The following is a 115,343-nucleotide window of genomic DNA, read 5'->3' on the forward strand; positions in this document are numbered from 1 at the left end:
GACATCATGAACGAAGCTGTATTTATCCATGACCATGTAGTCCATTTCTATCATTTGCATGCATTGGATTGGGTTGATGTTGTAAGTGCAACAAAAGCCAATCCGGCAGAAACATCCAAGATTGCACAATCGATTTCGAAATGGCCAAACTCATCACCTGGCTATTTTGCCGATGTGCAAAACAAAGTGAAAAAGCTTGTTGCTAGCGGTCAGTTGGGTATTTTTGCCAACGGATACTGGGGACATAAGGCCTATAAACTTCCACCGGAGGTAAATTTACTGGCTGTTGCCCACTATTTAGAAGCTTTAGATTGGCAAAAAGAGATTGTAAAAATCCACACCATTTTTGGAGGGAAAAATCCACATCCACATTATGTAGTGGGTGGTATGGCCACGCCGATTGATATCAATAGCGATAACGGGGTGCACGCGGAAAGATTGATGCACGTTTCGCAACTTATTGACCAAGCTAGAGACTTTGTCACACAAGTATATATCCCTGATTTGCTGGCAATTGGGTCATTCTACAAAGATTGGACATATGGCGGCGGTTTGAATAACTATCTTTGCTACGGTGATTTCTCCACTGGAAGCCTTTATGATCACAAACTTTACCGGATGCCGCGTGGTGTTGTCTTAAATGGCAATCTTAATGAGGTCCTTGAGGTTGATCTCGAAGATCCAAAGCAAGTACAAGAATTTATTGATCACTCTTGGTATACATACGATGGTAAAGATGCCGGTGATGGCAAACATCCGTATGATGGGGAGACAGAATTAAATTATACAGGGCCAAAAGCACCATATAAAACATTGGACACAGACAAAAAATACAGCTGGCTGAAGGCACCTAGATGGAAAGAAAATCCAATGGAAACAGGTCCGTTAGCGCGGATGATGGTCGGCTATGCTGCTGGCAAAAAGGACATTGTTAATATTGTTGATGATACATTGAAAAAACTGGGACTGCCAATTAGCGCATTACAATCAGCTCTCGGTCGTACAGTGGCCCGGGGGATTGAATCGGTATTAATTTCCGAATGGATGCGAAATGATATGGATGCTCTATTGAAAAATATTAAGAACGGTGATCAAGTCACGTTTGATCGCTCGAAATGGGAACCAAACACATGGCCTGAACGTGCAAAAGGCGTCGGCTGGATCGAGGCACCGCGTGGAGCTCTTGGTCACTGGATTGATATTGAAAATGGAAAAACAAAAAATTATCAAGCTGTTGTACCAACTACATGGAATGCTTCACCGCGCGACCATCAAAATAATATCGGCGCCTATGAAGCTTCACTTAAAGGGACACCACTGTTAAATAAAGAGCAGCCGCTTGAAATTATGCGGATTATTCATTCCTTTGACCCTTGTCTTGCATGCGCTGTCCATCTGACAGATTTGGAATCTAAAAATACAACCGAAATTAGATTAGGTTAGGAGTGAGATAAATGGATGCGCCAAAATTACCAACGCAAATGCCAGGGGGACCTACATCACATCCTAATCATGCAGTGGGAATCAATAGCGAGAATTCATTTCACCCGGAGAAACCAATTGTCTATCAAAAGGTAAAAAATGAAGTTAGGGTCTATGTATGGAACTTGCCGGTCAGAATTTTTCACTGGCTCAATGCCTTGGCTATTGTGGTCTTGATGGTGACAGGAATATATATTGGCAAGCCGTTTTCGTCGGCAGGAATTCCCGGGGATGCCTATTATTCCAACCTTATGGGCTGGATGAGGTATATTCATTTTTTTGCTGCTTTCTTGTTTACCGCCAACCTTATGTATCGGTTATTTTGGTCAGCGATCGGTAATAAATTTTCCAGATCCAATCCATTTCGCCTGATATTTTGGAAAGAAGTCTGGGAAACGATTAAATTTTATTTATTTTTGAAAAATAAAAAGCCGCATTATATTGGTCATAACCCATTAGCTCAGCTCAGTTATTGGATTTTCATCTTCTTTGGGTCGTGGATTATGATGCTGACAGGTTTTTCATTATATTTTGAACCACAGCCTGAGTCGTTCTGGGCCAAACTGTTTACTTGGGTTCCGACGGTGTTCGGAGGTAGCAGCTATATGGTTCGTTCCTGGCACCATCTGATTGCATGGGCGTTTATGCTCTTTATGATTATTCACATTTATATGGCTGTTCGCGATGACTATCTTGAACGAAATGGAACAGTATCTTCAATTTTTACTGGCTATAAGACAGCAACGAATCATTCAGTAGGTGAAAAAGATGGCGAATAAGGAGAGAATCAAAAAAATTACGATTCTTGGGATTGGCAACACCCTCTTTTCTGATGAGGGTGTTGGCATTCACCTTTTGCCTCTTTTAGAGGAGAAATATAAGGATGATGACCTAATTGACATCATCGAAGGCCAGACAGACGGAATGAAGTTATTAGGTCCAGTCGAGGATGCGGAAAACTTAATTATTATTGATGCCATCAATGCCGGAAAGGAAGGCGGCAGCATCATTAGGCTCGAAGGTGAAGAGATACCTGCCTATTTTGGAATCAAAATGTCTATTCATCAAATGGGATTTCAAGAGGTTTTATTTGCTGCCAAATTACGCGAACGCTATCCTAAGCAGGTTGTCATGCTTGGCATGCAGCCTAGCTCGCTTGAGTTGGGGGTTGGATTAACAAAAACCAATCAAGAAAAATTATCTGAATTGGCAAATTCAGTCATCGAGCAGGTGGAAAGATGGAGAAATGCATCATGAACCGGGCTGAATTTTTTAAAGAAATGTCAAATAGTCTTTTGCAAACTGTTAAATCTGTCTATGAACCGTTTATTAGTGATGATTTGGAAAAGGTCGAAAACGCCGCAGACCGGGTTCTTGGAATTACCTGGTACCCCTTATTGGAGGATAGAGGACAAGATCCGTTGCTTGAAATGCACTATACAGCTGGAAAGCCAATAATAGTTTCACGTTATGGAACGAACATGCAGGTATTTGACGGTGTATGTCCTGTATGTTCGAATATTATTATGCTATCAACACTATATTCAAAGGGTAAATGTTTAAATTGTCAAAAAGAATTCAATTTTAACACGGGAATCGGAGAGTTAAAGTTGTATTCTTTACCTGTAAAGTATAAGCAGAAAATGGTTTATGTCGGTTTGCAAACAAGTCCGAAACAAGGTGACAAGCATGCATGAAATGGCGTTGATGGGAGATATCGTTCAGTTGATTGAGGAGGATGCAACCGCCCAAGGGATTACGAAAATTGAAAAGGTTGAGCTTATTGTTGGAGAAATTTCCAATGCAATGCCGGATGCCTTAAGGATGGCGTTTGAAATTTTCCGTGATCAGAATTTACATTTCTTTTCCCAAGATGCACAATTAGTGATCCATACAGAAGAAGCAAAGGCGCAGTGTGTTCTGTGCGGAACGCAATATAGACCGAGGCAAAAAATCGCCCTCTGCCCGGAATGTAAAATTCCCTCAGGAAAATTGCTATCAGGGGAAACATTTCAGATTTTATCATATGAAGGGAGTTCTGACTGATGAAGGTTACGTTGAGGACAGATGTATTGACTAATAACAATAAGGCTGCTGAATTTAACCGTGAACTGTTTGAAAGCACCAAAACGTTAGTTATTAATCTAATGAGTTCACCGGGAGCGGGCAAAACAACATTATTGGAGGAAACGGTTCGAGCGTTATCAGAAAAATATCGGATTGCTGTCATTGAGGGAGATTTAGCAACGGAGCGGGACGCAAACCGTATCAGGTCAATGGGGGCGAAAGCAGTGCAAATTAATACCCATGGAGGCTGCCATTTAGATGCAAGAATGGTTGCAGCAGCACTTGGGGAATTTGACCTTGATGAAATCGATATTTTATTTATTGAGAATGTCGGGAATCTTGTCTGCCCATCAGGTTATGACCTTGGGCAAAACCATAAGGTTGCCGTTTTAAGTGTTCCGGAGGGTAATGATAAAATTACCAAGTATCCGCAAATGTTTATGCGGACGGAACTGGTGTTGTTAAATAAAATTGATCTGCTGCCATATCTTGACTTTAATGTGGAGGAAGCGAAACAGGATTTAAGTGAAATTAATCCACAATCAGTGTTAATCCCATTGTCAGCAAGGACAAATGAAGGGCTCCATGAATGGTTTTCTTGGATTGAAGGAGCATATAACCGATGCGTTCAGCAGTAAACATAGCGGTCCATGGCAGGGTTCAAGGCGTAGGGTTTAGGCCTTTCGTCTTCCAACTTGCCCAAAAATTATCACTGCAGGGCACAGTGCAAAACAACATGGACGGCGTGAAAATTTATCTTGAAGGTGAGAAGTCTGCGATAGAGGAGTTTCTAACAGATCTGAAAACAAAAGCTCCAAGACTTTCAAAGATTCATAATATTATTGTGGAAGATAGCGAGCTAAAAAGTGCCGAGGCCTTTTCTATTATTGAAAGTGATCGGCATGGTACATCAATGCTTGTCATTCCGATTGATTCGGCCGTTTGTGACGATTGCTTGAGAGAAATGAATGACCCGGAGGATTTTCGTTACCAATACCCCTTCATCAACTGTACCCAGTGCGGACCGCGATATACGATTATCGATGAATTACCTTATGACAGACCGTATACTTCAATGGGTGGCTTCCCCATGTGTGATGATTGCCGGAAGGAATATGAGGATCCAACAAACCGCCGTCATCATGCACAGCCGATTGCCTGTCCAAAATGCGGCCCAAAAGTAACTTTACTCGATTCAAATGGGCAGGTATATGAAGCAGAGAATTCGATAGAGGTTACCATCAGGTTATTAAAAGCAGGAAAAATTATCGCCATCAAAGGGATTGGCGGCTATCATCTGAGCTGTGATGCCCGGAATGAGCAAGCAGTTGCTACCCTACGCAAAAGAAAAAATCGGCCCAATCGGCCTTTGGCAGTCATGGCTGCATCAATTGCTGCCGCGAAGGAATTTGCGGAAATAAGTCAATCAGAAACAGACCTGCTGAGGAGTCCGGAGGCACCAATAGTGATTTTGAAAAAAAATCGCCGGTATCCATTGGCCGAAAGTGTTGCCAAGGGAATGCGCACGATTGGTGTAATGTTACCCTATTCACCTTTACATTACTTATTATTTGCTGACCCTGAATTATCCTGCCTAGTGATGACCAGTGCCAATCCATCTGGCCTGCCAATCCTTTATCGTGATGATGAAGTATTTCAGTATCTCTCCGGGATTGCCGATTTCTATCTCGTTCATAATCGGGAAATTCTGCATCCTGTCGATGATTCAGTTGTTCAACTCAATAATGGAAAGCTTGATTTCTTCAGGCGTTCTCGGGGCTATGTACCAGATCCATTTACAACGGAACAAGATGTTACCGGTATCGTTGGATTTGGAGGTCAGCAAAAAACAACCTTTACAATCGGCAGAAATGAACAAATTTTTATTGGACCACATATTGGCGACCTGGAAAATATCGAAACAATTAACCATTATCGCCACGAATTGGACCACCTGTTGAAGTGGATTGATATTCCTAAGACCACCGCTGTTATTGATGCCCATCCGGGTTATCAAGTACGGAATGTAGTAAAGGAATATGATTTTTCAGAAGTCGTGGAAGTTCAGCATCATCATGCGCATATGGCGGCATGTATCGAAGAACACCATATTCCCGGGAGAGCATTTGGAATTATCCTGGATGGTACAGGATACGGTCCTGACGGTAATATTTGGGGGTTTGAAATTCTTTATGGCGATGCGGCTCAATATGAACGCATGGCTCATTTATGCTATACACCACTCCCCGGAGGAGAGAAGTGTATTCTGGAACCATGGCGAAATGCTGCGGCGATGTTGATTCAGTTACTCGGTGAAGATGGTGTCAGACTCGCCCAAACCATTTTTTCTGATAAAGAGAGAGAAATAAATGTGTTAAAAAAGCTGATCGAGCACAATTTGAATACCGTCTATGCCGGTACCTGCGGCAGGTTGTTCGATGCGGTTAGCGCGATTTGTGGTGTGACAAAGGTATCTAGCTATGATGGCGAGGCAGCCATTCAGTTAGCGGAACTTGTCGATGAAAATAACAACTTTGAACCATATTCATTTGATTTGCAAAAAGAAAAAATGATGATGATTAATTTTTCATCAATGTTAAAAGAACTTGCCGACGATGTTATTAAGAAAAAGCAAATATCATTGATTAGCGGAAGGTTCCACGAAACTGTGGTACAGGCGATTGTATTAACGATGGATGAATTACTGATGAAAAACCCATCTGCGGAAAAGAACGTTGTATTATCCGGTGGCAGCTTTCATAACCGTTATTTGAGAAAACGGATCACTAATGAACTACAGGCAAGAGGCTTTCAAGTTTTTGTTCCTGAAAGTATACCATGTAATGATGGTGGCTTATCATACGGTCAATTAGCTGTTGCCGCGGCGAAACGGAGGTCATAAACATGTGTGTTGGCGTACCCGCAAAGGTTATAAAAAAAGAAGAGTACAGTGCATTGGTCGATGTATTAGGATCACAGACAACTGTTGGAATTATTTTTGTTCCGGAAGTTGAAATTGGCGATTATGTGATTGTCCATGCTGGTCAGGCCATGAGTATTGTCGAAGAAGAATATGCACGCCAAAGTGTCGAGGAGTGGAAGAAACTTGTCAATGCTCGAAATCCTGAAACAGTCTAGTAATCCTGAAATTTGCAAACCGCTGGTTGATGCCGTCATTCAAAAAGCTGTGGAGTTTCGGCAAAAGTTTGGCCGCAAGCCTGCTTTCATGGAGGTATGCGGTTCCCATACGATGGCGTTGGCACGTACAGGTGTAAAGCAATCGTTGAAGGATTATGTTCAGTTAATTTCCGGACCGGGCTGCCCTGTCTGTGTCACCGACCAGCGCTCAATCGACGCGATGATTGCCCTTGCTGAAGGGGACAATCGCATCATTTGCACGTTTGGTGATATGATGCGGGTGCCGGGCTCTAACAGAACATTGCTGGATTCCAAGATTGCCGGTAAGGACATCCGGGTTTTGTATTCGCCTGTCGATGCCGTAAAGGTTGCCAAAGATAATCCAGATAAAGAGGTCATTTTCCTTGGGGTCGGATTTGAGACCACCATCCCAATATTAACACTAATGGTTGGGGAAGCGGAAAAACTTAGGCTGGATAATTTTTCAATTTGGATGACGACAAAGCTTGTTGAACCAGTATTGCGGTATTTATTAGAGGCAGGTGAGGTTCAGCTGGACGGTTTTCTCCTTCCTGGGCACGTTTCGATTGTCTTGGGTGAGGATGCCTATCAATATTTGGTTACCGAATACAATATTTCCGGTGTCATAACTGGATTTGAGCCGGCAGAGCTGCTCTCGGGAATCTATAAATTGATCGATTTGGCGATCAATGGTCAGGCTTCCATCCTCAATAATCATCCTGCCGTTGTACGAAAAGCAGGAAATCAAGTAATCCACCAGTGGCTGGAAAAATACTTGACCGAATGTGATGAAGCTTGGCGCGGAATGGGCGTAATTCCCAGAAGCGGTTTAGACCTTAAACCCGAGTACGACAAGTATAATGCCAAGAAAAGGTTTACGGTAGAAGTCGGGGAGCCGAAGAAGACGAAATGTCGTTGTGGTGAGGTTATAAGAGGTTTAATTTCCCCAAATGAATGTCCTTTGTTTGGAAAAGCCTGCCATCCCATGAACCCAATTGGACCATGTATGGTCTCGGCAGAAGGAAGCTGTGCCGCTTATTATCAATACATGAGGGAGAGCTTTTGATGGAAACATATATTAGTTTAGCGCATGGTGACGGCGGTGAGTTGAGCCATCGGTTAATTCGTGATATTTTTGTTTCGGCTTTTGGTGATAAAAATGCTGTTATGTTTGATGCTGCAGCAATTACGATGGCCACTCATAAAATTGCCGTGACTACTGACTCGTTTGTAATAAAACCAATCTTTTTCCCAGGCGGTTCTATTGGTAAATTGGCAGTGGCGGGAACAGTCAATGATCTTGCCGTAAGCGGAGCCAAGCCGGCATACTTGACATGTGGGTTTGTGATTGAAGAAGGATTTCCCATTTCTAATCTAAAAAAAATTGTCACTGATATGGCGAATGAAGCAAAAAAATCAGGTGTAACCATTGTAGCTGGTGACACAAAGGTGGTAGAACGCGGTAGCGCCGATGGCGTTTACATTAATACAACTGGTATCGGTGTCTATCAACCTGAGATTGGCTGTAGTTTGGAGTTTGCCGAGGGGGATGCTGTTATCGTCTCAGGCACAATCGGTGATCACGGAATAGCTGTGCTCACTGCCAGAGGGGAATTGGGGATTACAGCCCCGGTAAATAGTGATTGTGCATCGTTAAATAATATGCTTGAAGCGATTCTTAAGGATACCAGCGGTATAAAGATTATGCGCGATCCCACAAGAGGAGGGCTTGCCACGACGCTGGTTGAAATCGCCGAAGATTTCCAATTAACGATTAACATACAGGAGACGGCTATTCCTGTAAAAGCTGAAGTTCACGGGGTTTGTGATTTATTAGGTTATGACCCGCTATACTTAGCTAATGAGGGGAAAGCAATTATCATTGTTTCCGCTAAAGAAAAAGATAAAGTCGTTGAGATCCTGCGAAAATTTCCTGAGGGAAAAGATGCAGCAATCATCGGCTCCATTAGCAGTAAGGAAAAAGGCCGGTTGCTATTGGAAACACCGCTTGGCGCCAAACGATTATTGACGAGACTTTCAGGTACAATGTTTCCGAGAATTTGCTAACATATCATGCTGTCCAAATGGTGTCGGGCATCACTAACTTCCTATCTTGCAGGAATTTGTCACGATTTTGACTGCTAGATAGGATGTTGTGGCGGCTTGACACCTTGCTTTTTGACAACTCCTGATCAATGAGGGGACCGGCAAAGAATTCAATGTTTTTTTATCTTTAAATAGTTGTTTCCTTCATTAGCTGAAACCTGTATAATCAAGGGAGTAATAGTTGGGAAGTGAATGTATGAGCAAAATAAAAATTGTAACCGATTCAACAATGGATATGCCGGAAGAACTTGTTAAAAAGCTGGGAGTCGAAGTTGTCCCCTTGGCAATTACGATAAATGGTGAAACATATTTAGACCGTGTAGAATTAAATCCAGTTGATTTTATTAAAAATATGAGCCTCTCCAGGGAGCTGCCGAAAAGCTCACAGCCATCAGCAGGTGCTTTTCTCGAAACCTATGACCGTCTTGGAAGAGAAGGGTATGAAGTCCTTTCTATCCATATGACCGGAAAAATGAGCGGTACCGTCCGATCAGCGGAAAGTGCGGCCAAGATGACAGAAACGAAAGTAACCGTGGTGGATTCTAAATTTATCTCAAAAGCTCTATCCTTCCAGGTAAAAGAAGCTGCAGAAATGGCGAATCAAGGAAAAAGCATGGCGGAAATTCTTGAAAGACTTGAAATGGTACGTGAACATACTAAATTGTACATCATGGTGGATACACTAGAGAACCTGGTAAAAGGCGGCCGGATTGGTAAGGGGAAAGCTTTTATTGGATCGCTTCTCAATATTAAACCAATTGCTTCACTCGAAGGGGCGGAATATACACCGGTCACTAAGGTACGCAGTTATTCACAAGTCGTTAAATTTATGGCCAAACAGTTTGCCGAGGATGTAAAAGGCAAAACCATCCGCGGTGTCGGTATTGCCCATGCTGAAGCACATGATCTTGCTGTAAAGATTAAGGAAAGTATAATTGAAATGACCGGATTCGGAAATATCGAAATAGATTATACAAATCCAACGATCAGTACCCACACTGGACGCGGAGCGCTAGCATTAATGTATTATTTTGAATAACGGAACAAAAAGCGCAAGCGTTGGAGCTGGGTTCAAATAACCATGTCCAAGTTATCCACAGCTAATAAATTTTATAATTTCCTTAACGAAAAAAATAGGATGGTCCTTGTGCTCCATCCTATTTAGATTTTACCAGATCTAGAGTGGTTTCAGGTAACGTAAGCCCAAGCCGTAACAGGTGCTTGCGAATTCCAATTCGCTCCCAAGTCCTGTAGATAGCATTATTCAGATTCTTCTTTGGATAAAATATGCCAATATTGCTCAACTCTTCAAAAGTTAACCCTTGGCGGACATAGCGTTCGATCATTTCATCACGGCGGTCAATAATGGCAAGATATCTTTCCATTGATTTCTGAAACTCTTGTTTAGAAAATATCCCTTTTTGATGTCCGGTAATATAAGTGTCGGCATCGAGTGAAAGCAGACGTTTTCCCGAGGCAACAAAAGCGTCAATATCGCCATCAGTTCCGTTATACCACGGCCCAAATGAAGTCATATCATAATCACTGCAGAATACAACACCCCATTCAGGAAAGTACGGACAAGCTAGACCACTTGTATGGCCGGGGGTATGCAGAAAAGAAACTTTTACACCTTCAAAAACGTATTCCGTTTCGTATTCATAGGTTCCGGTAATTCCAGTAAGATTTTGGATCATTTCCTGTGGCAGTGATTTTTTCCATCGTTCAATACCTAGAGTCCCCCACTCTTGATAAATTCCGTTGACACGGGCAACCCCTTCCACCGTTCGTGTTATGTCAAATTCGATTGGATTTATCCACTTTTCAGTATCAGGAAACAAATGGTTATGGGTTGTGTGATCGGGGTGGTAGTGTGTATTAATAATTAATCCAATCCCCTTTTCCTGATTAAGATTTAATAGCGTTTTAGCTTCCGCTCCGCTGTCGATTAAGACCTTTTCCCCACTGTCAATAAATAGACTTCTTGAATAAGGTACTTTGCTGTGGTTTGGACCTTCCAAAATGATGATTGGGCCGATGCGTTCCATTAATGATCACCTCCGGATGATTGGTAATATGAATGAGTACTCATTCATATTACCATACATAATAGTATTCTAACAAACTTTTTTTCTTCGACAGTTTCGGAGCTGAATCTATGTTTTTCCTTTCTTCTTTTGTCAATCTTTGTTACACTATTCACGGGAACATATGAAGAGGTTAGTAGGTGATGAGGTGAAAATTAGATCTATTGCGATATTTTTGGTCATTTTGACACTTCTATTATCTGCTTGTGGGAAAAAGGAGATTAAAAATGCGGTTGACTGGCCTGTCAAGGATTTTAAGGCAACCACCCAGGCGGATAAATCTTTTGGTCTAAATGATTTAAAAGGAAAAGTATGGGTTGCTGATTTTATTTTTACAAGCTGTATCGATGTCTGTCCGCCGATGACTGCGAATATGGCAAAGTTGCAAAAGATGGTCAAGGATGAAGGTTTGAAAAATGTGGAATTTGTCTCTTTCAGTGTGGATCCAACTGTTGATTCACCTGACAAGTTAACTAAGTATGCCAACCAATTTAAAGTTGATTTAAACAATTGGACATTTTTAACAGGCTACTCTCAAGATTTTATTGAAAAATATGCGTCAAAAACCTTCAAAACTTATGTCAAGAAGCCTGAAAAAGCTGACCAGGTAATCCATCAAACGTATATATATTTGGTTGATAAAGAAGGTCATATTAGAAAATCCTATAACGGGTTTAAAGATGTTCCGTTTGATGAAATGATTAATGATATTAAAATATTACAATAGACCATTTTACGGGTCTATTTTTTTTCAAAGGAATAGGATATAGTACAGAAGATTCTGAATGAATAAAGCCGTGATATAATGAATGAAGATAGTTTAGAAGGAAGGTGAAAAAGCATGAAAAAAATCTTCACCCCTTTAATTCTCTCTGCGAGTGTATTGGTCTCCTGCAGCGATTCGAACGACCTGATGATGCAGCCGGAAAAGAAGACAGCGATCCAAGTATTTGAACCTATTCCTGCCGATTTTAAGCCGCGAAATTTAACGGTGTTATCCGCAGGCGATTCCTTAACCCAAGGTGTTGGTGATAGTACAGGAAAGGGCGGTTATTTACCGTACTTAGAAACGATGCTGGAAAAAGAGAAGGGAATACATGAAGTAGATTTCTATAATTATGGTGTAAAAGGCAATCGGACGACACAACTGTTAAAGAGATTAAAATCACCGGCAATGAAAGAAGTAATACAGAAAGCTGATTTGGTGATTTTGACGATTGGTGGAAATGATATTATGAAGGTGGTACGAGATCATTTTACCAACTTGCAGGTTTCCGATTTTATGGCAGCAAAAGAAACATATCGGGACCATTTAAACCAAATTATGCAGACCATCGTTGAAGAAAATCCGAATACTTCAATTATTTTAGTGGGGATGTATAATCCATTTTCAAAATGGTTTTCCTATATAAAGGAAATGGATGAAATTGTTTCAGAGTGGAATCAAACCGGGCAGTCTGTCATCGTTCAATATCCAAATGCTTACTTCGTCGGAATTGACGATCTATTTGTCAATACCAATGAGGATCTATTGTACACAGATCATTTTCACCCGAACGATAAAGGATATGAATTAATTGCCCAGAGATTGAATATTGCTTTAGGAGACAAAGTAATTCCAGACCTGGAGAAGAAGACATTAACGGTAAGTACAGAGGAGCATTAGAATTCTTATGAAAAACAAATGGAAAATGGGATTCCTTATTTTGTTAGGAATCGACCTTTTGTTCGCAATTATTATATTATCGCTTGTCATGGCACCTTCTAAGGATATTGAGCGAGAAATAGCCAAACACCCTGTAGGAGAGCATGTCTCCTTTCATGTGAAATCCAATAAGTATGATTTAAATAAGCTGATTAATCATTATTTGGATGAAGAAGCCGCTGATTCGCCGATCCATTATCGTGTTGTATTGGCAGATGAAGTAGAATTGTACGGTAAAATCTCCATTTTTAGTGAAGAGATCAATATGAAATTAACCTTTAAACCGAAAGCCTTGAAGAATGGCGACTTGGTTCTGAGACAGGAATCCATGTCACTTGGCGATTTACCGCTGCCAAACTCTTATGTGTTAAAGTTTATCAGCGAAAACTATAAGCTGCCAAAAGGAGTTCAGATTCGTCCAAAAGATGAATTGGTCTATGTTAATATGCAGCAATTAAAGCTGAAGAGTGACTTGAAAATAAAAGCAGAGCAATTTGATCTAAAAAACGATAACATTGCTTTCACGATTTTAGTTCCGGTAAAATAGTGCTCTTTCTATACTCAATGTAAGTAAAAAAACCGCTTTGAGCGGTTTTTTTTAATCTATATTTTTCATGATTGTCCCAAATATAATATAGGCAGATGCACATGCAGGTCAAGCACCTACTTCATAAAGTAACAGGGAAAAGACACAATTTTTAGAGGAGTGAATGCGAATGTATGGATTCGGCGGATACGGCGGTTATGGATTTGATGGCTGCTGTGGCTATGGATATCCGGCAGTGGGTGGCGGATTTGGCTTTGGTTTTGGCGGCTTTGCGCTAATCGTGGTGTTATTTATCCTGTTAATCATCATTGGCGCAAGCTGGGCCTATTAATGGATAAAAAGAGGCTGACTCCGGAATGAGTCAGCCATTTTTGTTTTGGTGGGTGTTTTTATTGGATGAGAAACATGGAAATGCCAGTCGTACCGTCTTTTAACCAATAATAATTTTTTCTTTTGGATAATGGAAAGTTTCCGTGCTGCCTTTACCTCTTAGCAATGATAAGCAGGTAACAATACCGACCCTGCCAATAAACATTAAGATAATGATCAATACCTTTCCGAAAGAAGAAAGTTTCGGCGTTAGTCCCAGTGATAATCCGTTCGTACCAAAGGCAGAGGACACTTCAAAGATGACCTCGATGATCGTTCCTTGTTCAGTCATCGATAGAATGAAAATGGATACTAAACATAAAAAGGCACCAGTTGTCATGACAATAAAAGATTTCAATACATCTTCAGCTTTAAGTTCACGTTTAAAAATTTTAATCGAACCTTTTCCCTGGGCATAAAAAACAATCGCTAAAATTACAATCGCAAATGTTGTTGTTCTAATGCCGCCGCTGGCGCTGCTTGGTGATCCGCCAATGAACATCAGGAAGGACATGAATACCTGGTTACTCGGGGTAAATTCATTGACATCAGTCGTCGCCAGTCCGGCACTCTTAGAGGTAACCGAATGAAATAATGAATAAAAAATGGAATCAAACCAGCCTCTATCAACAAAAAAATGCTGCAAATCCAATAGATAAATGAAAATCGCACCAATAATAGTAATCACAACAAAGGTTAAAGTAGTTAACTTCGTAAATAAAGTAAAATGAAATTTCTTTTTATCCTTGTAGGTGATAAAAAATTCATATACCTCCATGATGACCGGAAAGCCGATTGCCCCGAAAATAATTAATAACATGACGATGGTTTGAACAAAGTAGTCATTATGAAATGGAATTAATGATTCTCCTGTTATATCAAAACCGGCATTTGTCGCCGCACTAATGGCCGCAAAAAAGCCATGTTTAAAGGCAGTAGAGACATTTCCGTAGTATTTGAGAAAGCAAATTCCTAAAATAATTCCGCCAATTATTTCAAATGAAATAAAAATGATAAAAATTCTTTTTGCCAGCTGTACTAAACCAGATAAATTGGATTGATTCTGATCAATCATAAGGAGCTGTCTTTCTTTTAAGCCTACCTTTTTTCCAATCATGACCCAAAGGAAGGTGCTTAAGGACATCACACCCAGTCCGCCTAATTGCAAAATTAAGCAAAGCAGCAAAATTCCGAAATTGTTAAAGGTATCTTTGATGGAAACGACACTCAGGCCGGTCACACTAACAGCGCTCGCGGCAGTAAACATCGCATCAATAAATGATAACTTCGCATTGGGCCGCAACGCGAATGGTATTTTTAGGATCAGGGTAGAAAAAATTAATGCTGATAAATAGAAAATGACAATTAATTGAAAAGCCGATAATTCTTTTGTTTTCATTTGAAATTTTTTAAATGCACTCATACTCCATTCATTCCTCATAATTTCTATGTATTAATCTATAATACCATAGCGATTGTGAAAGGTTGGAATTAAAAATTAAATTTTTCTAACAAAAGGAACAGAAGCAGGTTTGTTCCTTTTTTCTTTATAAAGACGAAAGAAATAAATAGTTAACTCATACAATTTTAACAGGGTTTTACTTATGTAAAAAGGAAGTGGAGACAGATGCAGCGCTCTTTTTTAATAAAACCAATCTTGGACGAGGTTTATCCGGTCATTGATTATGGGAAAGGCGTTTATTTAGTTGATCTTGCTGGACAAAAATATTTGGATGCCGCCTCTGGAGCGGTTACAGCCAACATTGGTCATGGTGTCAGCGACATTATCGAGGCGATGAATGAACAAGCAAAAAAGGTTTCCTTTGTTTATCGTTCTCAATTTACCAGTGAGCCAGCTGAAAATTTAGCAAAAAAAATCGCCAATCTGACTCCGGGCGACCTTAACTGGAGCTTTTTCGTGAACAGCGGCTCAGAAGCAACAGAAACGGCAATGAAAATCGCGATTCAATATTGGCAGGAAAAGGGGATTCACACAAAAGTGAAAGTACTGTCTCGCTGGGTCAGCTACCATGGAATTACACTGGGGGCACTTTCTATGTCAGGCCATACTGGCAGAAGGGCACGCTTTGTTCCACTCCTTGAGGATTTTCCAGTCATTAACCCTCCCTATTGCTACCGCTGCCCCTACCAGCTTGAAGCACCAGCCTGTCAATACGCCTGTGCACACGAGCTGGAAGCGGCGATTCGTAGGATTGGAGCGGATCAGATCGCAGCATTTATTGCTGAGCCGGTAATTGGTGCTGCGGGTGGGGCAATTTCTCCGCCCAAGGATTATTTAAAAGTGATTCAAAAAATTTGTGAGGATCATGACATCCTCTTTATTGCCGATGAAGTAATGACCGGCTTTGGGCGGACAGGAACGATGCTGGCCTGTGAGCATTGGGAAGTGATACCTGATATTGTTACCCTGGGTAAGGGGATGGGGGCAGGGTATGCACCGATTGCCGCAGCAGTTGCCAGTGAAAGGGTGATGGAACCCATTTTGGCTGGATCAAAATTAGTGATGAGCGGGCATACTTTAAGCGCTAACCCGCAGTCATGTGCAATTGCCTTAGCTGTTCTCGAATATCTCGAAAAATACAAGATTATAAGTCAAGTAGAGGCTAAAGGTGATTTCTTAAGACAAAGGCTTGAAAAGTTACAGAACCAATTTTCGTTTATTGGCGATATCCGTGGTAAAGGATTGCTGCTTGGGATCGAATTTGTCGTGGATCGGACGTCTAAAACACCATTCCCACGTAAAGCGGTAGTTACCCAAAAGTTGGTAGATCTTGCGAAGGAAAAGGGCTTAATTGTATATCCCGCCGGTTCGGGTATTGACGGTGTGAATGGAGACGCGATTATCATTGCTCCCCCATTAACGATTACAGAAAAGGAGCTAGACGAACTTGTTGGTTTATTGCATGAAACATTTACTGCTTTTCAAAACGCTCTTGGTGAGACGGCTGGTGTTTTTTAATGAATAATAAGTTCGGAAAAATAACGACGTTAGAGCATGTTCTTAGATTTTTTCAAGATGGGATGACTTTAATGTTCGGCGGCTTTGGCGGGGTTGGCTCACCGCCGACCATTATCGCTGGTATTTTGGAAAAGGGAGTCCGAAACCTCACCTTAATTGGTAATGATACAGGCTTTCCGGATATCGGTATTGGTAAGCTGGTCAGCCGGGGCCGGGCAGTAAAAGTAATTGCTTCTCACATTGGTTCCAACCCTTTTGCCGGGAAAATGATGCATGAGGGAAGTCTGGAGGTTGAATTTTCACCGCAGGGAATTTTAGCTGAAAGAATCCGTGCTGGCGGTGTTGGTCTCCCGGGCATTCTCTCGGATATTGGCTTTGATAATGAAGTCGTAACCAAAGGCAAACCAATGATTTCTCTTAATGGTAAGGAATATGTCGTGGAAACGGCTTTAACTGCCGAAGTATCAATCGTGTTTGCAAAAAAAGCGGATGAATTTGGCAACTTAATTTATGACAAAAGTGCTCGCAATACTAATCCACTAGTAGCAATGGCGGGCAAGATCACGATAGTCGAAGCAGAGGAAATTGTACCGCTTGGCAGCCTTGATCCTGAAGAAATTATTACCCCCGGCGTCTTTGTCGACTATGTAATTCCATCTAAGGGGGTGAATTGGAAATGGGCATGGGAATAGATACCCGCAATAAATTAGCGAGGCGTGCAGCAGAGGAAATTCGGCATGGAATGGTTGTCAACTTAGGAATCGGCATCCCATCGCTTGTTCCCAACCATTTACCAAAAGATATAACCGTCATGTTTCATGCTGAAAACGGAATTACGGGAATGGGTCCAAGCCCAAACAAAGGAGAAGAGGATGAGAATCTTTGTAATGCTGGCGGGTTTCCGGTCACCTTAACTCCAGGAGGTTCTTATTGTGACAGTGCCACTGCTTTTGCGATGATTCGTAAGGGGATAGTTGATATTACCATTTTGGGCTCGCTTGAAGTCAGCGAAAAAGGGGATTTAGCAAATTGGATTGTACCCGGGAAAAAGGTGCCGGGGATGGGCGGGGCCATGGAACTGGCCCAAAAAGCAAAAAAGGTGATTGTTCTGATGAATCATTGTGACAAAAAGGGATACCCGAAAATTGTCGAGCAGTGTACCCTGCCGTTAACATCCAGTCGTTGTGTTGATCTGATTATTACCGATCTGGCAGTTTTTCATGTATCGGACCAGGGCCTGTTGTTGGCAGAGATGTTTGCACCATATGATGTTACTCAAGTACTTAGCAAAACGGGTTGTCGAGTTCAAATGGCAAAGGAGATCCGTAAAATAAGCTATTAAACGAGGAGGTTGGAAATGCCAAACCCAGCAAATAAAATCAGAAATTGGCTGAAGGAAAACCGTGTTGCCGGGGTCCATTTGGTGCAGAAAATGGTTCAAGAAAACAGTACAAGAGGAAATGAAAGTGGTACCCAGGCAGTGGTGATCGAAAAGTGCCGTCAACTCGGCTTATTACTCGATATTTGGGAAATTGGCGATAATGAGCTGAAAAATCATCCCGCCTATTTTTGTGACCGTGAGAGCTTTGAAGGAAACCCTAATCTGGTGGCAGTTTTAAAAGGCACAGGCGGTGGAAAATCAATGATCTTAAATGGACATATTGATATTGTTCCGGTTGGTGATGAAGCAAGCTGGACATATGACCCGTTTAGCGGCCATATTGAAGAGGGCAAGCTGTATGGCAGAGGAGCAACGGATATGAAAGGCGGGAATGCTGCTCTTTTATTAGCGATCGAAGCAATTATCGCATCTGGCATCAAGCTAAAGGGAGATATCATTTTTCAAAGTGTAATAGAAGAAGAGAGCGGTGGAGCCGGGACATTGGCTGCTGTTTTAAGAGGTTATCAAGCGGATGGGGCAATTATTCCTGAACCAACCAATATGAAAATTTTTCCAAGACAACAGGGATCGATGTGGTTTAGAATCACAGTACCTGGTAAGGCTGCACATGGTGGGACCCGATATGAGGGGATCAGTGCGATTGAAAAATCTGTCCAGGTGATCCAAGGGCTACAACAATTAGAAAAACGTCGCAATGAAAGAATCGAGGATCCCCTGTATAAAGGCATCCCCATTCCCATCCCGATTAATATTGGGAAAATCTCAAGCGGTGAATGGCCCTCGTCAGTTCCCGACACGGCCATTATCGAAGGAAGGATGGGGATAGCCCCAGGAGAAACAATGGAATCAGCGCAGTTTGAAATGGAAACTTGTCTCAAAGAATTAAACGAACAAGATGCTTGGCTACGGGAAAATCCGTTGAAGTTAGAATGGTTTGGCGCCAGATGGCTGCCGGGCAGCTTGGAGAGTGACCATCCTTTGATGATTAACCTTATCGATAGTTTTAAAGAAATTACCGGAGAAGCACCTGTGATTGAAGCAAGCCCATGGGGAACGGACGGCGGTATTTTATCAAATGTTGGCGATACACCGGTTGTCGTTTTTGGACCGGGTGTCACCAAGGTGGCCCATGATGCAAATGAATATATTGTCCTCGAAGAAATGTTTACAGCCAGTGAAGTGATTGCCTTGACACTTTTAAAATGGTGTGGGATACAGGGAAATGATTAAACCTATTTTTCACTCATTAGGAAGGAATTACCGATACCAATGCAGAAACTAAACAAGATTAGTAAGAAAGGACAAATAGGAAATGTCTGGCGTGATTCATCGCCAGGCATTTTTCTCTGGCAACTGAGTTTGATAGAAAAGTTGGAAGGAGCGAACCAAATGAATCAATTGGCCAGAACAGATCGTTTACAGGAAATCAATTTTTACCTTGAGGTGTGCAGTGATCCATTTAATCGGCGTGTTCGTGTTGATGACTATCGTGGAAATATACAGGATCTAGTAAATAAAGCTGAGGAACTGGTTCATCAACAACAGGTGGAAAAGTTGATAATCAAAGGGCGTTCCGAAGATGCACATGCCTTTTTCGAGCGAGGGTTTCAGCCTGAGGCGATCGTGGACCGCTATTTTCATGGTTCGGATGCCTGGTTTTTTTCGAAATTTTATACAGCAGAACGAAAAAAGAATGATCATTGGGTGGCCGAGGATGGAATCATTCACAGTGTTTATCAATTGGCCGCTTCTGGACGAAGAGCACTTCCGCCAAAAGAATATGAACTGAAAAAGGCGGGAAAAAATAGTGCCGAAAAGCTGGCAGAATTATACCAGAACGTATTTCAAATTTATCCAACTCCTTTACATGATCCGGAATATGTAAAAAAAACCATGGACGCCGGGACAGTCTACTATGCCTTTTTTTATCAGGGGAAAATTGTTAGCGCCGCTTCTGCTGAAATCAATCTGTTTTATAAAAATGCTGAATTAACGGATTGTGCCACACTAACGGAGCACAGAAAATACGGCTTGATGAAGCTGCTATTGCAGGAACTGGAACAAGAACTGAAGCAGAGGGGGATATTTTGTGCTTATTCAATTGCCAGGGCACAGTCTTTCGGAATGAACGCCGTCCTTTATCAGCTCGGCTTTAAGTATCGCGGGCGGCTTAAGAATAATGTCTTTATTTATGACAAACTTGAAAATATGAATATGTGGGTAAAGAATCTGGCAAATTGCTGAGATTTTGGCTGTACCCGCCTATTTTTCGGCACCTAACAAATCTGAAGAAGGTAGGTGAATAGGGATGGGGGAACTTACCGTCCTCACCCAAGAGGTACTTGCGGCCATTCTAAAGAGTATTGATGAAGGTATCCATGTCGTCAATACGGAGGGGAGGACGATTTTCTATAATGAAGTAGCTGCCAGGCATGATGGGATGGATATAAAAGAAGTTCAGGGCAAACACTTATTAAAGGTATTTCCCTCACTTACGGAGGAATCAAGCACATTATTAAAGGTGATTAGAACGGGGAAACCAATCTACAATCAAACTCAGGTATATGTCAATGTACATGGAACCAGAATCGATACCATTAATACTACCTTACCGATCTTTCTCGGCGAAGAAATTATTGGTGCGGTGGAAATTGCTAAGGACTATTCGAGAATGAAGCTGCTGGCGGAGCGATTGCTGGATTTACAAAAGGGACTGAAAAAAAGCAGCAAGAAAAAGGTATGGAAACAAGTAAAATATTCGTTCCAAGATTTAAAAACAGTTAATCCTCAGTTCATCAATATGAAAGTGGAAGCCAGCAAACTGGCAAAATCTGATTCTCCAATACTGGTCTATGGAGAGTCCGGCACGGGGAAGGAGTTATTTGTTCAAGGGATTCATCAGGAATCGCTTCGTGCCGGCGGTCCTTTTATCGCCCAGAATTGTGCAGCGATACCGGAAACCTTGCTGGAAAGCATTCTTTTTGGGACGGCAAAAGGGAGTTATACAGGTGCAGTTGACCGTAAGGGATTATTTGAACTGGCAGATGGGGGAACCCTGTTTCTCGATGAACTGCATGCGATGCCAATTGAACTGCAGGCTAAATTACTTCGCGTATTGGAAGACGGGATTGTTAGAAGAGTTGGGGGAGCGGAAAATATCATGGTCAATGTCCGGGTGATCGCTGCGGTAAATCTCCATCCTAACAAGGCCTTAAAAGAACAAAAGCTCCGTTCAGACCTATATTATCGTCTTAATGTATTTTCCTTTGCATTACTTCCCTTAAGGGAGCGAAAAGAGGATATCCCCTATCTAACCGATTATTTTATTCAGCTATTTAATAAGAAGTTAGGCAAAGAAGTCAAAGGAATAGAGAAAAAATTGGAAGTGTTTTTCAACAAGTATCATTGGCCAGGGAATGTTCGCGAATTAAAACATACGATTGAATATATGATGAACATTTGCGAGGAAGAAATATTAACCTATGCGCGCCTTCCATTAATCTTGAAGCAGCCGCTGACTCCGGCACAAAGGAACAGTGAACAAACGGAGGATCTTTCATTAAGGAAAAATATTGACAATCTGGAGAGAAACTTGATCTTGAAAGCGTTGGAGAAAACGGATGGTAACATTAATCAAGCGGCCAAACTTTTGGAGATTCCAAGACAAACTTTACAATATAAACTGAAAAAAATACCGCTTTAAGGTGCCGGATCCCCGGCATCTTTTTTTGATTCACCAGCTAATAAATCGGTATTTCCTTTTTATTACTATCTTCAGAAAAGTGGCATGATTCTTGCATATTTAATACATAGAGCAGGAAAAGGGAGGAATTATTGACGATGAAACCATTTTTATATAAGCCAACAAGGCATTGGAAAGAAATTGAGTTGTGGAAAGACGTCACTGATGAGCAATGGAATGATTGGATCTGGCAGTTAACAAATACGATCCGAACACTGGATGATTTAAAGAAAGTGATCAATCTTACACCTGATGAAGAGGAAGGTGTCAGAATCTCGACTAAAACGATCCCCCTTAATATTACACCATATTACGCATCCCTAATGAATCCTGATGATCCGCGCTGTCCCATTCGGATGCAGTCAGTCCCGATATCAAAAGAAATATATAAGACCAAATACGACCTTGAGGATCCGTTATATGAAGATGAGGATTCGCCAACACCAGGCTTGACCCACCGCTATCCGGATCGGGTACTGTTTTTAGTGACCAATCAATGTTCGATGTATTGCCGCTATTGTACGAGAAGGCGTTTCTCCGGCCAGATTGGCATGGGCGTACCTAAAAAACAGTTGGATGCAGCGATCCATTATATTCGCCAAACCCCCCAGGTAAGAGATGTCTTGATTTCCGGCGGAGACGGGCTTTTAATCAATGATAATATTTTGGAATATATTTTAAAGAATTTACGAGAAATTGATCATGTTGAAATTATTCGCATCGGTACCCGTGCACCGGTCGTATTCCCGCAAAGAATTACTGAAAACCTCTGCAACATATTGAAAAAGTATCATCCCATTTGGCTGAATACCCATTTCAACACCTCGATCGAAATTACTGAAGACTCAAAACGAGCCTGCGAAATGCTTGCCAATGCCGGTGTACCGGTTGGCAATCAGTCAGTCATCCTTGCCGGGATAAATGACAGTTTGCCAATTATGAAAAAGTTAATGCATGACCTCGTGAAAATCCGTGTCCGCCCATATTATATCTACCAATGTGACTTGTCAGAAGGAATCGGTCATTTCCGGGCACCTGTGTCAAAAGGTCTTGAAATTATTGAAGGTCTTCGCGGGCACACCAGCGGCTATGCGGTACCAACCTTTGTTGTGGACGCTCCTGGGGGTGGAGGAAAGATTGCTCTGCAGCCGAATTACCTTATCTCACAAAGCCCGGAAAAGGTGGTTCTGCGCAATTTTGAAGGGGTGATCACTTCCTATCCGGAGCCTGAAAATTATATTCCTGGAAGAGCAGACGACTATTTTAAAGAAATTTATCCGGACATCGATGAGAAAAAATCGCTTACCGGGATCGCTGGGATTATGAACGACGAACATTTCAATCTCGTTCCCGAGGATTTATCAAGGATTAACCGTCGTCAAGCCTACAACCAGAATCCCGAGCACACGACGCTTAAAGATAGACGCGGCAAACGAGACGAATTAAAAGAAAAGAAATATCAAGCATTATTGCAAAAAGAAAAGCAAACTGAGGCCGAAGCCGAGCAAGTAAAGGAATAGGAGGCAGCAAAAATGACAACCGTTTGTCAGTGGTGCAATAGCACAAAAATTGAACAAATCAGCGATTCTGTTTTCTGGGAGCTGCCTGACGGTACAAGAGCGATTGAAATAACCAATACCCCGACAATTTCTTGTTTAGATTGCTCAATGGTTTATCAGAGTGAGACAATTGTAAAAGAAATCGAAAATCAATTATTTTTGATAGATTGTAAACAAATTGGTAATGTAATTAGCTTTGATAAGTTGATGCAAATTCCAAGGTTATTGAAGCGGAACTACTTTGATTTTACCTCGTAAAGTAGCAGTCTGGGGCTCCAGGCTGCTTTATATATTTTACTGGACGGAGCAGGCTGAGGTGATTTATAGTATAAAAATATAGAGTGAAAGCGAATTTGCAAAGAAGGGGCCTATATGAGAAAATCTTTCTACCATTTTTTAATGAAATATCGACACCCATCACCCGCTGACGACATAGGTAAATTTGCCAATGATGCTTATTTGGACCATAGCTTTCCGAAACAATCCGATGATTATCAAGAACTTTCGGCTTACCTCGAATTGAATGGTCATTATTTACCGTCCATGTCTGTATTTGATAAAGCATGGGAATTATTTGTTATATCAACAGAAAATCAAAGCTGATCTTGTTCTTTCGCTTCTGCAACTAGAGGCGATTTTTTCATTTTAAAATGGAAAATGCGCGTTTAATTTATCTTCCGCATATACTATGGTAATTAAAATTACGGTTCTTCATTTGAGGGGATGGGAGGAAATGACACAGCGAAAAAAACCGAAGTATAAGATTGGCGACACGGTGGTCATTACAATATACGGTACAGTTGGGAAAATCACTGATATCAAATGGCTGGATGGTCATTATGTGTATGAAGTGAATAAAAGTCATGGACTATTTATGGAATCAACTTTAGAGTTGCTTTCAGAATTTGAGGGAACGGTTAGGGAACAAGAACAAATTGATATTGAGTATAAGTTTTTTATCGGTGATTTGGTTCAGGTTAGCGGATATGGTGCTGATTTGTTTAAAGTTGTCGGCTTCCGTACGGAAATTTGGCGATACAAGGAGGACGCTTGGGAGGATGTCATTTATGAGCTTTCAAGAATAAGTGACGGAGAGTGGCTTGAAGCTGGAGAAGAGGAATTAACTCTTGTTGCCGATGCCGAAAGTGCTGAAACATTCATTCAAAAGCTTGGACTTCTCTATTTAGTCAATAAGGAAGAGAAATCATTGAAAAACCAGCAGTTGCAAAATATCCTTAGAAAAGCGGAACTTGAAGAGATCGCTAAAAAGAAAGAGAAAAAGGAGTTTATTGATCATCTTCTTGATTTATATAATGATTATCGAATTTTATATGAATTATTTCATGATCAAGAATACTACCAGGTTATGCGGGTAATTTTAAGAAAATTGGAAAATTTGGCCGGTAATGGCATGAAGAAGCCTTGACACTCATACATTCTGAAAAAGGGGGTCGATATTTTTGAGAGAAATCGAAGTATTTATCGATACAGAAGAGATTGCCGAATTCTTTTTTCATGAGCTGATGAAAAGGGGATACGTCCCTAGTGAGGAAGAATTAGAGGAAATTGCAGACATTACCTTCGAATATTTAATTGAAAAAAGTATTATTGATGAAGAAGTGAATGAGGAATAAGCTGCTTTTTCATAACATATAGATTTTACCAAGTGAAATATATGCAAAACCTAAGGAAATAGCTCCTTAGGTTTTTGTCGTTTAGAAAATTATAAAATTTATTACTATCTTTTTCTTCCTCCTGTAGCCTGATGTTCTTTCGCGTGTGCTTCATGTTCAGCAACAATCGCTTCAGCAGGAATATGATTATTTTTCTTAGGTGCATTAATTCGTGCCCGGTGTTTTTTTCCCATGTTTCGTTTACCTCCTGTTGAATGCTTATTATCAATTATTTTGACATCATGGATCAGCAACAAGCATATTTAGTTTCCCACAGTTATGAAATTTCATTCTACTACCCATTATCGATTTTCATTGGAAAATGATTTATGTTATATTGACTATGAACATAAGTTATTCGTAGATAGATGAGGAGGAGCATTTATGAGCATACATATTGGTGCAAAGGAAAATGAAATCGCCGATGCAGTCTTATTGCCTGGAGACCCGCTTCGGGCAAAATATATTGCCGAAACATTTTTAGAAGGGGCAACCTGCTATAATGAAGTTCGAAACATGTTTGGCTTCACTGGAACTTATAAGGGAAAACGGGTCTCTGTTCAAGGGACGGGAATGGGAGTCCCATCAATTTCGATTTATGTAAACGAATTAATGCAGAGCTACAATGTACAAACGCTAATTCGTGTCGGCACTTGCGGGGCGATTCAGAAGGATGTGAAGGTACGCGACGTGATATTAGCCATGACGAGCTCAACTGATTCAAATATGAATCGACTGACGTTCGGAAATATTGACTACGCCCCTGCCGCAAATTTTGAGCTTCTGAAAAAGGCGTACGATGCAGGAATCGAAAAAGGGCTTAATTTAAAAGTCGGAAGTGTATTCACTGCAGATTCTTTCTATAATGATAATGCTGATTTAGAAAAGTGGGCCAAATACCAAATTCTTGCGATAGAAATGGAAACGGCGGCATTATACACATTGGCTGCCAAATTCAACCGGAAAGCTTTATCCGTCCTTACCGTCAGTGACCATATTCTAACCGGAGAAGAAACAACTGCGGAAGAAAGACAGACCACTTTTGATGATATGATTGAAGTCGCCTTGGAAGCGGCAACTAAAGAATAAGCCTTGCCCATACCTCTTCGTAAAGAAGAGGTGTTTTTTAATTAAATTCTTTGTTAATTTTATTAAAAAGATGTTATTCTAAACATTAAGAGTTCATTTTTTAGCATATTTAAATGCTTTATCTTAGTATGTTTAATTTTTATGGTTGATGAAAGTGGTGAAGGCTTTGGAAGAAGAGAAAAAGGAAAATGAAAAAGTTGATCAAGAGCGTGTTGCTGATAATAAATCGGGATATATTCGCTTGAAAAAATTCCATTTTGTGATGCTGCTGTTTTTAGTTGTATTTTTATCTGTAGGAATTACTGCTGTGGCCCTCTCATTTGGCGGGGAAAAAGTGGTCACGGTTGGAAACGAACGTACTGAATTTAACAAACTGTATAGTACTTTTGATACCATAAAGAATAAGTATTATACCAAGGTCAATGATCAGAAACTGATTAACGGTGCAATTAATGGGATGGTCCAAGCACTTGATGATCCATATTCTGATTATATGAACAAGGATGAAGCTAAGAGCTTTCAAAGTACAATATCCTCTTCATTTGAAGGGATCGGAGCTGAAATTCAAGAAAAGGATGGCCATATCGTCATTGTTTCTCCGATTAAAGGTTCTCCAGCGGAAAAGGCAGGTTTAAAGCCAAATGATATTGTTTTATCAGTGGATGGCAAAACCCTTCAAGGAATGAATTCAACTCAAGCAGTCATGTTGATCCGCGGCAAAAAAGGGACAAAGGTGGAACTGTCGATTAAACGTCCGGGTATCGAAAATCCAATTTCTGTCCCGATCGTTCGCGACGAGATTCCGATTGAAACGGTATATGGAGAAATGGTGGATGACAAAATAGCTAAGGTTCAAATTACCAGCTTTTCAAGTAATACTGCGAAAGAACTTGTGACTACCTTAAATGATTTACAGAAAAAAGGGATGAAAGGCCTGGTGTTGGATCTAAGGCAAAACCCTGGTGGATTATTAGACCAAGCAGTTAATATCGCTAGCATGTTTGTTCCTAAAGGGAAAGTGATTGTGAAGGAAGAAGACCGAAATGGAAAAATTACCGAGATTCCATCACAAAATGCCGGAAATCCTAATCTTCCTTTAGTCGTCCTAATTGATAAAGGAAGTGCCAGCGCATCAGAAATACTGGCTGCCGCTGTTAAAGAATCTGCTGGCATTCCGCTTGTAGGAGAAAAGTCATTTGGGAAGGGTACCGTTCAAACGACAACAGCCTTCAAAGATGGCTCAAATATTAAATATACGATTGCCAAATGGCTCACTCCAAATGGTAATTGGATTCATAAAAAAGGGATTGAACCGGATGTTACCGTAACGTTGCCAAACTACGCGACATTGCCGATTATTGACCCGGATAAAGTATTATCTAAGTCCAAGGCAGGAACAAATGTGCAAACCGCGCAAAAGATGTTAAAGGCGGTTGGCTATAATCCAGGTCGTGTCGACGGGTTCTTTGATGAAAAAACAAAAGAAGCTGTTATCTCCTTCCAAAAGGCTAATAAATTGAAAGCGGACGGGGTGTTAAAAGGCGACACGACATTGAAGCTCATGGAGCAATTAAGAGAAAAAATTGTTAAAAATGATACCCAGCTGAAAAAAGCTGTCGAGGTTTTGAAGCAAAGAATGAAATAAAAAATGAATATAGCAAAAAGCGGATGGGACTTCATCCGCTTTTTCCAATTCACAGCGAAAATAATGAATGATTAATTCCCCTTCAGGTAATTCTTTAAATGTTAAGATAAAAAGAAGGAGGAAATTAATGAAGAAAACAGTAATGATCATGATCTTTCTGCATTTCCTTCTAAGCGGTGCTGGGGATGCGGCAGGACATATCAGTTTTCAGATTGAAATGCCCGATTGGAAAGATGTTAACCAGATCCTCCCGAAATATTCAAAGTTTACTGTCCTGGACATCGAAACTGGGAAAAAATTTAAAGTCCAAAGACGTGCTGGAAGCCACCATGCTGACGTTCAACCATTAACCGTAAGAGACACAAGTATTATGAAAGATATTTATGGCGGCCGGTGGAGTTGGAAAAGAAGGGCGATCATTGTCATTCATAAAGATCGCTGGATTGCCGCTTCGATGCATGGAATGCCGCATGGGGCCGGCGCGTTGAAAAATAATTTCCCCGGTCATTTTTGTATTCATTTCTATGGAAGCACCACGCATCGAACAAATTCCATGGATTTATCACACATGCTTATGACATTGAAAGCAGCCGGAAAATTAAATGATTACCTGGCGAAGGCTAATCCTTATGATGTTATTTACGCATATTTTACGGCGATTAAACAGCAGGATGAAAAAATTGTCTCGAAAATCTCCCTCCAAAAAGTGAATTGGCAGCCAATCTTACCATTGATCGAAAATGTAGCAATATCGCGCATGGAGTATCTGCCTGCTGAGGATTTAGCCGAAGAAATCAGTTTGGACATTCCGGTCGAAGTAGAGTGGTTTAATAAAACTGGCAAACATGTTTTTAATGGTGAATTACATGTAATTCGTTTTTCACCTCAGGATGGTTGGAAAGTGGATTCACTTCATTTCTTGAAGGAAAATAATTTAAAATAAATGAAACACCTTTATTAATAGCGTATATTAACAAAGGTGTTTTCTCTTTCAATTTTGCTGTTCACCAAATTTTATAAAGGTTAGTTCATCTTCAATCAATCCGCATGAACCGCATTGAATTCGATACTCGGGACCGTTGTAAGGGTGGTGAAAGGGTTCTAGTTCATTTTCACTGTATTCTTTGATGATCACCCCTGTTTGCGGATCAAGCTTCACTGCTTGTGAAACTTGTTGAATAATATTAAAGCGGCTGCGGTTTGTTTTACAATTTGGACATCGATATGGGGTAGGCATATGTCTCTCCTTCCATCCAATTTTAAGACTATTTTCTACAATTAAAGAAGGAAATATGTAACAAAATTTATCCGACAGAAGAGGAAGTTTTATTTAAAAACATGAAAAGACAGCAATCATGCTGTCCCTCTAGCCTCGGGGATCTTTTTTCCCAGTTTTTCTTTTATCTTTTGCTGAATTTGCTTGCTAAAATCCCCTTCATATGTGGTTCCGATATTTAATGTTCCTGATAATTCATGAATCCCTATTTTGCCAAAATTATTAGTAAAACAAACGTTTTTAAAGACCTTTTTTTTCACCTTTGATCAACCTCCTGATCTGGACGATTGGGCTCGAAGTTAATTGGGATTGTTTCCATTTCTTCCTGGTTTATTGGCATAGCGATATATAATATCCCGTTGCGAAATTCTGTTCTGACTTTTTCTAGTAGGATTGGAAACGGAAGTGGTATTTCCTTTTTAAAAGACCGATTGGCGCGTTCTTTTAAGAAATACTTTCGTCCATGTGTAAACGAGTTAAATTCACCGCTAATAGTAAGCATTTGTTCTTGAATGGACAACTTCATATTTTCCTTCGTCATTCCTGGGAGTTCGACTTCGGCCATTAAGTACTGGTCCGTTTCAAACAGATCGCATTTTGGAAAAAAATCAGTAACGGATGTAAAGGGGTTACCATTCAAGGGAGAAGCGGATTTTTGTGAGGAATCAAAAATCGAATTCCAAAAGGTTTCTGATTGGAAATGTTGTGCCGCTTCCATCCACTTTCTTAATTTATCAATCTCCATCAAATCACTCCCGGTAATAAATAGACCGATATTTAATCTTATTAAGGGAAAGGCAAAACATTCGAATAAAAATGATTACATAATTTCTGTAACATCAATTTGCGAGAATTGCATATCAATATTTTTAGGGATTTTTACTTCCAAAATACCATCCTTGTAGTTTGCGGCTGCTCCTTTCTTTTTTACGATGGCCGGAAGGGTAATCGTATGTTTATCATCATGTTCCGGAATATGTTCTAAAATCAATTGGTTTGATGTATGATAAAGGCGAAGCTTCTTTAACCAATCTTCATCCTTAATCGAGATTCTGACAAAGACGTAATCATGTGTTTCAAAAGCGGAGGAATTCAAATTTCCGCTAGAGGCGGGTTGCTGAGACGGAGAGGTTTGAAAGCCGTTTAATATATCCATTGGGTTCATCATTCCCCTCATATTTGCGGGAAACACTTTCCCAATTATATCTTGGACATATTTATCTATTTCCTCGGGTTTCATTTTTTGCACTGAATCCTTTAGGTCTTTGTTAAAAGGGAATATATTCCACGGGAACATTTGTTTCATCCTTTCGCATGTAAGTCATTAAATTTGATTTAAATTTGGTAAAGAAGGGTTGGCAATTTGATCCAGTTCACTGACATCAAAGTCAATATAATTATTGATATGACCGGAAGTCGCCGGGGAAAGGTCGCCAAAAGCCATATTGGTACCAATTAACTTTGTGTTTGAAGTATGAGAGTTTTGCACAATCGGTCCGAAATCAATATTTCCGTTATTATTAATGGCATTGGTTTTAATATTAAAAATATTTATTTGAAAGGGCATGTTATGTTTCAGTCCTTTTATTTGTTATATGGGATTTGAGTAAACATTCGATGGATTAGCAACATCTCCCATATCATTTACGTCCGGATCAATAAAGACGTTTTCCATGGCCGCATTAGGCGGAGCAAAATCACCGTATGAGGTATTTTCACCCTGTGATTTTGTAAGGGCTGAATGAGCATTATGAAGTGCTTCTCCGATGTTGACAGACCCATTGTTGGCTACACTATTAATTTTAAAACTGAAAATGTTAATGATCGTCTGCATTCTGCCACATCCTTTTCTTTTATATCACATCCTATGCAAGCAAAGGCCCATTCGTTATTAATTCTTTATTTTAGCGATATGCGGCAAAAGGCTTACAAAAGAATTTGCATTATGAATGGAATGTTTTTAACATAAAAATAACGAGTGAAATTAAAGATTGGAGAGGTATTATTTGAACAAGAAGACTGCTTTGATAACAGGGGGAGCTTCTGGAATTGGAAAAAAAACAGCGATCCATCTTGCTGAAAAAGGGTATCAAATTGTTATCAATTACCGAAATAGTAAATTAGAAGCCATTTCTTTGGCGAACCATGTAAATCAATGTTATGGTACAAGCGCTATTGCTGTTCAAGGGGATGTCGCTTATCAGGAAGATTGTGAGCGAATGGTAAAAGAGACACTTTCTGTTTATGATTCCATCGATATATTAATCCATAATGCTGGTCCTTACATTCATGAGCGAAAGAAAATGACCGAATATTCCTTTGAAGAATGGAATTACTTGTTAAATGGAAATCTAACTGCTGTATTTAATTTATCAAAATTGATTATTCCGTTGATGCGTCAACAAAAATGGGGCCGAATCATTACCATGGGTTTTGATCGTGTTGAATCTTCTCCAGGATGGATGCACCGCTCTGCTTTTGCTTCTGCAAAGGCGGGACTTGCGTCACTTACAAGAACGATTGCTCTGGAGGAAGCTGGGTATGGGATTACGGCCAATATGGTTTCTCCCGGAGATATTACAGACGATTGGAAGGAAAAATCGATTCAAGAATCAAAGAATGAAACAGCTGGAAGGAACTCTCTTCGGAGGGAGGGAACAGGGGAGGATATAGCCCGAGTTATTGGATTTTTAATTGATGAGCAATCTGATTTTATTACCGGCAGTATCATTCCGGTTACCGGCGGTTTGGATATATTGGGTAAAGCCTTAAAATAATAGATGCTGTCTTTTTTGAACACTTGAACGAAACACGAAAAAAGCAATCGGATTACCGATTGCTTTTATGCTTCCAATAAATGAGAATTGGATTGCTGTAAGCCATTCCGCAGTAAATAGAATGTATACAAATCCTTGGGAATTTCATATAAATCGTATACGGTCTCATTCGCATTTAATTGATTATATAGCGTCTTACGGCTTTCATTCACCTGAATCACAAAGGGAAGTTTCTCAGCTGCTTTTTTCGACCGAATATTAACCTTGCGGATTCGCATATAAACTGTTTCAATTCCTAATTCATAAAATAATTCTTGAAAGAAGCTGTCTTTGGCCAGACGATTATAACCCTTGCCATGGAACGGTTTTCCCAGCCAAGTTCCCAAAAATCCTGACTGATTTTCAATATCATACAAGCTGATGGTACCAATGGGTGCTCCCCATTCATCTAAAATGGTTCGGGAGATTAATTCCCCACGTTCCTCTGCTTCAATTGTTTGTTTGGTTATAAATAAAAATTCATCATATGAAGCTGCCTTTTGGCGAACATAAGGGAAGACATCAGGATGCGTCATTAGTTCATACAATACATTGCAATCTTGCAGCTCACGTTTCTTAAGCATGCGAATCCCTCCAGTTAGGGCATTCCGCTCCCCCGATAGACAGCGGCCACCCTCGAAATTTTTTATAAAAGTAACGTAAAAAATTTCGGGGTGGGAATCGAACCCACTAGAACCAGTAAACTGGTGGCGCACCATTTGCCTTCCCTATTTCATTTTTTGTTATACCAATATAAGTTTGTAAAACCCCCAAATGGTGTTAGAAAAGTTTTATCTAGAGTATAATACATGAAAAAAAGCAAAAAGAAAATAGATTTTTTTGGCGAATTACCGAAAAAAATTATTCCATATTTCTACAGATTTCTACACCTCGGTATAAATGAATTTCTGTAAATACCTTTCTAAATCATAAAATAGTATTTTTTCCATTTTATCAGCATCTGTGCCTTAATAAAAGCAGAAATTTAGATGAAACATTCAGCAAGCTAATACGTAAATAATAGGGTAAGGAATTATTAAAATCCCAATGGGGGGAATTCAGATGGCGAACAGTGATGAAAGAATGCTTGCGGCACTCATGTATGTTCTAAGTTTTTTTGCACCAATTCTTGGTCCGCTAATCATTTGGTTAATTAAGCGGGAGGAGTCGTCGTTTATTGATTACCACGGAAAAGAATATTTTAACTTTTTTATTTCCTACACTGTTTATTGTTTTATTAGCGGTATATTGGTCATTATCTTGATTGGTTTTGTAGCACTGGCGGTGCTGGGAATAATGGCCTTTGTCTTTACGATCATTGCAGCAATCAAAGCATATGAGGGATATGAATATCGTTTCCCGTTGATTTTCAGGTTAATAAAATAATTCGTTCTTAAAGAAGAGGTCTCTAAATGACTCTTCTTTTTCTACGGAAATTCTTCTATCATTTTTTATTGCTGTTTTAAATAAACTAGTAATAGAGGATTTGACAAGGAGTTTTTTCCGTATGAAAATAAACGACTATTACCAAGATGTTGCCCAGTTGAACTTAAATGGCAGTATTGCCGCATTATTACCGAATGTGTTTTTGATCGCTTTCAATTTGGCATTATTTCATAATCATAAAATTTTTATCTTAGCGGTTCCTTTTTTTCTTTACAGCTTTTTTTGCTTTCAACTCTATCTTTTTCGCAAACAACAGGCACTACGTATTAATAGAAACATGACTGAATTAAGACTTGAAAGAAAAAACAATTCGTTGCTGTCAGCTAGATATTTGTTGGTACTATATTCTAATTCCCAAAATTCCAGGGTCTTATTCTACTATCCGGATGGACATTTGGCAGGAAGTATCAAGCGATACCGTTCGACAGGTCTGCGCCCGATTCGCTTTTCAAAAATATATGTCCTCTATGATGAAGATCATGGGGCAATTGCCTGCTACCGGGTCAAAGGGAAAAAAACGATGAAAATTGAAGTATACGATAAAGATAAAAGCTATTTAGGCTGCTTGCTGAAAACTAAGCAAAATTGGTGGAATAATAGAGAGGAATTATTTAATGGGGAAGGAAAATATTTTGGCGAGGTAGCGGGTTCCAAGCTATTTATGGACGAAAAAATAATTGATTCGAACGACAGGCAAGTTAGTCGGTTGCGCAGAGGCTGGATGCCCGTTGAATGGAGCCCGATATTTCCGGAACCGAATACACCTGTTCTTTCATTCAGCGGGAATCAATCTGCCCAAGAGAAACTTCTTGGAATGACGATATTAATTAATGAGTATTTCCTTGAGCGCTAGAAGTTCCCCTGAACAATATTGTTTGATATGATAATGGTATTATTTTGTTGCGGGGGTTTTATAAGTGGAAATAAATGTGATTAAAGGCCATGGTTCTGGCAATGATTTTTTATTAATTGATGAAATGACGAATGATTACACCTTTACGGAAGCGGAAAGGGCAGAACTTGCCAGGCTATTATGCAATAGAGAAACGGAATTAGGTGCAGATGGAATTCTATTTGTGTTAAAGAGTGACCGGGCTGATGGAAGAATGCGCATTTTTAATGCTGATGGCTCGGAGGCTTCGATGTGCGGGAATGGACTGCGGCTGGTGGCACGTTACCTTTGTGAATTGCTGGGAAAAAATGAAGCGGTTGTGGAGACAATGAAGGCCGACTTAAAAGTAAGAAAGCAGGCGGAGATTTTTCCCGAGGTCCATACTTACCAAGTGGAAATTTCACCAGTGTTATTTAGCCTAAATGCACTGCCGCTGCAGTTAAATAAACCAACCTTATTCAATGAGAAAATTCCTCAGTTGTCAGAAAAATTAAGATTTACTGCTTTAGCAGTCCCCAATCCCCATTTAATCGCGATCGTTGATGTAGAGACACTGCAAACGGATATTCAACAACAGCTTAGCGAAAAGGTTAATGGCCCCAATGAACTATTTCCGGATGGTGTTAATGTCAGCTTTGTCAAGCCGCTTGGAGCGGGGGCCATTTATGTAAGAACGTTTGAACGAGGAGTCGGTTTCACGAATGCTTGCGGAACAGCAATGTCTGCTTCATCTTTAGTTACCTGCATGCAGGGATTAAATGAATATGAATCTTTAATCGACGTTTATAATAATGGCGGTAAGGTCCAATGTGTTGTCCATCAAATCGGTCAAGAGTATCAAATTGATTTAATTGGCAATGCCACCTATCTTTACAAAGCGTCGGTAACCACCGATTTATCCGCAGGCTCCTTTGTTGTTACAGATAAAAATTATTTCGCGGAGCAGTCTGTCTATGAAAGGCTTCAGGCAGAAGTACAGCAATTTTTAACGATAAAGTGAAACTTCCATCAGTGGCGGTCTTACTGCTTGTTAAGGCGAAATAAAAATGAAAGGATAAGGGGATGCTTATCCTTTTTTTGTGGCCCTTTGTTTTAACACTTCCAGGATCGGGGCAAAGGGCTGAATTTCTTTGGCTTTGAAATAATTTTTGAAAGGGTCTCCCAGTTTTTTTAGGCGGATTAAGGCATTCTCCATTGTAAAAACGTTTGGATCAAGCTGCTCATTCACTTCCTCCCAAAACAATGGGGTGGCAGCCCCGCCATGTTCATTGCCTCGTAAAGAATAGGGTGCAATGATCGTTTTTCCTTCTCCGTGTTGCACATAGTCGACATAAAGCCTGCCGCCGCGCTGTTTTTTCATTCTTTCAATCGTAAAAGAATCTGAATCTTTCGAAACTAAATATTCAGCGATAAAGCGGGTAAACAGCCTTGTGTCAGCAAACGTAAATTTACCTTCCGGCAGCGGCAGATATATCTGCAGCCCCTTGTTTCCGGAAGTTTTAATAAAGCTGATTAAATGAAACTGATCCAGGACTTCTTTAATTAATACCGCTGCTTTGACCGCCATAGGGAAATCTTCCTTTGAAGGAGGATCCAAATCGAAAACAATTTCACTCGGTCCCCGGCTGTAGATGGTGTGAAACGAGACATGAAATTCGATTGCCAGTTGGTTTCCCAGCCAAATGAGCGTTTTCAGGTTATTGCACAAGATATACTTAATTTCATCTACCTTATGGGTTTCAACAAAATCGGGTGCATAATCGGGACAGTTTTTTTGATAAAAGGCTTCACCGAACATGCCGTGGGGAAAGCGAATCACTGTCAATAAGCGATTTGTTAGAAACGGCAGCATATAAGGGGAGACTGCCCGCAAATAAAGGATATAATCTGCTTTTTGAATGGTAAGCTTGTCCCAGAGTGGCTTGTCTGGATGAGTAATTTCTAAATCCTCAGGTAAATTTTTTTGCCTAAAAATAAATTTTTCGTATGTGCAATTCTTAGGTTCGAGATCAAATCGAAAACGGTCAAAATGCGGCTCACGCAGTTGAAAATCATAAAGCTCTAAATATTTTATTTCAAGGCAGATGGCGGGCTCAACATAAATAAATTGTTGATCTTCGCTGGTCGTATTTTGTTTGATAATCTGTTCCAGTGCCTGTTTCTCCTCCGGCTTAAAACCGAACAGCACCTGACCAATCTCGTGAATTTGCTTGCCTTTGTATACCGATACGAAAAAATAACCATTTGTTTTATCATAGGAAGTAACAAAGCAGCTGACGTATTTCCAATTTTTATACTTTAACCATTGTAATGAACGTTTACCCTCCTCCCATGGGCTCTGGTCATTTTTGGCAACGATCCCCTCGCTGTCGAATAAAACAACTTTCTCCCATAATTCCTGAAAATGATCATAAGCGGTTACCAGCTGAAGCAGCTGGTCATTGGCAGGATCAGGATTTAAATCAAACTCCAGCAATTTAAATAAATGCAACAGTTCTTGTTTTCTTTCCTTAAAAGAGAGAGAGTATAGTGGTTTCCCTGACAATTTCAGAAGATCAAAAACCATCAGGCGGCAAGGGGCATTTTTGGCTTGCTCCACCATTTTTTTAACAGATTTAAGCCGTCCACGCAGTTGAATCGCCGAAAAATTGGCTTTAAAAGGATTCTCTAGTGAAACCAGTTCCCCATCGAGCTGCAGGGGTAAAAATGGTTTAAATGCTGCTTCCTTTTTTAATAAAAACTGCTTGATTTCTGGAAACTGCGGCAATAATGTTTTTCCATTTCGACTGGTTAATTCAATCCCGTTTGCATCCCAGTCTAATATAGCCCGAAAACCATCATATTTTACTTCATATACCCAGCCGGGACGGACTGGCTGCTCGAAAGTAAGGGTAGGAAGCATAGGTTTCATAAAAGCATTTCCCCTTTTTCCTTACTTTGTGTTAAACGGCCAAACTTCATTCTTTACCAGAAGTTTTTATGTATTCGCGGCCTTTAGAATCACACACTAAAATTAAAAAGAATGGAGAAAGATGAGATGCACACAATGTGGAAAGGCAGCATCAGCTTTGGACTCGTCAATATTCCCATTAAGCTGCATGCAGCAACAGAGGACAAGGATATAAAATTGAGAACCCTGCATAATAAATGCCATGCCCCAATTAAATATGAAAAAGTTTGTTCAGTTTGCGAAGAGGAAGTAAAACCGGAGAATATTGTCAAGGCTTACGAATATACAAAAGGAAAATTCGTCCTTCTTGATCAGGAAGAACTGGAAAAGTTAGCAAAGGAAAATGAAGATAAAGCGGTTGAAATTATAGATTTTGTCAAAATGGAAGAAATCGACCCGATCTACTTCAATCACAGTTATTATATGTCACCCAATGATGGCGGCAGCAAGGCTTATTCCTTACTGCGCAAAGCTTTGGAGGAAACACAAAAAGTTGGTCTCGCTAAAATCATGATCCGCTCCAAGGAACAGTTAGCAGTAATACGGGTATATGATAATACCTTGATAATGGAAACGATCCATTATCCGGATGAGGTCCGAAAAACAGGTGATGTTCCCAATGTTCCAACGGATGATAAGGTAACGAAGAAAGAACTGGAAACAGCTATTTTGTTGATCGACCAGTTAACAACAGAATTTCAGCCGGAGAAATATACCGATGAATACCGGACAGCACTATTGGAATTAATCGAATCAAAACGCCAAGGTAAAGAAACGGTTACGGCGGAAGCGAAGGAACCGGCTGCTTCCAATGTGACGGATTTAATGGCAGCATTGCAAGCATCGATTGACCGGACGAAACCAAAGAAGGCTGCAGCAACAAAGAAAAAAACTACTGTTAAAGTCAAGAAAGAAGCATAGGTTCTAAAGAATTTACAAATCTTAGAAACTAATCTATAGCAGGGAAGTTCCCTGCTATTTTTTAGCTAAAAGAAAAGGATAAATTCAACTACGCTTCATGAACCATCCTTATGGGCTCACCAGTCGGGGAGTTTTTATTTATTAATATTCTCCTTGCAGTATTGAAGAACTTCCTCTTCTTCGTCATCTTCTAGGGCAAAGTCGAATACCTTTTCACTTTCCTTTTCATAAAAATGATAATTGGATATTTTTGCTTCATGGTTGTCAACGGCCAATAGGACGCGTAAACCAACCCCTTTTTCCGAATAAAGTTCATCGTCTTCATCTATGTCAAGATCCAAAAAAAATTCATAACGGTCACCTGAAAGCAGACCGAAAGGATCTTCTAATTTTTCTACTGTATGTCCAATGATCTCCATATGGATCCTCCTTTTGCATTATTTTAATGTTGTTCTTTGATATTATACATTTTTACCGGCTAAAGCAAAATAAACGTAAAAACGCCAGAATTCTCTGGCGTAGATTGTTTATGTATCGATGGCGGAGAAGGTGAGATTCGAACTCACGCGACGGTTACCCGCCCTAACGCATTTCGAGTGCGCCCCCTTATAACCACTTGGGTACTTCTCCAAAGGATAAAATGGAGCGGGTGAGGGGAATCGAACCCCCGCCGTCAGCTTGGGAAGCTGAAATTCTACCATTAAACCACACCCGCATAGGAACAATTAAGACAATTGATATTATAGCATAATAATTTCAAATATGGTAGAGGAAATTTATTTTTATTTCAATTTTTTAAGGAAAAGTTCATACCTGCAAGCTTACTGTATGCAGGATGCGATTTCCAGGCCTTAAAGGATTAAATTAGTATGGTAAAAGCTCGGCTATGGTGCAACATGAAAGAGCTGAGGGTCCACTCAGCTCTTGCTATAATTATTTTCTTTAGCTTGCGGTTTGATGGCCAGCAAAGTAACGACCGCTGCTAACATACTAAGACCGCTCATGATGATAAAGATCCAATGGTTGGCGTATTTCATTAACAAAGCAATAATTGGTGGACCAGCGGCCACTCCAATAAACCGCATGGAAGAATAAAAAGAGGTGATGGTTCCCCTTTCCTTTTTTTCTACTCCATCAGTAATTAAGGAATCGAGACAAGGAAGACCAATACCGATTCCCACACCGCTAATTAAAAACATGGTGATCATATACCATAGTTTTATGGAAAACCATAAGGCCGCAATTGAAAGGGCGGCAGCGATTATTCCACCGAAGGTTAACCATTTCATTAAAATCTTATTTTTTTTAATCACCTTTCCACTGATAAAGGAGGATAAACAAAGAGCACCAAGGGGAAGAGCCAGGAAAATCCCCTTTTTAACATCCTTTATCCCATACTTTGTTTCAAACACCTCAGAAAGGTAAAAAAGAATTCCAAACAGCACAAGCATTAGGATACCGCCAATAAAAAAAATTGCATAAAGCCAGCGACCATGTTGTTTAAAGGTTTTCTTCACACCACTGAAGAAAGCTTTAAACGGTATTGGCTTTTCCTTGCCTTTGGGAGATTTTACAAGCAACGCCACCATTAAAATCGAGACTGCGCAAAAGATTGGAAAAGATAAGAAAGGTAAAAACCAAATAAATCCTGCTAGAATAGCCCCAAAAATTGGGCTTAATACCTTACCAAAGGTGTTGGAAGTTTCAATTAGCCCCAAACAGGTACTGACATCATCCTCATTCTTAAACATGTCGCCGACCAACGGAAGGACGATCGGAAAAGCCCCGGCAGCTCCTACACCCTGCAGCGCCCTGCCAGCTAAAATAATCCAATAGGCCGACTCAAGTTTCCATGCTGCCCAACCGGAAATAAGACCGCCAATCCCGGCAATAAACAAACTTGGGATAATCACCTTTTTTCTGCCGATATGATCAGATAAATAGCCGGCAATTGGGATTAATACAATCGCTACTATAGAATACACCGTAATAACCATACTCGACTGAAATGCTGAAATCGATAATTCTTTTTCCATCCTAGGCAGTACAGGTATTAACATGGAGTTTCCCAATGTCATCACTAAAGGGATAGAAGATAACGATAAAATTGCCCATTTTTGCTTGGAAATCTCACTAGAACCATTTTGCTTGGATTGGGACTTTTTGCTTTTGGCTGCCCGGGGGTTCGTCCATAATTGTTCAATATGTTCCATTGTCTCCCTATCCCGCCTTCAAAGTATTTGGTATTGTTTAATATTTGCTTATATCGAAAAAAAAACTGTGGTAGAAAAATCCTCTTGGGGAATATTAATTTTGTACTTTTTGAATTTTTCCGAAAAACATCTTGACAGTAGAAATGGAATTTATTATGATAATCATCAATTACACAGTTATTTTGGCGATGATGAAGAAGAGTAACCTTTACAATTTCTTTAGAGAGCTGATGGATGGTGCAAATCAGTGAAAAAGTATCGGTGAATGGACTTCTGAGCCTCCAAACCGAACGATCTCTTGATTCAGTAGGCTTTGGCGAAAATCTCGTCGTTACAAGAGAACGCATTAAGTATTTTTTGCTTGATGCTGGTAAAGTGAGCTAATTTTAGCTAATGAAGGTGGCACCACGGGTCTTCCGTCCTTTTTTGGATAGAAGACCCTTTTTGTTTTATCTTCGATTTAGCTCATTAAAAGAGGGAGCAGAATCATCTGCTTCAATTGAGGTGGCACCGCGGGTCTACGATTCGTCCTCTATATTCATAACACCTGTTGTGGATATAGAGGGCGATTTTTTATTTTAGCTTCAGCGGCCAGCGCCTCATGGATGATCAAGCTGCAATTGCTTTCCGAGTTGAGAAGAGAGGAGACGAGAAATGACAACCAAAACAGACTTTATGGTGAAAGAGATTAGTGGAGATTTGCTTACCCCAATCTCAATTTTACAAAAAATCAGCGGGGGGAAAAAATTTTTGCTGGAAAGCTCAAATAAATTTAATCAATCCGGTCGATATTCCTTTATTGGAGCAGATCCGGCAATTGAGCTGATTTCATTTGGAAAAATTAATACAATTATTCGAACCAATGGCCAAAAAAGGACGCTTCAAGGAAACCCATTAGATATTTTAAACGATGTTCTTCCTTCCAGGGATTTGGATGATCTCCCTTTTCCATTCATTGGCGGGGCTGTCGGCTATGTCGGCTACGACATTGTCAGGCAGTATGAAGAGATTGGCCATGAGTATTCAAACAGCCTTGAAATGCCTGATGTTCATTTAATGTTTTATGAGGAGGTCATTGTTTACGATCATCTTGAAGAAAAGGTATATATTTGTGGAATCCCTTTAGAGCATGGAGATCTTGATTTGGTTCGAGAGAAGATGGGCAAGAGAGAAGTCGAACTGAAAAAAACATATCATTTTGCCGAGGAAGAGCCTTTCTCGTTCTCAGGTTTTCAATCCGAGACAACGAAGGAAGCTTTTATCCACAATGTCGAGACTGCCAAAGAACATATCTTCGCAGGTGATATTTTTCAAGTAGTGCTGTCAAGGAGAATGAGGTCAGAATTCCAAGGCTCGCCGTTATCGCTTTATCGGAAGCATCGCACCCATAATCCAACACCCTATATGTTTTATATCGATTTTGACAACTATACGGTGATAGGCTCCTCGCCGGAGAGCTTGATAAAAACAAGGGGTAAAACAGTCATTGCCAACCCCATTGCCGGGACAAGAAAAAGAGGAAAAACAAACCTCGAAGATTTAGCGCTTGAGAAAGAATTGCTGGCTGATGAAAAAGAGCTGGCTGAGCATAAAATGCTTGTTGACCTTGGTAGGAATGATCTTGGAAAGGTTTGTGAATTTGGCTCAGTTAAGGTAGAAAAATACATGGCAGTTGAAAAATTCCGCCACGTCATGCATCTTGTTTCCGAGGTTAGCGGCCAGCTCCGTTCCGATCAAACTCCACTTGCGGCACTTGCTGCCTGCCTCCCTGCCGGAACGGTTTCCGGTGCCCCAAAGGTGCGGGCAATGGAAATTATTAATACATTAGAAAAATCAAAGCGTGGACTTTATTCCGGGGCCATTGGTTATGTATCCGCAAATGGAAATATCGATTTTGCCCTGGCAATTCGGACAATGATTTTGAAAGAAGGCTGTGCTTACATCCAAGCTGGTGCAGGAATTGTGCATGACTCCGATCCCGAGTCAGAATACGAAGAAACAGCCAACAAACTAAAATCGTTTCTCGAGGGGAGGGAGGTACAATGATTTTATTAATCGATAATTTTGACTCCTTTACCTTTAACCTTTATCAATATTTGGGGGAAATGGGCGAAGAGGTGGCAGTCTATCGCAATAATCAATTAACGATTAAAGATATCCTCCGGTTGAATCCGAAAGCAATCATTCTATCACCAGGACCTGGCCGGCCTGAGGATGCCGGGATTTGTATGGAAGTAATTCAAACCTTTTATCAAGAAATTCCGATTTTAGGTATTTGCCTGGGGCATCAAGCAATCGGAGCTGCATTCGGAGGGGAAATCAGAACAGCGCGCACGATTAAGCACGGAAAAACATCGTTTATCAGCCATAACAGCAATGATATTTTTGCATACCTTACCTCTCCTTTGGAAGTGATGCGGTATCATTCACTTTCCATTGATCATGACAGCCTGCCGCTAGAGCTTGAATGTGTGGCACATTCGCTGGACGATAACGAAATTATGGCAATTAAGCATAGCGATTATCCTGTCTATGGGTTACAATTCCACCCAGAATCAATTGGAACCCCAACAGGAATGCAAATATTAAAAAATTTTTTAGCAGAGATAGAAAGGAAGAGACGAGATGAAGAGTTATTTACTCCAGTTAGCTGAGCGTAGATCTTTTTCGGAAAAACAAATGCGGGAAGCAGTTGATTCTATTTTAGGTGAAGAAGTATCCGAATCCGAAATTGCTGCCTTTTTAATGGGGTTGAAATCAAAAGGAGAGACTGTTGATGAAATTGTTGGCATTACAAAGGCATTAAAAGGCAACACATTGCCATTTAGGAAGAAGTTTAACGGTGTGCTTGATAATTGCGGTACTGGCGGTGATGGTTCCTCCAGCTTTAATGTCAGTACTACTTCAGCATTTGTCCTTGCTGGTGCCGGCATTCCTGTTGCTAAGCATGGGAATAGAAGTGTTTCCAGCAAAACGGGTAGTGCTGATGTTTTGGAGGAATTAGGAGTGAATTTAAACCTCTCTCCTGAAGCGATTGAAGAAATGATTGAAGAAATTGGTATTGCCTTTTTATTTGCACCACATGTTCATCCAAGACTAAAAAAGGTGACGGTGGTCAGAAGGGCGCTTAAAATCCCTACTATTTTTAACTTTATCGGTCCGCTGACAAATCCAATTGACCTTGATTTTCAACTGCTAGGTGTATACCGTCGAGATTTGGTAACGATGTTTGCCGAGGTGCTAAAGCAGTTAGGTAGAAAAAGAGCGGTTGTTTTGAATGGGGCTGGTTTCATGGATGAAGCCTCCCTGCAGGGGGAAAACCATCTGACTATTCTAGATAACGGGGTTATGACAAGTCAGATCATTACCCCCGAAGGAGTTAATCTGCCGCAATATGCTAACAGTGCGATTAAAGGCGGCGACGCAAAAGAAAATGCACAGATCTTAATAAATGTCTTAAAAGGGGAAAAAGGGGCATATCGTGATACGGTCCTGCTAAATGCCGGTATTGGTATTTTTACAGCAGGAAAAGCTGATACCATTGAGGCAGGGATCAGAAAAGCCGCAGAAATTATTGACTCAGGAGCAGCATATGAAAAATTAGCTACTTTAGTGGAAAAATCCAAAGGCTTGCAAAGAGAGGCAATTTAAAATGGGAACGATTTTAGACCAAATTATTGAACAAAAGAAGCGAGAAGTAGTGCATCTTCGCGAACAAAAAAATAAATTTCCGGAATCTCATTATCAAAAAAGATCATTCGTTGCCAAATTGCAAAACGCCGAGGAACTGGCAATAATCGCTGAATTCAAACGGGCCTCTCCATCTAAGGGAATCATTAATAGTAACGCGGAACCGGCTGAACAGGCAAAAATTTATGAAAAAAATGGGGCCGGTGCGATCTCAGTGTTAACCGATCAAACTTTTTTTAAAGGATCTTTTGCTGACCTGAGTGCCGTTCGTGAATCAGTAAATTTGCCGATTCTATGCAAGGACTTCATCATTGACAGGCTGCAAATTGACCGGGCCAAGGGGTTTGGAGCGGATCTTGTATTGTTAATCGTTGCCGCTTTAAAGGAAAAAGAGTTACAGGAATTATACAAGTATGCGATAGACATGGGGCTGGAAGTTTTAATGGAGGTGCATGACCTGGCTGAGCTGGAAACAGCACTTGACACAGGGGCAAAACTGATTGGGATTAATAACCGTAATTTAAAAACCTTTAACGTATCCCTTGAAGTGACAGAAAAATTAGCACCAATTGTAAAAAGTTCGGGGGCTTTTTTAATCAGCGAAAGCGGCCTGCACCAGCCAGCGGATGTCAAACGGGTAAGAAATGCTGGTGCAAATGGGATTTTAGTTGGTGAAGCGCTTATGAAAAGTTCAAACCTCCAGCAACAGTTTAATGATTTTAGACTGCCGTTAGCAGAAGGTGCAAAGTGATGAAGGTAAAAATTTGCGGAATAACCGATGTAAATACAGCAGTTAAAGCAGTTGAATATGGTGCCGACGCAATTGGATTTGTCTTTGCTGAAAGCAAGCGAAGAATTACGGAAAAGCCGGCCCGAGAAATTGTAGAACATCTTCCACCAGAGGTTTATAAGGTTGGCGTATTTGTAAATGAAACAGCTGAAGAAATCGAAAGGATTGCCTCCTATGTCGGACTGACACATATTCAATTGCATGGGGATGAGGACGCTGAATTTTGTCAATCGCTTACTTTTCCAGTAATTAAAGCAATTAGCTTCCAGAGCAATGAGCATTTAGCCGAAGTAAGCCGTTTTCCAGCTGCCTATATTTTATTGGATGGACCTAAAGGAAAATACCGTGGAGGAAATGGTACAGCATTTGACTGGAATCAAGTAAATATTAGCCTGCTTAAGAGCAAAAAGGTAATTCTTGCCGGTGGGTTACAGGCAAATAATGTTGAAAATGCCGTGAGCATCATCAAGCCATTTATGGTCGATGTCAGTTCCGGAGTGGAAACAGATGGTGTAAAGGATCTCGAAAAAATCAAGGCATTTATTAAAAAGGCAAAAGGGATTTGCTAGGAGGAGAAAAAATGACTGCATATACACTGCCAAATGAAACAGGCCATTTCGGCATGTTTGGAGGGAAATTTGTCCCGGAAACGTTAATGAAGGCGATTATCGAATTAACTGATGCCTACGAAGCGGTAAAACAGGATCCAGAATTTTATGCGGAAATAAAACATCTATCAAAAGATTATGTGGGCCGGGAAACGCCGTTATATTTTGCTGAAAATCTGACGAACTATGCAGGCGGCGCCAATATTTTCTTGAAGCGGGAGGATTTAAATCATACAGGCGCCCATAAAATTAACAATGCGATTGGTCAGGCACTTCTTGCCGTCCGCATGGGCAAAAAGAAGATTGTTGCCGAAACAGGTGCCGGACAGCACGGTGTAGCGACTGCAACAGTCTGTGCATTGTTAAATTTGGATTGCATTATTTTTATGGGAGCGGAAGATATCAAACGCCAGGCGCTGAATGTATTCCGAATGGAATTGTTAGGAGCGAAAGTCGTCAGTGTTACTTCCGGAAGTGCCACATTAAAGGACGCCGTTAATGAAGCGTTGAGATACTGGGTGGCAAATGTTGAGGATACCCATTATTTACTGGGCTCCGTAACGGGTCCGCACCCGTTTCCAATGATTGTAAGGGATTTTCAAAGTGTCATTGGAAAGGAGACAAAAGAACAATTTTTCACACGCTATAAAACACTTCCTGATGCAGTTGTGGCATGCATCGGCGGCGGCAGCAATGCGATGGGAATGTTCTATCCGTTTATCGAAGAGAAAAAAGTTGCATTATATGGAGTTGAAGCTGCCGGCAAGGGGATTGAAACTCCTTACCACGCAGCATCGCTGACAAAAGGAAAACCTGGTGTTCTGCACGGTGCGTTAATGTATCTATTACAGAATCAGGATGGGCAGATTCAGGAAGCTCACTCGGTATCTGCAGGACTTGATTATCCTGGGGTGGGACCGGAACACAGCTATTTAAAGGAAATCGGCCGTGCTCATTATCATTCGATTACGGACCAGGAAGCCTTGGATGCTTTTCAATTATTATCAAAGCTTGAAGGAATAATCCCGGCGTTGGAAAGTTCCCACGCAGTCGCCTTTGCCCTTAAACTGGCGCGGCAAATAGGAGCTTCCCAAAATCTCGTTGTCTGTTTATCAGGGCGGGGCGACAAGGATGTTGATGCTGTAAGAGCAAGGCTTAAAGGGGGAGACATAGGATGAACCGGATCGAACAAACCTTTCAATTATTAAAAGAACATGACACAAAAGCTATTGTCCCTTATATAATGGCCGGAGACGGCGGACTTGACTGCTTGACAGAGAGACTGGAGATGCTGGAGAAATTTGGTGCGGCTGCTATTGAAGTTGGAGTCCCTTTTTCCGATCCGGTTGCCGATGGCCCTACGATTCAAGCAGCCGGAATTAGAGCCCTAAACAACGGAACTACCTTAAAGGAGATTGTTGCGGAGCTCACGAAAGCGAGAAGAACCATCAAGATTCCACTTATCATAATGACTTATCTTAATCCGGTCTATGCCTACGGGATTAGTAGTTTTGTTGAAGATATTCAAAAAGCCGGGGTGGATGGTTGTATTATTCCGGATATGCCGGTTGAGGAAGAGGAAATGATTGCGCCTCTGCTTGAAGCTGCTGGGACTGAGCTGATTCGTCTGGTGACCCTGACCACACCGCTTGACCGGGTCAAACAGATAGCCGCAAAAGGCAGAGGATTTCTTTATACAGTTACGGTTAAAGGAATTACTGGAACAAGAAATGAATTCGATAAGGAATTGCTTAGCTTTTTACAAGCAGTTAAGGAAGTTAGTCCGATTCCCGTGTTAGCTGGCTTTGGAATTTCTAATCATGAACAAATGCAGACAATTACCAAATACTGTGACGGTGTGGTCATCGGCAGTAAGATTGTTGATCTCTTGGCAGAAAATAATTTTGCCGAGTTGGCAGACTTAATGTCCATTTTTAAACTAAAGTCCAATCTGATATAAACGGTGGGTCCTTCCTTTTTAGGGGAAGGGCCCTTTTCTGTTGTTTCGCTAAATAAAAAATCCTGTCGAATCCAATCAGCCCCTTACCTCACCTTGATCGCTTTAACAATCTCCTTTATAATTAATTTTGACTGCGAATGAGAAGCCTTAGCTTTGCTGACACTTTACTTAAACTTCCATAAAGGAAGTTTTGTTTATTTTTATGATATTATGATCAAGGACTAATTATAGGAGCGGTGTTTCATGAAGGAGATTACAGTTGAAGAGCTTTCTACACTTGAGAAGCCGATTTTCATTGATATACGCTCCCCTATCGAGTTTCAAGACGGTTCAATACCGGGTGCGATTAATGTTCCCTTATTTTCAAATGAAGAACGTCAGGAAATAGGGACGATCTATAAGCATGTGGGGCAAGCTGCTGCAAAGTGGCGGGCTATGGAACTGGTATCACCCAAAATTCCTAACATGCTCCAAGAGATTAAATCCCATACTGATAAGGGAGAAGTAGTGGTTTATTGCTGGCGCGGCGGGATGCGCAGTAAAGCGGTGGTGACATTTTTAGAATTTGCCGGTATTTATGCCTGGCGCTTAGTTGGAGGTTATAAAGCATTTAGGCACTATATTCTCGAACAAATACCCTCTATGATTCCAAATAAGGCAGTCGTTTTACATGGAATGACGGGCGTTGGAAAAACGGAGATATTAAAGATTTTAAAAAGAAAGGGCTATCCAGTCTTGGACTTGGAAGAAATGGCGGGGCATAGAGGCTCGATTTTTGGAACGATAGGCCTTGGGGAAGGAAACAACCAAAAAACGTTTGATTCTCTTTTATTTAAGGGATTACTGGATTTACAAGGAGCTGACTATTTTCTTGTGGAGGCAGAGAGTAAACGGATTGGAAAAGCGGTTCAGCCTGAGAAATTAATGGATGTTAAGTTTACTGGTCTTAACCTGTTCATTCATTCACCGCTGGAACAAAGGGTGAAGCATTTGGTTTCTGAATATGTCCGTCCCTATGAACATCAGTCATGGTATCATGAAAAAATATCATTAGGAATGGATCGGGTTTTGAAACGGATCAAAGATATTGAAATTAAAAATCGGTTATCTGAAGCATTGGCTGAGCATAATTATGAAGCGATGATTCCGATTTTGCTAGAATTTTATTACGATCCGCGATATGACTATGCAAGATTAGATTATCAAAATGAATTTATTGATATCTATGCTGAAAATTATCAGGATGCAGCAGAAAAAATTGCCGATAAATTGGATGAGCTATCATTCAAGCCTGTCTTGGCGGTAAGTAATTAACATTGCCCATGTATTTCTAATTGTCCAAGGATACGGAAAGATTGTTATTCGAAGGGTAGATAAAAAACCGCTGAAAAACTTTCAGCGGTTTTTAAAATTGTTAACGATTGACAATGGGCTTTAAGCCTCGTCGTTCAATTTCATCCTTTAAAATTTTTATCCATTCCTTTTCCTTTCCAGATTTTAATGCATCCCGATACGAAACAATCAACTGCTCGTTACTCATAATTTTCAATTTTAGAATGCCCTCCTTGGAAATTGGATTGAATATTCAGTTTTTATCATTGTAATGTTTTATTGCCTGTTTGAGAACCCATGTGGAGCATTTTTCACAAATTTGTCAGTATTTTTCTTGAGAGACCTGATATTTTTCTGTTGTTGCACTGAAAGAGTCATTTTGTTTATACTTGTAATGGAATCAGGAGAGAAAGGACGGTGGCAGCATTGATTCATTTAACTTGGCACGATCGTGAAGCAATTAAAAAAGTAAAATGCGTTCATACGAATGCAAAAAAATATGTTGTCGATCAAGTTTTAACTGTTGGAAAAGTCTATGAGGTAAAAAATGAAACCGAAGAATTTTATTATATTATTGATAATTCCGGAAAAGTTGGCGGTTTCTATAAGGATTATTTTCAAGAAGTTTAACATGAAAATGCCCGGCCTATTGGTACCGGGCATTTTATATGGGGTTATTAACGTGCATCTGGGAAAACTCTGCGGATCGTATCGGTAAATTCATTAAAAAAGCCGGAAATGGGTCTGCCGTTACGGATATCATCAGCATAGTTATTAAAGCGGTCGTATAGATCAGGATTTACCGAAACATAAACATGGTCAATATCCGGGTCAACCGATTTTACGGCCCGGGATATTCGATTTTCTATTTTGGAGGTAAGTCCATTTTTTGCTGTTCGGGCTAACTTTGCAGCAACGTAGGCATTATTTTCAGTCACAATGACGTTAGCGCGATCTACATCTGCTAGGTCGGCCACTTTCCTGGCCGCATCATCGGCCACACGCATTTTATCGGAACGATTATCATTCGTATCATTGATTAAATCATTGTTCCGGCGATTGGCATTAAGATCCGTCTGATTGTCACTGACATCTACTCCCGAAATTGCCGGCCCGCCTTGATTTGGTGGATTATAATTGACTCTCGTCGGTTGGTTTCCATTTCGGGTTGCAACATCATCATCGACATTATTTCTTGCACAACCTGTTAGATAAAGGCTAAAGATCACTGCTGAGATTAGAATTAATCTTTTTTTCAATTTGTGTTCACTCCTTTTTTAGTTGTACATATTTAGCTTTCCGTCTAGAATAAAATCTATCCACAAGAATAAATGGAAAATTCATGGATAAAGGTAAACGAATATATATTTTTGGACATTGGAGTGTTTATGATGGTTTATTTATTTATTGGGATTGGCGGAATGATCGGTAGTATTTTGCGCTATTTACTTTCCCACATTATTCCGCAAATATGGGGGGGAGATTTTCCTTGGGGAACACTAATCATTAATCTTTCAGGCTCTTTTTTTCTTGGTTGGATTACCAATAAATTGGTGGTTCTAAAGAAATTACCTCCACAGCTGTTAACGGCATTAACAACTGGAGTGGTCGGATCTTATACAACCTTTTCCACCTTCTGCCTGGAAACTGTTCAGCTAATGGAAGCGGGAAAGTATTATCTTTCATTGCTGTACATAGTGCTCAGCCTGATGGGTGGATTGCTGTTCGTCCGCATTGGCTTAGAAATAGCCGAAAATAATTGAAGGGAGCTGAATACTTGATGACAGAAATTCTTTATGTTGCAATTGGCGGCTTCTTCGGCGCAATCCTTCGTTATGCGATCAGCAATCTGCTAAGGAGAAAAAACGGATTTCCTTTAGGAACGTTAGTGGTGAATTTATTAGGAGCATTTTTATTAGGGCTGCTGGCCGGTTTGGGTATTCATGGGTCCCAATATACACTTCTTGGTGTTGGGTTTATGGGCGCTTTTACCACCTTTTCTACCTTCATGCTTGAATCCGAACAACTAAAGAAGACCGGCAAAAACAAGTTTTTCTATGTTTACATGGCCTGTAGTTTGCTACTGGGGATTGGTTTATTATCTTTCGGACTTTTTATCGGATCAATAATGTAAAAACAAGAAGCACCGTTGCCGATGCTTCTTGTTTTGTATTATTTATCTGCTTGCGGTACATTTTGTTTATTGTGATAAAGCCGATGACTAATGAACGTTTGAATGGTTAAGAAAGTACCCCCTACCACCCAATAAAGCGGCAGGGCAGCCGGTGCATTTAATGAGACCATAACAATCATTATTGGTGATATCAGCCCCATAAATTTCATTTGGTTCTGCTGTTCTTTCGTCATAGTCGATTGAGATACCCTAAATTGGAAGTAGTACACAAGTCCGGCAATGGCGGTAAGAACGATATCGGGGTGTCCCAGACTAAACCATAAGAATTTATGGGTAGCAATTTCATTTGAACTACGAATTGCATAATAGAAAGCTGTTAAAATCGGCATTTGAATTAAAATTGGCAGACAGCCCATATTAAGCGGATTCACTCCATGCTTTTGATAAAGCCCCATCATTTCCGCTTGCAGCTCCTGCTTCTTCTGCGGGTCTTTTTCCAGCTTCATTTTCTTTTGGATAGCATCCATTTCCGGCTTTAAGGCTTCCATTTTAACCTTCATGTTCATTTGATTCTTATATTGTTTTAACATTAATGGCATTAAAGCAAATCTGATGACCAGCGTGACGATAATAATCGCCAGTCCATAGTTTCCATTAAACAGATTAGCCGTTGATTTTATAATCAGCGAAAATGGTTCGACAAAATAATGATGAAAAAATCCTGTATTATTTCCGCCTTTTGGCTGTGACGAACAGGCTGATAGTAACACAGTTGTGGTCATTAAAAGAACGATTGTAATAAGTGATGATTTTAGTTTTTTCATATTTCCTCCTGAAAATGTTGGTTTAATTAGTAAGCAATAAGGAGGGAAATAGGTTCTTCAGAATCATCCTGAGGGCATTCTTTTCTGCGAATATATTTAATGATGCGAATAAGAATAATACTCCCATTAAAGCTGCTTGTTTTGTTGAAAAAAAATAATGGCCGGATAATTTTTGTATTTTTCGCATATGAGGTATTTCCATTTAAAGTGTACTCAACACTCCACGTCCAAAGGTGTTTTAGAACGAGACCCAAGTAGATACTAAGATATAGGGCATTAAGGGTGTTTACATCAGAGTGATCGATGAGTATCTGAAACAAAAATTATCACCTCACTAGATAAGCGCAGGGCGCTGGACAAATTTTAAGCCAATGATAAGAGTATATAGGAGATTAAAAAAATAATCAATTTAAAAAGGACACCAATTTCGAAGGAAATTAGTGTCCGACCGGTTTCACCCAATGTGCAGTAAGCAAATGTTCCGCAAATTTCACTTGTTCTTCAGTTGGTGGTTCCACATGATTTAATGGATAATCATATCCAAGTGTCTCCCATTTATATACTCCAAGTTTATGGTAGGGGAGGATTTCAATTTTATCGACATTATGAAGTGAACCAATAAATTCACCCAATTGTTTTAAGTCATCAGGATCATCAGTAACGGTTGGAACAAGAACATGGCGGACCCAAATTGGCAGATTACGATCTGACAGAAATTTGGCAAACTCCAAAATGTGATCATTCGCCATTCCGGTTAGCTGAATATGTTTTTTCCGGTTTATATGCTTTAAATCAAGCAAGATTAAGTCTGTATAGTGCAGGAGCTCCTCGATCTGCTGGATGAAAAGCTTTGAATGGGAAAAGCAGCCGCCTGATGAATCAATTGTAGTATGAATCCCTAACTTTTTACATTCTTTGAAAAGCTCAATAAGAAACGGTATTTGTAATAGTGGCTCTCCGCCTGTAACGGTAATCCCTCCGCCTGATGCTTCAATAAAAGGGAGGTAGGATGATAAATCCTCAATGATTTCAGCCACAGACATTTGTTTTCCGGTACCAATTTCCCATGTATCGGCGTTATGGCAAAATTGGCAACGCAACAGGCAGCCTTGAGTAAAAACGACATAGCGGATACCGGGCCCATCGACAGTTCCAAATGTCTCAATGGAATGAATATTTCCGTCCATATGATGATCTCCCTTCATTCTAATTGCCAAGCCATTGATAATAATGAAAGTAACAAGGTGAAATTAATTCTCAACAAAAAGTAAAAGTGTGGGGAAGGGGTTAAATCCTTCCCCAGACACTTTTGTGCCTATTAATGAGCACCCGCAAGCTCTTTAACCGGTTCCTTAGCTGGTTCAGCAGCAGTAATACTTTCATGGAACGTACGATTGATGACATCAATTTGCTGTTCGCGAGTCAGTTTAATGAAGTTAACTGCATAACCAGATACCCGGATGGTTAATTGTGGATATAATTCCGGATGATCCATGGCATCTAATAAGGTATCACGGTTTAATACATTGACATTGAGATGATGTCCGCGTTTTGTCATATAACCATCAAGCAAGGCGACGACATTTTTTACTTGTGTTTCATCTTCACGACCAAGTGCTTTCGGTGTGATCGTAAATGTATTAGAGATACCATCCAATGATGATTCATAAGGTAATTTTGCCACGGAAGTTAATGAGGCAAGAGCACCTTTGGAATCACGGCCATGCATTGGGTTTGCTCCTGGCGCAAATGGTTTACCTGCTTCACGGCCATCTGGTGTTGCACCAGTTTTCTTACCGTAGACGACATTGGAAGTAATCGTTAAGACAGATTGTGTTGGAACAGCGCCACGGTATGTTTTGTGTTTTCTAATTTTGTTCATAATTTCTTTTACAAGATTAACCGCAATTTCGTCAACACGGTCGTCGTTATTGCCGTATTTAGGATAATCGCCCTCGATTTGATAATCAACAACAAGGCCGTTTTCATCACGAATTGTTTTCACCTTTGCATATTTAATGGCACTCAGTGAGTCAGCAGCAACGGAAAGTCCAGCAATACCGCAAGCCATTGTCCGAAGAATTTCACGATCATGAAGCGCCATTTCAAGTCTTTCATAGCTGTATTTATCATGCATATAGTGAATCACATTTAATGTGTTGACATATAGCTCACATAGCCAATCAAGCATATTATCATATTTTTGCATGACTTCGTTGTAATCCAAATACTCAGAGGTAATTGGCTGATAAGCAGGTCCAACTTGGGTTTTATATCTTTCATCAATCCCGCCGTTAATCGCATATAATAAGGCTTTCGCAATGTTGACCCGGGCACCGAAGAACTGCATTTGTTTACCGATTCTCATGGCTGATACGCAGCAGGCAATACCGTAATCATCGCCATAAATTTCCCGCATCATATCGTCATTTTCATATTGAATCGCACTTGATTTAATCGACATTTTGGCAGCATATTGTTTAAAGCCTTCAGGTAATTTGGTAGACCAAAGAATCGTTAAGTTTGGTTCTGGAGCTGGTCCTAAATTGTCCAATGTGTTTAAGAAACGGAAAGAGTTCTTTGTTACCAATGGACGTCCGTCAAGAGCCATCCCACCAATGGATTCAGTTACCCAAGTCGGGTCACCACTGTATAATTCGTTATATTCAGGAGTTCTTGCAAATTTAACAAGACGCAGTTTCATAACAAAATGGTCAACAAGTTCCTGCGCTTCTTTTTCGGTTAGTGACCCATTACGCAAATCTCTTTCGATGTAAATATCCAAGAAAGTAGAGGTACGGCCTAGGCTCATGGCAGCACCATTTTGTTCTTTAATCGCAGCTAAGTAACCAAAGTATAGCCATTGAATCGCTTCTTTCGCATTCTTAGCAGGTTGTGAAATATCATAACCGTATGAAAGAGCCATTTGCTTTAATTCTTTAAGAGCGCGATATTGTTCGCTATATTCTTCACGTTCACGAATCACATCATCAGTCATCGTGCGATCGCCAATATAGTTAAATTCTCTTTGCTTTTCTTTCATTAAAAAGTCAACACCGTATAGAGCAACACGACGATAGTCGCCAATAATCCGACCGCGTCCATAAGCATCAGGAAGACCAGTGATAACGCCGGCATGACGGGCTGCTCTCATTTCTGGAGTATAGGCGTCGAATACCCCTTGGTTATGTGTTTTCCGCCAATCGGTGAAAATATGTTCAATTTCCGGATCTAATTCATAGCCGTATGATTCCAACGCGTTTTTCGCCATGCGGATTCCGCCAAAAGGCATCAACGAACGTTTAAACGGCTTATCAGTTTGAAAACCGACAATTTGTTCCAGCTCTTTATCTAAATATCCGGGTCCGTGTGAAGTAATAGTTGAAACAACTTTAGTGTCAGCATCTAAAACGCCGCCTGCTTCACGTTCCTTTTTCGATAACTCCATAACTTGTCCCCACAGTTTTGTTGTTGCTTTTGTAGGGCCCTCTAAGAAACTTTCATCACCTGTATATGGTGTGAAGTTTTTTAGAATAAAGTCACGCACATTCACTTCTTTTGTCCAAACACCGGTTTTGAAACCTTTCCATTGTTCCATTTTAAGTCACCCCTTACAGAAATAAAGAATATAACAGTTATTCTTTTTTATCACAATTTAAGTATAACAGATTTTTAATGTGAAACAATGAACAATTGTTAAGATATTGTGAAATCTTATTGTTTTAAAAATAAGTTACAAAATATATTAAAAGTGTTACATTAAATATAAAAATCTGTATTATAATCATTTGCAGAAATTAGCAACTGTTATATAAAACAAAAAGAACAGGAATCATCCCCTCCTGTTCTAATCAACAACAATATAGGCAATCATTGGGCCATTATGGTCTCTGGTTGAATGGGCCTCACAAATTAATCGATAGGTTCCTTCTTTATCAAATTGAAGAGGTACCACCGTCTCCTTTCCTTTCTGAACTGTCCCCTTAATGTCGGTTCCTTCGATATAAAAAGGGTGCTTTTCACCGTTTATCCCACTAATAAATAAATGTACTTTTTCACCTTTTTCTAAAGAGATTGTTCCCGGATCCCATCTGTAGGCCTCTAATTGCGTTCCGTTTTTTGTTGTTGTTTTGAATTCAGCAGTTACCATATGAATCTCGCGAATACCTTCATCGGCTGTCTGATTAAAAACAGCGGCATCGCCAGCCTTCATCATAAACCAGGCTAATATAGCGGTTAACATAATCCCGATCGCTAAGAAGAAGACAAAGGTTTCCTTCTTAAATACTAGAAATTTCATTTCAAGTTCCTCCTTAAGAATTTGTCCTCATTCATTCATATGCCTGATAGGGTGGAAAACTTGTCTGCATTTTTTAATTTATTAATGCGGCCTGTAGGTTAAATGGGGATGAAGCGGTCAAAAATAATGCATATATATCTTTGTTTTTCTTGTCGAAACGTTTATAGTAAAAACAGGAATATAAAATAGGTGGTTTTCTTGTTGGGCATAAAAAAAGAAAAGATAGTCAAAGTAATAAAGTTCATTTTTCCACTATTTTTGTTAATACTCGCGGTTATTGAAATTAGAAAATTTACCGGGCATTTAAATGTTGAGTTACTTAAAAATGAATTAAATCAACTAAATGCCTGGGTCTTATTATTTATTATAGCGATCACCTTTGGTGCAGTTTTGCCAATGATTTTATACGATGTGATTTTAGTAAGAGTCTTACAGATCAAAGTTCCTAAGAAGGAACTGTTGGAACAATCGTTTATTGCCAATTCATTTTCTAATTTAATTGGCTTTGGCGGCCTGATAGGAGCCATGCTAAGAACATATTTTTTTCATAAGCTAGAGAACGATAAACGTAGATTGCTAAGTGTCATTGCTTCCGTGTCTTTTTTTTATTTAACCGGTATATCCGTTTTATCATGGGTTGTGACCATTTTTTATCGGCATTTTCCGCTATTTGTTGATATTAAATGGCTTTATTTTGCTGTTTTAGCTGTGAGTTTGTATTTACCGGTATTTATCATGATCCATTTGATCAATGCAAAGAAGAATAACCAGTCACTTATATCCATTAATGCTGGAATGAAGCTGATCGCAGTTTCCATTGTCGAATGGTTTGCTGTGTTTATTGCGATTTACATCTTAAGCAATATATTGGGTATTAGCATTCCAATGACAAAGCTATTTCCGGTATACATTAGCTCCGCTTGTGCAGGGATCATTAGTATGATTCCCGGGGGACTTGGCTCCTTTGATTTGGTTTTCATTTGGGGAATGCAGGATTTACATATTCCACAGGAAAAGGTTTTAGTTCTGCTCCTTTTATATCGGATAGGCTATTACTTTATTCCATTTTTAGTAAGCTCTGTATTCTTTGTCAAATTATATTGGAAAAAATGGAATCAATCATGGAATGATTTGCCAAAGGCAATTGTTCAAGGGCTGAGTCACATTATTCTGACGCTGCTCGTTTTTTCATCGGGATTAATCTTGCTTTTGTCAGCTAGTGTTCCGGGGATTATGTCCCGACTGAGAATGGCCCAAGAACTTTTGGCTTTCCCAATCATTAATGTTTCCCATCAGCTTTCCGTGGCGACCGGCTTTTTATTGCTGGGCTTATCACGGGGGATTGAGTATAGTGTCAAACGCACCTATGATGTAACAATGTTTGCTTTAATTCTAGCTGCATTATTTTCCATCTTTAAGGGGATCGACTATGAAGAAGCGATTTTTTTAATCATTGTTGCCCTGATTCTCAGAATGTCCAAGGGACAGTTTTATCGAGAAAGCTACGTACTGACATGGGGAAAAACATTGTTTGACGTCTCGATCATTGTCATCATCACTTCCATGTACTTGATAATCGGTTACCTTAATTTGCCAAGCGCGAAATTGGCGATGCCGGAAAAATTATTGCCATATGTTATTGTAGATTCCCATGATTTATTCACAAGCGCCTTCATTGGACTGCTGATCGCGTTTATGATTCTTTCTGCGGGTTATTTAATTAGTTTGCCAAAAAAGTGGGTATTTGAAAAATCAATCGATGTGGAAAAAGAAATTCTCGATCATTTTTATAAATACAAAGGAAAAGTATTATCCCATTTAATCCTGTTACATGATAAATTTATTTTTTGGAATAGCAAACGAAATATTTTATTTTCGTTTCAACAGTATGCGGATAAATTGATTGTTCTTGGGGAACCTGTCGGGGAACAAGCGGAAATATCCAATGCCATAGCAGAATTTCAAGAAAAAGCCGATTTGTACGGCTATACTTTGGTATTTTATCAAGTTGGTGAAAAAATGCTGCCGCTTCTCCACAATCACGGTTTTGCTTTCTTTAAGCTTGGGGAGGAAGCTGTCATTGATTTAAAGGAATTCTCGCTCTCCGACGATAAATTGCAAAATTTACAGGCAATTGAAAATAAGTTCTCTCGTGATCAATATACTTTCGAATTGCTGGAACCGCCATTTTCGGAAAAGCTTTTTCAGGAATTAAAGGAGATATCAATAGATTGGCTGCAGGGGAGGAAGGAAAAGGGCTTTTCATTGGGATATTTTGATAAAAACTATTTGAATAAAGCACCAATTGCGATTGTTAGAGATAATAATTTACAAATTCTGGGGTTTGTGAGCATCATGTATGTTTATGATCAGCAGACCATTTCAGTTGATTTGATGCGTTTCAAACATGATGTTAGACCCGGTACAGTTGATTTTCTCTTCCTTTCATTGATTGAGTGGGCGAAGAGCCAAGGCTATGAGCGTTTAAATTTGGGGATGGCGCCGTTAGCCAATGTGGGATTATCAAAATTTGCTTTCTTAAGTGAAAAAATCGCCTCGCAAATTTTTTTACATGGTCATTTAATTTATCATTTTGAAGAGTTAGAAGAATTTAAAGAAAAATATACAAATATTTGGAAACCAAAATATATAGCGTATCGTAAAAAATCATCACTTCCTTTTATAATGGCACAAATTTCGCTGTTGATATCGAAAAAAAGAGAATAGAAATGGCGAGAAACGGTAAGAAAACTGCTTACCGTTTTTTTATGATAAACTTTTTTTGGAAAAACTATTTTTTCTTATTAATAATCTGTTAAAATATATGAGGATTATAGTACTTATTAAGGGTGTTCATATTGAGAAAATTTGTAGCAGGTTTTTCTTTCATTATTATGCTGTTTTCAATCCAAACGATCACATATGCTAAAAGTGATCCAAAATTGGCATTGAAAAGTGAGGCAGCCATTCTTTTAGACTCCGAAACAAACGCGGTTCTATACAGTAAAAATGCCGATAAAAAAATGTATCCGGCCAGTCTAACTAAAATTGCGACAGCCATATATGCGATTGAAAAGGGCGATTTAAACAGTATTGCGACTGTAAGCGACAATGCCGTAAGACAGGACGGCACGAGAGTTTATTTAGTTGAGGGTGAAAAATTACCGTTAATCAAATTGGTCCAAGGCATGCTGATCAATTCCGGAAATGATGCTGCGGTGGCCGTGGCCGAACAGGTAGATGGCAGTGTTAACCAATTTGCCAAAAATCTAAATGAATATCTAAAAACAACTATCGGTGTCCACCATACTCATTTTACAAATCCAAGTGGTTTATTTGACAAAAATCATTATACGACCGCCAGTGATATGGCCTTAATCACTAATTATGCAATAAAAAACCCTGTTTTTGCCAAGATTTTCGGGACGAAAAAAATTCATTGGGTAGGAAAGTCCTGGAATACAAATATCCTTTCCCACCATAAGATGTTGATTGGTGAGTTCCCTTACAAAGGTATTACAGGTGGGAAAACGGGGTATACGACAGAATCAAAGCAAACTTTATCGACGACAGCGGATAATGGAAAAATAAAATTAACCGCAGTCGTCCTTAAATCTGATTTGAAACAAGATAAATATGTTGATACGGCGCATTTATTTAACTATGGGTTTAAATTCTTTCGTGATCAAACGATAAAACAGGGAGAGAGATTCAAAAAGGCCTCTAAGGAATACCATTCTGACGGAGATATCCTTGTTACAGAAGATATACGCGGGACAACCAAAGATTTAACTGATAGCGGGGCCCTTTTGATTAAAAACAAACAAGGAAAGGTTCTTCAAACGGTTCAATTAAAGCCATTGGAATTAAAGCCGGCAGCAGCACCGAAAAAAGCTGTTGAACCAAAAGAAAATGAACAGCCGCGATTTGAATCAATGGCAATATTTGGATTAATGTTTATCGTTGCTGCTTTGATTGTTGCTGGGACTGTCAGGAAGCTTAGCAGAAAGTATTAGAAAGATGAAAAGGCGATGAAAAGGAACCAAACTTTTCATTGCCTTTTTTTGGCTATTCCAAATCACAGTCCTGAATATTGGGCAGGGTGGATTCGAAGGAAGACGGTGAATCTATTTGGTCACGATCATCGACAAAACTTCTTGTGGCAAAAAAGTCACTTTGGTCACCAAAATTTTGCCCGTAGCCCTGATTTTTTTTATCGGAATTATGCCATTCTGCCAATAGATTTTGTCCAATATTGACAGCAGAGGCATTTTCAAAGGAATTAATTTTTATCATAAATATATTAATATTAATAAATGGAGCGGGAGTCGGCATGTCATCTCCTCCTTATCGTTGCTTAAAATATATGCAGGGATCAGCTGTTTAAGAAATCTTAGGGTAAAAATTGGTTTAAATTAACTCAATCAAAAGTATGATGTAGTAATAGAAAAAATGAGTTCATTTTTTTAATGGATGGTTAGAGGGGGTAGAGCTGCATGGATGTGGAGAAATTAAAGCAATGGCTCGATGTTGCCAAAAGTATGCAAGGGGGCGATTTCTGGGGCAATATATTTGACCAGGAGTTTGCCAAGCAATTTATCAACGAACAGCAGATGAAGGGCCCCTTTTCTAACACTAATCAACAAGCTTCCCGGGATGCAGGCTCTGCACGGACATTTCCGATCATTGATGTGCTTGAAGGAGAAGAAGAAGTAATCATCATTATTGAGCTGCCTGGTATATTAAAAGAAAATGTTGAACTAGGTTTGAACAACAATATTCTTACCGTAAAAGGCAAGGCTCTGCCGCTCCATCCACAATTAAAATTAAGCTATTCGGAAAGGTTTTATGGTGATTTTCAACGGCAGATCACATTGCCTGATTCCATTACTCCAAATGAAATAAGCGCTAAATTTTGGAACGGAGTTTTACTCGTTAGATATCCAAGGATGGTGGACAAGGGAGAAATGATTCCCATCGACTAAAACGGATTAGATTTTCTTTCGTACATGTTCAGCTGATTTTCCCATATACATAAAGTAAGGGATTGAAAAGAGGAGCGTTCCGCGGAGATGTCAATAAAAAATTTATTTTCCATATTTCACAAAAATGAACGTGAAAAGGAACTAATGAAAAAACTGACTTTACTTGACCTGAGTATCAAGGAACTAGAAACAGCTTTATTTGCTCTTCAAGCTCAATCTCAAGTAGACAAGACGAGCAAAACAACTGAACCTCCAATTATAATCGAGAAGATAAATATCGAAAAAATTATTTTGGATAAATACGAACTTAATAATAATTTTGGCCAGCTGGGAATTAAAGAACTAAAGGGGAAATTAAATATTGGTGCAACCTACGGTGCTGAATTTACACCACAGCTGGACGAGGAAGAAAAGAATTCGGAAATGAAACAGGAAAAAGTTGAGGCTGAAGAAACAAGCGGACCGAAAATTAATATCAAGGCAAAAAAAGACTAAAGATGATCCTTTAGTCTTAAAAAACTATTGAAGTCTGTTCTCTACCTCGCGGCAAACTTCATCTGCAGACATTCCTCTTGCTTCAATTACCGGTGCTTTCGTGATTGTCTCTTGCATTCCCATTACGTTGGAATCCAAACCAGTGACGACACAGCAGTCCACATTACGGGCATCTGATTCCTGCTTTAATTCCACCACATCGTAACCCTTATCACGTAAAGCCCTTGTCACATTTGTCAGCGATTGTTCTACTCCAATCTTTGCCATATAAAACACCTCCTCTGACCATTATCGTCCCTAATTTTTTCAAAAATATTCAAGTATATTTATTCGGGTATATTGGAACCATTTATTCCAAACGCTAAGTGTGGAGGTGTTTTGAAATGGGAAAACAAAGTAAACGCAAAGCCGACCCGTCTACCATTGGGCTTGGTTCACCACAAGTAGAAGGGCAAGGGACGACGAATGGGGAAACAGGAATGAAAGAAGTATCTTCTGCGCGAAGAAAACAGAAACGATACTAATTAAGCAGGCTGAAAAGGGCACCAACAGATCTGTGGTGCCCCCTAAACAAATTATTTATACATCTCCGCCACTTGTTTTTGGATTTCGCTATTTTCCAAGTATTCATCATAGCTCATTTGCTTATCAATGAGACCATTTGGGGTAATTTCAAAAATTCGGTTGGCAATGGTTTGAACAAACTGATGGTCATGTGAAGCAAACAATATTGAACCCTTAAAATTAATTAATCCATTGTTGAGAGCTGTAATTGATTCTAAGTCTAAATGGTTTGTCGGTTCATCAAGCAGCAGAACGTTTGCGCCGCTAAGCATCAATTTGGACAACATGCAGCGAACTTTTTCACCACCAGAGAGGACGCTGGCTTTCTTTAACACTTCCTCCCCGGAAAATAACATTCTGCCTAAAAATCCTCGTAAAAAGCTTTCACTTTGATCTTGAGGAGAGAACTGCCGCAGCCAATCGACAAGATTTAACTCGCTGCCTTCAAAAAACATCGAGTTATCTTTAGGAAAATAGGCTTGAGAAGTGGTTATTCCCCATTTATAACTGCCGCTGTCAGGCTCCATTTCGCCCATTAGTATTTTGAAAAGTGTCGTTTTGGCCATTTCATTTGTGCCAACCAATGCAATTTTGTCTCCTTTATTCATAAAAAAACTAAGGTTATCTAAAACTTTTACTCCATCTATTGTTTTCGTCAATCCTTCCACCCTTAATAAATCGTTACCAATTTCACGTTCTGGGGTAAAGCCGACATATGGATAGCGGCGTGAGGAAGGTTTGATATCTTCAAGGGTAATCTTTTCCAATAATTTTTTTCTTGAGGTGGCCTGCTTGGATTTGGAGGCATTTGCACTAAATCTGGCAATAAAGTTTTGCAATTCTTTTATTTTTTCCTCCTTCTTCCTGTTGGCATCCTGAGCCATCTTTAACGCTAACTGACTAGATTCATACCAGAAATCATAGTTACCGATATAGATCTGAATCTTGCCAAAATCCAGATCGGCAATGTGGGTGCATACTTTATTTAGAAAATGACGGTCATGGGATACAACGATAACTGTATTTTCAAAGTTAATTAAAAACTCCTCAAGCCATTGAATGGCTTTAATGTCCAAATGGTTTGTCGGCTCATCAAGTAAGAGAACATCCGGTCTGCCAAACAGAGCTTGGGCCAGTAATACCTTTACCTTCTCAGCTCCTGTCAATTCGACCATCATTTTATCATGAAGATCCTCTTCAATTCCAAGACCTTTAAGAAGAATTGCTGCTTCTGATTCTGCTTCCCAGCCGTTTAACTCAGCAAATTCAGCTTCAAGTTCAGCAGCTCTCATTCCATCTTCGTCAGTAAAATTTTCTTTCGAATAAATGGCATCTTTTTCTTGCATGACTTGATACAGTCTTGCATGACCCATAATCACCGTCTTTAATACCTCAAATTCTTCGTATTCAAAATGGTTCTGTTTTAAAACTGCCATTCGTTCGTTTGGATCAAGCTGAACAGTGCCCGTTTGTGGCTCAATTTCTCCGGCTAAAATTTTTAAAAATGTGGATTTTCCGGCCCCATTCGCACCAATCAGCCCATAACAGTTTCCAGGGGTAAATTTAATATTTACATCTTCAAAAAGTTTGCGGTCTCCGTATCTTAAACTAACATTACTTACGGTAATCATCTAAAACATCCTCCAAAAAAACATATTGCTTATCATTATACCATTTATAAAGGGGAAGGGCGAATAATTAAAAAAAGGGGAGCAAGGAAATTTTCCAAAAAAATTTTTATGTTTTCACACTTTATTCATAATTTTGGTGTAAAATGAAACTAAGCAGTTTTAAAGAAGGTGAAGAGTGTGGCCAAGAAACAACTAACGGAACTCGTAAACAAGTTAAAAAAGTCAGGAATTCAAGCGAGTTTAACAAAACCAAAGTCTAATTACCTTTTATCTTTACAACAGCTCAAAAAATGTCCTTCATCTGTGAATTAATAAGAGAATAGGTATAAAAAGCGATTAATCCCTAAGGACTAACCGCTTTTTTATGTTATTCCAATTTGTCGATGATTTTATCATATACATCTTGTTGATTAAAGTCTTTTCCCATTGGAAATTTGGCAATAAATTTATTGTTTTTATCGACCAAATATGTAAAGGTGGTATGAACAAATTGTCCATTTCCCGGGTCCTTGAACTGGAATTGCAAGGCATCGGTAATTTTTTTAAGTTTTTTCTGATCCGCCTTAATATTTTGCGGATCCCCAGTCAAAAATACCCAATGCTTTCCGTTTTCAATTCCAAAACCTTTCATGTATCGGGTTAATGCTTCGGGTGTATCGCGATAGGGGTCAATTGTAATCGTAATAAATTCAATATTCTTCCCAAATACCCCTTTTTTCTCAAGCTGCTGTTTTAAGCCGACCATTTTTTGTGTTGTCGTTGGACATACGTCCGGGCAATGAGTGTAAGCAAACTCAATCAGCTTTAATTTTGTTTTATCTTTACCAAATGTATATTGATCACCATTCTGATTGATCAGGGTAACATCTGATGGTATGGCTGCATTTGCGTCCCGAATAAGAAAAAATGAAATCCCGGCTGCAATTCCAAAGAAAATCGCCAGACCGCAAATAAGATAGATCTTTTTCAAGTGTCTCCCCTCCTACTATATAAGATAAAGAAATTTTTTGAAAAAAGATATGGATAATTTGTGAACAAGAATAAGAACTTAAAAAGAATAATAATTTGAAACTGAAAAAAGCTGCCTGTGTCAGTCAGCCTTTTTGCTCCACGAATAATTTACTCTCTTCTTCCATATTATGAATTTCAAACACGACCAGTAATGCATCGAAGCAACGGACAATTTCTTCCGTCAACTCTGAGGTTTCCCATCTGTGTTTTATCTGCTTAACAATTAATTCCAAGATTTCATGATCTCTTTTTAATTGAATAATCGTTTCCAACAGGTCCGGATTTTCAGCCAGCTTTTCTTCAAAAAAACCCTCCTCTTCTGACTGAGCATGGGCCAATGTCCTTGTTTCCCAATGTTCGAGTAATGCATCACATACCTCTTTTTGCTGCTGTTGTTTTTTATGATCCTTGAACAGCTCTTTTAGAACATTGGTCAATTCTCTTGCTTCTGTAAAAATACCGTCATGAATGGCATGGTGGGAATGTTTCTTTCTTAGTGATGGCCCGGTCATGTCAATTCTCCTTTCCAATTTTTCTTTCTTCAGTCATTTCCAACCTATGGATTATTTAAAACAAACCTGAACTGAAAGAATAGATTTACAGTTAATGGATACATTACTAGATAAAAATGTTTAAAGAAGGTGAGAATATGGAACGAAAACGAGCCCCGCTTCTGAAAAAATTAAAATTCTTTGGGCAATCAAGGGATGTTGCCGCCCATGCAGTAATGAATCCTATCGATCGGAACTCCGAAAAAGTATATAGACGGCGGTGGCAGCATGATAAAACGGTTAGAACAACGCATGGAGTTAATTGTACCGGCTCTTGCAGCTGGAAGGTTCACGTAAAAGATGGAATTATCGCTTGGGAAACCCAAGCTACCGATTATCCTTCAACGGGTCCTAATATGCCTGAGTATGAACCTCGTGGCTGCCCAAGAGGAGCGAGTTTCTCCTGGTATATTTATAGTCCGTTAAGAGTCCGTTATCCCTATGTTCGCGGCAGTTTATTAACGATGTGGCGAGAAGAGTTGGCGAAAACCAGTGATCCGGTTGCTGCATGGAAGGAAATTTCGGCTAACCCCGAAAAAGCCAAAAAGTATAAACAGGCTCGTGGGAAGGGAGGATTTGTTCGCGCTTCATGGGAAGAGGTAAGTGAAATAATTTGTGCATCCCTTATCTATTCGCTTCAAGAATTTGGTCCCGATCGAATTTTTGGATTTTCGCCGATTCCAGCAATGTCGATGGTCAGCTATGCCGGCGGTGGGCGTTTCCTATCCCTAATCGGAGGCTCATTGTTAAGCTTCTATGATTGGTATGCAGATCTCCCACCAGCATCACCACAGGTATGGGGGGAGCAAACGGATGTCCCGGAAAGCTCCGATTGGTTTAATTCATCCTACCTGCTAGTTTGGGGATCGAATATTCCCCAGACGCGATCACCTGATGCCCACTTTATGGTGGAAGCAAGATACCGTGGCACAAAAGTGGTGGCCGTCAGCCCTGATTATGCGGAATTTGTCAAATTCGCCGATAACTGGTTAAATTGTCAAGCGGGTATGGACGGGGCATTAGGCATGGCCATGACACATGTCATCTTAAAAGAATTTTATGTCGATAAACAAACAGATTATTTTACCGATTATGTCAAAAAATTCACTGATCTGCCTTTTCTCATCAAGTTAAAAAAACACGGCAATTCCTATATATCAAGCACATTCTTACGAGCAAGCGAACTTGATCCTACGATTACCAATGGGGAGTGGAAAACAGTTGTTTGGGACCAGATCATGAATAGGCCAGCATTCCCCAATGGGACGATTGGTCATAGATGGGAAGAGAATGGACAATGGAATCTTCATCTGAATGATTCAGAACAAAATATATCTGGGATCAATCCATTATTAACGCTGCTCGGGACTGAGGATGAGGCTGTACCGGTGGAGTTTCCGCATTTTGAAATGGAACAAAAGGAGACTTTTATCCGTGAGGTTCCTGTTAAGCGGATCCAGATGAATGGTCAATCTATTCTCGTTACGACCGTGTTTGATTTAATGCTCTCGAAAGTGGGTGTAACCAGAACAGGCTTAAAAGGAGACTTTCCTCAGGACTATAATGATCCCAAGCCATATACGCCTGCTTGGCAGGAAAGTTTAACGGGTGTTGACCGTAAACTTGCTGCACAAATTGCCCGTGAATTTGCCCAAAATGCGGTTGATTCTAACGGTCGTTCAATGGTGATCATGGGTTCGGGAATTAATCAATGGTACCATGCGGACGCTACCTATCGTACGATTCTTAATTTAGTAATGTTGACAGGATCACAAGGAGTAAATGGTGGGGGATGGGCCCACTATGTAGGTCAGGAAAAGGTACGTCCATTAGAAGGATGGCAGACAATTGCCATGGCAAGAGATTGGGGCGGTCCGCCCAGGCTGCATGCAGCAACCCCATTTTTTTACTTTGTGACCGAGCAATGGAAATATGATGACCAGTCTATCGCCGACCAAGTATCACCGCTCGTAGATGCACCCCGTTATAAACATGCCGGTGATTATTATGCGTTAGGGACTAGACTTGGGTGGACACCAGCGTACCCGCAGTTTGATAAAAATTCTCTGAAACTTGTTGATAGCAGTAAACTATCCGATAAAGAAGAAATCATCCAGTCTATCGTTTCAGATATTAAACAAGGAAACACCAAGTTTGCGATTCAAAATCCTGAGGATCGAAAAACTTTTCCAAAGGTCATGTTTGTCTGGCGGGGCAATTTAATTGGAAGTTCTTCGAAAGGTCATGAATATTTTCTAAAGTATATGCTTGGCACACATAGTGGAAATCTTAGTGAACAGAATATTGAATTAGCAACGGAGGAAATTGAATGGAATGAGGAGCCCGTTGATGGAAAGCTTGATTTGATGATTAATCTCGATTTCCGTATGGCCGGGACTGGTTTGTACTCAGATATTGTTCTACCCACCGCTACTTGGTATGAAAAATATGATATTAGCAGTACAGATTTACATCCATTTGTCCATCCGTTTAATCCGGCAATCGCACCTCCATGGGAATCAAAATCGGATTGGGACACGTTTAGATTACTGGCAAAAAAGTTCTCTGCGATGGCTGAAAAATATTTTCCTACTCCGGTCCAGGATGTTGTCGCGACACCGCTTTTGCATGATTCACGTGATGAAATTTCCAAGGCGTGTTCATTTGGAGAAATTTCAGATTGGATAAATGGCCAAGCTGAGCCTGTTCCCGGTCAGAACTTCCCGCGTTTACATGTAGTAGAACGGGATTATCGCAAAGTGTACGAAAAGTTTATCTCGCTTGGGCCAGTCGTAAAGGAGCAAATCGGAGCAAAGGGTATTGGCTGGCAGGCAAAAGAAGAATATGAAAAATTGAAGAAACTTCTTGGCACCGCCAATAAAACCGAGTATAAAGACTGTCCAAGTCTATATACAGCAAGGGATGCAGCAGAAGCAATCCTCTCATTATCAAGTTCAACTAACGGCTCCCTCGCCATGAAGGCGTGGGCGGCATTGGAACGAAGGAGCGGACAAAAATTAGCTGACTTGGCAGAGGAGAGAGCAGAGGAACATCTTTCATTTAATGAAATAACCGCACAGCCGCGTCAAGTTATTTCTACCCCTGTGTTTAGCGGTACAGAAACTGGCGGACGCCGCTACTCGCCGTTTACCACTAATGTCGAGCGGCTGATTCCGTGGCGGACATTAACCGGTAGGCAGCACTTTTATTTAGATCATGAAATGATGCTTGAGTTTGGTGAGGAGCTTCCCATTTTTAAGGCGCCTCTTAAAAAAGCGGCGTTTCAAACAACAGATCGAAAACCTGATGGGATGGGCAAAGAGATAAACCTACGTTATTTAACGCCACATTTTAAATGGTCTTTCCATAGTACCTATGGTGATACGATTCCCATGCTGACACTCTTTAGAGGCGGTCCACATGTGTGGATGAATGTAGAAGATGCCAAAGAGGTGGGGATTGCTGATAATGATTGGCTGCAGATGTATAACCGGAACGGTGTCGTCGTTGCCCGTGCTGTTGTTACGCATCGGCTCCCACGGGGGCAGGTGTACATGTACCATGTGCAGGAACGGCATATCAATGTCCCTGGTTCCACGATAACAAGACAACGCGGTGGGACTTTTAATAGTCCGACAAGACTGCAAATGAAACCTACCCATATGATTGGCGGTTATGCCCAGTTAAGCTATGGCTTTAATTACTATGGGCCATGTGGAAGCCAGCGGGATGAACGCGTGATCATTTCCAGACTTGATCGAAGTGAGGTGGATTGGCTTGAAGATTAAGGCCCAGTTTGGCATGGTGATGAATTTAGACAAATGTATCGGCTGCCATACCTGCAGTATTACCTGTAATAACACCTGGACAAATCGTCCAGGTGCTGAATATATGTGGTGGAATAATGTCGAAACCAAGCCAGGAATTGGCTATCCAAAGGAATGGGAAAATCAAGACAAATATAAAGGCGGCTGGCAGTTAAGAAACGGCAAGATTGAATTGAAGGCCGGTGGCAGGGTTTCAAAGCTGTTGAACCTTTTCTATAATCCCAATCTGGCAGAATTGGATGATTATTATGAGCCGTGGAGCTATGATTATGAACATTTGCTGAGCAGCCCGGGAAAAAAACACCAGCCGGTTGCACGGCCCAAATCGCAGATTACGGGTGAATATATGGATATCAAATGGGGGCCTAACTGGGAGGATGATCTGGCCGGTGTCTATCAAACCGGACAGGATGATCCGAACCGCAAGGGGATTGAGGAAAGGGTCAAATTTGAATATGAGCAAACGTTTATGATGTATTTGCCGAGAATTTGCGAGCATTGTATGAACCCTTCTTGTGTAGCCTCTTGTCCTTCAGGAGCGATTTATAAACGGGAAGAGGATGGCATCGTTTTAGTCGATCAAGAAGCCTGCCGCAGCTGGCGTTTTTGTACGACGGGATGCCCGTATAAAAAAGTATATTTTAATTGGAAGACACATAAAGCGGAAAAATGTACTTTCTGTTTTCCAAGAATTGAAGCAGGAATGCCGACGGTTTGTTCAGAAACTTGTGTAGGCAGACTTCGTTATATTGGGATTGTCTTTTATGATTTAGATAAAGTCGCGGAGGCAGCAGCGACAGCAAATGAAAAAGATTTATACGAGGCACATTTGGGTATTTTTCTTGATCCACATGATCCTGAAGTTATTAAAGAGGCGAGAAAGGCAGGCTATCAGGAAGACTGGATTGAGGCTGCTCAACAATCACCAGTATATAAGCTTGCTGTGGAGCAAAAAATCGCCCTGCCACTCCATCCGGAATACCGTACATTACCTATGGTGTGGTATATCCCGCCGCTCAGTCCGGTTATGAGTGCTTTTGATGGAGGACTTGACGGGATTAACCCGCATGTTATTTTTCCACAGATTGACGAGCTGAGAATTCCAATAGAATATTTGGCCAATATGCTCAGCGCAGGGGATACCGAAGTCATTCGAAAAGTGTTAAAAAAAATGGTTGCCATGCGAAGCTATATGAGATCGCTTAATTTAGGCAAAAAACCGGACCAAACTATTCTTAATGCAGTCGGCATGAACGAAGAGACAATGCACGAAATGTATCAGCTGGCGGCAATTGCCAAATATGACGACCGCTATTGTATACCGAAATCCCATCGGGAGGATGCAGGAAATATGTTCCTAGGTCAGGGAACAGCCGGGTTTGATTTTATGGAGGGTTGTTCCGGCTGCTCAGTCACACCGATTATTTCCAGCGACTATAAGATCGGCGATGATTATTGGGGTGAACTAAATGGATGAACATCAGCATATTCTTGGATTAGCGTCATTACTTTTACAACATCCAGAGACGGAGTGGTTTACGGATGAGCAACTCAAAGAGGAAATAAATCTAATTGATGATCAATTAACCAAAATGCTGTTTAGACAATTTTACCATTATCTTCATTCTGTCCCTTTTCATGAGCTTTGTGCCAATTATTCATTCACGTTTGATTTTAATGAAAAAACAACACTATATCTAACACATTATCTGTTTGGGGAAAATCCTGACAGGGGAAAGGCGCTAATCAAATTGAAAAAGGATTATGATGAGGCAGGCCTTCCATTGAAAAGTAATGAATTACCGGATTTTCTCCCGCTTGTGCTTGAATTTTGTTCACTAGCTCCAGCTGATACCGCTCAAAAAATGCTGATGGTTCATCGCCGAGCAATTGATCAATTGGTAAAGGAATTATCCGCAATCGATAGCCCTTACCAATTTATTTTACAAGCTTGTGTTGAAACAATTGAAAACATGATCAATAAACAAAAAGCGTCGTAAGGGGGACCATGAATGACCTTTTGGCAAAACTTTTTCTGGATTTCTTTCCCATACATTATGTTAACGATGTTCGTTGTTGGCCATATTTATCGCTACAATACCGATCAATTTGGCTGGTCAGCCAAATCAAGCGAATTTTTGGAGAAGAGGCAATTAAAGTGGGGCAGTGTTTTATTCCATTATGGAATTATTTTTGTGTTTTTTGGCCACGTAGCAGGAATCTTAATTCCTAAGGCTTTTTATGACTCCGTTGGAATTACAGATCATATGTATCATTTTGGGGCCGTCTGGATAGGAGGAATTGCCGGCCTGGCAACCATTATTGGTGTATGTCTACTAATGGTTCGTCGATTCACTGTGAAACGGATCTATGTCCACAGCACATTTCGCGATATTCTTGTACTTGTTCTTTTAACATTGATTATCTTTTCGGGGTTCGTGAACACTGTTTGGTATACCGGAAGAGGTGTTGCATTTGAATATCGTGAAACGATTAGCCCTTGGTTTCGTGGAATTCTTACTTTAAATCCGGATTCAGCTCTGATGGCAGGGATCCCGCTTGGATTTCAAATCCATGTTGTCTCGGCTCTATTGCTTTTTGGAATTTGGCCATTTACGAGGCTTGTCCATGTTTGGAGCCTGCCTCTTGAGTATTTAAAAAGAAAATATATTGTCTACCGTGCCGTCTTTGGCAGAAAAGCATTGGCCATGTCAGAGGACCCCGAAAAACAATAATAGCTTCACTTTATGGACATACTAAGAAAAAAGGAGGCGGTTGCTATTTTTTATGGCAGAAAGGGTAAAGACATTGAAACGGAGATCATTTTAGAAGATACAGAAGTTTTCTCATGTATTGTTGATTCATGCATTGGCTGGATGCGAAAGGACTTTGTTGCAGCAGATTTACTTTGTCCGATATGCGGTAATGAAATGATTCAAGAAATTCGGGTTCTACCAAAAATTTAATCATGAAAGGTAAAAGACTGTCAGTTGAATTTGACAGTCTTTTTTCTTAAAGATTTTCATTTTGTTGTCTGATTTCATCACCTGTGACTAGAGAATTAGCCTCTTCAAGAGCTTCATGTTCGTCGACCGAGTCGCCGGGAACATTTTTTAAATTTGGATAAACCGCGCCATTATTTATGGTCAGTTGCTGCTTTTTGGGTGCAGTGGTAAGATAATCTTTATTTTTACTTTTTGCCATCCTTCATCAACTCCTTATGTAAAGGTTTTACTAATGAAGAATGGTTTATGCTAAGCTGTTTCAAAAAAATTCTCCAGGTTATACTGGAGAATTAGCTTTATTCCCCTTTTTTTGATAAACAATGGTCGCATTCCATGAAATACGATTCTGCCTGCTCTTCGATTTGCTGACCGCACTCTGGACAAACTTTTTCAGGTAAATTACGGAAAAATTCAACCGGACTCATTAACATTTTAGTATCCTCCTTTAATAATACAGTTAATTATTTTTTATTGTTGTTATAATACAGAAGGTGCAAAAAAAAGATCTTATTCTTCCTTTTTTGCTAAGCAGCGGTCACATTCCATTAAATACGATTCTGCTTGCTCTTCGATCAGCTGACCACATTCAGGACATACTTTATTAGGTAAACTGCGGATAAGCTCTAGCGGACTCATTAACATTGGAAATCGCTCTCCTTTATTAATACAGAATTATAATTTCAACCTTGTTATAGTACAGTATAAACGAAAACAATAAAAATGTGTAGACTTTTTTGAAAAATTTATCAACTTTTTTAAAAAATAAGTCTTTTAACCTGTTTGTTTCCTTTTGGGATATTGTTAGCACGAAGGTCTAATGAAAAAATAGTGTAGGTAAAAAAATATTAAAAAAGCAATATTCATATTAATTTAACACTTCCATAACAAACCACTTTCCATTAAAATCATAGTAGAAAAAGATTTAAAGGGGGGATGCTGGTTAAATGGATACATTATTTAACTCGTTTCATCCATTTTTCTTCATAATCGCGATAGGCTTAACGATAATGGCTTCATATACGGCATTAGATATGTTCAGGTTAATAAGAACATCTGATCAAAACAAACGGTTACTGTTTCTCGGCGGAACTTTTTCGATGGGGATGGGAATTTGGGTTACTAATTTTATGGGTCTGATTGTTACCAATGCCGGCTTATTTGCCAATTACTATATACCACTTGTGATATTATCCATTTTGATTGGTATTGCTTTTTCAGGAATGGCCTTTATGCCTTTTTTTGGGAGAAAGATTCGTTTTTATCACTTAATGATAGGCAGCTTATTTCTTACACTTGCTGTCATCGCTATCCACATTATCGGAAATTATGCTCTAAATGTGGAAATAGAATACCATGTGTTATTATTTATTGTTTCCAGTTTATTAATCTTCGCTTCTTTTTTGTTTTCTTTATGGATGTTATTTTCCTCAAAAAATTCCCAGGAAAATCAGACATGGTTAAAACCTGTTAGTGCTTTGATTATGTCCGGGACGATTGCCGAAGGTCATATATTATTGAGAAAATCATTGGTGATCATAACTGCAAATGATGTGACGAATGCAACGGTTGTGGACAGTCCTTTCTTTAATTATTTAGTCTTATTTGTTTCGGTTCTTATCATGGGCGGCCTAATTGTCTCAAGTACATTAATAAGCAAGCAGCTTGCTGCCTCCGACACCACTTTGCGGGATATTACAAAAGAAGTAAAGGATATTACGTTTGCCTTAAACCAATCATCGATCGTTGCGATTACGGATGAAAAGGGGAGGATTACTTCTGTAAATAATAAGTTTTGTGAAATCTCTAAGTACAGTGAGGAAGAATTATTGGGGCAGGACCACCGTATTCTGAACTCTGGCTATCATTCTAAAGAATTCTTTAAGGAACTTTGGAGAACGATTGGCCATGGGAAAGTTTGGTATGGTGAAATTTGTAATCGGGCTAAAGATGGAACACTTTATTGGGTGGATACAACCATCGTGCCCTTTTTAAATAAAAATGGAAAGCCGTATCAATATCTCTCGATCCGGACTGATATTACCGAGAGAAAAAAGCAAGAGGAAGTCCTCCATCGCCAAGATAAGCTTGCGGCTGTGGGGCAATTAGCAGCGGGAGTGGCCCATGAAATCCGAAATCCGCTGACATCTATGCGAGGATATGCTGAATTTTTGCAATTAGATGAAAAAGATCCGGAACGCCTGGAGTTCTTAAATATCATTCTTGATGAAATTGAACGAGTTAATACAATTGTTGAAGACTTTTTGGTCTTAGCCAAACCAAAGGCAGTTGAACTGGAAGAAAAAAATATTGTGCCTGTCATTAAAACTGTTATCTCCATGCAGGAATTTGAAGCAATCAAAAAGAATGTCCGACTGCACTTTGACTGTGAGCAAAAAAATATTCTAATAAATTGTGATGAAAATCGGTTAAAACAGGTATTTTTGAATTTTATTAAAAACGCGATTGAAGCGATGCCAAACGGCGGCGATCTCTATGTAAAAGCAATGATTCATGACAACAATGTGCAAATTTCCATTCAAGATACCGGTGTCGGAATTCCAAAGGAGCAATTGAAAAAATTGGGCGAGCCATTTTTCACAACCAAGAAGCAAGGACACGGGTTAGGACTAATGATGAGCTTTAAAATCATCGAAGGTCATCAGGGGAAGGTATTTGTCGAGAGCGAGCTGAACAAAGGAACTACCTTTAATATTCTATTGCCCGCTAAAAAAACCGCCTAAAACGATAAAACGCTTTCGCTGTCATTGCGGAAGCGTTTTTTGGGTGGAAGAACAGGATCTTATAGACTATTGAAGCCAGCTTACCTACGCCATTGAAGAAGAATTATGTTGACAACTATCAAAATTCAAATAATTTAATATCTCAAATGAAAGCTGCAAATGAAGTAATGATTGATAGTCATCGAGACTAAATCCGAGTACTTCTTCAATTTTTTTTAGTCTGTATAGTAGGGAACTTCTTTGTATATGTAGATCATTAGCTGTTTTCGACTGAGATTTTCCATTTTTTAAATATTGATATAATGTATTTGACAGTTCTGGATTAAATTCTGTTAATTGTAATAACGAATGATGACAAAATTTTCTTATGTCTTCGTGCTTCGCACATACATCAATGAGATGATATAATGGAAAATCCATACATCGGAACATAGCCCCAGACAATTTAAACTTTATTCCTAATTCTATAGCTTTTTCTGCTTCAGCATAGCCTTTGTTAATGTCCTTAATATTTGTAAAATTGTTACTGATCCCCGCCAACATATTGAAGTCAGTTAACAACTTTTTTATTTTTGAAAGGGAATCGTTATTAACAGCAGATTCAAAAAGGATGACAATCCTATATTCATAAAGTAAACATATATTACACTTGGTAGAAGCAAGAATTCTTGCTCTTAAATGGGTTAATTTTGAAACATCATTTACATGTGTTGAAGGTTTAACGACCACTAGAAAGTATTCGTTATTCAAAGGAAAATTCAGATAATTAGATAACTTCATAATCTCTTCCTCGGATAGATTCTGGCCGTTCAGTAAGTCGGTACAAAGATATTCATATTTTGTTACGGTATTTAATAAATAGCATTCATTTTTGGACAATTCTAACGATAGGATTTCAGAGAAAAAAATCATTAAATCAGATGTTATATCAGAAAAGTGTTTTTCAATTTCGTAAACATTCAACCAGCCTATCTTTTCATTGCCTACCGAAATAGTATACGATATACAATTGAATATAGCGCCCTCACTTCTGTTGAAATAGACTGGCTTGTCCTTACTAGCGTTATTTTTGGACAAATACTGTTCGATATATTTAGAGTCACCAAAAGTATACCCGTTAGATTGAATTTGTTTGAGATAATAGGAATAGAATTCCTGATTTTTCGTATTGGGCATGTAATTAATTCCTGCAAGAACTTTTAAATTTCGATCAACAATCGAACAAGGGTTTCCTAATAGTGTTGCGATGTTCTCTAATAGAAAATCTAATCCTTTATTCTCTTTCACTATTTCCAAAAGGTGATTGAAAATAGTGGAATAGTAGCAAAAAATATCTTGAAGCATATTAAATAATTCAGTGACTTCCGTTAAATTCTCAAAGATGAATAGATCGGTATATTGGAATCTTTCATCACTATTGCATTCAAGATTTGCATCGTTAATACAGGCGATTTTTTCCGGAATCAATCCATTGTAGCTTGAAATCAGAAAAGACAGATTTGTTATATAGAGAATATCTGGTTCACTCACAATATTGTTTTGAAGAAATCTAACCTCTGTTAAATGGTTAATCTGTGATTCTGCACTAGGAAAATATTGAAAATGAACGCCAGATAGCCTATCAAGTAACATCGGAATGGTTATCCTCAATTTCATCACCTCATTGTTCTATTATACGGTTTCAACTAGAGATAAATCGTGAAGGTTATGTGAAACTTGTAAGCGGTTGTACATTTTGCATAATATCTTTTAACAATTGTACGATGAAATAAGAAAATAGTCCGGGGTAAAATGATTGTGAGAAAATTAAAGCCTTAGCAGGAGAGAAAACGGAATCAATGGAGGTGTTAAGGGAAACCAATTACAAACTCGTCTGTTTCGATGGTGTGGCTCGAATTAAGGCGGGGAGGGAAAGCACATGTCCTGTTTTGTGAAAATGTGAACAAATTGTCGATTTTTTTAATTGAATCAGGGATTGGTTGAAAGGATAAGCAAACAGAATGATCTTACGGTTTCTTAAAGAATAAGAATCATTAACAGATTTCCGTTTCTAGTTTAATCGTTTGAACGGTTGAATCATTTACCTGCTAGCTTTAAAGAATGGGGGAGTTCTAACTCCCATTATTCTCAGCGGAACCACTAAAATGAAATGATAGCACCCTCTTATCGCTTCAGTGGTACCAATAATCAAAATTTACATAACATATTCTTCCGTTATGTAATCACAAGGAGTGAAACAGATGGGAATAAAGCGATTTGCCGGAAACAGACAACTTAACGTCCTTGCCATTGTCGTTTTAATGGCAACTTTGCTTCTCCAAGGATGTTCCGGTTCTGGCGACAATGCAAAATCGAATGGTGAAGGTAATGCGAAAGGCGAGACCATGAGCACCGATGTGGTGGTTGTTGGTTCCGGTGCTACAGGCATGTCTGCCTCGATCCAAGCAAAACAACTCGGTTTAGATGTTATTATGCTTGAGAAAAATGGTAGTCTTGGCGGATCTTCCAATTCTGCTGAAGGCTATGGAGGGATTAATACTAATTTTGCTAAAAAGCAAGGGATTCATTATGATGTAAAGAAAGTTTTTAAAGAAGCACAGGATTTCCATCATTGGGCAACCAATCCAGAGCTATTGATGAAGTATTATCAATCCTCGGGTGAAACAGGAAACTGGTTAGAATCTTTAGGTGTGAAATTTGATATGCTGGCGCCAAATGGAACAAACAAATTTAATACTTGGCACCTGTATCATCGTGATCAACCTACTACAAATTCACTGGTCGCAAGTCTTTCGGATAATGCCAAAAAATTAGGCGTAAAAATAATGCTTGAAACCAGAGGGAAAGAATTGATCATGAAAGATGGTAAAGTAGCGGGCATTAAGGCAGAGAAAAGTGATGGCGGTACTTTATCTATCAAGGCTCCTGTAGTAATATTAGCTACTGGCGGATATGCCAATAATCCTAAAATGATTGAGAAATATGCAAAAATTGACGGTGACGTGGTTGTTGATGTTGGTGTTCCAGGAAGAACTGGAGATGGCATCAATATGGCACTAAAAGTTGGCGCCTCAGATAAACGCCTAAAAGGGACACTTATGAACTTTGGCGCTGCCATGAAAGGACAACCTACTTATGGTCCGATTAATATGGTTGGATGGATGCCTCTTTTGAAAGTAAATCAGGAAGGTTTCCGCTTTGAAGATGAGTCAGTTGTTGAGAGAGACTGGGGCACAGCCGGAAACGCCCAAAAACAGCAAGGATATGTCTATCATATTGTGACAAAAGATACGTTGGACGGCTTTATAAAAAATGGATTTCCAACTTGGACAAATAAAATGCCTAACTTTTATGATGATTTGAATAAAGCTTTGGAAAAGAACAAAGATTCGGTATTTAAAGCAGATACCCTTGAAGAATTAGCGGATAAAATGAAAATTGATAAAGCTAATTTGGAAGCAACTGTAAATAAGTGGAATGAATTTGCCAAAACTGGGGTTGATAAAGACTTTGGATTACCAGCTAAATACTTATATCCAGTTGAAAAAGGCCCATATTATGGCTTTAAATTTGGACTAGGTATTTTTGCAACTACTGATGGATTGGAAGTAACACCGGATGCACAAGTTTTGGATAAAAAAGGAAAAGTTATTCCAGGACTCTACGCCGGTGGCGGCGATGCAGGTGGACTTAATGGTGAAACATATGATGTTAATATCGTGCCAGGTTCTCAACAAGGCTGGGCTGTTAACTCCGGTCGTTTTGCTGCAAAAGATGCCAAGAGATATATAGGGGAAATAAATTAAGAGATTTCAACCATTGTGTTACATGTGATAAATTGGCAAAAAGCATTGTCTTTTTGCCAATTTATCAAAAATGCAATAGGTGGTAGGAAGGAAGTGATTCCTTGTCATGAAGGTCATGCGTAAATTTAAAAAGGGTGATCTTTTTTTCATCTTCTTGATGATTGCACTGCTAATCATCGCAACTCTTTGGCTTTGGAATCAACATGTGCAAAGTGAAAGCAAAGAAAACAAGAGCCTCATTGCGGAAATCAAACGCGATGGAAGGTTAGTTGACAAGATCAACTTGAACAAGCTAAAGAAGCCGAAATATATCAAATTGGAGGATGGCATACATTTAACGGTACTAGCAGAAAAAGGAAGAATTAGAGTTTTAGAGGCAGATTGTCCGAATAAGATTTGTGTAAAAACTGGGTGGCTGACCAAGCCTGGTGATATGGCGATCTGCGTTCCTTCCAACACCACCGTATCGATTAATGTGCCATGAAAATAGCCCAGAGTTTTCTGAAAAAGGGGGGAACCATTGATGAGTAAAAATAGAAAAGATGCGATCATCATCATTTTAGTTACCAATGCTATTTTGATTTCATTTATAGAGTCCTTCTTTCCACTTCCGATTCCTATCCCAGGAGTGAAACTTGGATTAGGGAATATTATTACCATGGTAGGAATCGTTTTCCTTGGATTAAAAGATATCCTTTTAATTGTGGTCGTACGAAGCTTTGTGGTCGCGGTATTAACCCGAGGTGTAACCATGTTGCCATTTAGCTTAAGTGGTGGAATCCTAAGTGCTTTAATAATGTGGGTACTATACAAGAAATTTTCGCAGCTTTTCAGCATTAAGATCATTAGTATTATCGGAGCGATTATCCACAGCACGGCGCAAGTTATGGTGGCATCCATGATGCTTGGACAACTTATTGTATTGTATTATCTCCCTGCTCTTTTCATTACGTCTATCGTGTCCGGATTCATCACCGGAAGAATTGGTGAACTGGTTATCAATGAAATTCGTAATAAAGAGATTTTCACTGCTAAAAAGATCATAGTTTGAAAGCACGGTGTTAGAAATGTCAAATAATTTAACCATCACCAAAGGAACAGCATGCAAAAGTTTACCGCAATGGGAAATGGATGGATTCATCAAGATCATTCAAGCGGTATTGCTTGCCAGTATTCCGTTTCTGCTTAAAAACCCAATCAGTTTTATCCTATTGTTTACCTATTTGCTAGGTGTGACCTTCGTTTCCAGAATTAAACCACGGACCTTGATCACTAGTTCTGTTTCCTATTGTATCGTCTTTTTAATTCCTTTCTTATTCGGCATATTGATGAACCACTTTTTATACATGATTACTGGTGATGATCTATTTGCTGATAATCAAGGAACGCATGAAGTTTATTTAAGGTTGATCAGACTTTTTCTTATTTGGTATATCAGCATCCTCTATTTCAACACCACCCCGATTCAAACGGTGGTAGGTTTATTTGACATGATTCTTAAACCGATAAAATTAATTGGTGTTCCCGTAAGCGATTTTTTAAAAATAGTCATGTATGTTGTTATGGACCTTTCTGTTTGCGGAACTGAAATAAAGGAAAGTCTGGGAGAGAAAATACGGGAAGCAGCAGGTGGATCCGGAAAAAAATTTAAAATTAATATCAAGACAATATCCCAAATCATTGTTTCATTAATCATAAATTCCTTTGATCGACTGGATAAAATTGAAAAACTTATGGGTGAAAACAATGATGAAATATACAAGTATAGTTTCCGGCTAACAAAAAAAGATGGAATTTCAGTTCTTAGCTTTATCCTGTTTGTTGTAACGGTCCTGCTAATTGAAAGAGGATAACTCCTTAGAGAACGTTCGTCCTTTGTCAACGACAATCCCTGTTTATTGCTTAGTTTTAACAGCTAGCCAAATAGTACAATAGGGACGGCAACTGTCCCAAAAGTCAAAACTTACCTCCCCCAATACATAAGTACCTGCGGGGTCAACACTGCCCCGTCCTCCAACCGGATACTAAAATCACATCTTTAATCCCACCCATAAAAAAAGAAATGTAGCATATTAAGGCTTTATTAAGGGAATCTGCCCATATTTGAATTTATATTAAAATGTTCCTCTGTACATTTTCTAATGAGTTGTGAACGAGACTCGACATGCATTTTACTAAATATGTGCTGGTTATGTTTTTTGATGGTTTCTTCGGTAACAAATAAGTTATTACTAATTTCTTTATTACTGTATCCCTTACAAATAAGTTTAATAATTTCAAACTCTCTTTGGGTTAAATGATATTTTCTACAAAAAGTACCTTTAGCGTTCATTTGATACTTGCCTCGGGGATGCGATTGATACATTCGGTGTGTCAAATGGGGAGTTATATAGTTTAAGATAAACGCTTCTTTATCGGTGAAATCCGAATGTCCTTTTGCTCTATATAAACTAGCTTGTCCTAGAAAAATATTATCGTAAATAAAAGTAAGTCCACAGCCATAATACATGCCAAGCGGAAAGAGAATTTTTTGATACATTTCCGTTTTTTCCCGTTCAACAGACGTAGGTATTATATCTGAATCACGTAAAACTACTGAGTTTTGAAGCCAATACACCCAGTTACCAAAATCCCTGTTTTGAAATTTTTTATATTCGTTACACAGGTCGTTAGGATTTCTAACTTTTTGATAAGGGTGCTTAATGAAAATAGGATTGATAAGCTTTTTTTGGTCTTCAGTATTGCTGCCAAGGTAAAAGACAGCACAGTCGAATGGGATAATACCTTCAAGTTTCTTCAAAAAGGACATTCTCATTTCATCATCGCTGGTGAGTATGATATCAGAAATAATCAACCATTCTTCATCTGTTAGTGTGGACAAATCTATCACCTTTCTTTGTGAAAAAAGTCTCCTACAACATATATGGAATTGAATATTTTGAATCATAAAGATATTCTAACATATATTTCCGGAATAATAATTGTCTAATTATTGAAAAGTGAAATATCAAGTGTCTTCGTAATTGATTTAAAACCAATCATAATAATACTTCTGAAAAACCTATTCTACTAAAGTAGTATTTATTATCTTAAAATACACTTTTGTGCAATTTAAGCTATTCACGAAATTTCATATACTGAGTCTAAAGGGGTATGAAGAGCAGAAAATTACGCGTAATTGAATTGAAAACCAAATCTTTTCAGGACTAGGGAGTGTTAATTGGACCGTCGTAAAACAGATCTTTTACAGATAATCGTTGTCATCGGAACTCTTTAAAAAAAGTAAAAAAGATTATGGAGGAGATGTTCTTATGCTATCAAATATTGGTATCCCGGGATTAGTGATCATTTTGGTTTTAGCTCTTATTGTTTTTGGACCGAGCAAGCTTCCTGAATTGGGACGTGCTGTAGGTCAAACGCTAAGTGAATTTAAAAAGTCAGCACAAGAGTTAACCAGCGATACAATAGAAGAAATTAAAGAAGTAAGCAAGGTAGAAAAGAAAAAGTAACTGTTTCTTATAGTTGAAATAAGTTTTTAAATCGGGGTGTTAATTGTGAGCGAAATTAGTAGACGGAAGTTTTTGAAGAACGCTGCGATTGGTGCAGTAGGTATGGCATCCATCAGTCTCTTGGGTGGATGTGCTGATGATAAGGACACAAAAGATAAAAAAGCAAATAAAGTCACCCATAACCCGGTCCGTACAGAAAAGTGTGATTTAGTCGTAGTGGGCAGCGGTACGGCTGGTTTATGTGCAGCCGTTCGTGCGGCTGAATTAGGTGCTTCTGTCATTCTACTTGAGAAACTGCCGGCACTTGGCGGTACCTCCGCATTAACAGAAGGAATCGGAGGGCTTAACTCTTACATGAACAAAAAAATGGGCAAAGGCGGCAAGCCTTTTGATGTTAATGAAGCTCTTCAGAGAAGTCAGGAGTATTCCCATTGGGCTGCAGATTCCAAAACTTATGAGAGATTTATAAGCGAAAGTGGCAAGACGATCGACTGGCTTCATTTCCAATGTGGTGTTCAGTTCCTAACGGCAGATGTTACTGCCCCGACATCCTATCCTTCTTGGCATTTAGGGGCTGTAGACGGTAAATTCGCTTATGTTGGCAAAGCTGTTCACAAGCCACTTATTGACTATGGTAAGAAGCATGGACTTAAAACTAGAGTATCAAATCCGGCAACAGGACTTATTGTTGAAAACGGAACCGTCAAGGGTGTCTATGTACAGGATAAGGAGAAAAAACAAGAATACGCTATTAGAGCGAAGAATGTTGTCCTTGCTACCGGTGGATATGCTAACAATAAAGAGATGTTCAAGCGATTCACTTATCGTGACTCAGATACGGTATGGAACTATGGTTTACACGAAGGCCGGGATGGGGATGGAATTAAATGGGCAGAAGAGATAGATGGAGTTCTTCATTATCCAGGTACAGTCATGTATGCCTATCCCCAGGTTGTCGGTAATAAGGTCTTTGGCGGTGCAGTTCCATTTTTATTCGCCATGCAGCCAATTCTCCGCGTCAACGAACGGGGTGAACGATTCTACAATGAAGCGAATGGCGGGGACTTTACCATTACCAGCAATGCGATGAAAGCTCAACAAAGAGTTTTCTCTATACTTGATCAATCATTATTGGAATATATTCATGATAAAGCAGTTATGGTCGGTTTCGCTGACGCAGTACCCACAGGTAAACCAATGCGTGACGCCTATAAAGCCGTTGACGAGGGAATTAAAAATCGTCAAGTACATAAGTTTGACACTGTGGGACAATTAGCGAAATTTATCGGTTGTGAGGTCAAAAGACTCCAGGAAACGCTTGATAAATATAATAAGGCGTGCGCCATTGGTAAAGATGAAGAGTTTGGTATGCCAGCATCGTTCCTACATCCTATGAAAAGGGCTCCATTCTACATCGCCGAACTTCAGTTGGCTATGTACACCACTATAGGCGGTCTTCATGTCGATGAATATTTACGAGTTATCAACACCAAAGGAGAGCCAATATCCGGGCTGTTTGCACTGGGAAACGATGCAAGTTCGATCTACGGTACCGATTACGATGTCGGCATCTTGTCTGGATCTCAGCAGGGCTGGTGTGCGACGGGTGGGCGACTCGTTGCAGAATATGTAACTGGCAAGGCTTAAGCTCCTTCAAACCTTGAAGATATATATCGAAAATTACATAATTTTGTAAACTAAATTCGCTTACCCTAAAGACCAGTTTGTGAGAAGGGTTTTGTCAGTTGCAGCAATTTGATCTTCACCAGTCCAGCAGAGTGAAAACGAAATATTTAAACTGCCAGGACCCGGCTCTCAATCAAGGGAGCTGGGTCTATTAAACAAATTGTATCCATGACTTTGAATCATGACACGGAAGTCGGCCCCAACAGGTTAAGTGATTGTACAATTTGTAAGAAAAACTTCTTACACCTGTACGATGAAACATCAACATCGGAAGGGATAAAATTAATGTAGTAAAAGAATCTATCATCGAACGAGTGAGGAAGAAAGTGAAATCATGATCTAGAACGGGCAGCATATGGGGTCCCTCAGAATGATTAGATCCAGCTGAAAAAAAAACGAAGAGGCTGAAACTGCAGGGGAAAGGATAATCATCAGAAAAGTTAATGGTGGAGGTAGTGTTTATGAAAAAAATAGTGATTCTGGTAAAAAGAAAAGAAAATTTTTCACCTTAAAAAATATCCTCATCATGGTTGGTGTGTTCATTGTCCTTGGATTTGGAACTGGAGCGGGTGTGTTAAAAGCAAGTGAGAAACCATCATTTTGCGCTATTTGCCATAATATGGACAAATATTATGATTCTTATAGGGATGAAGGGCTCCTTGCAAATAAACATGCCAAAGCAGGTGTTACCTGCCACGACTGCCACCAGGAAGGCATTTCTAAAAAAATGGAAGAGGGTGTAAAATACGTAACCGGGGATTATGAAACTCCTCTTAAAAAACGTGACTTTGGGACCCGTGATTTTTGTCTGAAATGTCATGATTTTGATAAAGTCAAGAAAAAAACGGCTTTCGATGAATCAAATCCACATGATAATCACAATGGAAAACAGAATTGCAACGTATGTCATAATATGCATCAGAAATCTAAGGCAATGTGTGAAGAGTGTCATTCCTTTAAATGGATGGATGACCTTGATGAAAGTTGGAAAAAGTAGTTGAGTTCCATTAAGTCGCGCGGTTTTAGTTAGGGGCGAAATCATGGTTGCAGCAAAAGAAATCTATCGAATTATTTCTTCCATGAAAACCGGACTCTGTTTGCTCGTATTAATCGGATTAGTATCAGCTGTCGGCAGTATGGTTTTTCCAGGTGGTTTTTTTAATACCTTTGTATTTAAACTTCTTTTGCTATTGTTACTGCTAAATATGATGCTTTGCACGATCAATAGGGTAGTATTTTTTAAGAAATCAAATTTTTTTAAAAGGAAGATTGGAAAAGGATTAATCCGTCAGATAGGTGTCCTTCTTCTTCACTCGGGAATTGTCTTAATCTTAATTGGTGGTGTGGTTTATAGTTTCTATGGTCAGAGTGAACAAATTGAAATTTTATCTGGAGAGACGACTAATTTGGCCTATGCTATGGTAATGGATAAACCCATTTCATTAAAATTAAATGATTTTAAAATTGAGACTAATCATGATGGTACACCATCTCAGTATTATTCGGATTTATCCGTCATCGAGGGCGGAAAAACTCAGCGAAAACAAGTAATTAGTGTGAATCATCCGCTTAAATATAAGCATATCAAAGCTTACCAAGATAGTTATGGATACGCTGTCAGATCAAGGGCTGTAACCAATACGGACAATGGGCAGGAACAGTTATTATATGAAGGAGAGTCTTTGACTATCCCAGGTTCGAAACGGACGGTTAAGATATACCGGTATTTTCCTGATTTTGATCCGACAAAAGGAATGGCCCAAAACTCTATGAAACAGGGCGATGCCCGGGTTGTCTATTCCGTATATGAGAATAAAAAATTGTTGGGTGTGGGTGCTGCAAAGTTTGGCAGTAAAATCGAAATTGACGACCATAAATATGTAGTATTTGATGGAGTTGAACCCTTTACAGTACTGAAAGTGAAATCAGATCCGGGATTAATATTTGTGCTCATCGGGTCATTAATGTTCATGCTGGGGGTATCCATGGCGCTCATTTATATGCCAGCTCGAAAAAAACAAAATCAGCTTCAGCAAAATACAGCAGTCGTGTGAAAGGGATAGTTCACGATTAGATAGAAAGGAAGATTCACCATTGGCAATTTTTATTCAAATTATCGTATACGCATCACTGATTCTTTATATCGCAGCTTCTGTCCTGTACTTTGCTGGCTATCGTTCTGAGAAAAATGGAATGCTAAAGGCAGCTTCAGCTATAGCCATTGTTGGCTGTATTATCAATTTTCTTGCCTTGATCATACGAACGATCCTTTCTGGTAGACTTCCGTTGAGCAGTGGCTATGAATTTATTCTGAGCTTCGCGTTTTTAACCAGTTTACTTTACCTTATTTTTGAGTGGAAAAACAAAGCAAAAAATGCCGGTGGTATTGTAATGATCATTGCAGCACTATTAATCTTAGCTGTAATCATCATTGCTGGCGGACAATTGGATGAGGTCAGCCCACTCATGCCAGCACTTAAAAGTCCATGGTTAACGGTTCATGTGTTAACAGCGGCACTGGCATATGCCAGTTTTGCGCTGGCTGCAGGATTGGCGATCATCCAAATTAGAAAAATAAAACAGGGCAATACGGCACAGGATAGTAAAATTTATCGCGTTGTAGCCATTGGGTTTATGCTGTTGTCATTTTCCATTATATTGGGCGCAATCTGGGCAGAGCAAGCCTGGGGAGCCTACTGGACTTGGGATCCTAAAGAAGTCTGGGCCCTTGTCACCTGGATTATTTATGCAATCTATTTGCATCTTCACCGAAGAAAAACATGGCGTGGTGCAAGAGCATGCTGGATGGTGATTGCAGGTTTTATTATTGTCTTATTTACCTTTTTTGGCGTCAATTTTCTCTTTTCAGGAATGCATAGTTATGCAGATAGTATTGATCCGCTCTTTCATATGAATGAGCAGTTTTTGTAAGACCCCCTTCTATAGAAGTTTATCTTCTAAGCTAGGCTCAAATCCTGGTAACAGCGATTTGGGCTTTTTTTACTATGGAATAACTTCGCTCTGTTCACCTTACCATTCTCTTAATGTCAAGGTTGAATTCCTTTTAGCAAGACAATGGATTTTTTACTTTTAAAAAGAAAAATTTTTAAAAAATTTTAATAAAAATGAAGGCGAAATTCATAGGAAATAGATTAATATTATAATATAGGTAAAAATGTAACAAGGGAGGTAATATTATGGGAGAACCTAACTTTGTCAAAACGATTTGCGGCTACTGCGGAACTGGCTGCGGATTAATTCTGGAAGTCCAGGACAATAAAATCATCAAGATCCGCGGTGATAAGGAAGCCCCGGTAAACAAAGGGCAGACATGTGTAAAAGGGGCCTTTGCCTATGAATATGTCCATGCCCAAAACCGGTTGACAACCCCGCTCATTAAAAAAGCAGGTAAGCTGGTTGAAACCACTTGGGAAGAAGCTTATCGCTTTATTGCCGATAACCTATCAAGAATAAAATCTGACTGGGGCCCCAATGCCATCAGCATGTTTGCTTGTGCAAGAAGCACAAATGAATCTAATTATGTTACCCAAAAATTTATGAGAGCCGTCATCGGCAGCAATAATATTGACGGCTGTAACCGAACGTGACATGCTCCCAGCGTTGCCGGTCTGGCAACTATCTTTGGAAGCGGTTTTCCGACCAATACACTTGAAGATTTTGAACGGGCTGAAGTTCTGCTGCTAATGGGTTCCAACACCACCGAAGCACATCCGATTATTGCCAATCGGATGAAAAAGGCAGCTAAATCCGGGCTAAAAATAATCGTGATTGATCCGCGAAGAATTGATATGGTCAAAGTGGCTCATCGTCACCTGCAAATTAATGTCGGGACTGATATTGCTTTGATCAATGCCTTTATCCGGGTGATATTGACCGAGGGACTATATGATGCAAAATTTATTGATCAAGTTACCATTGATTTTGAAAAGCTAGCGCGTCAGGTGGAACCATTTACCCCGGAATACGCAGCAGCGATTACCGGGGTGTCGGCTGAGGATATCGTAACAACAGCGAGAGAATACGCAACGTCGAGCGGTTCGATGATTGCCTATACACTGGGAATTACCGAGCATCATTGCGGTGTTAATAATGTCTTTGATATTGCTAATCTTGCGCTGCTAACTGGCAATATTGGCAAACCAGGAACCGGGATTATGCCGCTTCGGGGACAAAATAATGTCCAGGGTGCAGGAGATATGGGCTGCCTGCCTAACCAGCTTGCAGGGGCAATGAGTTTGGCCAATGACGAATTCCGTGCCCGCTATGAAAAAGAGTGGAATGTTACCCTTAATCCGATTGCAGGCGACACACAAACACGGACATTTGACCGAATTGAAATGGGTGATCTGAAGGCGTTATACATTATCGGCGAAAATCCCCTGCTCGCTGATGTGAATATGAATCATACGAAAACACTATTTAAAAAACTCGATTTATTAATAGTCCAGGATATTTTTTTAACGGAAACAGCAAAGCTGGCCGATGTTGTTCTTCCTGCCCGTTCGTGGGGTGAAGTAGATGGAACTTATACGAATACTGACAGGCGAATCCAACGGGTTCGAAAAGCAGTGAAACCTCATCCTAGCACGAAGGAGGATTGGGAAATCCTTTGTGAGCTTGCCACAATGATGGGTTATCCAATGCAGTATCAAAATAGTGAGGAAATTTGGAATGAAGTAAGAAAGCTTGCCTGGGAGATGTATGGCGGTATTTCTTATGAACGGCTTGATCGGGAATACAGCATCCATTATCCATGCCCGGATGAAAATCATCCTGGAACCTTCATCATGCACGAACGTTTTCATCAAGATAAAGAAACAAAGAAGGCACCGTTTGTACCGGTTGATTATACACCGCCAATGGAGTTGCCTGATGAGGAATTTCCATTTATCCTGACAACCGGAAGACGCTACGAATCATATAATACTCATACACAAACCCGGCATTATGCGACAGGTGTTAAGATTAAGCAAAAGGAAGAGACGGTTGATATTCATCCCGAAGATGCTGTTGCCTTAGGAATTGCAGACGGAGAAGTGGTTCAAGTACGCTCCCGCAGAGGTGAACTGCAGGTCAAAGCCAAGATTACCGAACAAGTAGTCCCTGGGTTAGTGTTCATGAGCTTCCATTGGCACGAAACGCCAACAAATGTGTTAACCCTAAATGAGTATGACCCGATTTCCGGTACCGCCGAATATAAAGCATGTGCCGTCACCATTGAACGGTTAGTCAATTAATGCTTCAAGAAGACGCAGTCAGTCACCAGACTGCGTCTTCTTTTTTAACTTTTTTCTATTTTATCACTTTTTACGTTTTCTTCCTTAAACATTCCTACGTAATGTTTCGTTGCGCCGGTTTCATCTTTTATCGCCGTAATCGTTAACCATTCTTTATAAATATCATTGCTTTTACGTTTGTTCCAGATCTCACCTTCCCAAAATCCCTCATTTAATAAACTATCCCACATTCTTTCGTAAAAATCGTTCCCATGTTCACCTGACTGAAGGATACTAGGGGTTTTTCCTAGTACTTCTTCTGGGGGATATCCGGTAATTTTCGTGAAGGCTGGGTTCACTTTTTGGATGATCCCATTGGCATCGGTAAGGACAATTCCTTCTGCGGCGTGATCGACAATTTTTGAGGAAACTTCAAGTTTGTCTAGGTAATAAAGCCACACGACCAACACTAAGGTGGCAAGTGAAAATTCTGACAGTGACATGAATCCGATCGCATAATGACCGGTCCAATTAAACAGAATCGTTAAGATAATGGGTGGGAAGAAACCGCCAAGGCCACCCATTGCAGCAACAATTCCGTTAACAATTCCCGCCTGTTTGGAAAAATAAAGCGGCACTAATTTGAAGACAGCACCATTTCCGATTCCAGCAAAAAACGCGACTAATAAACAGCCGAAAGAGTAAATCGGCAGCGATGGAGTAAACGATAACAGAAAGCCAGCAAACGTCAGGCTAAAAAAGACCCCCATCAAGATTAAAAATGGGTTAATTTTATCTCCGAGCCAGCCGCCGACTGGCCGAAAAATTGTTGCCAAGGCAATAAAACCAGCTGTTCGCAAACCTGCATCCACTTTACTTAATTCGAAATGATTCACTAAAAAAGAGGGTAAATAAATGGTAAAAGCAACGAAGGAACCAAAAGTAATAAAATAACATAAACTTAAAAACCAAAGCTTAGGGTTACGATAAACCTGCTTAAAACCAACGGAAAAAGAATTGCTCACTTTGTCCTCTTTTCGATCACCAAAAACAAAATTAAGGATGGCAAAAATTAAAACGATAATTAAAAAAATCAGTACGGCTGTTCTCCAACCAAATACATTGGCGAGAACCGGTGCTGAAAAAGATGTAATTGCTGTTCCAATGTTTCCTGCACCATATATTCCATTAATAAAACCGTGTTTTTCTTTCGGGTAATATTTTGGCAATGAGGTTACGCCAATCGAAAAGACCGCCCCGCCGATACCCAGGAGAAATCCACCTAATATCAACATGGAGATAGATTGGGCATAGCTAATCACGGCAATTGGGATCAGTAGGATGATAAAACTAATTGTAAATAATATTCGGGCACCGTAGCGGTTGGCCCAAAATCCAATTGGAACCCTTAGTAATGACCCCAAAATGACAGGCACTGCTGTCACCCAGGCAATCTCTGTTGAGGTCAGTTGAATATCCTCTTTTATAAAGGGCATTAATGATGAAATTAACACCCAAACCATAAAACCTGCAATCAAGCTACTGGTTTGAATAATAAGTTGTTTTGCACCTTGATGCATTCTGAACCCCTCATTTCGTTCCCTATACTCAAAAATTTAAGAATTCTGCTTCATTCCTGAGAAAATAACAAGGTAAATCTGATGTCTTTCCCCAAACTTTTTTATAATCCAAAAATTTTCACTGATTCAATATATTCGACAACAATTTTCGAAAACGATTTGCATCTTTAGCATTACCGATTAGCGCATATAATAGTCCATATGATTGGTTAGTTTTTACATCAAGGGGAGAATGCGCCTAAATAAAATTTCAAAGGATCGGATAAATTAGGGGAAAGGAGTGAGAAAAATGCCAAGAGGAAAAGAATTAGAACAATTACCGATGGCAAATACTTTACCTGGGGCAGGAAAAGATGTCAGTAAATTTAACAGAGAAATACTTGGGACCATGGTTCAAAAGGAAAGGCCCCAGCCAAGTGAAATCGAAAAGGAAAATGAGGATATGGTTTAGGCAGGAATTCCTCCTGCCTATTTTTTAGCTTATTAGAAATTCAAATATGCCTCCTGAACCGTCCTTAAGGACTTGCCAGTCAGCAGTGCCATATAATGATTCGAAATGAAATCGGTTTCTACTATTATATAGTTCATTGACTATAAGGATATTCAATATGGTTTCCATTTATGGTGCCGCCCTCGTCATTGATCGTTAGATTATTTAAATACTGAGCTAATTCCAGCTCTAATTCCTTTGGTGCCCCTGGCTTTAAATGCCAATTTCCTGGTTCAGCAACAAAATATGGACTTTTTGTGAATTTTGGTTTCATTCTTGGCAAAAAAATCCCTCCTTTTTAAAAGAAACCGGTTTGTCTATAGCTTGGCTTTTACAAAGATTTTTATCCACGGCGATCAAAGATAAGGCTAAAATCATATTGCGGCGCCAATACACTCAGTGTATGATAAATAGAAATCGTTCCTCACAGAATGTACGTAAGGGAAACTGAGAGTATAATTTTAGGCAAAAAAATGAAACCAATTTGTGAATTATTCGTCTTATATTATTGAGATCAAAAATAGTCATGTCCATTAATAAACAATCATACAAATGAAATGGATATGTGACTACTAAAAATGTCCAAGCAATTGGAAGTTGTCGATGATTGCCGAAATTTAGAAAAAAGCAGAAAATTACCGCGAGAAATTAAACATTTAATGGAAGAATTTATGTTTTTCATTTTAGAGAAAATATGTTATAGTAATTGAGGTTCGTTTACCGAAGCTTTAATTTGGTAAGTGAGAGGAGAAGTAAAATGAATAAAATAAGACTACCTAAAAAATTCAACAATAGTCATATTACTTTTTTTGCTATTGCTGTTATTCTATTTTGGCTTAAATCGTACGTAGCATACCGAATCGAATTTAATCTGGGAATTGATAATAATCTACAGAAATTTTTACTATTGATTAACCCATTAAGTTCAGCACTTTTCTTTTTAGGGCTGGCTTTACTTTTTAAGAAGCATACGAAGCTTGTAATGATTATTATTGACTTCCTTTTATCATTTTTGTTGTACGCGAATATCACTTATTACCGTTTCTTTAATGATTTCATCACGGTTCCGGTTTTGTTGCAGACAAAGACAAATGCCGGTCAGCTTGGTGATAGCGCACTATCACTGATGCATCCACTAGATGTTCTATATTTTGCAGACTTCTTTATTTTAATTGCTTTAGCTTTAACGGTTTTCAAACATATTTCGGTAACGAACAGGAAACCTTTTAAAATTGTTTTGTTATTTGCCATTACGACATTTTTATTTAACTTAGGCTTGGCAGAAAAGGATCGTCCGCAGTTGCTGACACGTTCCTTTGACCGAAATTACCTTGTGAAATACCTTGGTGCCTACAATTTTACAATTTACGATGTGATTCAAAATATTAAGTCTTCCAGTCAACGCGCTTTGGCTGATTCCAGTGATATCACTGATGTAGAAAACTATCGAAAAGCGAATTATGCAGAGCCAAATCCGAAGTATTTTGGTAAAGCGAAAGGCATGAACGTCATTTTTATCTCAATGGAATCACTGCAGAATTTTATAATTAATTATAAGCTGCCGGATGGTCAAGAAGTGACTCCATTCCTGAATTCATTAACACATGATAAAAACACCTTCTATTTTAACAATTTTTATCATCAAACAGGGCAAGGTAAAACTTCAGATGCCGAGTTTTTAATGGAGAATTCGTTATATCCAATGGCTCAGGGAGCAGTATTTGTTAACAAAGCACAAAACACTTACCAAGCCACACCGGCCATTTTAAAAGGAAAAGGATATACTTCCGCAGTCTTCCATGGCAACTATAAAACATTCTGGAACAGAAACGTTATCTATAAAGCATTTGGCTATGATCAGTTTTTCGATGCTGAATATTATAACATGACGGAAGAAAATACGAAGAACTATGGCTTAAAGGATAAACCATTTTTTAAAGAATCGATACCATTGTTAAAGAGCTTGAAGCAGCCGTTCTATACGAAATTTATTACATTGTCGAACCATTTCCCATTTGCAATGGACCCAGGTGATACTGATTTTCCAGCCGGTGATTATGGTGATACAGTGGTAAATCAATATTTCCAATCAGCTCATTATATGGATCAGGCCTTGGAGCAGTTTTTTAATGATTTAAAGGCGTCTGGTTTATATGATCATACCGTGATCGTAATGTATGGCGATCACTATGGTATTTCTGAAAATCATAATGATGCCATGGCCCAAGTATTGGGTGTAGACGAAATTACGCCGGCCATTAATGCAAAATTACAGCGTGTACCTTTATTTATTCACGTTCCTGGCGTTAAAGGCGGTATTCAGTCACAGGTAGGCGGAGAAGTAGACGTTCGTCCAACCGTGCTTCATTTATTAGGGATTGATACAAAGGATTACATGGAATTTGGCTCAGACTTATTATCTAAACAACATCGCAATTGGGCATTATTCCGTAATGGCGACTTTGTAGCTTCTGACGTAATTCAAGTAAAAGACAAGTGTTATGCAGCAAAGACAGAGGAATTATTGGAGGATCCTCAACCATGTAAGGAGATATCCGATAATGTCAATACTGAACTGCAAATGTCCGATGAAGTGGTTTATAAAGACCTCCTTCGCTTCTATAAACCGGCAGGATACACACCAATAAACCCTAATGATTATGATTATTTAGGACCTAATGCAAAAACAACAGAAAAAAATAATTAACTGTGAGAGAAGAACAATTCTTCTCTCTCTTTTTCGTTTTGGCTGCACCATATCAAATATTTCTGTTACAATTGCTGCAATGTTAGTAAGATTAGAAGAGGTATGATTTTTATGCGAAACAAATTTCAGCTGTCATTTGGATTATTCCTTTTATTTTTATCTGCTTTTATCTCTGGCTGTTCAAGTACTGAAACGGCTCCAAAAGATACAAATCACAACAAGGTTCCTGCTGTTAGTCAAAATGAAGAAAAAGCGGATCACACAAAAGAAACTGCTTCAGTAAATAATTCTTCAAAGTCTAGAGAGAGTAATAACAGACTGCTGCCAGGGGTAATTGTCAAGAATATTGATGGAGACACGGTTGAAGTGAAGATAAATGGACGGGTGGAAAAGATTAGAATGCTCTGTGTTGACACGCCCGAAACACATCATCCACGGCTAGGAGTTCAACCGTTTGGACCAGAAGCCTCAGCCTTTACAAAAAAGATCCTTGCTGTAGGAAAAAAGGTTGAAATTGAACCGGGAATTGGTGATGGTCGCGATAAATATGGACGGCTGCTTGCCTACATTTATGTAGACGGAAAAATGTTTAACGAAATGTTGCTGGAAAAGGGATTAGCCCGGGTAGCTTATATTTATGCACCTAATACCAAGTATGTCGACGAGTTCTATGCCATCCAAAGAAAAGCACAGAAAAAAGGTATCGGAATCTGGTCGATTGAAAATTACGCGCAGGAAGATGGTTATCATACTTCCGAATCCAGCAAAAACGAACATGCAGACACAGCTTCAACAAATCATGGGAGTAGCTTTCAAAATAACTCCGATGATGATCAAGAAAGGAATATAAAGTGTAAGGGGAAAATTAAAGGCAATGCCAATTCCCATATTTATCATGTTCCCGATGGAGCCTACTATGACTCCATTAAGGATAATATTGTGTGGTTTTGTTCCGAAAAGGCTGCACAAGCGGCAGGATACCGGAAATCAAAACGATAATTGCCGGAAATATGTAAAAGATAGAAAAGGCTGGATCATGAATACCCGGCCTTTTCTGTTTAGGGAGACAGCCAACAGGTACAACCTCATTGTCGGACTCCAGTTTAGGAGGGATGCTGGTCAGGTGTTATCGATGAACTTAGTACATGCCACCGTAGGAAGTACCTACAATGATCAACAGAATGAACAGAACAACAATCAACACAAATCCCATGTGTCCGCCACCATAGCTCATAATTCTCCACCTCCTTTTTATGATCTACTTCAAATTATGTAAAGGCATGTCCAAAGGTGTGGACAATCTACCCGCAGGCGAAACCATTTTTTGAAAATCTAAAGAAGATTTTCAAAAATGGGTGAAAATTATTACCAAGTACTTTGGACTTTTTTTAATAAAAACCCTCATGTTCCTGTTTTGGGCCACGAACCCTTTAATAGAATGAAAGAATATCAGTTTTTCGGGAGGGGGTAAATCATGGAACCGTTGTTGATAGATATTGATACTCTTTTAGATGCAACCATTAACCTGACAGTAGATGGCAAAGGCTTCTCGATGGAGCAAATTGAGATAGATCGGCTGCTTGATTGCACCGAGAATTAATGAAAAATTTTTCTTTCCACCTTCTGAACAAACAGAAGGTTTTTTTAGCTTTAAAGCGCAAAAATATTTTTTCCATTTCTATTGCTTTTGGACTAAAAAAATACTAGAATAATTTCTAATATAAGAATTTTTTGAAATCTCTTTTTAATCAGTTTAGGAGGAAATAAATGATGAAGAAAACAGTAAAAGGCCTTTCAATCGCATTGGCAGGGCTGCTTTTGCTCGCAGGATGCGGCACTAAAGAATCTGCGGGAGATACAAAGCAGGGAGGGGCAGAAAAGGATAAAACCTTTAAAGTTGGCATTTCACAGTTTGCACCGCATCCTTCATTAGATGCCGCAACAAAAGGATTTCAAGACGCTTTAAAGGATAAAGGGCTTAAAGTCGATTTTAAGGTGCAAAATGCACAAGCTGACCAAAATAACACTCAATCGATAGCCAAGAATTTTGTAGGTGATAAAGTAGATTTAATTTTTGCCAATGCGACTCCGAGTGCCATTGCTGCTCTTAACGCGACCAAGGATATTCCGATTGTCTTTACTTCTGTAACGGATCCTGTCGGTGCCGGACTGGTTAAGGCATTTGATAAGCCAGGTGAAAATATCACCGGGACGACCGATAACCACCCTGAAGCAACCAAGAAGACCATCAGTTTTATTACAGATGAAGTGAAGGCTAAAAACGTCGGTGTTATTTATAATGCCGGTGAACAAAATTCCGTTGTTCAAGTAGACGAAGTGAAAAAATTGGTGAAAGAAAAGGGTGCAAAGCTTGTGGAAGTATCTGTATCGAATACTTCCGAAGTGAAGCAGGCTGCTGAATCGCTTGTCGGCCGTGTTGATGCCATTTACATTCCAACCGATAATACGGTTGTCACGGCGCTTGATGCTGTTATTGCGGTAGCGAATAACAAGAAGATTCCATTATTTGTTGGTGAATTGGATTCGATGAAAAAAGGCGCTGTAGCGGCAAGTGGATTTGAATATTATGATATTGGTTATCAATCAGGTGAAATGGCTGCAGATATCTTAACTGGCAAGAAAAAAACATCAGAAATTCCGGTTCAGTTGCCGAAAAGCCTAAAACTTGTCATTAATAAAAAAGCTGCAAAGGCACAAGGTTTAACTGTAAAAGAGGAATGGAAGAGTCTTGGCGAGTTCTATGACGGGAAATAATCAACCATCTTCAGGTCAGGAGCCAATCAAGGAACGATTGGCTCTTTGATTGCAGATTTTATTCTTTATCGCTTAGGCCAAAAGACTTAATGGAAAGGATGATCTCATTGTTTACAGCAATATTTGGATCATTTGAAGCGGGTATCATCTATGCGATTATGGCTCTGGGCGTCTATCTTTCCTTTCGAATTCTTGATTTTCCCGATTTAACGGTAGACGGCAGCTTTGTAACTGGAGGCGCGATTGCATCCGTCATGATTATGGGTGGCGTGAACCCTTATGTGGCAACAGTGGCAGCACTGTTTGCTGGATTTTTAGCCGGGTGTATGACTGGTTTGTTGCACACATTCGGAAAAATTAATAATTTATTATCCGGTATTTTAATGATGATCGCCCTTTATTCGATTAACTTACGAATAATGGGGCGTCCGAATATTTCGATGTTAAATACAGAAACGGCCTTTACAAAGGTTGAAGATCTGTTTGAAAAAACAGGCATTGATACTTTTTTGAATAATTTGCTGACAGCACTTGGATTAGGAGACAGCCTCCCAGAAACATGGGGAATTTTGATTATGATGATCATCGTGACATTCGTCATCAAAATTATTACCGATTGGTTTTTACAAACAGAAATTGGTCTTGCCATTCGAGCGACGGGTGATAATAAACGGATGATTCGCAGCTTCTCGGCGAATACCAATTTGCTGACGATATTAGGCCTTGGTCTTTCAAACGCTTTTGTTGCTTTTTCAGGTGCCTTGATTGCCCAGCAAGGAGGATTTGCGGATGTCGGTATGGGGATTGGCATGATTGTTATAGGTCTAGCCTCCGTTATCATCGGTGAAGCCCTTTTTGGCACCAAAACGATTGTTAGAACCACTCTTGCCGTAATTGGTGGTTCAATAATTTATCGCATAGTTGTCACAATGGCACTGAGAATTGAATTCCTCGATCCGGGAGATATGAAGCTTATTACTGCCATTATTGTTATCATTGCCTTAACGATGCCGAAAATTTTAGAGCGTTCAAGAGAGAAGAAGCGCAAAGCTCACAGAAAAGCTGAAAGGCCGGTCAGTTTTAACGTTGCTGCTGATGAGGAGGGGACTAAACATGCTGCAATTAAATCAGATTCATAAGATCTTTAATGAAGGGTCCCCTGATGAGAAAATTGCCATTGACGATATCAACCTTTCCCTCAAAGCAGGCGATTTCGTTACGGTCATTGGTAGTAATGGGGCCGGAAAGTCAACATTGATGAACATCATTTCCGGGGGCTTGTTCCCTGACGTTGGCGAGGTGTTCATCTCCGGTAAAAACGTGACTAATATGACGGAATATAAACGTTCAAAAATGATAGGCAGGGTCTTTCAGGATCCAATGGCGGGTACAGCTCCAAGCATGACGATCGAAGAGAATTTGGCGATGGCTTATTCTCGTAATAAGACACGCACTCTGAAAAGGGGTGTAACACATAAAAGGCGTGATTACTTCCGAGAGGTGCTGGAAACATTACACCTTGGATTGGAGAATCGTCTTAGCGCCAAGGTAGGGCTGTTATCAGGTGGGGAACGTCAAGCCCTCTCCTTGTTAATGGCAACCTTTACCGAGCCAGCTATTTTACTGCTTGATGAACATACAGCCGCCCTTGACCCATCCAGGGCCGAGCTGATAACAAACATAACGAAGGAAATAGTCGAACGCTACAAGCTGACAACATTAATGGTAACACATAATATGCAGCAGGCGATCGATCTTGGCAATCGCTTGATCATGATGGATAAAGGGCAGATTATCCTTGAAGTTGACGAGGAACAAAAGCAGCATCTCACCATAGAAGGCTTGTTGGAGGAATTTAAACGGATCCGCGGCAACCAAATGGTAAGTGACCGAGCGATTCTATCATAAAATTAATATCTGATGGTTGTTGTAATAAATTGATATTCATTTTTCTTGAGAAACATCCAAAATGCTGGATGTTTTTTTTTATAAATAGGCAGTTTTTTTTAGATTCCGGAGAAAAAATGTTAAGCTAAAGAAAATATTGCTGAATGAGGGGTGTAAATATGGAACTAGATGCGATTTGGTTAAGATTACAGCAGCACACTCCAACAATATTGGGAAGCCGCAATTTATCCAAATATGCCGTCATGGTACCACTTATGAAAAAGGATGACGGAGTTCATGTTTTATTTGAAGTACGTTCGCTTCAATTAAGACGTCAGCCGGGTGAGATTTGTTTTCCGGGAGGAAGAATAGATCCTGAAGATGCTGATGAAAAAGCCGCTGCGATCCGTGAGACGAAGGAAGAATTAGGTATCGATACGAGTGATATATCGGAGGTATATCCTTTGGATTATATGGTTTCTCCGTTTGGAATGATGATTTATCCCTTTGTTGGATTGATCGAACAAGCGGAAAGGTTAAATTATAACCGCTCTGAGGTGGAGGAAATTTTCACAGTCCCGTTAACCTATTTTTTAAAACATCCTCCCGAAATACATCATGTTGAATTTAAAGCAACACCGGATATTGATTTTCCTTTTGAACTGCTTGTCGGCGGTAAAAACTATAAGTGGCGGTCGCGAGGGATTGATGAATATTTTTATGTATACAAAGGTCGAGCCATTTGGGGTTTAACCGCAAGGATACTAGCTCATTTTATTGAATTGGTGTCTGCTGGATAAAGACAAATGTCCACATCAGGCGGAAAAAAGTCTTGATTATTTTGCGAATTGTAATAAAATTAAAATTATATTTCTAAAACTTAGGAGAGGTAAATATGAAGGTCGTTAAGTTTGGTGGCTCGTCTTTAGCCTCAGGGGAACAATTGGAAAAGGTTTTCGATATTGTCGTTTCGGACCCTGAGCGAAAGGTGGTTGTCGTTTCGGCTCCAGGGAAGCGATATCCGGAAGATATAAAAGTAACAGATTTGTTAATAGAATGTGCAAAAAAATGCTTGGTGAATGAAGAGCCGAAAAAGCATTTCGATGCCTTGATTCAAAGATATGCAGCAATTGCGGCTGAACTGGCCCTTCCGGCTGAAATCATTAGTGAAATTAGCGATGATTTAACCACTAGGTTAAATGCAGATAAAAGCAATCCTGAGCGGTTCATCGATTTGCTGAAAGCTAGTGGGGAGGACAATAATGCAAAATTAGTTGCCGCTTTTTTCTGTAAAAAAGGACTGGAGGCTGCTTATGTTAACCCAAAAGAAGCTGGCCTTTTTGTTACCGCCGAACCAGGTAATGCTCAGGTCCTTCCTGAGGCCTATACGGAGCTGCATAAACTTCGCGAACGCTCCGAGATTCTCGTCTTCCCAGGTTTCTTTGGTTACAGCAAGGAAGGGGATGTATACACGTTCTCTCGAAGCGGTTCAGATATAACCGGGGCGATCCTGGCCAACGCCTTAAAAGCGGATTTATATGAAAACTTTACTGATGTTGATGCTGTTTTTTCAGTCAATCCGTCGATCATTGATCGACCTAAAGAAATTAAGGAACTTACCTTTCGGGAAATGCGGGAGCTTTCTTATGCCGGTTTCTCTGTACTCCATGATGAGGCTCTTGTTCCGGCATTTCGTGCTGGAATTCCGGTTCATATTAAAAATACCAATAACCCCCAGGCTCATGGAACAAGAATTGTTGCGGAACGGGACAATACGAATGGACCGGTTATTGGCATTGCCTCAGATGAGGGATTCTGCAGCATATATGTAAGCAAATACTTAATGAATCGAGAAATTGGCTTTGGACGGAAACTTTTAAGTATTTTAGAGGATTTTGGGTTATCATATGAACATACTCCTTCCGGTATCGATGACTTATCTGTCATTCTGCGAGAAAATCAGCTAGATGCCGAAAAGGAGAAAAAAATTATACATCGTATTAAAACGGAATTGCAGGCAGATGAAGTAATTTTTGAGCATAGCCTGGCTCTGATTATGGTTGTCGGCGAGGGAATGCGCCATAATATCGGGACAATGGCAAGAGCCTCGAAGGCATTAGCAAAGGCCAATGTTAATATTGAAATGATCAACCAAGGTTCGTCAGAAGTCAGCATGATGTTTGGTGTAAAAGAAGTCGATGAAATAAGAGCAGTGAAAGCCATATATGAAGAATTTTTTGCCGCCGTACCAGTATAGTGACGGCAATTAAATGGGCAGGGCTAAAATAAAAATTTAGCCCTGCTCTTTTCATTGTTCATTAGGAAGGTCTTTCATTTTCTGCAGCTTGAATCTTGTTCTAATCCCACTCCAGCAGGCAATTAGCAATCCTCCTCCGACATCAGCAATTAAATCCGTCATTGTGTCTTTATTGCCGCCGCCCTGTAAGTCCATGCCCAAAAACTGATCACAGCTAAATTCATAGATTTCCCATAGAACACCGCCAAGTGAGGCGAACGAAAGGGTAAACCAAAACACAAACCAAGGGGAAATGGCATTCCCTGCGTTTCGGTGAATCATTCTTTCATATAAAGCAATTCCGGTAAAGGCAATAATCCCCCCACTGATAAAATGGACAAATGTATCCCACCAGCCTAGACCGTACCAGCCGCGGATGGAGCCTAGATATTGCGAGCCGACTAAAAAGATTAAATAGGAAATGACAATCGGCAAGTTAAACTGCAGTTTAGTAAACAGAGCCAGCAATAGCGGAATGGCCCCGCAAGCTATTCCGCCGATAGCCACAGTCGCTTTAAATGAGGCCCCTTGACTAAAGTAATAAACTGCTAAAATAGCCATGAAAATGACATAAGCAGAACTTAAGATGATGACAACTTTTCGATTCATAAATTCATCCTCCTACACGTGCTTTTTTCTATATAAGGAGTACAGGCTGACAAGCAGTCCACCGGCAGAACCCCATAATAAATCAAGCATCGTATCTTGATTTCCCCCTCTTTGCATCGTATGCGTAAATGTTAAATCACCGACAAATTCATAAATTTCCCAAACAACACTGGCCAAAACCCCAAGTGAGAGGACAAAAAGAAATAGGATCCACACCGATACATCTCTTCGAACCCTTGCCGGTATCAACCGTTTAAACAGGGCAATTCCGACAAAACCAATATAGACACCTTTGTAGAAGTGCAAGGTCGAATCCCACCATTTATGATGGAGATAAAAGCTAGAAATCGAACCAAGAAATAATGAACAAAAGAGAAACAGATAATAGCCGAGAATAATCGGTATATTAAATGGATTGTCCTTTAGTTTTAGCAGCAGAAGTGGTAAAGCGCTCGCTAAAATACCACCAAGGGCAACCTGCCACCGGGACGAATCATTCTTAATCAAATAATAGGCAAATAACGAGGCCATAAAGCAGATAAACAGGATACTTAACCAAATAATCATTTTCCGTTTCATAAAGCACCTCAGTTGAAGGAGTATACTCTCAAGTATGTCCAAAATGATTTAAATCTAATGGTTTTACAACAAGTAAGCAAAAACAGTATATTGTTATTATATATAATAATCGATAGAATTGTTTTTTTGAATGAAACCTTGGAGGAAGCTATGGAAAGGACGCAAATACCAATTTATGAGCGAATTGCGATTGATTTAGCAAATCGGATTTACGATGGGAAATTAAAAGTGGGAGAAAAAATTCATGGCAGATCGACTTTAGCCAGCGAATACAAGGTATCTCCTGAAACGGTACGGCGGGCCATCAAGATATTAGAGGATGTTGAAATTGTTCATTCCACAAAGGGCAGCGGGATCGTGATTGCTTCAAAGGAAAAGGCATTCAAATATATCTCACGTTTTTCCCACTTAGCAAGCATGAAAGAGCTGGAAAAGCGAATGAATTCACTTATTGCTCAAAGAACCATGCTGGATGAACAGTTATACGAAACATTGCGAAAAATCATCGATTATTCTGGAAGGCTGCGTCATACAAACCCATTAACACCGATTGAAGTCGACATATTTCCGGACTGCCGCTATATTGGGAAGTCCATCTCCGAATTGAAATTTTGGCAGAACACCGGAGGAACGGTAATCGGGATAAAACGGAATGGAGAGTTAATTATTTCACCAGGACCTTATGCTTCAATTCTGGAAAATGATGTTCTGCTTGTGGTCGGTGATGAAAGAACATACGACCGGGTAGTACACTTTTTAAAAGGGGAGTAATAAGAAACCTGCTTTTATGTGAAAGCAGGTTTCTGTATTTATTAATCAATTAAACCCTCAGCTTGTAAAAACTCCTTTGCGACTTTCGCTGGGGATTGCTTTAGACTGTCAACTCGATAATTCAGCTCACGCATTTTATCTTCCGTCAGCTTTCCAGCAAGGGAGTTAAGTACCTTCTTCAGTTCCGGATGTTCTTGCAATGTCTTTTCTTTTATTATTGGAACCGCATAATAAGGGGGGAAGAAGTGTTTATCATCCTTTAACAGCTTTAAGTCAAAGGCCTTAATTAAGCCGTCAGTGGAGAAAGCATCAATGACATCACTTTTATGATGATCCAATGCCGTGTAGCGTAATCCGCCATCCACCGCTTTTACATCTTTAAAATTCATTTGATAGGTCTTGGTAAGACCTTTTAAACCATCATCTCGTGTCGAAAATTCAATGGTCGGACCGAGGATAAGCTGGTCACTGACTTTCGCTAAATCAGATACCGTAGCAAGTCTGTATTTTTGGGCGGTGTCCTGGCGAACCGCCATGGCATACGTGTTATTGAACCCAAGCGGTTTTAACCATTTAATCCCGTATTTTTGCTGAAATTGCTTACTTACATAATCATACACCTTTTCAGGGTTATTCATTGTGTTCTGATTTAAGATACTAACGTATGCGGTGCCTGTATATTCAACATACGCATCAATATCACCTTTATTAATCGCACTGAAGGTCACTTGGGAGCCGCCAAGGTTTAATTTTCTTTCAACTTGTAAATCAGTTTTATCTTCAATTAAATCGGCAACGATATTTCCTAAGATGATTTGCTCATTATAGTTTTTGGAGCCGATGACAATTTTGTCTTCTGCCTTTGCTTTTGAAAAAAGTGTGATGCACCCGGCAGCAATAAGGATTATCGCTGCAAATGAAATAATTAATTTCTTCGTTGTCTTGCCGGTAGCAGCTGACTTCTGCTTCCCTGTAGGAGAAAGAGAGGCTTCAAGCCTGCCGACGACAAAGTCAATTAATAAGGCAAGCAGACAGGCAGGAATGGCACCAGCCAAGATCATCGCATTATCCACGGATTGGACCCCGGAAAAGACTAAATAACCGAGACCGCCCGCACCGACAAATGCAGCAATGGTCATCAAACCAACGGCCGTAACGGCTGAAATTCGAATGCCTGCCATAATCATTGGCAAAGCCAGTGGAAGCTGAACCTTTCTCATCGTTTGACTTTTAGTCAGCCCGATTCCTCTGGCAGCTTCCAGAATATCCCGATCAATATTCGTAAGCCCGGTATAAGTATTTTTTACAATCGGAAGCAGTGAATAAAGAACAACCATGATAATTGCTGGTGTACTGCCAATCCCAATGAAAGGAATGAGGAACCCGAGCAAGGCCAAACTTGGGATCGCCTGAATCACATTGGTTGTCCCAATAATCGGTTTTGCCAATCTTTGTTCCCTGGAAATTAAAATTCCAAGTGGAATCCCGACTACTGTAGCGATCAAGACAGCAATAACACTCAAATAGATATGCTGTCCGATTAAGTTTAGAATTTGTTCATAATTTGATGTTACATAGTTCCATAAATCTGTCACTAAAAAGCCACCTCCATATCTATTAATTGGCTGCTTAGTGCTGATAAAATACTGCTCCTTGTGATTAGTCCAATTAATTGATTTTGCTTGTTTACAACTGGAACATAACCAATTCGATGTTTATTCATCGTTGCTAATACAGAAATTAAATTCGCATCATCTGAAACAGAAAGAACGTTTTTCTCCATTAGCGCTTCAACTGAAAGATTTCGGTTTTGCAGTTGAATTCCTTTTAATGTGACTAACCCAAGTAAAAAGTTATTTTTGTCCGTCACCATCAAACTATCAACCTTATTTTCTTTCATTATTTCAATCGCCTGAAGAACATTGCGCTTTGCCGTGATTTTTACTGGGTTTTGAATCATGAAGTCTACAGCAGTCAATAATTCCGGATTGTTCCAGATTCTTCTTTTCCCAATAAAATCAGCAACAAATTCATTTGCAGGATTTTTGAGTATATTTTCAGGAGAATCATATTGGAGAATATCGCCATCTTTTATAATGCAAATCTTATCTGCGATCTTTATCGCTTCATCCATATCATGGGTAACAAAAATGATGGTTTTGTTTAGTTCCTTTTGCATGGTGAAAAGTTCATCTTGAAGTGTTGTCCTGGTCACGGGGTCTAACGCGCTGAAAGGTTCATCCATTAATATAATCTCCGAGTCTGTTGAGAAGGCTCTGGCAACCCCTACGCGCTGCTGTTGACCGCCGGACAGCTCCTGAGGATATCTATTCAGATATTCTTTTGGATCCAGACCTACCATCTGAAGTAACTTTCTGGTTTTTTTATCAATGTCTCCCGGGTCTTCGCCTTTAAGTTTCGGAATTAACTCGACATTTTCTTTAATCGTCATATGTGGAAATAAACCGGTATTTTGAATCACATAACCGATATTTCTGCGCAGTTCTATCGGATTCATCGCGGAAATATCGCTGCCGTTAACATAAATATGTCCGGATGTGGGTTGGATTAGTTTATTGATCATTTTTAACAAAGTGGTTTTACCACAGCCGCTGGGACCAATAAACACAACAAGTTCGCCCGCATCAATTTTTAAAGAAAAATGATTTATAATCGTTTTGGTGCGGTACTTCTTAACAATATTTTTAAATTCGATCATTCAATGTCCTCCTTCGAAAAAAGTAACAACCTGATTATAACATAAAAGTTGCTTATTGTCGATTAAGCTGGAAATGAATTGTAAGCCTTATTCTATTAAAATCACTAGTTATTAGGTAAACTTGAATAGAGATGGTGGATGAGTAAATGTTTATGCTGCCTTTAATAAGGAATCCGGGGTAGGAAATATGTGTAAATGAACCTAGACGTGAAGAATATTCATGCTAGAATTGCGCTCTTGTTTTTGTATAAGGATCGTGCTGAACATCCAAACTATAGTTTGGAAATACAATAGAATGGTGGTAGCTTATGGTAAAACTTTTTACAGATAATGATTTAGATGGGCTTGGTTGCGGGGTAATTGCCAAAATTGCCTTCGGAGAACAAGCTAAGGTCTCCTATTGTTCCTATCGGAATTTGAATCAAAGAGTAGAACGATTTATTGCCAATTCCGAAAATGATAGGGAAGAAACATACATAACAGATTTAGCCGTAAATGTGGAAATAGAGAAGAAACTCGCTCAACGAATGGTCCAAACCTTTGTCAAGCAATATTGTGTGGGAATCGTTCATGCAGAACAGTACTTATCAGAACTTGGCAATGCATTAAATAATTTGAATCCGCATTTGGATATGATTGCCCTGATAAATGTAGGCAGTAAAAAAATTGGCTTTCGAACGATTCATGATGAGGTAAATGTCGCGGAGTTTGCGAAAACTTATGGAGGGGGCGGACACCCAAAAGCTTCCGGTGCAGATTTGACAAGCACAGCGTTTGCAACCTTTGTTTTAAATGTATTCGAACTGCCGCCGCTTAAATCAGATGCAGACAGGAATGAATTTAATGTGAAGGAGTCGCCCTACGTTGTAAGCTATCGAAATCACATAGACGAAATATCCTATATTATTCGGCAGACTGACAAGAAGTTTACAATTGTTCATAATGGAAAAAAGTTAACTTAAGATTTTTCATCCTTTCCCGCGGCTGAACGATATATAAAAAGAAATTATTCATCCTGGCTTCGTCACGATCATGATTTTCTCGGAGAGCTTGCCGGCCTGTTCAACATTTCCGTGGAGGAATTAAAGGAAAATTATCCAGCGGTTATTGGCGGGCGTTTGCATGAAATAATGGGCGTTTAACAGTCTTTTTACAGATGCATAATATTCTGCGAATTTCGCTTTATCGATTTTCGGGATTTTTCTGTTTAGGTATGGTAATATTATGTTAAGATCTTCCAACAATTTAAGGATTATCATTTTATCCTTTCGGGGTATACGATAAGCTTTGGCTTTTTGCCAGCTGGAAAAAGCCAGAGGTTTTGTGTACATTTGGAAGGTTCATTTTTTTATTTAAGGAGGAATTTATCATGAAAAAATTAATGAAGTTTTGCAGAAGGTTCGATCCTAGTCAGGAGGCTATCTACTATGAACCATAGTACACTTCAGAACAAGGATTTTTTTAGTGAACAATTAGCTTATATTGAGGAGAATATAAAAGACTTAACAAATCTTTATATTTCTTCCACCCCAATTCAGGAACGATTAAAACACTTTTTCAATTTGTATGTTTTGGAAGTAGAGGAATTATTAAATCAAAATCGTAAGAATGCGGTTATTTCATTCTTTTCGAAAGTATATATTGGGACCAAGGTTACGGTTCAATATGATGATGAAGATGATTTCGAGGAGTATGTCATCTGTTTTCCGGAGCAGTCCGACCCGGATCGTGGCTTTATTTCCTTTTTATCCCCGGTTGGCAGACAGCTACTGCTTAAAGAAATGGGGGAAAAGATTTCATTGAAGGTGCCAACCGGTAAACTCCAAGTGACCATCAAGGAGATTTCCTATGTGGGGAATTTATTTGAAATGAAGAGAAGGACCAAAGAAGCATAATTATTGTAAACGTTTTTATTTTTTGTTAACATGACCGAACAGTTTACTTTCTCTGGTCGGTCATGTTAATTAGCTGCTGGAAAATAAATTATATTAAAATCCGAATAATGAGCTAACAAAATTTTTCTTTTTTCTTTTTACTTTCCCTTCATCCAGGACGTACGGCTTTTCAGCAGAGGGCACAGGTTTAAGAGCATTTAATTCCTTCTGCAGCAATTCGCATTTTTGGTTGAGCTCTATTATTTGATTTTGCAACTCTTCAATTTCCCTTCGATGCTGAAGTAATTGATAAGAGGCAACGGAATCTGCTTTTGCCTGCAGATTTATTTCAATTTCTTTAACCTTTGATAATAAATATTCGACGGTTTGATCATTTCCAACGGACCTTATCGCTCCTTTTCGCGGGCTTTTCTTTGCGGTTACGGGGGCAATATCCGCGAGGATCGCTCCATTTTGTAGTTGTTCCTGGATATTTTGTAATAATTGAATATCCTCCTCTTTAAAATAATAATGTCCCCGGTCATTTCGTCCCATCGGGAGTTCCAACTGCTTGACCCAGCGCTGTACCGTGCTTACAGATACCCCTAATAATTTTGCCACTTCCGCAGTATTCATAACATATCCCTCCAAATATAAATTAAACAATAGACATGGACGGCAACTAGGTTAAAAATGAATTATTTATTTTCAATCAAGCCGAGGGCAGCAGCTCAGTTATGACCAGAATTTCCACCACTTTTTTTCCTTGGCTGCAGCAACATCCCTGAAATTTGCCAACATTTGTAGAAAGGCTGCTTCCCTTTGTCTTATTTCATGGAGGTATTGCTGCCTCTCTTCAGCAAAGAATTCCCGGTCAAGGGAAATAGCTTCTGTTATATTGGCTAATTCATCATTTGTATCATTGATGAAATGGGAAATAGCATTTGTCGAATCTGTCAATTGCTTTGTAAGAGTAAAAATGTCATCGGATGTTTCGATCGCACTGCTTTTGATGTTATGAGCAAGATATTGGAGCTTGTCGGCAGTTAGATCAGCATTCTTTTCAACTGCCTTAGAAAGATGTTCAATCTCAGCTTGAGTTTTGGCGGATGATTTGTAAATCGCATCCGAAATCGACTTTACGGTTGTCAGCGTTCCTTTTGAGATTTCCTTTCTGACCTCTTCAATAACGTCTTTACGGACAGCATGACGAATTTCCTCTTTTACTTCATGAATAAAATGATTCTTGTAAGTATCGATCGCCTCAAAAAAGAGATGGGCCTGTTCATTTACTTCTTTATTAACGGGTGAAGCGGAGATTGGTTCATCAATCACTTCTAAAGAAGTTCCGACTTTTACAGACTCATCTACGCTTTCTTCTTGAACTGACTTTCTCTGCAACTGAAGCCGTATCGTTTCTTTGCTCAATTTTTGGTCGTACAATTTCTTGGCGTTAATGAGCAGATCAATTTCTGTATCTGTATAAATTCGTGCACCTTGCTTTGTGCGGGGAATCTCTATGACTTCCTTCAACTCTTTCTCCCATTTCCGAATAATCCCTGGAGCAATATTTATTTTTTTAGCCACTTCCTTCAAAGTATAGGTCTTCATCAAAATCCATCCCTTTCTATATCTATCTAGGAAATATTTTGTCTATGACTATGTAATTCACCAATCGGTATATGATTTTCCTGCTGCTTGACAAAAGCTCTCAAAACAAGACTTGAAGTATGAAATCACAACAATATTTTGCAAATTTACTGCCTGTTACAAAATATTTGAAAAATATGCTTGAGTATTGTAGAAAAGAGGTTTATGAATTGTGGCAAAATATAATGATTATCTGGCGACAAATTAATTATTACGTCCAAACAATTATCTGGGTGCCTATATGTTTTGATCAGTAACAAATTTTGAAATCCTTTTTTACCTCCAAATAGGTTGTTGCATATATTGGTAAGCAGGATCAGAAAGATGGAGGTGGAAAAAGATGATTACGGCAAATCTTGGCAGTAAAACCTATCGGATTCCAACTAACCTTGAGCAATATTTTCACACGTTTCGTTCGCAAACAATTGGGATGGATCAGGAATTTGCTTCCCCTTATGGAAAAAAGAAAATCATTTATGCGGACTGGACAGCAAGCGGGCGTCTTTACCGCCCTATTGAGGAGCGTATTTCCGATGTGTTTGGACCGTATATGGCGAATACACATACGGAATCAAATATAACCAGTTTAATGATGACGGGAGTCTATAAGCATTCAAAGGAAATGATTAAAGAACATGTTAATGCTGATCCCTATGACGTGGTCATTCTTGATGGTTTTGGGATGACCTCCGTTATTAACAAATTTCAACGAATCTTGGGAATCAAAGTGCCGGAAGGCTTGAAAGCCAGGATTGCGCTTCCTGTAGATGAAAGACCAATTGTTTTTCTGACACATATGGAGCACCATTCCAACCAAACATCTTGGCTGGAAACGCTGGCTGATGTGGAAATAATAAAAGCTGATGAAAATGGCGATGTGGATATCGGTCACTTAAAACAGTTATTACTTCGTTATCATAATCGAAAAATGAAAATTGGTTCCTTTACGGCTTGTTCCAATGTAACCGGCATTCAAACTCCGTATCACAAGCTGGCGAAAATCATGCATCAGCATGGCGGACTTTGCTTTATCGATTTTGCTGCCTCAGCACCATATATCAAAATGAATATGCATCCGCAAGACCCAATGGAAAAACTCGATGCGATTTTTTTCTCGCCGCATAAGTTTTTAGGGGGACCGGGAACAAGCGGGGTATTAGTGTTCGATTCCAGATTATACGTGAATAAGGTTCCAGATCATCCCGGAGGGGGAACGGTCGCATGGACAAATCCATGGGGAGAGCATCAATATTATGAGGATATTGAACTTCGTGAGGACGGCGGCACTCCAGGAATTCTGCAGGCGATCCGTACCGCCCTTTGTCTAAAGCTAAAGGAGCAGATGGGGATTGACAATATCCTAGCAAGGGAGAAGGAGCAGTTAGCGCTTTTATTACCAATGCTGGCAGAAATTCCGGGACTCCGCATCCTAGAAGGACAGGTAAAAAGCAGGCTGGGGATTGTTTCCTTTACGATTGAAAATATCCATTATAATCTGATTGTCCGGCTGCTTAATGACCGCTATGGTATTCAAGTCAGGGGCGGTTGCTCATGCGCCGGAACATATGGCCATTATTTATTTAACATTGACAAGAATATGTCTAAACAAATTACTGATAAAATCAACCAAGGCGACCTGTCAACAAAACCGGGCTGGGTCCGTTATTCTCTTCATCCAATTATGACAAATGAAGAGATTTTAGTGTTTACCCGGGCAGTGAAAGAAATTGCTCTTAATATCGATGAATGGAAAAAGGATTATAAATATGATCCTGCCAGTAATGATTATTTTTATATTCATTTTAAAAGAGAAGATTTAACTCCATTATTTAGGATGGAGTCCTAGCGAATACCATAGGGTGGGGTGCCTTGTTGAGGGAAGGTAAAGTATCCAGTGTTAAGCCTGCCCTTTGTCAAAAGTTAAGTCAACCTTCGGCATAAAAGGGCATATTCTAATGAAAAAGGTGTGACCCTTTATGATTCATGTCGTTAAACCTGGAGAAACACTTTCTTCCATCTCCGCTGATTATCGGGTTAGTCTTAACAGTCTACATGCTGCCAATCCGGGAATTGGCCATCTTCACGTCGGTCAACGAATTCGGATACCTGGACTCCCGGAGCCAAGTACGATTCCCTATACGATTCAAGTTTCAGTAAACAAAAGAAGATTATCCCTTTTCCATAATGGAAGACTAATGCGAATTTTTCCGATTGCTGTCGGAAAGATGCTGACAAGAACACCTCCGGGAGAATTTGTCATCGTCAATCGACAAATAAACCCTGGTGGACCGTATGGGGTCATGTGGCTTACACTATCCAAACATGGCTATGGCATTCATGGGACAAACGATCCCGGTTCAATTGGAAAAGCAGTATCCCATGGCTGCATCCGCATGTATAACCGGGATGTCCTACAACTAGCCGAAATCGTACCCAATGGTACACAAGTGATCATAAAGCCGTGAAACAGTAAAAGGGAAGACAAATCTGTTAAATCTGTCTTCCCTGGCTTACTATTCGGCTTTCGCAGCCTGAATTTGCAAGTTGATTTTAACTTTATCACCGACAAGAACGCCGCCGGTTTCAAGCGCCGCATTCCATACAAGACCGTAGTCTGAACGGTTGATCGAACCTTCTGCACTGAAACCAACCTTTTCATTTCCCCATGGGTCTTTTCCTGACCCTTCAAAGGTAACCGTAAATGTTTCTTGTTTCGTTACGCCGCGAAGGGTTAAGTCACCCGTTACGTTATATTCACCTTCGTCAGTTTTCACGATATTTGTTGCCTTAAATGTCATCGTTGGATGATTTTCAACATCGAAGAAATCGGCAGAAACCAAGTGTGCGTCACGCTCTTTATTACGTGTATCAACACTGGCGGTTTCCACTGTGAATTCAATTTCTGCGGTAGTTAAATCGGTTGGATCTGCCACAATTTCAGCAGAAAAATTTTGAAATGTTCCTTTCACGTTGGCAATCATCATGTGACGAACTGAAAAATCGACGCTGCTGTGAGCAGAATCAAGAGTCCATTTTTGTTTTGTCATTTTCCTTCTCCTCCTAAAAATTACTTTGAAATTATTTATCTTGAATTTAAAATAACTTAATTCAAAATAAATTATAAAAAGGAATTTTATAAATGTCAATTATTTTTCACTTTTTTTTAATACGGGTGTTTATTTTTTCTGGAATGTAGGGATATGAACTTCATTTTAAAAGGGATGGGGAATGGAAGAGAAGAAAAAACGTATAATAAAAACGCCTAAGTGGCGTTACTTTTTTTACAACCAAATCCTTGAAAATGAAAAAGAAGCATGTTAAAATGACATTTGGTACAAACGATAATGTTATTATTGAATATATAAATACCCAATAATAACATTATCATATTTTTTCGAGGATGTCAACAGAATGAATGAATAATTTATTATGGGAGTGGTGGCATGAGTGAATGGCAAAGCAAGGACTGGCAAATGGAGCAAAAAAGAGTCCATTCAGTAGTAAGTGAAATAGACAATAAGATAAATCGACTTAAAAAGAATACCGGCAGTGTAACTTCAGATGTTCTTGAGCTACGAAAAACCTTTTGGGAGGATGTAACCGTCAATTTGGATGAACCGGATGATATGATTGAAACGGCTGCCAGCATTAAACAGCAGGCAGAACTTCTCTCAGAACGTGAACGGACCCACAGACAATTGGACCAACAGCTCAAAACCCTTGTAAGATTAAGATATTCACCCTATTTCGGACGGATTGATTTTTTGGAAGAGGGTGAAAAAGCAGTGGATACCGTTTACCTGGGGATTGCCTCATTAATGGATCAGCAGGATGAAAATTTTTTGATTTATGATTGGCGCGCTCCGATTTCGAGCCTCTATTATGATTATCCGCCAGGACCTGCCCAATATCAGACGCCTGCGGGTGTGATCCAGGGTGAAATGAAACTGAAGCGTCAATTTATCATTAGGGCTGCAGAAATCAAGGGAATGTTTGATACCGGTGTAACCATCGGTGATGAAATGCTTCAGGAGGTGCTTGGGGCTGGTGCCAGCACTCAAATGAAAAGTATTGTTGCCACGATTCAACGGGAACAAAACGCAATCATCCGCAATGAAAAAAGTAAATATCTGATTGTGCAAGGAGTAGCCGGCAGCGGTAAAACTTCTGCGGCACTGCAGCGTGTGGCTTTTTTGTTGTATCGTTACCGCGGAACAATTAGTTCAGAAAATATCATGCTATTTTCACCCAATCCTCTGTTTAATAGTTATGTGGCTACTGTTCTTCCGGAGCTTGGTGAGGAAAATATGCAGCAAGCGACCTTTCAGGAATACTTGTATCAAAGGATTGGGAAGAATTTTGCTGTTGAAGATCCATTTATGCAAATGGAATATTTATTAAAGCAAGAAGAAGATCCGGATTATTGGATAAGGCTTGAAGGGATTCGCTTTAAAGCAAGTCTTCAATTTAAAGATATAATAGACCAATATACCAGGAATTTATCAGCTGACGGACTAATTTTTCGCGATTTAACGTTTAGAGGGGAGACATTCATCTCGAGACGGGACATTCATCAATATTTCTATTCATTAGATCAAAGTATCAGCATTCCCAATCGGATCCAGCTTGTTAAAGAATGGCTATTGCGAGAACTTAAAAGTGCGATGAAACGGGAGCGGACCAGAAGCTGGGTTGAGGAAGAAATTCAATTTTTAGATAAAGAGGACTATATGGAAGCCTTTAAGCAGCTTCAGAAAAAGCAAAGGTTTTCTGAGGCGACATTTGATGATTTTGAGCGCGAACAAAGACTGCTTTCGGAAATGGTCGTGAAGCAAAGGTTCAAACCGTTATTTTCAATGGTGAAGAATTTAAAATTCATTGATATGCCACAAATTTATCTGCAATTATTTAACGGGGATTATGGTGCTAACGAGCTTCCACCCAAATGGCCGCAGATAAGCAGATTGACAGCCAAGCAAATAAACGATAGGGTAATGCCTTATGAGGATGCTGTGCCATATGCTTACTTGCAGGATTTAATTGAAGGTAGGAAGGCAAGTACCGCAATCCGTCATATTTTTATTGATGAAGCCCAGGATTATTCACCGTTTCAGTTTGCTTTTATTCACAGACTGTTCCCATATAGTAAAATGACACTGCTTGGTGACTATAATCAAGCGATTTTTTCAGGAGTTACCGAGGCGGAAACGGTTATAAATGGATTTGCAACCGCTGAAGAGGATCTTGCAACCTTTTATTTAACAAAAACGTACCGTTCCACCAAGGAGATTGTTGAATTTACCAAGGCATTAATCCCAGAAGGAGGTAAAATTGAACCCTTTAACCGTTCAGGTAAGAAGCCTGTGGTCACGTTGACTGACAGAATGCGATTACATGACAGTATCATTGAAAGAATAAACGAGTTGCAAGCTGAAGGCTATCAAACGATTGCAATTATCTGCAGGACATCTGAAGAAAGTAAACAAGCTTTCAAGGCCTTGAGGAAAGAAGTCCAGCTTCATTTAATTGAAAAAGGGACGCTTACCTATGAGAAAGGAGTCAATGTTATTCCTTCTTATCTAGCCAAAGGAATTGAATTTGATGCTGTTATCCTCTATGATATTTCCCAATACAAGAGAGAAAGAGAACGGAAATTATTTTATACCGTCTGTACCAGGGCCATGCACGAGCTGCATTTAATGGCTGCCTCAGGCATGAATGCACTAATGAACAACATACCGCAGGAAACCTATAGAATTGAGAAAAAAATTTAGTATAAAACAAGAAAGCTGTATGTTGGATATTGTGGCATACAGCTTTCTTTACCAATACTTTATTTTTTCCATTGTTTCTCCACTTGTTCAAAAGCAAGTCGCATAATTTCCTCATCTGATGTGTTTCGGTCAGCAATAACATTAGTTAAATAACTTCTTCCTTCGAAAGTAATCGCTACTTCAATTTGCATCATAATTTAATCACCTTTCTTTATGAAATTTAGTTTTATTAAATAAATAAATGAGAAAATATTCCAAAATATGTCCGTTCTATTTAGAAATTTACCGCTGAAAAGTTTTTGAAAACAGAGAGTATGAACCGATGTTTAAAGAAGTTTTAAAAAGAGGGTTTTTATATTGTAACAAAACAACATCCAAAATAGAAGAAAAATGCTTTAGGACAACGATAGGGAAAGAAAAAACTTCCAATTGGAAAGCCTTTAAACTTCAACAATCATAAATTCCTCGGCAAACAGCCGTACTTGATTTTTATCTATTTTATTCTTTTTTACCATCGATTCTGCCATAACTACATGGGCTGAAAGAGAATGATTTCGTTTTAAATCACGAATTGACAGATCGCCATTAAGTAATTGAATCGCTTGTTCTTTGATTTCTTGACTTCTCGCCGATTTGTAAAGAAAATAGGCTATACAAGTAACTTTATCCACATTACCACTCCTTTTGAATCTTTGAATCATGGATCCGATTATCCTTATAATTCGTTTTTAATCTACTAGTTTCCTGCTTTTTTCTGAAAATTTAATAAAAACACATAAATATCCGGAATTCCTTTGGATATTGCTTATTTAATGCGACT

At 39.6% G+C, this 115,343-nt stretch carries 122 protein-coding genes, 2 tRNA genes, 2 pseudogenes and 1 other annotated feature (1 of these 127 only partly in view); of the genes and pseudogenes, 83 read left to right on the forward strand and 43 right to left on the reverse strand.

Features of this window, described 5'->3' with window-relative positions; all coding sequences use genetic code 11:
- The 11 genes from JK635_RS16780 to JK635_RS16830 form a co-directional block, all read left to right on the forward strand.
- Positions 1-1,443 carry the 3' portion of a nickel-dependent hydrogenase large subunit gene (locus JK635_RS16780; protein ID WP_202655111.1) on the forward strand. 279 nt of this gene lie to the left of the window's left edge, so 1,443 of the gene's 1,722 nt are visible here — the last part of the coding sequence; its start codon lies beyond the left edge, outside the window; it ends in the stop codon at positions 1,441-1,443.
- Positions 1,444-1,454: 11 nt separating this feature from the next.
- A complete protein-coding gene (gene cybH / locus JK635_RS16785) occupies positions 1,455-2,261 on the forward strand; it encodes a Ni/Fe-hydrogenase, b-type cytochrome subunit (RefSeq protein WP_235888176.1) in 807 nt (268 codons plus the stop codon).
- Positions 2,251-2,739 (forward strand): HyaD/HybD family hydrogenase maturation endopeptidase, encoded by a 489-nt coding sequence (locus JK635_RS16790; protein ID WP_202655112.1) that lies wholly within the window; start codon positions 2,251-2,253, stop codon positions 2,737-2,739. Before cybH ends, JK635_RS16790 begins: the two co-directional genes overlap by 11 nt.
- A complete protein-coding gene (locus tag JK635_RS16795) occupies positions 2,721-3,179 on the forward strand; it encodes a hypothetical protein (protein WP_202655113.1) in 459 nt (152 codons plus the stop codon). Before JK635_RS16790 ends, JK635_RS16795 begins: the two co-directional genes overlap by 19 nt.
- Complete coding sequence (locus JK635_RS16800) at positions 3,172-3,528, forward strand: hydrogenase maturation nickel metallochaperone HypA/HybF (RefSeq protein ID WP_202655114.1); 357 nt, start codon at positions 3,172-3,174, stop codon at positions 3,526-3,528. The genes JK635_RS16795 and JK635_RS16800 overlap by 8 nt, the downstream gene beginning before the upstream one ends.
- On the forward strand, positions 3,528-4,187 hold the full coding sequence (gene hypB, locus JK635_RS16805) for a hydrogenase nickel incorporation protein HypB (RefSeq protein ID WP_202655115.1): 660 nt from the start codon (positions 3,528-3,530) through the stop codon (positions 4,185-4,187). The genes JK635_RS16800 and hypB overlap by 1 nt, the downstream gene beginning before the upstream one ends.
- Positions 4,172-6,451: a carbamoyltransferase HypF gene (gene hypF, locus JK635_RS16810; RefSeq protein ID WP_202655116.1), complete on the forward strand. Its 2,280-nt coding sequence runs from the start codon at positions 4,172-4,174 to the stop codon at positions 6,449-6,451. Before hypB ends, hypF begins: the two co-directional genes overlap by 16 nt.
- 2 nt (positions 6,452-6,453) lie before the next feature.
- Positions 6,454-6,687, forward strand: coding sequence for a HypC/HybG/HupF family hydrogenase formation chaperone (locus tag JK635_RS16815; RefSeq protein WP_202655117.1), 234 nt, complete (start codon positions 6,454-6,456; stop codon positions 6,685-6,687).
- On the forward strand, positions 6,662-7,774 hold the full coding sequence (gene hypD / locus JK635_RS16820) for a hydrogenase formation protein HypD (RefSeq protein WP_202655225.1): 1,113 nt from the start codon (positions 6,662-6,664) through the stop codon (positions 7,772-7,774). Before JK635_RS16815 ends, hypD begins: the two co-directional genes overlap by 26 nt.
- Positions 7,774-8,775, forward strand: coding sequence for a hydrogenase expression/formation protein HypE (gene hypE / locus JK635_RS16825; protein WP_202655118.1), 1,002 nt, complete (start codon positions 7,774-7,776; stop codon positions 8,773-8,775). The genes hypD and hypE overlap by 1 nt, the downstream gene beginning before the upstream one ends.
- 235 nt (positions 8,776-9,010) lie before the next feature.
- On the forward strand, positions 9,011-9,853 hold the full coding sequence (locus JK635_RS16830) for a DegV family protein (protein WP_202655119.1): 843 nt from the start codon (positions 9,011-9,013) through the stop codon (positions 9,851-9,853).
- A 118-nt stretch (positions 9,854-9,971) separates the two neighbouring features.
- Here the strand turns inward: JK635_RS16830 and JK635_RS16835 are convergent, their stop codons facing one another.
- Positions 9,972-10,862 (reverse strand): MBL fold metallo-hydrolase, encoded by an 891-nt coding sequence (locus tag JK635_RS16835; protein ID WP_202655120.1) that lies wholly within the window; start codon positions 10,860-10,862, stop codon positions 9,972-9,974.
- A gap of 163 nt (positions 10,863-11,025) precedes the next feature.
- Here JK635_RS16835 and JK635_RS16840 point away from each other — a divergent pair, with 163 nt between their 5' ends.
- From JK635_RS16840 to JK635_RS27225, 4 genes are all read left to right on the forward strand, one after another.
- Entirely contained in the window at positions 11,026-11,628 is a 603-nt protein-coding gene (locus JK635_RS16840) for an SCO family protein (protein ID WP_202655121.1), read from the forward strand.
- Positions 11,629-11,742: 114 nt separating this feature from the next.
- The gene (locus JK635_RS16845) at positions 11,743-12,567 is read left to right on the forward strand and encodes an SGNH/GDSL hydrolase family protein (protein ID WP_202655122.1); all 825 of its coding nucleotides are present in this window, start codon (positions 11,743-11,745) and stop codon (positions 12,565-12,567) included.
- A 7-nt stretch (positions 12,568-12,574) separates the two neighbouring features.
- A complete protein-coding gene (locus JK635_RS16850; protein ID WP_202655123.1) occupies positions 12,575-13,153 on the forward strand; it encodes a YpmS family protein in 579 nt (192 codons plus the stop codon).
- A gap of 169 nt (positions 13,154-13,322) precedes the next feature.
- Positions 13,323-13,484 carry a YjcZ family sporulation protein gene (locus tag JK635_RS27225; RefSeq protein ID WP_374049119.1) on the forward strand — a complete coding sequence of 54 codons (162 nt, stop codon included), beginning with the start codon at positions 13,323-13,325 and terminating at the stop codon, positions 13,482-13,484.
- 99 nt (positions 13,485-13,583) lie between these two features.
- Here the strand turns inward: JK635_RS27225 and JK635_RS16860 are convergent, their stop codons facing one another.
- Positions 13,584-14,945, reverse strand: coding sequence for a TrkH family potassium uptake protein (locus JK635_RS16860; RefSeq protein ID WP_374049120.1), 1,362 nt, complete (start codon positions 14,943-14,945; stop codon positions 13,584-13,586).
- Positions 14,946-15,149: 204 nt separating this feature from the next.
- Between JK635_RS16860 and JK635_RS16865 the strand changes: the two genes are divergently transcribed.
- The 11 genes from JK635_RS16865 (at position 15,150) to JK635_RS16915 (ending at position 24,839) form a co-directional block, all read left to right on the forward strand.
- The gene (locus JK635_RS16865) at positions 15,150-16,502 is read left to right on the forward strand and encodes an aspartate aminotransferase family protein (RefSeq protein ID WP_202655124.1); all 1,353 of its coding nucleotides are present in this window, start codon (positions 15,150-15,152) and stop codon (positions 16,500-16,502) included.
- Complete coding sequence (locus JK635_RS16870) at positions 16,502-17,194, forward strand: CoA transferase subunit A (RefSeq protein WP_202655125.1); 693 nt, start codon at positions 16,502-16,504, stop codon at positions 17,192-17,194. Before JK635_RS16865 ends, JK635_RS16870 begins: the two co-directional genes overlap by 1 nt.
- Positions 17,179-17,844, forward strand: a complete 666-nt coding sequence (locus JK635_RS16875) for a 3-oxoacid CoA-transferase subunit B (protein WP_202655126.1) — start codon at positions 17,179-17,181, stop codon at positions 17,842-17,844. Before JK635_RS16870 ends, JK635_RS16875 begins: the two co-directional genes overlap by 16 nt.
- Before the next feature lie 15 nt (positions 17,845-17,859).
- Positions 17,860-19,134: a peptidase gene (locus JK635_RS16880; protein WP_202655127.1), complete on the forward strand. Its 1,275-nt coding sequence runs from the start codon at positions 17,860-17,862 to the stop codon at positions 19,132-19,134.
- 159 nt (positions 19,135-19,293) lie between these two features.
- A complete protein-coding gene (ablB, locus tag JK635_RS16885) occupies positions 19,294-20,148 on the forward strand; it encodes a putative beta-lysine N-acetyltransferase (RefSeq protein ID WP_202655128.1) in 855 nt (284 codons plus the stop codon).
- 64 nt (positions 20,149-20,212) lie between these two features.
- Positions 20,213-21,607: a sigma-54 interaction domain-containing protein gene (locus JK635_RS16890; RefSeq protein ID WP_202655129.1), complete on the forward strand. Its 1,395-nt coding sequence runs from the start codon at positions 20,213-20,215 to the stop codon at positions 21,605-21,607.
- Positions 21,608-21,744: 137 nt separating this feature from the next.
- Positions 21,745-23,166, forward strand: coding sequence for a lysine 2,3-aminomutase (kamA, locus tag JK635_RS16895; protein ID WP_202655130.1), 1,422 nt, complete (start codon positions 21,745-21,747; stop codon positions 23,164-23,166).
- Positions 23,167-23,178: 12 nt separating this feature from the next.
- Positions 23,179-23,463: a YokU family protein gene (locus JK635_RS16900; protein ID WP_202655131.1), complete on the forward strand. Its 285-nt coding sequence runs from the start codon at positions 23,179-23,181 to the stop codon at positions 23,461-23,463.
- Positions 23,464-23,577: 114 nt separating this feature from the next.
- Positions 23,578-23,808 (forward strand): YozE family protein, encoded by a 231-nt coding sequence (locus JK635_RS16905; protein WP_202655132.1) that lies wholly within the window; start codon positions 23,578-23,580, stop codon positions 23,806-23,808.
- 130 nt (positions 23,809-23,938) lie between these two features.
- Positions 23,939-24,631 carry a germination protein YodN gene (gene yodN, locus JK635_RS16910; protein WP_202655133.1) on the forward strand — a complete coding sequence of 231 codons (693 nt, stop codon included), beginning with the start codon at positions 23,939-23,941 and terminating at the stop codon, positions 24,629-24,631.
- Between the two features lie 34 nt (positions 24,632-24,665).
- Positions 24,666-24,839, forward strand: coding sequence for a YozD family protein (locus tag JK635_RS16915; RefSeq protein ID WP_202655134.1), 174 nt, complete (start codon positions 24,666-24,668; stop codon positions 24,837-24,839).
- 104 nt (positions 24,840-24,943) lie between these two features.
- On the opposite strand, the gene yoyE is transcribed toward JK635_RS16915, so the two are convergent.
- Positions 24,944-25,072, reverse strand: coding sequence for a protein YoyE (gene yoyE, locus JK635_RS24780; RefSeq protein ID WP_306792958.1), 129 nt, complete (start codon positions 25,070-25,072; stop codon positions 24,944-24,946).
- A 190-nt stretch (positions 25,073-25,262) separates the two neighbouring features.
- Between yoyE and deoD the strand changes: the two genes are divergently transcribed.
- The 3 genes from deoD (at position 25,263) to JK635_RS16930 (ending at position 28,555) form a co-directional block, all read left to right on the forward strand.
- Positions 25,263-25,967, forward strand: a complete 705-nt coding sequence (deoD, locus tag JK635_RS16920) for a purine-nucleoside phosphorylase (RefSeq protein WP_202655135.1) — start codon at positions 25,263-25,265, stop codon at positions 25,965-25,967.
- A 157-nt stretch (positions 25,968-26,124) separates the two neighbouring features.
- A complete protein-coding gene (locus JK635_RS16925) occupies positions 26,125-27,612 on the forward strand; it encodes a lmo1851 family serine protease (protein ID WP_498043878.1) in 1,488 nt (495 codons plus the stop codon).
- A 127-nt stretch (positions 27,613-27,739) separates the two neighbouring features.
- Positions 27,740-28,555: a hypothetical protein gene (locus JK635_RS16930; RefSeq protein WP_202655137.1), complete on the forward strand. Its 816-nt coding sequence runs from the start codon at positions 27,740-27,742 to the stop codon at positions 28,553-28,555.
- A gap of 48 nt (positions 28,556-28,603) precedes the next feature.
- On the opposite strand, the gene JK635_RS16935 is transcribed toward JK635_RS16930, so the two are convergent.
- The 6 genes from JK635_RS16935 to JK635_RS16960 form a co-directional block, all read right to left on the reverse strand.
- The gene (locus tag JK635_RS16935) at positions 28,604-28,849 is read right to left on the reverse strand and encodes a DNA alkylation repair protein (RefSeq protein ID WP_202655138.1); all 246 of its coding nucleotides are present in this window, start codon (positions 28,847-28,849) and stop codon (positions 28,604-28,606) included.
- A gap of 116 nt (positions 28,850-28,965) precedes the next feature.
- Positions 28,966-29,148, reverse strand: coding sequence for a hypothetical protein (locus tag JK635_RS16940; RefSeq protein ID WP_202655139.1), 183 nt, complete (start codon positions 29,146-29,148; stop codon positions 28,966-28,968).
- Positions 29,145-29,633 (reverse strand): Hsp20/alpha crystallin family protein, encoded by a 489-nt coding sequence (locus JK635_RS16945; protein ID WP_202655140.1) that lies wholly within the window; start codon positions 29,631-29,633, stop codon positions 29,145-29,147. Before JK635_RS16945 ends, JK635_RS16940 begins: the two co-directional genes overlap by 4 nt.
- Positions 29,634-29,708: 75 nt before the next feature.
- Complete coding sequence (locus JK635_RS16950) at positions 29,709-30,128, reverse strand: Hsp20/alpha crystallin family protein (RefSeq protein ID WP_306792959.1); 420 nt, start codon at positions 30,126-30,128, stop codon at positions 29,709-29,711.
- An 84-nt stretch (positions 30,129-30,212) separates the two neighbouring features.
- Positions 30,213-30,455 (reverse strand): spore germination protein, encoded by a 243-nt coding sequence (locus JK635_RS16955; RefSeq protein WP_202655142.1) that lies wholly within the window; start codon positions 30,453-30,455, stop codon positions 30,213-30,215.
- Positions 30,456-30,479: 24 nt separating this feature from the next.
- A complete protein-coding gene (locus JK635_RS16960) occupies positions 30,480-30,722 on the reverse strand; it encodes a spore germination protein (protein ID WP_202655143.1) in 243 nt (80 codons plus the stop codon).
- A gap of 172 nt (positions 30,723-30,894) precedes the next feature.
- Here JK635_RS16960 and JK635_RS16965 point away from each other — a divergent pair, with 172 nt between their 5' ends.
- On the forward strand, positions 30,895-31,665 hold the full coding sequence (locus JK635_RS16965) for an SDR family oxidoreductase (RefSeq protein ID WP_202655144.1): 771 nt from the start codon (positions 30,895-30,897) through the stop codon (positions 31,663-31,665).
- 65 nt (positions 31,666-31,730) lie between these two features.
- Here the strand turns inward: JK635_RS16965 and JK635_RS16970 are convergent, their stop codons facing one another.
- Positions 31,731-32,288, reverse strand: a complete 558-nt coding sequence (locus tag JK635_RS16970) for a GNAT family N-acetyltransferase (protein WP_202655145.1) — start codon at positions 32,286-32,288, stop codon at positions 31,731-31,733.
- 478 nt (positions 32,289-32,766) lie between these two features.
- Here JK635_RS16970 and JK635_RS16975 point away from each other — a divergent pair, with 478 nt between their 5' ends.
- From JK635_RS16975 to dapF, 3 genes are all read left to right on the forward strand, one after another.
- Positions 32,767-33,090 carry a DUF4870 domain-containing protein gene (locus JK635_RS16975; RefSeq protein WP_202655146.1) on the forward strand — a complete coding sequence of 108 codons (324 nt, stop codon included), beginning with the start codon at positions 32,767-32,769 and terminating at the stop codon, positions 33,088-33,090.
- A gap of 121 nt (positions 33,091-33,211) precedes the next feature.
- Positions 33,212-34,003: a hypothetical protein gene (locus JK635_RS16980; protein ID WP_202655147.1), complete on the forward strand. Its 792-nt coding sequence runs from the start codon at positions 33,212-33,214 to the stop codon at positions 34,001-34,003.
- Positions 34,004-34,067: 64 nt separating this feature from the next.
- Positions 34,068-35,042: a diaminopimelate epimerase gene (gene dapF, locus JK635_RS16985; protein WP_202655148.1), complete on the forward strand. Its 975-nt coding sequence runs from the start codon at positions 34,068-34,070 to the stop codon at positions 35,040-35,042.
- Between the two features lie 66 nt (positions 35,043-35,108).
- Here dapF and JK635_RS16990 read toward each other — a convergent pair whose 3' ends face one another.
- Entirely contained in the window at positions 35,109-36,953 is a 1,845-nt protein-coding gene (locus JK635_RS16990) for a DNA ligase D (protein ID WP_202655149.1), read from the reverse strand.
- A gap of 126 nt (positions 36,954-37,079) precedes the next feature.
- Here JK635_RS16990 and ku point away from each other — a divergent pair, with 126 nt between their 5' ends.
- Complete coding sequence (gene ku, locus JK635_RS16995) at positions 37,080-37,913, forward strand: non-homologous end joining protein Ku (RefSeq protein ID WP_202655150.1); 834 nt, start codon at positions 37,080-37,082, stop codon at positions 37,911-37,913.
- Between the two features lie 134 nt (positions 37,914-38,047).
- Here the strand turns inward: ku and JK635_RS17000 are convergent, their stop codons facing one another.
- From JK635_RS17000 to bcbE, 4 genes are all read right to left on the reverse strand, one after another.
- Positions 38,048-38,332, reverse strand: coding sequence for a DUF6509 family protein (locus JK635_RS17000; RefSeq protein ID WP_202655151.1), 285 nt, complete (start codon positions 38,330-38,332; stop codon positions 38,048-38,050).
- Between the two features lie 119 nt (positions 38,333-38,451).
- Positions 38,452-38,543: transfer RNA gene (locus JK635_RS17005), tRNA-Ser, on the reverse strand.
- Between the two features lie 11 nt (positions 38,544-38,554).
- Positions 38,555-38,628 (reverse strand) — tRNA-Gly (locus tag JK635_RS17010).
- A gap of 202 nt (positions 38,629-38,830) precedes the next feature.
- Entirely contained in the window at positions 38,831-40,126 is a 1,296-nt protein-coding gene (gene bcbE, locus JK635_RS17015; RefSeq protein WP_202655152.1) for a bacillibactin exporter BcbE, read from the reverse strand.
- A 179-nt stretch (positions 40,127-40,305) separates the two neighbouring features.
- Positions 40,306-40,553: a binding site (T-box leader), on the forward strand.
- Positions 40,554-40,780: 227 nt separating this feature from the next.
- On the opposite strand from bcbE, the gene trpE reads away from it, so the two are divergent.
- The 8 genes from trpE (at position 40,781) to mnmH (ending at position 48,488) form a co-directional block, all read left to right on the forward strand.
- A complete protein-coding gene (gene trpE / locus JK635_RS17020; RefSeq protein ID WP_202655153.1) occupies positions 40,781-42,172 on the forward strand; it encodes an anthranilate synthase component I in 1,392 nt (463 codons plus the stop codon).
- The gene (locus JK635_RS17025; RefSeq protein WP_202655154.1) at positions 42,169-42,780 is read left to right on the forward strand and encodes an anthranilate synthase component II; all 612 of its coding nucleotides are present in this window, start codon (positions 42,169-42,171) and stop codon (positions 42,778-42,780) included. The genes trpE and JK635_RS17025 overlap by 4 nt, the downstream gene beginning before the upstream one ends.
- The gene (trpD, locus tag JK635_RS17030; RefSeq protein ID WP_202655155.1) at positions 42,752-43,777 is read left to right on the forward strand and encodes an anthranilate phosphoribosyltransferase; all 1,026 of its coding nucleotides are present in this window, start codon (positions 42,752-42,754) and stop codon (positions 43,775-43,777) included. Before JK635_RS17025 ends, trpD begins: the two co-directional genes overlap by 29 nt.
- 1 nt (position 43,778) lies before the next feature.
- Positions 43,779-44,567 carry an indole-3-glycerol phosphate synthase TrpC gene (gene trpC, locus JK635_RS17035; protein ID WP_202655156.1) on the forward strand — a complete coding sequence of 263 codons (789 nt, stop codon included), beginning with the start codon at positions 43,779-43,781 and terminating at the stop codon, positions 44,565-44,567.
- Positions 44,567-45,175, forward strand: a complete 609-nt coding sequence (locus JK635_RS17040; protein ID WP_202655157.1) for a phosphoribosylanthranilate isomerase — start codon at positions 44,567-44,569, stop codon at positions 45,173-45,175. The genes trpC and JK635_RS17040 overlap by 1 nt, the downstream gene beginning before the upstream one ends.
- 11 nt (positions 45,176-45,186) lie before the next feature.
- Complete coding sequence (gene trpB / locus JK635_RS17045) at positions 45,187-46,392, forward strand: tryptophan synthase subunit beta (RefSeq protein ID WP_202655158.1); 1,206 nt, start codon at positions 45,187-45,189, stop codon at positions 46,390-46,392.
- A complete protein-coding gene (gene trpA, locus JK635_RS17050) occupies positions 46,389-47,174 on the forward strand; it encodes a tryptophan synthase subunit alpha (RefSeq protein ID WP_202655159.1) in 786 nt (261 codons plus the stop codon). The genes trpB and trpA overlap by 4 nt, the downstream gene beginning before the upstream one ends.
- Before the next feature lie 243 nt (positions 47,175-47,417).
- Entirely contained in the window at positions 47,418-48,488 is a 1,071-nt protein-coding gene (mnmH, locus tag JK635_RS17055) for a tRNA 2-selenouridine(34) synthase MnmH (RefSeq protein ID WP_202655160.1), read from the forward strand.
- Positions 48,489-48,588: 100 nt separating this feature from the next.
- Here mnmH and sda read toward each other — a convergent pair whose 3' ends face one another.
- The gene (gene sda, locus JK635_RS17060; protein WP_374049145.1) at positions 48,589-48,714 is read right to left on the reverse strand and encodes a sporulation histidine kinase inhibitor Sda; all 126 of its coding nucleotides are present in this window, start codon (positions 48,712-48,714) and stop codon (positions 48,589-48,591) included.
- Positions 48,715-48,932: 218 nt separating this feature from the next.
- On the opposite strand from sda, the gene JK635_RS17065 reads away from it, so the two are divergent.
- Entirely contained in the window at positions 48,933-49,136 is a 204-nt protein-coding gene (locus tag JK635_RS17065) for a DUF6501 family protein (RefSeq protein ID WP_202655228.1), read from the forward strand.
- Positions 49,137-49,183: 47 nt separating this feature from the next.
- On the opposite strand, the gene JK635_RS17070 is transcribed toward JK635_RS17065, so the two are convergent.
- Entirely contained in the window at positions 49,184-49,765 is a 582-nt protein-coding gene (locus tag JK635_RS17070) for a YhcN/YlaJ family sporulation lipoprotein (RefSeq protein ID WP_202655162.1), read from the reverse strand.
- 129 nt (positions 49,766-49,894) lie between these two features.
- On the opposite strand from JK635_RS17070, the gene crcB reads away from it, so the two are divergent.
- Positions 49,895-50,269, forward strand: a complete 375-nt coding sequence (crcB, locus tag JK635_RS17075; RefSeq protein WP_235888177.1) for a fluoride efflux transporter CrcB — start codon at positions 49,895-49,897, stop codon at positions 50,267-50,269.
- A gap of 17 nt (positions 50,270-50,286) precedes the next feature.
- Positions 50,287-50,640, forward strand: a complete 354-nt coding sequence (locus JK635_RS17080; protein ID WP_202655230.1) for a fluoride efflux transporter FluC — start codon at positions 50,287-50,289, stop codon at positions 50,638-50,640.
- Positions 50,641-50,678: 38 nt separating this feature from the next.
- Here the strand turns inward: JK635_RS17080 and yidC are convergent, their stop codons facing one another.
- From yidC to JK635_RS17100, 4 genes are all read right to left on the reverse strand, one after another.
- Complete coding sequence (gene yidC, locus JK635_RS17085) at positions 50,679-51,464, reverse strand: membrane protein insertase YidC (protein WP_202655163.1); 786 nt, start codon at positions 51,462-51,464, stop codon at positions 50,679-50,681.
- A gap of 437 nt (positions 51,465-51,901) precedes the next feature.
- Complete coding sequence (pflA, locus tag JK635_RS17090) at positions 51,902-52,651, reverse strand: pyruvate formate-lyase-activating protein (RefSeq protein WP_202655164.1); 750 nt, start codon at positions 52,649-52,651, stop codon at positions 51,902-51,904.
- A 131-nt stretch (positions 52,652-52,782) separates the two neighbouring features.
- Positions 52,783-55,062 (reverse strand): formate C-acetyltransferase, encoded by a 2,280-nt coding sequence (gene pflB / locus JK635_RS17095; protein ID WP_202655165.1) that lies wholly within the window; start codon positions 55,060-55,062, stop codon positions 52,783-52,785.
- 249 nt (positions 55,063-55,311) lie between these two features.
- Entirely contained in the window at positions 55,312-55,764 is a 453-nt protein-coding gene (locus tag JK635_RS17100) for a cupredoxin domain-containing protein (RefSeq protein ID WP_202655166.1), read from the reverse strand.
- Between the two features lie 201 nt (positions 55,765-55,965).
- Here JK635_RS17100 and mprF point away from each other — a divergent pair, with 201 nt between their 5' ends.
- Together mprF and JK635_RS17110 are read left to right on the forward strand one after the other, a co-directional pair.
- On the forward strand, positions 55,966-58,491 hold the full coding sequence (gene mprF, locus JK635_RS17105; protein ID WP_235888178.1) for a bifunctional lysylphosphatidylglycerol flippase/synthetase MprF: 2,526 nt from the start codon (positions 55,966-55,968) through the stop codon (positions 58,489-58,491).
- A gap of 122 nt (positions 58,492-58,613) precedes the next feature.
- Positions 58,614-59,780: a D-alanyl-D-alanine carboxypeptidase family protein gene (locus JK635_RS17110; RefSeq protein ID WP_438803839.1), complete on the forward strand. Its 1,167-nt coding sequence runs from the start codon at positions 58,614-58,616 to the stop codon at positions 59,778-59,780.
- Positions 59,781-59,832: 52 nt separating this feature from the next.
- Here JK635_RS17110 and JK635_RS17115 read toward each other — a convergent pair whose 3' ends face one another.
- Positions 59,833-60,099: a hypothetical protein gene (locus JK635_RS17115; RefSeq protein ID WP_202655169.1), complete on the reverse strand. Its 267-nt coding sequence runs from the start codon at positions 60,097-60,099 to the stop codon at positions 59,833-59,835.
- A gap of 161 nt (positions 60,100-60,260) precedes the next feature.
- Here JK635_RS17115 and JK635_RS17120 point away from each other — a divergent pair, with 161 nt between their 5' ends.
- Both JK635_RS17120 and JK635_RS17125 read left to right on the forward strand, forming a co-directional pair.
- Positions 60,261-60,749: an Hsp20/alpha crystallin family protein gene (locus JK635_RS17120; RefSeq protein WP_202655170.1), complete on the forward strand. Its 489-nt coding sequence runs from the start codon at positions 60,261-60,263 to the stop codon at positions 60,747-60,749.
- An 87-nt stretch (positions 60,750-60,836) separates the two neighbouring features.
- On the forward strand, positions 60,837-61,244 hold the full coding sequence (locus JK635_RS17125; protein ID WP_202655171.1) for a hypothetical protein: 408 nt from the start codon (positions 60,837-60,839) through the stop codon (positions 61,242-61,244).
- Between the two features lie 24 nt (positions 61,245-61,268).
- Here the strand turns inward: JK635_RS17125 and JK635_RS17130 are convergent, their stop codons facing one another.
- Entirely contained in the window at positions 61,269-61,511 is a 243-nt protein-coding gene (locus JK635_RS17130; protein WP_202655172.1) for a YkuS family protein, read from the reverse strand.
- Between the two features lie 116 nt (positions 61,512-61,627).
- Here JK635_RS17130 and JK635_RS17135 point away from each other — a divergent pair, with 116 nt between their 5' ends.
- Positions 61,628-61,768 carry a YuzL family protein gene (locus JK635_RS17135; RefSeq protein ID WP_202655173.1) on the forward strand — a complete coding sequence of 47 codons (141 nt, stop codon included), beginning with the start codon at positions 61,628-61,630 and terminating at the stop codon, positions 61,766-61,768.
- A 51-nt stretch (positions 61,769-61,819) separates the two neighbouring features.
- Here JK635_RS17135 and JK635_RS17140 read toward each other — a convergent pair whose 3' ends face one another.
- From JK635_RS17140 to JK635_RS17150, 3 genes are all read right to left on the reverse strand, one after another.
- Positions 61,820-63,439, reverse strand: a complete 1,620-nt coding sequence (locus tag JK635_RS17140; protein ID WP_202655174.1) for an ABC-F family ATP-binding cassette domain-containing protein — start codon at positions 63,437-63,439, stop codon at positions 61,820-61,822.
- Between the two features lie 367 nt (positions 63,440-63,806).
- Positions 63,807-64,409, reverse strand: a complete 603-nt coding sequence (locus JK635_RS17145) for an SCO family protein (protein ID WP_202655175.1) — start codon at positions 64,407-64,409, stop codon at positions 63,807-63,809.
- Between the two features lie 124 nt (positions 64,410-64,533).
- Complete coding sequence (locus JK635_RS17150) at positions 64,534-64,962, reverse strand: hemerythrin domain-containing protein (RefSeq protein ID WP_202655176.1); 429 nt, start codon at positions 64,960-64,962, stop codon at positions 64,534-64,536.
- 137 nt (positions 64,963-65,099) lie between these two features.
- On the opposite strand from JK635_RS17150, the gene JK635_RS17155 reads away from it, so the two are divergent.
- The 5 genes from JK635_RS17155 to JK635_RS17175 are packed head-to-tail and all read left to right on the forward strand — an operon-like array spanning position 65,100 to position 71,794.
- Positions 65,100-68,789 (forward strand): nitrate reductase subunit alpha, encoded by a 3,690-nt coding sequence (locus JK635_RS17155; protein ID WP_202655177.1) that lies wholly within the window; start codon positions 65,100-65,102, stop codon positions 68,787-68,789.
- Complete coding sequence (narH, locus tag JK635_RS17160; protein WP_202655178.1) at positions 68,779-70,305, forward strand: nitrate reductase subunit beta; 1,527 nt, start codon at positions 68,779-68,781, stop codon at positions 70,303-70,305. Before JK635_RS17155 ends, narH begins: the two co-directional genes overlap by 11 nt.
- A complete protein-coding gene (narJ, locus tag JK635_RS17165) occupies positions 70,298-70,828 on the forward strand; it encodes a nitrate reductase molybdenum cofactor assembly chaperone (protein WP_202655179.1) in 531 nt (176 codons plus the stop codon). The genes narH and narJ overlap by 8 nt, the downstream gene beginning before the upstream one ends.
- Positions 70,829-70,840: 12 nt before the next feature.
- Positions 70,841-71,563, forward strand: coding sequence for a respiratory nitrate reductase subunit gamma (gene narI / locus JK635_RS17170; protein WP_202655180.1), 723 nt, complete (start codon positions 70,841-70,843; stop codon positions 71,561-71,563).
- 12 nt (positions 71,564-71,575) lie between these two features.
- Positions 71,576-71,794, forward strand: coding sequence for a cold-inducible protein YdjO-related protein (locus JK635_RS17175; RefSeq protein WP_202655181.1), 219 nt, complete (start codon positions 71,576-71,578; stop codon positions 71,792-71,794).
- A gap of 46 nt (positions 71,795-71,840) precedes the next feature.
- Here JK635_RS17175 and JK635_RS17180 read toward each other — a convergent pair whose 3' ends face one another.
- The 3 genes from JK635_RS17180 to yhfH (JK635_RS17190) form a co-directional block, all read right to left on the reverse strand.
- A complete protein-coding gene (locus tag JK635_RS17180) occupies positions 71,841-72,032 on the reverse strand; it encodes a hypothetical protein (RefSeq protein ID WP_202655182.1) in 192 nt (63 codons plus the stop codon).
- Positions 72,033-72,129: 97 nt separating this feature from the next.
- Positions 72,130-72,264, reverse strand: a complete 135-nt coding sequence (gene yhfH, locus JK635_RS17185) for a protein YhfH (protein ID WP_202655183.1) — start codon at positions 72,262-72,264, stop codon at positions 72,130-72,132.
- A 76-nt stretch (positions 72,265-72,340) separates the two neighbouring features.
- Positions 72,341-72,475: a protein YhfH gene (gene yhfH / locus JK635_RS17190; RefSeq protein WP_202655184.1), complete on the reverse strand. Its 135-nt coding sequence runs from the start codon at positions 72,473-72,475 to the stop codon at positions 72,341-72,343.
- Positions 72,476-72,777: 302 nt separating this feature from the next.
- On the opposite strand from yhfH (JK635_RS17190), the gene JK635_RS17195 reads away from it, so the two are divergent.
- The gene (locus JK635_RS17195) at positions 72,778-74,574 is read left to right on the forward strand and encodes an ATP-binding protein (RefSeq protein ID WP_202655185.1); all 1,797 of its coding nucleotides are present in this window, start codon (positions 72,778-72,780) and stop codon (positions 74,572-74,574) included.
- A gap of 84 nt (positions 74,575-74,658) precedes the next feature.
- On the opposite strand, the gene JK635_RS17200 is transcribed toward JK635_RS17195, so the two are convergent.
- Positions 74,659-76,224 carry a PucR family transcriptional regulator gene (locus JK635_RS17200; RefSeq protein ID WP_202655186.1) on the reverse strand — a complete coding sequence of 522 codons (1,566 nt, stop codon included), beginning with the start codon at positions 76,222-76,224 and terminating at the stop codon, positions 74,659-74,661.
- A 590-nt stretch (positions 76,225-76,814) separates the two neighbouring features.
- Between JK635_RS17200 and JK635_RS17205 the strand changes: the two genes are divergently transcribed.
- The 4 genes from JK635_RS17205 to JK635_RS17220 all read left to right on the forward strand — a co-directional run bounded on the left by JK635_RS17205 (position 76,815) and on the right by JK635_RS17220 (position 80,233).
- Positions 76,815-78,380 (forward strand): FAD-dependent oxidoreductase, encoded by a 1,566-nt coding sequence (locus tag JK635_RS17205; protein WP_202655187.1) that lies wholly within the window; start codon positions 76,815-76,817, stop codon positions 78,378-78,380.
- A gap of 115 nt (positions 78,381-78,495) precedes the next feature.
- Entirely contained in the window at positions 78,496-78,864 is a 369-nt protein-coding gene (locus JK635_RS17210; RefSeq protein WP_202655188.1) for a NusG domain II-containing protein, read from the forward strand.
- A 39-nt stretch (positions 78,865-78,903) separates the two neighbouring features.
- Positions 78,904-79,431: a Gx transporter family protein gene (locus JK635_RS17215; protein ID WP_202655189.1), complete on the forward strand. Its 528-nt coding sequence runs from the start codon at positions 78,904-78,906 to the stop codon at positions 79,429-79,431.
- A 16-nt stretch (positions 79,432-79,447) separates the two neighbouring features.
- Entirely contained in the window at positions 79,448-80,233 is a 786-nt protein-coding gene (locus tag JK635_RS17220) for an energy-coupling factor transporter transmembrane component T family protein (RefSeq protein WP_202655190.1), read from the forward strand.
- 230 nt (positions 80,234-80,463) lie between these two features.
- On the opposite strand, the gene JK635_RS17225 is transcribed toward JK635_RS17220, so the two are convergent.
- The gene (locus JK635_RS17225) at positions 80,464-81,261 is read right to left on the reverse strand and encodes a response regulator transcription factor (RefSeq protein ID WP_202655191.1); all 798 of its coding nucleotides are present in this window, start codon (positions 81,259-81,261) and stop codon (positions 80,464-80,466) included.
- 430 nt (positions 81,262-81,691) lie between these two features.
- Here JK635_RS17225 and JK635_RS17230 point away from each other — a divergent pair, with 430 nt between their 5' ends.
- The 7 genes and pseudogenes from JK635_RS17230 to fdhF all read left to right on the forward strand — a co-directional run bounded on the left by JK635_RS17230 (position 81,692) and on the right by fdhF (position 88,833).
- The gene (locus JK635_RS17230; RefSeq protein ID WP_202655192.1) at positions 81,692-81,889 is read left to right on the forward strand and encodes a twin-arginine translocase TatA/TatE family subunit; all 198 of its coding nucleotides are present in this window, start codon (positions 81,692-81,694) and stop codon (positions 81,887-81,889) included.
- A gap of 45 nt (positions 81,890-81,934) precedes the next feature.
- Entirely contained in the window at positions 81,935-83,536 is a 1,602-nt protein-coding gene (locus JK635_RS17235) for an FAD-dependent oxidoreductase (RefSeq protein WP_202655193.1), read from the forward strand.
- A 562-nt stretch (positions 83,537-84,098) separates the two neighbouring features.
- The gene (locus JK635_RS17240; RefSeq protein WP_498043879.1) at positions 84,099-84,572 is read left to right on the forward strand and encodes a cytochrome c3 family protein; all 474 of its coding nucleotides are present in this window, start codon (positions 84,099-84,101) and stop codon (positions 84,570-84,572) included.
- Positions 84,573-84,615: 43 nt separating this feature from the next.
- Positions 84,616-85,629 (forward strand): cytochrome c biogenesis ResB family protein, encoded by a 1,014-nt coding sequence (locus JK635_RS17245; RefSeq protein ID WP_202655195.1) that lies wholly within the window; start codon positions 84,616-84,618, stop codon positions 85,627-85,629.
- 40 nt (positions 85,630-85,669) lie between these two features.
- Positions 85,670-86,506, forward strand: a complete 837-nt coding sequence (gene ccsA / locus JK635_RS17250) for a cytochrome c biogenesis protein CcsA (RefSeq protein ID WP_202655196.1) — start codon at positions 85,670-85,672, stop codon at positions 86,504-86,506.
- Between the two features lie 266 nt (positions 86,507-86,772).
- A pseudogene (locus tag JK635_RS25795) lies at positions 86,773-86,931 on the forward strand (hypothetical protein); the annotation flags it as partial.
- A gap of 24 nt (positions 86,932-86,955) precedes the next feature.
- Positions 86,956-88,833, forward strand: coding sequence for a formate dehydrogenase subunit alpha (gene fdhF / locus JK635_RS25800; RefSeq protein WP_368857106.1), 1,878 nt, complete (start codon positions 86,956-86,958; stop codon positions 88,831-88,833).
- Between the two features lie 44 nt (positions 88,834-88,877).
- Here fdhF and JK635_RS17265 read toward each other — a convergent pair whose 3' ends face one another.
- Positions 88,878-90,392 carry a nitrate/nitrite transporter gene (locus JK635_RS17265; protein ID WP_202655198.1) on the reverse strand — a complete coding sequence of 505 codons (1,515 nt, stop codon included), beginning with the start codon at positions 90,390-90,392 and terminating at the stop codon, positions 88,878-88,880.
- 289 nt (positions 90,393-90,681) lie between these two features.
- On the opposite strand from JK635_RS17265, the gene JK635_RS17270 reads away from it, so the two are divergent.
- Positions 90,682-90,843, forward strand: a complete 162-nt coding sequence (locus JK635_RS17270; protein ID WP_202655199.1) for a hypothetical protein — start codon at positions 90,682-90,684, stop codon at positions 90,841-90,843.
- Positions 90,844-90,976: 133 nt separating this feature from the next.
- Here JK635_RS17270 and JK635_RS17275 read toward each other — a convergent pair whose 3' ends face one another.
- The gene (locus JK635_RS17275) at positions 90,977-91,156 is read right to left on the reverse strand and encodes a hypothetical protein (protein WP_235888189.1); all 180 of its coding nucleotides are present in this window, start codon (positions 91,154-91,156) and stop codon (positions 90,977-90,979) included.
- A gap of 483 nt (positions 91,157-91,639) precedes the next feature.
- Here JK635_RS17275 and ltaS point away from each other — a divergent pair, with 483 nt between their 5' ends.
- On the forward strand, positions 91,640-93,589 hold the full coding sequence (gene ltaS / locus JK635_RS17280) for a lipoteichoic acid synthase (RefSeq protein WP_202655201.1): 1,950 nt from the start codon (positions 91,640-91,642) through the stop codon (positions 93,587-93,589).
- A gap of 111 nt (positions 93,590-93,700) precedes the next feature.
- Entirely contained in the window at positions 93,701-94,588 is an 888-nt protein-coding gene (locus JK635_RS17285) for a thermonuclease family protein (protein WP_235888180.1), read from the forward strand.
- A 139-nt stretch (positions 94,589-94,727) separates the two neighbouring features.
- On the opposite strand, the gene JK635_RS17290 is transcribed toward JK635_RS17285, so the two are convergent.
- Positions 94,728-94,823 (reverse strand): YjcZ family sporulation protein, encoded by a 96-nt coding sequence (locus JK635_RS17290; protein WP_306792960.1) that lies wholly within the window; start codon positions 94,821-94,823, stop codon positions 94,728-94,730.
- Between the two features lie 240 nt (positions 94,824-95,063).
- Here JK635_RS17290 and JK635_RS24790 point away from each other — a divergent pair, with 240 nt between their 5' ends.
- The 6 genes from JK635_RS24790 (at position 95,064) to JK635_RS17315 (ending at position 100,508) form a co-directional block, all read left to right on the forward strand.
- Positions 95,064-95,189, forward strand: coding sequence for a hypothetical protein (locus JK635_RS24790; protein ID WP_306792961.1), 126 nt, complete (start codon positions 95,064-95,066; stop codon positions 95,187-95,189).
- Between the two features lie 170 nt (positions 95,190-95,359).
- Positions 95,360-96,364 (forward strand): ABC transporter substrate-binding protein, encoded by a 1,005-nt coding sequence (locus JK635_RS17295; RefSeq protein WP_202655233.1) that lies wholly within the window; start codon positions 95,360-95,362, stop codon positions 96,362-96,364.
- Positions 96,365-96,471: 107 nt separating this feature from the next.
- The gene (locus JK635_RS17300) at positions 96,472-97,503 is read left to right on the forward strand and encodes an ABC transporter permease (protein ID WP_202655203.1); all 1,032 of its coding nucleotides are present in this window, start codon (positions 96,472-96,474) and stop codon (positions 97,501-97,503) included.
- A complete protein-coding gene (locus JK635_RS17305) occupies positions 97,478-98,272 on the forward strand; it encodes an ABC transporter ATP-binding protein (RefSeq protein ID WP_202655204.1) in 795 nt (264 codons plus the stop codon). The genes JK635_RS17300 and JK635_RS17305 overlap by 26 nt, the downstream gene beginning before the upstream one ends.
- A gap of 158 nt (positions 98,273-98,430) precedes the next feature.
- A complete protein-coding gene (locus JK635_RS17310) occupies positions 98,431-99,051 on the forward strand; it encodes an NUDIX hydrolase (RefSeq protein ID WP_202655205.1) in 621 nt (206 codons plus the stop codon).
- 95 nt (positions 99,052-99,146) lie between these two features.
- Positions 99,147-100,508, forward strand: a complete 1,362-nt coding sequence (locus JK635_RS17315; protein WP_202655206.1) for an aspartate kinase — start codon at positions 99,147-99,149, stop codon at positions 100,506-100,508.
- A 51-nt stretch (positions 100,509-100,559) separates the two neighbouring features.
- Here the strand turns inward: JK635_RS17315 and JK635_RS17320 are convergent, their stop codons facing one another.
- Together JK635_RS17320 and JK635_RS17325 are read right to left on the reverse strand one after the other, a co-directional pair.
- Positions 100,560-101,156, reverse strand: coding sequence for a DUF2238 domain-containing protein (locus JK635_RS17320; RefSeq protein WP_202655207.1), 597 nt, complete (start codon positions 101,154-101,156; stop codon positions 100,560-100,562).
- A gap of 12 nt (positions 101,157-101,168) precedes the next feature.
- Positions 101,169-101,735, reverse strand: coding sequence for a DUF2238 domain-containing protein (locus JK635_RS17325; protein ID WP_202655208.1), 567 nt, complete (start codon positions 101,733-101,735; stop codon positions 101,169-101,171).
- A gap of 150 nt (positions 101,736-101,885) precedes the next feature.
- Here JK635_RS17325 and JK635_RS17330 point away from each other — a divergent pair, with 150 nt between their 5' ends.
- Positions 101,886-102,506, forward strand: coding sequence for a GntR family transcriptional regulator (locus tag JK635_RS17330; protein ID WP_202655209.1), 621 nt, complete (start codon positions 101,886-101,888; stop codon positions 102,504-102,506).
- 41 nt (positions 102,507-102,547) lie between these two features.
- Here the strand turns inward: JK635_RS17330 and JK635_RS17335 are convergent, their stop codons facing one another.
- Positions 102,548-104,101, reverse strand: a complete 1,554-nt coding sequence (locus JK635_RS17335; protein WP_202655210.1) for an ABC transporter permease/substrate-binding protein — start codon at positions 104,099-104,101, stop codon at positions 102,548-102,550.
- Complete coding sequence (locus JK635_RS17340) at positions 104,101-105,225, reverse strand: ABC transporter ATP-binding protein (protein WP_202655211.1); 1,125 nt, start codon at positions 105,223-105,225, stop codon at positions 104,101-104,103. The genes JK635_RS17335 and JK635_RS17340 overlap by 1 nt, the downstream gene beginning before the upstream one ends.
- A 308-nt stretch (positions 105,226-105,533) precedes the next feature.
- On the opposite strand from JK635_RS17340, the gene JK635_RS17345 reads away from it, so the two are divergent.
- From JK635_RS17345 to JK635_RS17350, 3 genes and pseudogenes are all read left to right on the forward strand, one after another.
- The gene (locus JK635_RS17345; RefSeq protein WP_235888181.1) at positions 105,534-106,187 is read left to right on the forward strand and encodes a DHHA1 domain-containing protein; all 654 of its coding nucleotides are present in this window, start codon (positions 105,534-105,536) and stop codon (positions 106,185-106,187) included.
- A gap of 15 nt (positions 106,188-106,202) precedes the next feature.
- Positions 106,203-106,367 (forward strand): annotated as a pseudogene (locus tag JK635_RS28685) (oligoribonuclease); the annotation flags it as partial.
- Positions 106,368-106,652: 285 nt separating this feature from the next.
- Positions 106,653-107,120, forward strand: a complete 468-nt coding sequence (locus tag JK635_RS17350) for a GreA/GreB family elongation factor (RefSeq protein ID WP_202655212.1) — start codon at positions 106,653-106,655, stop codon at positions 107,118-107,120.
- 93 nt (positions 107,121-107,213) lie between these two features.
- On the opposite strand, the gene JK635_RS17355 is transcribed toward JK635_RS17350, so the two are convergent.
- Together JK635_RS17355 and JK635_RS17360 are read right to left on the reverse strand one after the other, a co-directional pair.
- Positions 107,214-107,765: a MerR family transcriptional regulator gene (locus JK635_RS17355; protein ID WP_306792962.1), complete on the reverse strand. Its 552-nt coding sequence runs from the start codon at positions 107,763-107,765 to the stop codon at positions 107,214-107,216.
- A 69-nt stretch (positions 107,766-107,834) separates the two neighbouring features.
- Positions 107,835-108,710, reverse strand: a complete 876-nt coding sequence (locus JK635_RS17360; protein ID WP_202655214.1) for a MerR family transcriptional regulator — start codon at positions 108,708-108,710, stop codon at positions 107,835-107,837.
- A 379-nt stretch (positions 108,711-109,089) separates the two neighbouring features.
- On the opposite strand from JK635_RS17360, the gene JK635_RS17365 reads away from it, so the two are divergent.
- Positions 109,090-110,595, forward strand: coding sequence for an aminotransferase class V-fold PLP-dependent enzyme (locus JK635_RS17365; protein WP_202655215.1), 1,506 nt, complete (start codon positions 109,090-109,092; stop codon positions 110,593-110,595).
- A 130-nt stretch (positions 110,596-110,725) separates the two neighbouring features.
- A complete protein-coding gene (locus JK635_RS17370) occupies positions 110,726-111,214 on the forward strand; it encodes a L,D-transpeptidase family protein (RefSeq protein WP_202655216.1) in 489 nt (162 codons plus the stop codon).
- 48 nt (positions 111,215-111,262) lie between these two features.
- Here JK635_RS17370 and JK635_RS17375 read toward each other — a convergent pair whose 3' ends face one another.
- Positions 111,263-111,796 (reverse strand): YceI family protein, encoded by a 534-nt coding sequence (locus JK635_RS17375; protein WP_202655217.1) that lies wholly within the window; start codon positions 111,794-111,796, stop codon positions 111,263-111,265.
- A 396-nt stretch (positions 111,797-112,192) separates the two neighbouring features.
- Here JK635_RS17375 and helD point away from each other — a divergent pair, with 396 nt between their 5' ends.
- The gene (gene helD, locus JK635_RS17380) at positions 112,193-114,523 is read left to right on the forward strand and encodes an RNA polymerase recycling motor HelD (protein WP_202655218.1); all 2,331 of its coding nucleotides are present in this window, start codon (positions 112,193-112,195) and stop codon (positions 114,521-114,523) included.
- 59 nt (positions 114,524-114,582) lie between these two features.
- On the opposite strand, the gene JK635_RS17385 is transcribed toward helD, so the two are convergent.
- A complete protein-coding gene (locus tag JK635_RS17385; protein ID WP_202655219.1) occupies positions 114,583-114,717 on the reverse strand; it encodes a BA3454 family stress response protein in 135 nt (44 codons plus the stop codon).
- Positions 114,718-114,963: 246 nt separating this feature from the next.
- Positions 114,964-115,194 (reverse strand): hypothetical protein, encoded by a 231-nt coding sequence (locus JK635_RS17390; protein WP_202655220.1) that lies wholly within the window; start codon positions 115,192-115,194, stop codon positions 114,964-114,966.
- Between the last annotated feature and the right edge of the window lie 149 nt (positions 115,195-115,343).

It is taken from the genome of Neobacillus paridis, assembly GCF_016765675.1.
Taxonomy (GTDB): Bacteria; Bacillota; Bacilli; order Bacillales; family Cytobacillaceae; genus Neobacillus; species Neobacillus paridis.

Excerpts from the sequence above, each read along its gene's own strand:
- cybH (WP_235888176.1), top strand. The coding sequence starts at position 1,455 with ATGGATGCGCCAAAATTACCAACGCAAATGCCAGGGGGACCTACATCA.
- JK635_RS16790 (WP_202655112.1), top strand. The coding sequence starts at position 2,251 with ATGGCGAATAAGGAGAGAATCAAAAAAATTACGATTCTTGGGATTGGC.
- JK635_RS16795 (WP_202655113.1), top strand. The coding sequence starts at position 2,721 with ATGGAGAAATGCATCATGAACCGGGCTGAATTTTTTAAAGAAATGTCA.
- JK635_RS16800 (WP_202655114.1), top strand. The coding sequence starts at position 3,172 with ATGCATGAAATGGCGTTGATGGGAGATATCGTTCAGTTGATTGAGGAG.
- hypB (WP_202655115.1), top strand. The coding sequence starts at position 3,528 with ATGAAGGTTACGTTGAGGACAGATGTATTGACTAATAACAATAAGGCT.
- hypF (WP_202655116.1), top strand. The coding sequence starts at position 4,172 with ATGCGTTCAGCAGTAAACATAGCGGTCCATGGCAGGGTTCAAGGCGTA.
- JK635_RS16815 (WP_202655117.1), top strand. The coding sequence starts at position 6,454 with ATGTGTGTTGGCGTACCCGCAAAGGTTATAAAAAAAGAAGAGTACAGT.
- hypD (WP_202655225.1), top strand. The coding sequence starts at position 6,662 with ATGCTCGAAATCCTGAAACAGTCTAGTAATCCTGAAATTTGCAAACCG.
- hypE (WP_202655118.1), top strand. The coding sequence starts at position 7,774 with ATGGAAACATATATTAGTTTAGCGCATGGTGACGGCGGTGAGTTGAGC.
- JK635_RS16830 (WP_202655119.1), top strand. The coding sequence starts at position 9,011 with ATGAGCAAAATAAAAATTGTAACCGATTCAACAATGGATATGCCGGAA.
- JK635_RS16835 (WP_202655120.1), bottom strand. The coding sequence starts at position 10,862 with ATGGAACGCATCGGCCCAATCATCATTTTGGAAGGTCCAAACCACAGC.
- JK635_RS16840 (WP_202655121.1), top strand. The coding sequence starts at position 11,026 with ATGAAGAGGTTAGTAGGTGATGAGGTGAAAATTAGATCTATTGCGATA.
- JK635_RS16845 (WP_202655122.1), top strand. The coding sequence starts at position 11,743 with ATGAAAAAAATCTTCACCCCTTTAATTCTCTCTGCGAGTGTATTGGTC.
- JK635_RS16850 (WP_202655123.1), top strand. The coding sequence starts at position 12,575 with ATGAAAAACAAATGGAAAATGGGATTCCTTATTTTGTTAGGAATCGAC.
- JK635_RS27225 (WP_374049119.1), top strand. The coding sequence starts at position 13,323 with ATGTATGGATTCGGCGGATACGGCGGTTATGGATTTGATGGCTGCTGT.
- JK635_RS16860 (WP_374049120.1), bottom strand. The coding sequence starts at position 14,945 with ATGAGTGCATTTAAAAAATTTCAAATGAAAACAAAAGAATTATCGGCT.
- JK635_RS16865 (WP_202655124.1), top strand. The coding sequence starts at position 15,150 with ATGCAGCGCTCTTTTTTAATAAAACCAATCTTGGACGAGGTTTATCCG.
- JK635_RS16870 (WP_202655125.1), top strand. The coding sequence starts at position 16,502 with ATGAATAATAAGTTCGGAAAAATAACGACGTTAGAGCATGTTCTTAGA.
- JK635_RS16875 (WP_202655126.1), top strand. The coding sequence starts at position 17,179 with ATGGGCATGGGAATAGATACCCGCAATAAATTAGCGAGGCGTGCAGCA.
- JK635_RS16880 (WP_202655127.1), top strand. The coding sequence starts at position 17,860 with ATGCCAAACCCAGCAAATAAAATCAGAAATTGGCTGAAGGAAAACCGT.
- ablB (WP_202655128.1), top strand. The coding sequence starts at position 19,294 with ATGAATCAATTGGCCAGAACAGATCGTTTACAGGAAATCAATTTTTAC.
- JK635_RS16890 (WP_202655129.1), top strand. The coding sequence starts at position 20,213 with ATGGGGGAACTTACCGTCCTCACCCAAGAGGTACTTGCGGCCATTCTA.
- kamA (WP_202655130.1), top strand. The coding sequence starts at position 21,745 with ATGAAACCATTTTTATATAAGCCAACAAGGCATTGGAAAGAAATTGAG.
- JK635_RS16900 (WP_202655131.1), top strand. The coding sequence starts at position 23,179 with ATGACAACCGTTTGTCAGTGGTGCAATAGCACAAAAATTGAACAAATC.
- JK635_RS16905 (WP_202655132.1), top strand. The coding sequence starts at position 23,578 with ATGAGAAAATCTTTCTACCATTTTTTAATGAAATATCGACACCCATCA.
- yodN (WP_202655133.1), top strand. The coding sequence starts at position 23,939 with ATGACACAGCGAAAAAAACCGAAGTATAAGATTGGCGACACGGTGGTC.
- yoyE (WP_306792958.1), bottom strand. The coding sequence starts at position 25,072 with ATGGGAAAAAAACACCGGGCACGAATTAATGCACCTAAGAAAAATAAT.
- deoD (WP_202655135.1), top strand. The coding sequence starts at position 25,263 with ATGAGCATACATATTGGTGCAAAGGAAAATGAAATCGCCGATGCAGTC.
- JK635_RS16930 (WP_202655137.1), top strand. The coding sequence starts at position 27,740 with ATGAAGAAAACAGTAATGATCATGATCTTTCTGCATTTCCTTCTAAGC.
- JK635_RS16935 (WP_202655138.1), bottom strand. The coding sequence starts at position 28,849 with ATGCCTACCCCATATCGATGTCCAAATTGTAAAACAAACCGCAGCCGC.
- JK635_RS16945 (WP_202655140.1), bottom strand. The coding sequence starts at position 29,633 with ATGGAGATTGATAAATTAAGAAAGTGGATGGAAGCGGCACAACATTTC.
- JK635_RS16950 (WP_306792959.1), bottom strand. The coding sequence starts at position 30,128 with ATGAAACCCGAGGAAATAGATAAATATGTCCAAGATATAATTGGGAAA.
- JK635_RS16955 (WP_202655142.1), bottom strand. The coding sequence starts at position 30,455 with ATGCCCTTTCAAATAAATATTTTTAATATTAAAACCAATGCCATTAAT.
- JK635_RS16960 (WP_202655143.1), bottom strand. The coding sequence starts at position 30,722 with ATGCAGACGATCATTAACATTTTCAGTTTTAAAATTAATAGTGTAGCC.
- JK635_RS16970 (WP_202655145.1), bottom strand. The coding sequence starts at position 32,288 with ATGCTTAAGAAACGTGAGCTGCAAGATTGCAATGTATTGTATGAACTA.
- JK635_RS16975 (WP_202655146.1), top strand. The coding sequence starts at position 32,767 with ATGGCGAACAGTGATGAAAGAATGCTTGCGGCACTCATGTATGTTCTA.
- JK635_RS16980 (WP_202655147.1), top strand. The coding sequence starts at position 33,212 with ATGAAAATAAACGACTATTACCAAGATGTTGCCCAGTTGAACTTAAAT.
- JK635_RS16990 (WP_202655149.1), bottom strand. The coding sequence starts at position 36,953 with ATGAAACCTATGCTTCCTACCCTTACTTTCGAGCAGCCAGTCCGTCCC.
- ku (WP_202655150.1), top strand. The coding sequence starts at position 37,080 with ATGCACACAATGTGGAAAGGCAGCATCAGCTTTGGACTCGTCAATATT.
- JK635_RS17000 (WP_202655151.1), bottom strand. The coding sequence starts at position 38,332 with ATGGAGATCATTGGACATACAGTAGAAAAATTAGAAGATCCTTTCGGT.
- bcbE (WP_202655152.1), bottom strand. The coding sequence starts at position 40,126 with ATGGAACATATTGAACAATTATGGACGAACCCCCGGGCAGCCAAAAGC.
- trpE (WP_202655153.1), top strand. The coding sequence starts at position 40,781 with ATGACAACCAAAACAGACTTTATGGTGAAAGAGATTAGTGGAGATTTG.
- JK635_RS17025 (WP_202655154.1), top strand. The coding sequence starts at position 42,169 with ATGATTTTATTAATCGATAATTTTGACTCCTTTACCTTTAACCTTTAT.
- trpD (WP_202655155.1), top strand. The coding sequence starts at position 42,752 with ATGAAGAGTTATTTACTCCAGTTAGCTGAGCGTAGATCTTTTTCGGAA.
- trpC (WP_202655156.1), top strand. The coding sequence starts at position 43,779 with ATGGGAACGATTTTAGACCAAATTATTGAACAAAAGAAGCGAGAAGTA.
- JK635_RS17040 (WP_202655157.1), top strand. The coding sequence starts at position 44,567 with ATGAAGGTAAAAATTTGCGGAATAACCGATGTAAATACAGCAGTTAAA.
- trpB (WP_202655158.1), top strand. The coding sequence starts at position 45,187 with ATGACTGCATATACACTGCCAAATGAAACAGGCCATTTCGGCATGTTT.
- trpA (WP_202655159.1), top strand. The coding sequence starts at position 46,389 with ATGAACCGGATCGAACAAACCTTTCAATTATTAAAAGAACATGACACA.
- mnmH (WP_202655160.1), top strand. The coding sequence starts at position 47,418 with ATGAAGGAGATTACAGTTGAAGAGCTTTCTACACTTGAGAAGCCGATT.
- sda (WP_374049145.1), bottom strand. The coding sequence starts at position 48,714 with ATGAGTAACGAGCAGTTGATTGTTTCGTATCGGGATGCATTAAAATCT.
- crcB (WP_235888177.1), top strand. The coding sequence starts at position 49,895 with ATGATGGTTTATTTATTTATTGGGATTGGCGGAATGATCGGTAGTATT.
- JK635_RS17080 (WP_202655230.1), top strand. The coding sequence starts at position 50,287 with ATGACAGAAATTCTTTATGTTGCAATTGGCGGCTTCTTCGGCGCAATC.
- yidC (WP_202655163.1), bottom strand. The coding sequence starts at position 51,464 with ATGAAAAAACTAAAATCATCACTTATTACAATCGTTCTTTTAATGACC.
- pflA (WP_202655164.1), bottom strand. The coding sequence starts at position 52,651 with ATGGACGGAAATATTCATTCCATTGAGACATTTGGAACTGTCGATGGG.
- pflB (WP_202655165.1), bottom strand. The coding sequence starts at position 55,062 with ATGGAACAATGGAAAGGTTTCAAAACCGGTGTTTGGACAAAAGAAGTG.
- JK635_RS17100 (WP_202655166.1), bottom strand. The coding sequence starts at position 55,764 with ATGAAATTTCTAGTATTTAAGAAGGAAACCTTTGTCTTCTTCTTAGCG.
- JK635_RS17115 (WP_202655169.1), bottom strand. The coding sequence starts at position 60,099 with ATGCCGACTCCCGCTCCATTTATTAATATTAATATATTTATGATAAAA.
- JK635_RS17120 (WP_202655170.1), top strand. The coding sequence starts at position 60,261 with ATGGATGTGGAGAAATTAAAGCAATGGCTCGATGTTGCCAAAAGTATG.
- JK635_RS17125 (WP_202655171.1), top strand. The coding sequence starts at position 60,837 with ATGTCAATAAAAAATTTATTTTCCATATTTCACAAAAATGAACGTGAA.
- JK635_RS17130 (WP_202655172.1), bottom strand. The coding sequence starts at position 61,511 with ATGGCAAAGATTGGAGTAGAACAATCGCTGACAAATGTGACAAGGGCT.
- JK635_RS17135 (WP_202655173.1), top strand. The coding sequence starts at position 61,628 with ATGGGAAAACAAAGTAAACGCAAAGCCGACCCGTCTACCATTGGGCTT.
- JK635_RS17140 (WP_202655174.1), bottom strand. The coding sequence starts at position 63,439 with ATGATTACCGTAAGTAATGTTAGTTTAAGATACGGAGACCGCAAACTT.
- JK635_RS17150 (WP_202655176.1), bottom strand. The coding sequence starts at position 64,962 with ATGACCGGGCCATCACTAAGAAAGAAACATTCCCACCATGCCATTCAT.
- JK635_RS17155 (WP_202655177.1), top strand. The coding sequence starts at position 65,100 with ATGGAACGAAAACGAGCCCCGCTTCTGAAAAAATTAAAATTCTTTGGG.
- narJ (WP_202655179.1), top strand. The coding sequence starts at position 70,298 with ATGGATGAACATCAGCATATTCTTGGATTAGCGTCATTACTTTTACAA.
- narI (WP_202655180.1), top strand. The coding sequence starts at position 70,841 with ATGACCTTTTGGCAAAACTTTTTCTGGATTTCTTTCCCATACATTATG.
- JK635_RS17175 (WP_202655181.1), top strand. The coding sequence starts at position 71,576 with ATGGACATACTAAGAAAAAAGGAGGCGGTTGCTATTTTTTATGGCAGA.
- JK635_RS17180 (WP_202655182.1), bottom strand. The coding sequence starts at position 72,032 with ATGGCAAAAAGTAAAAATAAAGATTATCTTACCACTGCACCCAAAAAG.
- yhfH (WP_202655183.1), bottom strand. The coding sequence starts at position 72,264 with ATGTTAATGAGTCCGGTTGAATTTTTCCGTAATTTACCTGAAAAAGTT.
- yhfH (WP_202655184.1), bottom strand. The coding sequence starts at position 72,475 with ATGTTAATGAGTCCGCTAGAGCTTATCCGCAGTTTACCTAATAAAGTA.
- JK635_RS17195 (WP_202655185.1), top strand. The coding sequence starts at position 72,778 with ATGGATACATTATTTAACTCGTTTCATCCATTTTTCTTCATAATCGCG.
- JK635_RS17205 (WP_202655187.1), top strand. The coding sequence starts at position 76,815 with ATGGGAATAAAGCGATTTGCCGGAAACAGACAACTTAACGTCCTTGCC.
- JK635_RS17210 (WP_202655188.1), top strand. The coding sequence starts at position 78,496 with ATGCGTAAATTTAAAAAGGGTGATCTTTTTTTCATCTTCTTGATGATT.
- JK635_RS17215 (WP_202655189.1), top strand. The coding sequence starts at position 78,904 with ATGAGTAAAAATAGAAAAGATGCGATCATCATCATTTTAGTTACCAAT.
- JK635_RS17220 (WP_202655190.1), top strand. The coding sequence starts at position 79,448 with ATGTCAAATAATTTAACCATCACCAAAGGAACAGCATGCAAAAGTTTA.
- JK635_RS17230 (WP_202655192.1), top strand. The coding sequence starts at position 81,692 with ATGCTATCAAATATTGGTATCCCGGGATTAGTGATCATTTTGGTTTTA.
- JK635_RS17245 (WP_202655195.1), top strand. The coding sequence starts at position 84,616 with ATGGTTGCAGCAAAAGAAATCTATCGAATTATTTCTTCCATGAAAACC.
- JK635_RS17265 (WP_202655198.1), bottom strand. The coding sequence starts at position 90,392 with ATGCATCAAGGTGCAAAACAACTTATTATTCAAACCAGTAGCTTGATT.
- JK635_RS17270 (WP_202655199.1), top strand. The coding sequence starts at position 90,682 with ATGCCAAGAGGAAAAGAATTAGAACAATTACCGATGGCAAATACTTTA.
- JK635_RS17275 (WP_235888189.1), bottom strand. The coding sequence starts at position 91,156 with ATGAAACCAAAATTCACAAAAAGTCCATATTTTGTTGCTGAACCAGGA.
- ltaS (WP_202655201.1), top strand. The coding sequence starts at position 91,640 with ATGAATAAAATAAGACTACCTAAAAAATTCAACAATAGTCATATTACT.
- JK635_RS17285 (WP_235888180.1), top strand. The coding sequence starts at position 93,701 with ATGCGAAACAAATTTCAGCTGTCATTTGGATTATTCCTTTTATTTTTA.
- JK635_RS17290 (WP_306792960.1), bottom strand. The coding sequence starts at position 94,823 with ATGAGCTATGGTGGCGGACACATGGGATTTGTGTTGATTGTTGTTCTG.
- JK635_RS24790 (WP_306792961.1), top strand. The coding sequence starts at position 95,064 with ATGGAACCGTTGTTGATAGATATTGATACTCTTTTAGATGCAACCATT.
- JK635_RS17295 (WP_202655233.1), top strand. The coding sequence starts at position 95,360 with ATGAAGAAAACAGTAAAAGGCCTTTCAATCGCATTGGCAGGGCTGCTT.
- JK635_RS17305 (WP_202655204.1), top strand. The coding sequence starts at position 97,478 with ATGCTGCAATTAAATCAGATTCATAAGATCTTTAATGAAGGGTCCCCT.
- JK635_RS17310 (WP_202655205.1), top strand. The coding sequence starts at position 98,431 with ATGGAACTAGATGCGATTTGGTTAAGATTACAGCAGCACACTCCAACA.
- JK635_RS17315 (WP_202655206.1), top strand. The coding sequence starts at position 99,147 with ATGAAGGTCGTTAAGTTTGGTGGCTCGTCTTTAGCCTCAGGGGAACAA.
- JK635_RS17320 (WP_202655207.1), bottom strand. The coding sequence starts at position 101,156 with ATGAATCGAAAAGTTGTCATCATCTTAAGTTCTGCTTATGTCATTTTC.
- JK635_RS17325 (WP_202655208.1), bottom strand. The coding sequence starts at position 101,735 with ATGAAACGGAAAATGATTATTTGGTTAAGTATCCTGTTTATCTGCTTT.
- JK635_RS17330 (WP_202655209.1), top strand. The coding sequence starts at position 101,886 with ATGGAAAGGACGCAAATACCAATTTATGAGCGAATTGCGATTGATTTA.
- JK635_RS17340 (WP_202655211.1), bottom strand. The coding sequence starts at position 105,225 with ATGATCGAATTTAAAAATATTGTTAAGAAGTACCGCACCAAAACGATT.
- JK635_RS17345 (WP_235888181.1), top strand. The coding sequence starts at position 105,534 with ATGGTAAAACTTTTTACAGATAATGATTTAGATGGGCTTGGTTGCGGG.
- JK635_RS17350 (WP_202655212.1), top strand. The coding sequence starts at position 106,653 with ATGAACCATAGTACACTTCAGAACAAGGATTTTTTTAGTGAACAATTA.
- JK635_RS17360 (WP_202655214.1), bottom strand. The coding sequence starts at position 108,710 with ATGAAGACCTATACTTTGAAGGAAGTGGCTAAAAAAATAAATATTGCT.
- JK635_RS17365 (WP_202655215.1), top strand. The coding sequence starts at position 109,090 with ATGATTACGGCAAATCTTGGCAGTAAAACCTATCGGATTCCAACTAAC.
- JK635_RS17370 (WP_202655216.1), top strand. The coding sequence starts at position 110,726 with ATGATTCATGTCGTTAAACCTGGAGAAACACTTTCTTCCATCTCCGCT.
- JK635_RS17375 (WP_202655217.1), bottom strand. The coding sequence starts at position 111,796 with ATGACAAAACAAAAATGGACTCTTGATTCTGCTCACAGCAGCGTCGAT.
- helD (WP_202655218.1), top strand. The coding sequence starts at position 112,193 with ATGAGTGAATGGCAAAGCAAGGACTGGCAAATGGAGCAAAAAAGAGTC.
- JK635_RS17385 (WP_202655219.1), bottom strand. The coding sequence starts at position 114,717 with ATGATGCAAATTGAAGTAGCGATTACTTTCGAAGGAAGAAGTTATTTA.